Origin of the sequence: Bosea sp. 29B, from assembly GCF_902506165.1 — a bacterium.
Lineage (GTDB): Bacteria > Pseudomonadota > Alphaproteobacteria > Rhizobiales > Beijerinckiaceae > Allobosea.
This window is the reverse complement of the sequence record NZ_LR733817.1, coordinates 5,828,955-5,921,482: the sequence shown is the minus strand read 5'-3', so window position 1 is coordinate 5,921,482 and position 92,528 is coordinate 5,828,955. Positions and strand designations below refer to the sequence as shown.

Annotated in this window: 83 protein-coding genes, 3 tRNA genes, 1 pseudogene and 1 riboswitch (1 of these 88 only partly in view); of the genes and pseudogenes, 57 read left to right on the top strand and 30 right to left on the bottom strand. The window is 65.5% G+C overall.

From position 1 onward, the window contains the following. Window positions 1-251: 251 nt before the first annotated feature. Together GV161_RS28755 and GV161_RS31290 are read left to right on the top strand one after the other, a co-directional pair. Window positions 252-1,661, top strand: coding sequence for a nuclease-related domain-containing protein (locus GV161_RS28755; RefSeq protein ID WP_152012684.1), 1,410 nt, complete (start codon window positions 252-254; stop codon window positions 1,659-1,661). Next, a complete protein-coding gene (locus GV161_RS31290; RefSeq protein ID WP_152012683.1) occupies window positions 1,645-2,439 on the top strand; it encodes an SEC-C metal-binding domain-containing protein in 795 nt (264 codons plus the stop codon). The genes GV161_RS28755 and GV161_RS31290 overlap by 17 nt, the downstream gene beginning before the upstream one ends. Before the next feature lie 151 nt (window positions 2,440-2,590). Here GV161_RS31290 and GV161_RS28745 read toward each other — a convergent pair. From GV161_RS28745 to GV161_RS28735, 3 genes and pseudogenes are all read right to left on the bottom strand, one after another. After that, window positions 2,591-3,344: pseudogene (locus GV161_RS28745) on the bottom strand (AAA family ATPase). A gap of 936 nt (window positions 3,345-4,280) precedes the next feature. After that, window positions 4,281-5,153 (bottom strand): alpha/beta hydrolase, encoded by an 873-nt coding sequence (locus tag GV161_RS28740; protein ID WP_152013611.1) that lies wholly within the window; start codon window positions 5,151-5,153, stop codon window positions 4,281-4,283. After that, complete coding sequence (locus GV161_RS28735; RefSeq protein ID WP_152013612.1) at window positions 5,150-5,572, bottom strand: helix-turn-helix domain-containing protein; 423 nt, start codon at window positions 5,570-5,572, stop codon at window positions 5,150-5,152. Before GV161_RS28735 ends, GV161_RS28740 begins: the two co-directional genes overlap by 4 nt. Window positions 5,573-5,635: 63 nt before the next feature. Between GV161_RS28735 and GV161_RS28730 the strand changes: the two genes are divergently transcribed. After that, window positions 5,636-6,013 (top strand): hypothetical protein, encoded by a 378-nt coding sequence (locus GV161_RS28730; RefSeq protein WP_152013613.1) that lies wholly within the window; start codon window positions 5,636-5,638, stop codon window positions 6,011-6,013. 34 nt (window positions 6,014-6,047) lie between these two features. Here the strand turns inward: GV161_RS28730 and GV161_RS28725 are convergent, their stop codons facing one another. Together GV161_RS28725 and GV161_RS28720 are read right to left on the bottom strand one after the other, a co-directional pair. Beyond that, on the bottom strand, window positions 6,048-6,275 hold the full coding sequence (locus tag GV161_RS28725) for a DUF4167 domain-containing protein (protein WP_159650498.1): 228 nt from the start codon (window positions 6,273-6,275) through the stop codon (window positions 6,048-6,050). Window positions 6,276-6,703: 428 nt separating this feature from the next. Continuing rightward, window positions 6,704-6,961: a hypothetical protein gene (locus tag GV161_RS28720; RefSeq protein ID WP_152013615.1), complete on the bottom strand. Its 258-nt coding sequence runs from the start codon at window positions 6,959-6,961 to the stop codon at window positions 6,704-6,706. 372 nt (window positions 6,962-7,333) lie between these two features. Here GV161_RS28720 and GV161_RS28715 point away from each other — a divergent pair, with 372 nt between their 5' ends. After that, entirely contained in the window at window positions 7,334-10,009 is a 2,676-nt protein-coding gene (locus GV161_RS28715; RefSeq protein WP_152013782.1) for a phosphoenolpyruvate carboxylase, read from the top strand. A 121-nt stretch (window positions 10,010-10,130) separates the two neighbouring features. On the opposite strand, the gene GV161_RS28710 is transcribed toward GV161_RS28715, so the two are convergent. Beyond that, window positions 10,131-10,667: a hypothetical protein gene (locus GV161_RS28710; protein WP_152013616.1), complete on the bottom strand. Its 537-nt coding sequence runs from the start codon at window positions 10,665-10,667 to the stop codon at window positions 10,131-10,133. 218 nt (window positions 10,668-10,885) lie between these two features. Then, window positions 10,886-12,829, bottom strand: a complete 1,944-nt coding sequence (locus tag GV161_RS28705; RefSeq protein ID WP_152013617.1) for a hypothetical protein — start codon at window positions 12,827-12,829, stop codon at window positions 10,886-10,888. A gap of 133 nt (window positions 12,830-12,962) precedes the next feature. Here GV161_RS28705 and GV161_RS28700 point away from each other — a divergent pair, with 133 nt between their 5' ends. Both GV161_RS28700 and GV161_RS28695 read left to right on the top strand, forming a co-directional pair. After that, on the top strand, window positions 12,963-14,543 hold the full coding sequence (locus GV161_RS28700; protein WP_152013618.1) for an AMP-binding protein: 1,581 nt from the start codon (window positions 12,963-12,965) through the stop codon (window positions 14,541-14,543). 29 nt (window positions 14,544-14,572) lie between these two features. Next, complete coding sequence (locus GV161_RS28695; RefSeq protein ID WP_152013619.1) at window positions 14,573-15,223, top strand: DUF1190 domain-containing protein; 651 nt, start codon at window positions 14,573-14,575, stop codon at window positions 15,221-15,223. A 375-nt stretch (window positions 15,224-15,598) separates the two neighbouring features. On the opposite strand, the gene GV161_RS28690 is transcribed toward GV161_RS28695, so the two are convergent. Beyond that, the gene (locus GV161_RS28690; RefSeq protein WP_152013620.1) at window positions 15,599-16,231 is read right to left on the bottom strand and encodes a hypothetical protein; all 633 of its coding nucleotides are present in this window, start codon (window positions 16,229-16,231) and stop codon (window positions 15,599-15,601) included. 415 nt (window positions 16,232-16,646) lie between these two features. Here GV161_RS28690 and GV161_RS28685 point away from each other — a divergent pair, with 415 nt between their 5' ends. Further along, window positions 16,647-17,129: a hypothetical protein gene (locus GV161_RS28685; protein ID WP_152013621.1), complete on the top strand. Its 483-nt coding sequence runs from the start codon at window positions 16,647-16,649 to the stop codon at window positions 17,127-17,129. 559 nt (window positions 17,130-17,688) lie between these two features. Here GV161_RS28685 and GV161_RS28675 read toward each other — a convergent pair. From GV161_RS28675 to GV161_RS28665, 3 genes are all read right to left on the bottom strand, one after another. Further along, window positions 17,689-18,111, bottom strand: coding sequence for an STY0301 family protein (locus GV161_RS28675; RefSeq protein WP_152013623.1), 423 nt, complete (start codon window positions 18,109-18,111; stop codon window positions 17,689-17,691). A gap of 15 nt (window positions 18,112-18,126) precedes the next feature. Then, window positions 18,127-18,528 carry a BPSL0067 family protein gene (locus GV161_RS28670; RefSeq protein ID WP_152013624.1) on the bottom strand — a complete coding sequence of 134 codons (402 nt, stop codon included), beginning with the start codon at window positions 18,526-18,528 and terminating at the stop codon, window positions 18,127-18,129. Window positions 18,529-18,777: 249 nt separating this feature from the next. After that, entirely contained in the window at window positions 18,778-19,776 is a 999-nt protein-coding gene (locus tag GV161_RS28665) for an AraC family transcriptional regulator (RefSeq protein WP_152013625.1), read from the bottom strand. 392 nt (window positions 19,777-20,168) lie between these two features. On the opposite strand from GV161_RS28665, the gene GV161_RS28660 reads away from it, so the two are divergent. The 4 genes from GV161_RS28660 to GV161_RS28645 all read left to right on the top strand — a co-directional run bounded on the left by GV161_RS28660 (window position 20,169) and on the right by GV161_RS28645 (window position 23,990). Then, on the top strand, window positions 20,169-20,999 hold the full coding sequence (locus tag GV161_RS28660) for a transporter (protein WP_152013626.1): 831 nt from the start codon (window positions 20,169-20,171) through the stop codon (window positions 20,997-20,999). A gap of 394 nt (window positions 21,000-21,393) precedes the next feature. After that, window positions 21,394-22,056 carry a hypothetical protein gene (locus GV161_RS28655; RefSeq protein ID WP_152013627.1) on the top strand — a complete coding sequence of 221 codons (663 nt, stop codon included), beginning with the start codon at window positions 21,394-21,396 and terminating at the stop codon, window positions 22,054-22,056. 41 nt (window positions 22,057-22,097) lie between these two features. Further along, window positions 22,098-22,931: a phosphatase PAP2 family protein gene (locus GV161_RS28650; protein ID WP_244623976.1), complete on the top strand. Its 834-nt coding sequence runs from the start codon at window positions 22,098-22,100 to the stop codon at window positions 22,929-22,931. A 48-nt stretch (window positions 22,932-22,979) separates the two neighbouring features. Continuing rightward, entirely contained in the window at window positions 22,980-23,990 is a 1,011-nt protein-coding gene (locus tag GV161_RS28645; protein WP_244623989.1) for a DUF1254 domain-containing protein, read from the top strand. Between the two features lie 237 nt (window positions 23,991-24,227). On the opposite strand, the gene GV161_RS28640 is transcribed toward GV161_RS28645, so the two are convergent. The 8 genes from GV161_RS28640 to GV161_RS28605 all read right to left on the bottom strand — a co-directional run bounded on the left by GV161_RS28640 (window position 24,228) and on the right by GV161_RS28605 (window position 30,795). Further along, on the bottom strand, window positions 24,228-24,554 hold the full coding sequence (locus GV161_RS28640; protein WP_152013629.1) for an NIPSNAP family protein: 327 nt from the start codon (window positions 24,552-24,554) through the stop codon (window positions 24,228-24,230). Between the two features lie 107 nt (window positions 24,555-24,661). Then, window positions 24,662-25,885: an MFS transporter gene (locus GV161_RS28635; RefSeq protein ID WP_152013630.1), complete on the bottom strand. Its 1,224-nt coding sequence runs from the start codon at window positions 25,883-25,885 to the stop codon at window positions 24,662-24,664. A gap of 177 nt (window positions 25,886-26,062) precedes the next feature. Further along, window positions 26,063-27,022 carry an ABC transporter substrate-binding protein gene (locus GV161_RS28630; protein ID WP_152013631.1) on the bottom strand — a complete coding sequence of 320 codons (960 nt, stop codon included), beginning with the start codon at window positions 27,020-27,022 and terminating at the stop codon, window positions 26,063-26,065. A gap of 44 nt (window positions 27,023-27,066) precedes the next feature. Beyond that, window positions 27,067-27,822, bottom strand: a complete 756-nt coding sequence (locus GV161_RS28625; protein WP_152013784.1) for an ABC transporter permease — start codon at window positions 27,820-27,822, stop codon at window positions 27,067-27,069. 86 nt (window positions 27,823-27,908) lie between these two features. Continuing rightward, window positions 27,909-28,005, bottom strand: a riboswitch (TPP riboswitch). A 60-nt stretch (window positions 28,006-28,065) separates the two neighbouring features. Next, window positions 28,066-28,713, bottom strand: coding sequence for a TenA family protein (locus GV161_RS28620; RefSeq protein ID WP_152013632.1), 648 nt, complete (start codon window positions 28,711-28,713; stop codon window positions 28,066-28,068). 90 nt (window positions 28,714-28,803) lie between these two features. Beyond that, window positions 28,804-29,985: a hypothetical protein gene (locus GV161_RS28615; RefSeq protein ID WP_152013633.1), complete on the bottom strand. Its 1,182-nt coding sequence runs from the start codon at window positions 29,983-29,985 to the stop codon at window positions 28,804-28,806. Between the two features lie 248 nt (window positions 29,986-30,233). Next, window positions 30,234-30,605, bottom strand: a complete 372-nt coding sequence (locus GV161_RS28610; RefSeq protein WP_152013634.1) for a VanZ family protein — start codon at window positions 30,603-30,605, stop codon at window positions 30,234-30,236. Between the two features lie 115 nt (window positions 30,606-30,720). After that, a tRNA-Asn gene (locus tag GV161_RS28605) sits at window positions 30,721-30,795 on the bottom strand. 191 nt (window positions 30,796-30,986) lie between these two features. Here GV161_RS28605 and GV161_RS28600 point away from each other — a divergent pair. Next, a tRNA-Cys gene (locus GV161_RS28600) sits at window positions 30,987-31,060 on the top strand. An 85-nt stretch (window positions 31,061-31,145) separates the two neighbouring features. Here the strand turns inward: GV161_RS28600 and GV161_RS28595 are convergent. Further along, the gene (locus tag GV161_RS28595; protein ID WP_152013635.1) at window positions 31,146-31,457 is read right to left on the bottom strand and encodes a hypothetical protein; all 312 of its coding nucleotides are present in this window, start codon (window positions 31,455-31,457) and stop codon (window positions 31,146-31,148) included. Window positions 31,458-31,642: 185 nt separating this feature from the next. Between GV161_RS28595 and GV161_RS28590 the strand changes: the two genes are divergently transcribed. Both GV161_RS28590 and GV161_RS28585 read left to right on the top strand, forming a co-directional pair. Then, window positions 31,643-32,743 carry a hypothetical protein gene (locus GV161_RS28590; RefSeq protein WP_152013636.1) on the top strand — a complete coding sequence of 367 codons (1,101 nt, stop codon included), beginning with the start codon at window positions 31,643-31,645 and terminating at the stop codon, window positions 32,741-32,743. A 185-nt stretch (window positions 32,744-32,928) separates the two neighbouring features. Continuing rightward, complete coding sequence (locus GV161_RS28585) at window positions 32,929-34,053, top strand: helix-turn-helix transcriptional regulator (RefSeq protein WP_152013637.1); 1,125 nt, start codon at window positions 32,929-32,931, stop codon at window positions 34,051-34,053. Between the two features lie 19 nt (window positions 34,054-34,072). On the opposite strand, the gene GV161_RS28580 is transcribed toward GV161_RS28585, so the two are convergent. Further along, window positions 34,073-35,062: an OmpA family protein gene (locus GV161_RS28580; RefSeq protein ID WP_159650496.1), complete on the bottom strand. Its 990-nt coding sequence runs from the start codon at window positions 35,060-35,062 to the stop codon at window positions 34,073-34,075. Between the two features lie 203 nt (window positions 35,063-35,265). Here GV161_RS28580 and GV161_RS28575 point away from each other — a divergent pair, with 203 nt between their 5' ends. From GV161_RS28575 to GV161_RS28565, 3 genes are all read left to right on the top strand, one after another. Then, window positions 35,266-35,907, top strand: coding sequence for a methyltransferase domain-containing protein (locus GV161_RS28575; protein WP_159650494.1), 642 nt, complete (start codon window positions 35,266-35,268; stop codon window positions 35,905-35,907). A gap of 241 nt (window positions 35,908-36,148) precedes the next feature. Next, a complete protein-coding gene (locus GV161_RS28570) occupies window positions 36,149-37,546 on the top strand; it encodes a TolC family outer membrane protein (protein WP_244623977.1) in 1,398 nt (465 codons plus the stop codon). A gap of 265 nt (window positions 37,547-37,811) precedes the next feature. Beyond that, on the top strand, window positions 37,812-38,429 hold the full coding sequence (locus tag GV161_RS28565; protein ID WP_244623978.1) for a DUF2497 domain-containing protein: 618 nt from the start codon (window positions 37,812-37,814) through the stop codon (window positions 38,427-38,429). A gap of 171 nt (window positions 38,430-38,600) precedes the next feature. On the opposite strand, the gene GV161_RS28560 is transcribed toward GV161_RS28565, so the two are convergent. Further along, window positions 38,601-38,816, bottom strand: coding sequence for a hypothetical protein (locus GV161_RS28560; RefSeq protein ID WP_152013640.1), 216 nt, complete (start codon window positions 38,814-38,816; stop codon window positions 38,601-38,603). Window positions 38,817-38,826: 10 nt separating this feature from the next. After that, window positions 38,827-39,252 (bottom strand): pyridoxamine 5'-phosphate oxidase family protein, encoded by a 426-nt coding sequence (locus tag GV161_RS28555; RefSeq protein WP_244623979.1) that lies wholly within the window; start codon window positions 39,250-39,252, stop codon window positions 38,827-38,829. A gap of 175 nt (window positions 39,253-39,427) precedes the next feature. On the opposite strand from GV161_RS28555, the gene dps reads away from it, so the two are divergent. The 6 genes from dps to GV161_RS28525 all read left to right on the top strand — a co-directional run bounded on the left by dps (window position 39,428) and on the right by GV161_RS28525 (window position 47,196). Next, window positions 39,428-39,925, top strand: a complete 498-nt coding sequence (dps, locus tag GV161_RS28550) for a DNA starvation/stationary phase protection protein Dps (RefSeq protein WP_280179034.1) — start codon at window positions 39,428-39,430, stop codon at window positions 39,923-39,925. Between the two features lie 133 nt (window positions 39,926-40,058). Next, window positions 40,059-42,887: a valine--tRNA ligase gene (locus GV161_RS28545; protein ID WP_152013642.1), complete on the top strand. Its 2,829-nt coding sequence runs from the start codon at window positions 40,059-40,061 to the stop codon at window positions 42,885-42,887. Window positions 42,888-43,058: 171 nt separating this feature from the next. Then, a complete protein-coding gene (locus GV161_RS28540) occupies window positions 43,059-44,687 on the top strand; it encodes an alkaline phosphatase D family protein (protein WP_152013643.1) in 1,629 nt (542 codons plus the stop codon). Window positions 44,688-44,857: 170 nt separating this feature from the next. Next, complete coding sequence (locus GV161_RS28535) at window positions 44,858-45,439, top strand: DedA family protein (protein ID WP_152013644.1); 582 nt, start codon at window positions 44,858-44,860, stop codon at window positions 45,437-45,439. Window positions 45,440-45,587: 148 nt separating this feature from the next. Further along, complete coding sequence (locus GV161_RS28530; RefSeq protein WP_152013645.1) at window positions 45,588-46,532, top strand: hypothetical protein; 945 nt, start codon at window positions 45,588-45,590, stop codon at window positions 46,530-46,532. Beyond that, the gene (locus GV161_RS28525) at window positions 46,519-47,196 is read left to right on the top strand and encodes an SH3 domain-containing protein (RefSeq protein ID WP_152013646.1); all 678 of its coding nucleotides are present in this window, start codon (window positions 46,519-46,521) and stop codon (window positions 47,194-47,196) included. The genes GV161_RS28530 and GV161_RS28525 overlap by 14 nt, the downstream gene beginning before the upstream one ends. A 143-nt stretch (window positions 47,197-47,339) precedes the next feature. On the opposite strand, the gene GV161_RS28520 is transcribed toward GV161_RS28525, so the two are convergent. Continuing rightward, window positions 47,340-47,963, bottom strand: coding sequence for a DUF938 domain-containing protein (locus tag GV161_RS28520; RefSeq protein WP_152013647.1), 624 nt, complete (start codon window positions 47,961-47,963; stop codon window positions 47,340-47,342). 108 nt (window positions 47,964-48,071) lie between these two features. Between GV161_RS28520 and GV161_RS28515 the strand changes: the two genes are divergently transcribed. The 6 genes from GV161_RS28515 (at window position 48,072) to GV161_RS28490 (ending at window position 53,698) form a co-directional block, all read left to right on the top strand. Continuing rightward, the gene (locus GV161_RS28515) at window positions 48,072-49,331 is read left to right on the top strand and encodes a hemolysin family protein (RefSeq protein WP_193219523.1); all 1,260 of its coding nucleotides are present in this window, start codon (window positions 48,072-48,074) and stop codon (window positions 49,329-49,331) included. A 50-nt stretch (window positions 49,332-49,381) separates the two neighbouring features. After that, window positions 49,382-49,921: a 2'-5' RNA ligase family protein gene (locus GV161_RS28510; RefSeq protein WP_152013649.1), complete on the top strand. Its 540-nt coding sequence runs from the start codon at window positions 49,382-49,384 to the stop codon at window positions 49,919-49,921. Window positions 49,922-50,031: 110 nt separating this feature from the next. Continuing rightward, a complete protein-coding gene (locus GV161_RS28505; RefSeq protein ID WP_152013650.1) occupies window positions 50,032-50,850 on the top strand; it encodes a sulfurtransferase/chromate resistance protein in 819 nt (272 codons plus the stop codon). 10 nt (window positions 50,851-50,860) lie between these two features. Then, a complete protein-coding gene (gene chrA / locus GV161_RS28500; RefSeq protein WP_152013651.1) occupies window positions 50,861-52,258 on the top strand; it encodes a chromate efflux transporter in 1,398 nt (465 codons plus the stop codon). Between the two features lie 122 nt (window positions 52,259-52,380). After that, entirely contained in the window at window positions 52,381-52,926 is a 546-nt protein-coding gene (locus GV161_RS28495) for a carboxymuconolactone decarboxylase family protein (protein ID WP_152013652.1), read from the top strand. 139 nt (window positions 52,927-53,065) lie between these two features. After that, complete coding sequence (locus GV161_RS28490) at window positions 53,066-53,698, top strand: pyridoxamine 5'-phosphate oxidase family protein (protein WP_152013653.1); 633 nt, start codon at window positions 53,066-53,068, stop codon at window positions 53,696-53,698. Here GV161_RS28490 and GV161_RS28485 read toward each other — a convergent pair. From GV161_RS28485 to GV161_RS28470, 4 genes are all read right to left on the bottom strand, one after another. After that, a complete protein-coding gene (locus GV161_RS28485; protein ID WP_152013654.1) occupies window positions 53,695-54,006 on the bottom strand; it encodes a hypothetical protein in 312 nt (103 codons plus the stop codon). The two genes, GV161_RS28490 and GV161_RS28485, sit on opposite strands and share 4 nt — an antisense overlap. 91 nt (window positions 54,007-54,097) lie before the next feature. Next, entirely contained in the window at window positions 54,098-55,294 is a 1,197-nt protein-coding gene (locus GV161_RS28480) for an FAD-dependent monooxygenase (RefSeq protein WP_152013655.1), read from the bottom strand. A 36-nt stretch (window positions 55,295-55,330) separates the two neighbouring features. Further along, complete coding sequence (locus GV161_RS28475; protein ID WP_152013656.1) at window positions 55,331-55,585, bottom strand: zinc-finger domain-containing protein; 255 nt, start codon at window positions 55,583-55,585, stop codon at window positions 55,331-55,333. 121 nt (window positions 55,586-55,706) lie between these two features. Then, on the bottom strand, window positions 55,707-56,678 hold the full coding sequence (locus tag GV161_RS28470; RefSeq protein WP_152013657.1) for a heparan-alpha-glucosaminide N-acetyltransferase: 972 nt from the start codon (window positions 56,676-56,678) through the stop codon (window positions 55,707-55,709). 258 nt (window positions 56,679-56,936) lie between these two features. Between GV161_RS28470 and GV161_RS28465 the strand changes: the two genes are divergently transcribed. Together GV161_RS28465 and cysE are read left to right on the top strand one after the other, a co-directional pair. After that, on the top strand, window positions 56,937-57,704 hold the full coding sequence (locus GV161_RS28465) for an alpha/beta hydrolase (protein WP_152013659.1): 768 nt from the start codon (window positions 56,937-56,939) through the stop codon (window positions 57,702-57,704). 173 nt (window positions 57,705-57,877) lie between these two features. After that, the gene (gene cysE / locus GV161_RS28460) at window positions 57,878-58,726 is read left to right on the top strand and encodes a serine O-acetyltransferase (RefSeq protein WP_152013660.1); all 849 of its coding nucleotides are present in this window, start codon (window positions 57,878-57,880) and stop codon (window positions 58,724-58,726) included. A 177-nt stretch (window positions 58,727-58,903) separates the two neighbouring features. Here cysE and GV161_RS28455 read toward each other — a convergent pair whose 3' ends face one another. Next, window positions 58,904-59,215: a SelT/SelW/SelH family protein gene (locus GV161_RS28455; protein ID WP_126110461.1), complete on the bottom strand. Its 312-nt coding sequence runs from the start codon at window positions 59,213-59,215 to the stop codon at window positions 58,904-58,906. Window positions 59,216-59,448: 233 nt separating this feature from the next. Between GV161_RS28455 and GV161_RS28450 the strand changes: the two genes are divergently transcribed. The 11 genes from GV161_RS28450 to GV161_RS28400 all read left to right on the top strand — a co-directional run bounded on the left by GV161_RS28450 (window position 59,449) and on the right by GV161_RS28400 (window position 68,819). Then, window positions 59,449-60,267, top strand: coding sequence for a hypothetical protein (locus tag GV161_RS28450; protein ID WP_152013661.1), 819 nt, complete (start codon window positions 59,449-59,451; stop codon window positions 60,265-60,267). A 195-nt stretch (window positions 60,268-60,462) separates the two neighbouring features. Further along, window positions 60,463-61,653, top strand: a complete 1,191-nt coding sequence (gene tuf, locus GV161_RS28445) for an elongation factor Tu (RefSeq protein WP_100962336.1) — start codon at window positions 60,463-60,465, stop codon at window positions 61,651-61,653. 225 nt (window positions 61,654-61,878) lie between these two features. Continuing rightward, the gene (locus tag GV161_RS28440) at window positions 61,879-62,715 is read left to right on the top strand and encodes an isocitrate lyase/PEP mutase family protein (RefSeq protein WP_152013662.1); all 837 of its coding nucleotides are present in this window, start codon (window positions 61,879-61,881) and stop codon (window positions 62,713-62,715) included. After that, entirely contained in the window at window positions 62,708-63,385 is a 678-nt protein-coding gene (locus GV161_RS28435) for a GntR family transcriptional regulator (RefSeq protein ID WP_152013663.1), read from the top strand. The genes GV161_RS28440 and GV161_RS28435 overlap by 8 nt, the downstream gene beginning before the upstream one ends. Window positions 63,386-63,496: 111 nt before the next feature. Next, window positions 63,497-64,624 carry an ABC transporter substrate-binding protein gene (locus GV161_RS28430; RefSeq protein ID WP_152013664.1) on the top strand — a complete coding sequence of 376 codons (1,128 nt, stop codon included), beginning with the start codon at window positions 63,497-63,499 and terminating at the stop codon, window positions 64,622-64,624. 226 nt (window positions 64,625-64,850) lie between these two features. Continuing rightward, window positions 64,851-64,926 (top strand) — tRNA-Trp (locus GV161_RS28425). A 19-nt stretch (window positions 64,927-64,945) separates the two neighbouring features. Next, the gene (locus tag GV161_RS28420) at window positions 64,946-65,677 is read left to right on the top strand and encodes a class I SAM-dependent methyltransferase (protein WP_152013665.1); all 732 of its coding nucleotides are present in this window, start codon (window positions 64,946-64,948) and stop codon (window positions 65,675-65,677) included. A 156-nt stretch (window positions 65,678-65,833) separates the two neighbouring features. After that, entirely contained in the window at window positions 65,834-66,025 is a 192-nt protein-coding gene (gene secE, locus GV161_RS28415) for a preprotein translocase subunit SecE (protein ID WP_152013666.1), read from the top strand. Between the two features lie 14 nt (window positions 66,026-66,039). Further along, on the top strand, window positions 66,040-66,573 hold the full coding sequence (gene nusG, locus GV161_RS28410; RefSeq protein ID WP_091843800.1) for a transcription termination/antitermination protein NusG: 534 nt from the start codon (window positions 66,040-66,042) through the stop codon (window positions 66,571-66,573). Between the two features lie 123 nt (window positions 66,574-66,696). Beyond that, entirely contained in the window at window positions 66,697-68,292 is a 1,596-nt protein-coding gene (locus tag GV161_RS28405; RefSeq protein ID WP_152013667.1) for a methyl-accepting chemotaxis protein, read from the top strand. Next, window positions 68,289-68,819 carry a cytochrome b/b6 domain-containing protein gene (locus tag GV161_RS28400; protein WP_152013668.1) on the top strand — a complete coding sequence of 177 codons (531 nt, stop codon included), beginning with the start codon at window positions 68,289-68,291 and terminating at the stop codon, window positions 68,817-68,819. Before GV161_RS28405 ends, GV161_RS28400 begins: the two co-directional genes overlap by 4 nt. A gap of 10 nt (window positions 68,820-68,829) precedes the next feature. Here GV161_RS28400 and GV161_RS28395 read toward each other — a convergent pair whose 3' ends face one another. Beyond that, window positions 68,830-69,504, bottom strand: coding sequence for a hypothetical protein (locus GV161_RS28395; protein WP_152013669.1), 675 nt, complete (start codon window positions 69,502-69,504; stop codon window positions 68,830-68,832). A gap of 224 nt (window positions 69,505-69,728) precedes the next feature. Between GV161_RS28395 and GV161_RS28390 the strand changes: the two genes are divergently transcribed. The 15 genes from GV161_RS28390 to tuf (GV161_RS28320) form a co-directional block, all read left to right on the top strand. Next, window positions 69,729-70,331 carry a DJ-1/PfpI family protein gene (locus GV161_RS28390; protein ID WP_152013670.1) on the top strand — a complete coding sequence of 201 codons (603 nt, stop codon included), beginning with the start codon at window positions 69,729-69,731 and terminating at the stop codon, window positions 70,329-70,331. Window positions 70,332-70,401: 70 nt separating this feature from the next. Beyond that, a complete protein-coding gene (locus tag GV161_RS28385) occupies window positions 70,402-70,818 on the top strand; it encodes a ribbon-helix-helix domain-containing protein (protein WP_152013671.1) in 417 nt (138 codons plus the stop codon). Window positions 70,819-70,973: 155 nt separating this feature from the next. After that, window positions 70,974-71,405, top strand: coding sequence for a 50S ribosomal protein L11 (gene rplK / locus GV161_RS28380; protein WP_057189972.1), 432 nt, complete (start codon window positions 70,974-70,976; stop codon window positions 71,403-71,405). A gap of 13 nt (window positions 71,406-71,418) precedes the next feature. Beyond that, window positions 71,419-72,117, top strand: a complete 699-nt coding sequence (gene rplA / locus GV161_RS28375; RefSeq protein WP_152013672.1) for a 50S ribosomal protein L1 — start codon at window positions 71,419-71,421, stop codon at window positions 72,115-72,117. A 619-nt stretch (window positions 72,118-72,736) separates the two neighbouring features. Beyond that, entirely contained in the window at window positions 72,737-73,252 is a 516-nt protein-coding gene (rplJ, locus tag GV161_RS28370) for a 50S ribosomal protein L10 (protein WP_091843777.1), read from the top strand. 51 nt (window positions 73,253-73,303) lie between these two features. Then, a complete protein-coding gene (gene rplL / locus GV161_RS28365) occupies window positions 73,304-73,684 on the top strand; it encodes a 50S ribosomal protein L7/L12 (RefSeq protein WP_152013673.1) in 381 nt (126 codons plus the stop codon). A gap of 242 nt (window positions 73,685-73,926) precedes the next feature. Then, on the top strand, window positions 73,927-78,075 hold the full coding sequence (rpoB, locus tag GV161_RS28360; protein WP_152013674.1) for a DNA-directed RNA polymerase subunit beta: 4,149 nt from the start codon (window positions 73,927-73,929) through the stop codon (window positions 78,073-78,075). Between the two features lie 129 nt (window positions 78,076-78,204). Then, a complete protein-coding gene (gene rpoC, locus GV161_RS28355) occupies window positions 78,205-82,389 on the top strand; it encodes a DNA-directed RNA polymerase subunit beta' (RefSeq protein ID WP_152013675.1) in 4,185 nt (1,394 codons plus the stop codon). 258 nt (window positions 82,390-82,647) lie between these two features. Then, window positions 82,648-83,742, top strand: coding sequence for a helix-turn-helix transcriptional regulator (locus tag GV161_RS28350; protein WP_152013676.1), 1,095 nt, complete (start codon window positions 82,648-82,650; stop codon window positions 83,740-83,742). Between the two features lie 379 nt (window positions 83,743-84,121). Beyond that, window positions 84,122-86,209, top strand: coding sequence for an FAD-dependent oxidoreductase (locus tag GV161_RS28345; protein ID WP_152013677.1), 2,088 nt, complete (start codon window positions 84,122-84,124; stop codon window positions 86,207-86,209). Window positions 86,210-86,264: 55 nt separating this feature from the next. Then, window positions 86,265-88,259 (top strand): ABC transporter ATP-binding protein, encoded by a 1,995-nt coding sequence (locus tag GV161_RS28340; RefSeq protein ID WP_244623980.1) that lies wholly within the window; start codon window positions 86,265-86,267, stop codon window positions 88,257-88,259. A gap of 396 nt (window positions 88,260-88,655) precedes the next feature. Further along, complete coding sequence (gene rpsL / locus GV161_RS28335; RefSeq protein ID WP_057189964.1) at window positions 88,656-89,027, top strand: 30S ribosomal protein S12; 372 nt, start codon at window positions 88,656-88,658, stop codon at window positions 89,025-89,027. Between the two features lie 74 nt (window positions 89,028-89,101). Next, window positions 89,102-89,572, top strand: a complete 471-nt coding sequence (gene rpsG / locus GV161_RS28330; protein WP_091843752.1) for a 30S ribosomal protein S7 — start codon at window positions 89,102-89,104, stop codon at window positions 89,570-89,572. A 36-nt stretch (window positions 89,573-89,608) separates the two neighbouring features. Beyond that, window positions 89,609-91,684: an elongation factor G gene (gene fusA, locus GV161_RS28325; RefSeq protein ID WP_152013678.1), complete on the top strand. Its 2,076-nt coding sequence runs from the start codon at window positions 89,609-89,611 to the stop codon at window positions 91,682-91,684. Between the two features lie 50 nt (window positions 91,685-91,734). Continuing rightward, window positions 91,735-92,528, top strand: the 5' portion of a protein-coding gene (gene tuf / locus GV161_RS28320) for an elongation factor Tu (RefSeq protein WP_100962336.1). It continues 397 nt past the right edge of the window; the window shows 794 of its 1,191 coding nt (coding positions 1-794); the start codon lies at window positions 91,735-91,737; the stop codon falls past the right edge of the window.

Here is a 92,528-nt window from a genome sequence, read left to right as displayed (position 1 = left end):
GGAGAGGCGGGGTCACTGGGCGGGTTTAGCATTCCTGCCCCGGGGGTGTCTTCGCCTGCTGGTGGATACGGTGTTGTGCCGAATGGGATGGCTGATGTGTGTGGTTTCCTGCCTTATCGCTTCTGGATTGGCATATTCGAAATCACCCGACGCTACCTAGCCATTCGAGGCGGATGCTTGACCCAAACTGAGAAGGATCAGCTAGACTGCAATCGGTTCTCACATGTGAATGAATCGATGGCAGTCGCTCCATGCGCAAAAAAGACATAAGCCCCAAAGAGGCCCGCAACGAGTCCGAGATATTTGATGAATTACAAAATCTTTGCTGTTCTCCAGGGTACATTCATGCTGTCGCTTATTTTTGTTGGCGCGATAACATTATTCGATTTTCTGGCGAAAAAATCACTGAGAAAGATGTCGAGCATCAATATTCCCATGAAAAGCTGATCAGATCCGAAATCTCGACCCTGGTAGGCCTTTTGGCAAAAGGAGATATAGACACTAGCATTCCTGAGCCTGGCGTCCTTCAAAATTATCTAGATCGGTCAGAAGCTCTGCTTCATGAAATGCATATGAGCCTCCAGAAGCCCTGGATGGCTGCGTTTGCAGAGATGGCTCGAAACCCAAGAAAATCAAATCGCGCTGACCCGTTTAACACCGCTGAGGGTTTAAGGGAGCCTATTTTCTACGGTGGAGAGTCGGCCTACAATTTCCAGTATGAGGAACTGGCGCTCTTAAAGTACGCTGCAGATAGTGATTGGCTCAGGTTCCATTTTGGATTCACAATTGATGATGCTTGCATAGTCACTCGCAAACTTAGCGAGTTGCAGATGCAAAAGATCTCGCAACTTCGCGAGATGATGCTGAATTCTCATCCTGATCAGTGGACTTTTTTTCCCGGATTTGTTTTTAGCGCTCGCGAGCTAGAAGGACCGACAGGGCTCTCTTTTGAAAAGATAGAACGCATTCTCATGGCGTTCACTGTTGATTCGAAAAAAGCGAATGCCTCGTTTTCCAGCCTGAGCGCTTTCAACGAAACAAATGCCGCTCCGATCATCAAAGCCGTCGATGGCTCATATATTCTGTTGCAGCATTACAGTTTGCTCGAAGCGCTATATGAAGCACCGTTCTTCTGGATGGTTGGAGATAAGTCCTACGCTGCAACAGCATCCAAAAACCGTGGCGCCTTTGCTGAAAAATTCTTGTCAGACCGCCTCACGCGTGTGTTTGATTCACGGCATGTATTTCAGAATGTGGACATTTACAAGGGAAAGGATCGCGTTACTGAAGCGGATGTCTTGATTCTGTATGGTGACCGAGCGCTTGTAGTGCAAGCCAAGTCAAAACGCTTGACCATCGAGGCGCGTAAGGGGAACGATCTTCAGTTAAAGGATGATTTTAAGAAGGCGATTCACGATGCTTATGATCAAGCCTTGCTGTGTGCAGAGGCACTCCTAGACGATTCGTATCGGTTCGTATTACCGTCTGGCGATGAAATTAGCATTCCTAATAGGCCTACGAAAATTTTCCCAGTGTGTAGTGTATCGGACCATTTTCCTGCCTTAGCTGCACAGGCTCGGCAGTTCTTAAAAATCAAATCCACAAAGAATGTTCAACCTCCTGTAATTACTGACGTGTTTTTTTTTGGATGTTCTAACTGAAATTCTTGATAAGCCCTTGCATTTATTGAACTATTTGGCGCTACGGGCTAAATTCGACAAGCAGCTCCTAGTAAGTCAAGAACTTACAACCCTTGGTTATCATCTGAAGCACAACCTGTGGCTGGAAGATCGATATGACATGGTGAATTTGGGTGATGATTTCACCAGTTCCCTCGACATCGCGATGTCCGCACGTAGGCTGGGAGTTCCTGGGGAACGAACGCCCAAAGGCATTCTAACTCGCTTCGATGGAACGCCCATTGGCGGATTGATTTCCGAATTCGAGGCCCGCGCAATCCCCGAGCTTGTCGGGCTTGGAATGCTGTTCCTTCAGCTCGAATCCGATACCGCCAAGCATATCAATAGGGGCATCGATCGATTGGTGCGTTCCGCAGCCGACGACGGCCAGCAACACGACATGTCCGTTCCATCGGATGCAGATAAGTCAGGTTTTACCATTCATGTCAGTTCGCTCCCGGAGGAGGTCGCTCGGGAGCGTTTGTCGACCCACTGTCGAATTAGGAAGTACGATACAAAGTCGAATGTTTGGTATGGGCTGCTACTTGCCCCTGGGACTGGGGACATCAGAGGCGCTCTGACTATCGAAGAAAAGTGGAAAGCCGACGCGAACCTGGAGAAGGCACTCGCTGCATGGCCAAAAAAGCCAATGGTTCCAATTAAAATGCTATCGCAAGGGGCACTTCGCAGGAAAGTCGGACGCAATGAACCGTGCCCTTGTGGTAGTGGGAAGAAGTACAAGAGGTGCTGCTTAGATTAGTCCTGACGACCGGTCACATTGTATTGCCGACAATCTCCGCTGAATCCATAGCCGCTTTCCTGTAGTGATAGCGGTGACGCGAACGATCACAATGGGTGAAAGCAGTAGCTCGGGCCGGTTTGTCATCGATTCGCCCAAATGAGATCGTCGCTCACTCTTCCATCATCGTCTCCACGAACGCCGCCGGGTCCATGCAGAACTCGCGGATCAGGCGGAAATGCTGGGTCTGCTCGATCGTCACGGGATCGAGCCCGTATTTGGTCAGGCCGAGCAGGCGGGCGCCGGGATAGGCCATCAGGATCGGCAAGTTCCAGGATCATTCGGGTCGCCATGATCACCTGGCACTGGCCGAGCCGGTCCATGCGACCAAGCAGCTTGAGGAACTCGATCTGGTGGGCCGGCGACAGCGCCGATTCCGGCTCGTCGAAGATGACGGGGCGCTGGCAGCGCTCCTCGAAGAAGCGCAAAAAACCCTCGCCATGCGAATGGGAGAGGAAATCGGGGCCGCGCTGGCCGACATCCAGCGCGGCCTTGTCGAGATAGCGCGCCACCGAGAAGAAGCTTTCGGCCCGGAAGAACCAGCCATCGGTGACTTTGGGCAGCCAGCTCGCCTTGAGCGAGCGGGCGAGGGCGCCGCCCATCGCCTCGACCGCCTGAGCATGATCAACCGGGCGATAGCCCTTGCCGCCGCCGGCCTCGTCATAGCCGGCGAGCACGGCGATGCCTTCGAGCAGCGTCGATTTCCCGGTGCCGTTCTCGCCGACGATGATGGTGATCGGCCTGTCGAAGGAGAGCTCGAACGCCTCGCGCAGGAAGGGCAGGCACCAGGGATAGGCCTCCGGGTCCGGCACCGCCGCGCGGTCGAGCCAGATGCGCCTGAGATAGGGCGTGGGCGGGCGTCTCATGGGCGCTCGTGGGCGGGGGGGCAGGCTATCGCGTGCTGCGTTGCAATCAAAGCGCGAGTCATCCCGGACAAGCGGCGAAGCCGCGCCGATCCGGGATCCATTCCGGAGCCTTTCCGATAGAGGTTCCGGAATGGGTCCCGGGTCTCCCTCCGGTCGCCCGGGACGACTCGCGCTTGAATGAAGAAGGCTGCGAGACGAACGTCCATGCGCGAGCCTCTCGCCAGCTTTCGCCGCGAGGGTGTGAGGGAAACGCCATCCGAGGGAGGCGCGGGGTCGGGCGGCGTCGCAGTCGACGGCTGCGTGCCGAATGTCGATGTCGAATGTCGAAGCAGCGTCACTGGCCACTGCCCGAGCCCCGCGCGCGGTTTTCTTACGAGCTCTCGCCGTGTGTTGCGTCCGGCAGGACTGGGAGGGCCTCTCCCATCGACGAAAACCCCTTCGCGGTGGAATGAGCCGGACCGGATCGCAAAAGTGGGTCGCACTTCTGCGGAGCCAGGGCTCGTTCGGGCTCGCAAGGCCCTTTCGCCACGAAACACCGCTCTCCCGCCCGGCCTCATGATGCCTCGCGAAGCCCCCTCGGTTCGGGCGGGACGGGGAGAAGCATAAGCCAGGTTTCGGGGNGACGACAACCCTCCGCAGCTACTTTGGACCCGCAACGGTCCTTTCGCCACGAAACACCGCTCTCCCGCCCGGCCTCATGATGCCTCGCGAAGCCCCCTCGGTTCGGGCGGGACGGGGAGAAGCATAAGCCAGGTTTCGGGGGCGGGGATTGATTGGGGATTTGTCCCCGTCCGCTCGACCGTCATGCTCGCTCTTGTGGCGAGCATCCACGTCTTCAACACCGCCCTGGCCGCAGGAGGACGTGGATGGTCGGGACAAGCCCGACCATGACGGGAAAGGCAGGGGCCCTGTCAGAGGAGGGCGGCCTGACCGGTGTCAGCCCGCTGCCAGGACGGCGTTCCGTTCCAGGAACGTCATCACCCGGGCCGTCTGGTCCGGAAGGAAATGGTAGCCGTCCGCGAGGAAGCAGATTTCGGCCTGCGGCGCGTTGCGTTGCAGCCTTGCCCGCGTATCCGCCGAGTCGAGCAGGACGTCCCGCCCGCCCAGGACCGCCAGGATCGGTACGCCAAGGCCGGCAAGCTCGGCATCCGTCAGCCGGGGGATGCTGACGATCCGCGGGCGCACGGCCCGGCCGATATCCTCCATAAGCTCGGCGAGCGGCCGCACGGCGTCCGGCAGCACTTTCGGGAAGGGACCCAGCACCAGTTCCCGCGCCTTGCGTCTGCCCCAGCCGCCGAGCAGCAGGAGCGGCAGAGCCTTCAGCAGGAAGTTCTTCTGCCGGCCGATACCGGCCGGGCCGATCAAGGCGAGCGCCCGGGCGAAGCCGGGCCGCCTGCTGGCATAATCGAGCGCCAGCCAGCCGCCCAGCGACATGCCGACAAGCGCAGCCTGCGACAGCCCGAGGCCGGCGAAGACGTCGTCGAGCCAGAGGGCGTGGGCATCTCCGGCGAGCGCCGGCCGGACTCGCGCGCTGAGGCCGGGCTCGCCGATCATGTCGATCGCGTAGAGCCGGAACCTGGTCGACCAGAGCGCGACATCGAGCAGCCAGGCCGCCGAATTGGCCTGCGAGCCGTGGAACAGTACGACGGGCGGCGCGTCTTCCGGCCCGCAGGCGACGACGAAGGTCGGGCCCTGGCGCGTCGGCAGATGCCACTGCGTGCTCGGTACCGGCCACTTCGCGAGCACGCGCCGGTAATGCGCCTCCACCGCGTTGGCAGTCTCGGCGCTCGCGTAGACGGGATCGCTCATGGCCGGTTCCCGATCTGCATCTGCAGCATCTCGAGGAGCCGTCCGACATCGGCCGGATCGCCGATCAGCACGACCTTGAGGCTCCTGGCCTGGGGATCGAACGCCGTGCTGAGGTGCAAGGGCGGAGTGTCGGCATCGCCGGTCAGCGCCACGGCTTGCAGGAAGGTCGCGATGCGCTCCGCCCGCTCGACGGCGATGTCGGGGATATCGAGGATGCAGGTCGCCCGGGCGGCGGTGCCTGGCTCGGGCCGGCCGCTGGCGAGGCCGGCGAAGGCATCCAGCCGGGAGCGGGCGATCCGATAGGATTTTCCGACCCGCGTCGCTGGCAGCCGCCCCTCGCGGATGTAGCGGAGCACGGTCTTGGGGTGGAGGTTCAGCTCCGCGGCCGCCTGCTCGACCGTGACGAGTCCATCCGACATTGAATATTCCCTATTGTTCCCATAAAAACCTAATACAAGGAATTTTAGGGATCAATAAGGATCATGACGACAGAAGGGATCGTCCCGCAAATGGACGCGGGCGCGGAGATGAAGACCCGGCTGCGCGCCGATCTGCGCATCGCGATGAAGAGCGGGCGCGCTGGCGATGCGAAGCTGATCCGGGCACTCATCGCCGCGATCGACAATGCCGAGGCACTGCCCGCGACCGCCGGGCAGGGGGCGATGGCCCAGCATGATTTCCGCAGCGGTTCGGCCGAGGTCGAGCGGCTTCTCCTGGGCCGCTCCGAGGTGCGGGCGGCGCTAATGGCGGAAATCGACGAGCGCGAGCATGCGGCTGGCGAAATGGAGCGTCTTGGACGGGCCGAGCTGGCGCAAACGCTGCGCGCCGAGATCGCCCTGGCCAGATGCTATGTCGCGTGACGGCTTTTGTGCGCCGGACAGGTGAGACGGGGCGTCAGGCCGCCGTGCCCTTGATCAGGCGGTGATAGTGCTCGGCATATTGGTAATAGCGCTCGGCCTCGATCCGGTCGCCGGCGAGGGCCTTGGCCTTGGCCAGGGCGAGGTAACGCTCGTAACTGGCCTGTGCGGATGAGCCCCGCCGCGCCGGCGCGGCGTTGGTGCGTGGGCCCGAAGAGGCGAAGTGGATGTCGTAGTCCGCGGATCCGGGTTGGCGTGTGGTCATGTCCAGCCTCCTCATCCCAGCATCTTCCTGACGATCCGACGCAGTTCCTCGCGGGAGAGGCCGCAGGGCTGCGGCTTCCAGTCGGGCGCGGATTTTGCGGGCGCGGATTTCGGCGGAAGCATATTGGCGATCGCATCGGCGATACGCCCGGTCTCGGGGGACTTCAGTCGTGTTGATTCTTGCATTTAGTCCTTGTGCCGCTCGGCAAAGGCCGCACGGTCTTGTGGTGAAATCGCCGAGCACATGCGTGCGGCGATGCGGCTGCCATGGGCAGCGATCTGTTCTCGATGGGTAGGGTAGGAGGCTCGCTGCCGGTTCCGATCAAGGGAGCCGCTGGTCAGTCTTCGCCTGCTTGCTGCTTCTATCGAAGCAATGTGGCCAAATGAAGTTGTACAGACGGGGCCTGCTATTTCGTGCCTGCCGAGATTCTATGGGAAATAGTTTGTCGGAACAGTTGCCGTACGGTGACGGCATGGTCCGTTGAGATTTTTCTCGATGGCCGTCATGGCAGCATCCACCGACAGGAATGGCCCTTTCCGGATGTCGCTCAGGCGCGCCACCTGCTCCTGCGAGAGAACGATCCAGCAACTGCCATGCGGGTCGCGAATGATCGAGCAGATCGAGCGTTCGAGCAGGTCGGAGACACCCCAGTTGCCGGAGAGATTACGCCGCACGGTCGTATCCATGGCTTCCTCCGGGTCCATCCCGATATGGCTATGGAAACGGTGATTGTAAGGGCGGGATGCGGCGCGCGACGCGGGCGTCACGTCCGCAATCGCGCTGCCGACGCGAGGGCGAGCGCCTACAATCGGCGCGACACACTCTTGCTGCGAAGCCGCATTTCATTTCGCAGTTGCAGCAAAATCGGATTCCTGCTCACCTGCTCCCGCTCATCAAACGATTGAAAAGCGGAGAGCGGCGTGGCGGGTGCGGAGGGATTGTCGCCATCGGCGCTGGCGGGCGACTTGTCGGCGGCGATCGTGCAGGCGCGCTCGGATGCGCGCGAGGACCCGTTCGGCAATCCGGTCCTGCGTGTCACGCTCTGGCTGACCCGGAAGATGGATCGCGGCGAGGTGACGCTTGCCGACACTGCCGCATTGATCCGCCAGCTCGGCCGCGCCGCGCTCGCTGATCGGGCCGCGCGCGTCGCCGCCTATGTCGGGCTGGAGCGCGACGAGAGCGAAGCCTATGCCGCGCTGGCTCGGCGTGTCGCGGACGAGGCGAGCGCTTCGGCGCAGCCCTTCGAGGCCTATGGCGCGGCGCTGGCGCGGGTGCGCTTCGCCGCTGTCTTCACGGCGCATCCGACCTTCGGGATGAGCCGGGTGGTGGCGCATGCGCTGGCGGAGCTCGCCTCGAACGAGGGCGAGGCGGCGGCGCTGATGGCGACCGATCTCTCCTTCCGGCCGGATGCGGCGATCACCCTGCAGGACGAGTTCGAGCAGGCGCGCTTTGCGGTGCGCCATGCCCGCGACGCGATCGACCGGCTGAATGCCGCCTTCCTGGCCGAGGCGCGGGCGCGCTGGCCGCAGCGCTGGCGCGAGCTCAGGCCGCGCGCCCTGCAACTCGCGTCCTGGGTCGGCTGCGACACCGACGGGCGCACCGATATCGGCTGGTGGGACACGCTGCGCTACCGGCTGGAATCGAAGCGCGGCCAGTTCTTCCGGCTGCTGGAGAAGCTGCCAGGGGCGCCGGCGACCGCTGAGGTGAAGGCGCTGGTCGAGGCCGCACATGCCGCCGTCGAGCGGCAGCTCGCGCTCTGTCCGGCGCTCAACAGCCAGCCCGCAATCGAGCCGCTGCAGGCGTTCTCGCTGGCGCTGGTCGGCGAGCGCAAGGCGGCGATGCCGGATGCTTCGAAGCTGCTGGCGGCGCTCGACAAGGCGATCGTGCTGGCCGAGGACGAGGCGACGGCGGAAGCTCTGATCCTGGCACGGGCGGGCGTCATCGCCCACGGCGTCTCGATCGCGCTGCCGCATTTCCGGCTCAACGCCTCGCAGCTCCACAATGCCATGCGCGGTGTGATCTCGCTCGATGAGGAACCGGCCCAGCCGGCGCAGCGGCGCGCCTTCCTCGCGGCAGTGAACCAGGCGCTCGCCAGGGTGAAGCCGACGCCGGTCGATTTCGGGGCGCTTGCAGTCGAGCGCGCCTCGGCGGCGCGAATGATGATGATGGTCGCGCAGATCGTGAAGCATGTCGACGGCTCGCGGCCGGTGCGCTTCCTGATCGCTGAGACCGAGACGGGCTATACGCTCTTGTCGGCGCTCTATCTCGCCAGGCGCTTCGGTATCGCCGATCTCGTCGAGATCTCGCCGCTGTTCGAGACGTCGGATGCGCTGGAGCAGGGGCCGCGCATCATCGACGAGGCGTTGCGCAGCCCGCATTGGCGCGACTATCTCAAGCGCCATGGCCGGCTCTGCGTCCAGTTCGGCTATTCCGATTCCGGCCGCTATATCGGCCAGGTCGCGGCGACCTTCTGGGTCGAGCGCCTGCGCAGCCGCATCCTCGACCTGCTGCAGCGCTACGGGCTCACCGATATCGAGCTGGTGATCTTCGACACGCATGGCGAGTCGGCCGGGCGCGGCGCCCATCCCGACAGCCTCAGCGACCGGCTCGCCTATCTCGATCCGGAATGGCCGCGGCGCGCCTTCGCCAAGGCCGGCGTCAAGGTGACGCGCGAGACCAGCTTCCAGGGCAGCGACGGCTATCTGCTGTTCGGCACCAGGGGGCTAGCGGGCGCGACGGTGGCGCGCATCGCCGAAGCCGTCTTCGCTGACGCGGCTGCCGGCGCAGACGATCCGATCTATGCCGAGCCGGATTTCGCCACTGAGTTCTTCCAGACCGTGCGCGAGGAGATGACGCATCTCGTCGACGATCCCGGCTATGCGGCGCTGATCGGTACCTTCGGCCCCTCGCTGCTCGACAAGACCGGCTCGCGCCCGGCGGCGCGGCAGAGCGATGCCGGCGGGCCGACGGTGATCCGCCATCCCCGTGAGCTGCGCGCCATTCCCAACAACGCGATCCTGCAACAGCTCGGCTGGCTGGCGAACAGCGTGCACGGTATCGGCCAGGCGGCGGCGCGGGCGCCGGATCTGTTCGCCAGCATGCGCGAGAGTTCCGAGCGCTTCGGCCGGGCCTACCGGCTTGCGGCCCATGCCATGGCGAACAGCGATCTCGACGTGCTGCGCGCCTATCTCGACACGCTCGATGCCGGCTCCTGGTTCGACCGGGCCCGGCGCACCGAGAAGGAGGGGCGCCGCGACGAGTTGCTCGCGGTGGCCGAGACGCTGGCGCGACTCGATCTTGCGCCTTCGCTGCGAAGGCTATTCTGGCGCTTCGCCTCCGATCGGCTGAAGCTGAAGGAAGCGGCGGGTGAGCCGCCGGCGATGCCGGTCCGGCTGGTGGCGCTGCATACGCTGCGCCTTTCGTTGCTGCACCGGATCTGGCTGTCGGCGACGCATATCCCGGACTTCCGACCGCATGCCGGGGTGACGCGCGAACTCCTGCTCGAGCGCATCCTGCGGCTCGACATGACCGGCGCGCTCGCGCTGCTCGGCGAGATCTTCCCGCTCAATCCCGATCCGGCGCTCGGGCTCGATTTCGGCGAGCCTGCCGGCCCGCGCGAGGGCGGCGCCTATGCGACCTTCCATCGCGACGTGGTCGAGCCGATGCGGGAGTGCTTTGCGCTGCTGCGTGAGGTCTCAGGCGCGATCCAGCACGAGATCGGGGCGTTCGGGTGAGGGGGTGATCCGGCGATGCGGCCAACCGATTGTGCTGGAAGCTAAGACCGCGTCCTCTCGGACAAGCCGGAAAGCGGCTCGGTATAAGTGCTCGTCGAAGGCGCTGGCCTGGCTCCGAGGCTCAGCGCGTGCGCTCGGAGAGCTCGGCCGATGCGCTGGTGTTGCGATCCGAGATCGACTGGACCGGCTCCCAGACGGTGTGGTTGTCTCGCGGGGTCGAGACCAGGTATTTGAGCTGGCTCTTGGCCTTGGCCGAGAGCAGCCTGCTGGTCTGGAAGCTGGCGAAGTTGGCATAGGCGCGAGCGCCGCCGTCGAAGACCACGACGCGATCCTTCAGGACGACGATATCGCCCTTCTTCAGCGTCTCGTCCCTGAGATACCAGAACGGGTCGTTGGCATATTCCATCGGCTTGACGAGCGGCGTCTTCGGCCCGTCCTTGACGTCCTTGGTGGCGCCATCGAGCTTCGCCGTTGCCTTCTTGCGCTTGGGCCGGACTGTCATGTGCAGGGGATTGTCGGGCACGGGCGCATAGGTTGGCCGTTGCGGGACGCCGAACAACGTCTCCCAGAATCCCGCGGCGCTCGCCGGCGAGGCGAGTGCCATGGCAGCCGCTGTCAGGGCAGCGGCGGCAATGATCTGTTTCGAAATGGTCGACACGGCTGCAATCCCCAGCTCCGCAACCGGAGATAGCGATAAACATACCCGATCTCAATGACGACAGCACGACGTGATGAACGGCTTCTTCGTCAAATTTCAGCGATTGCAGTGCCGGCATTTCGAGATCGTTGAACCGGGGGCGATTCTGCGGCGATTTTCGCTGCGGTGCAGCATGGTTGTCGCGCCCGGCGCATCCCGGTCATGCGCCAGCAAAGGGTTCAAGGCTGTGGAAGGCCTAGCACCTCGCGCAGCACGGGAATGGTCGCATCGGCGATCGCGGCATGGCCGCTGGCGTTGGGATGGAAGGAGCCGCCAAGCGTGGCGGCGAAAAGCGGCTGCTCCGGGCTGAGCGGATCGGTGGTGTCGGAGCCTTCGATGGTGCCGACACGCATGTAATGTCCAGTCAGGAACGAGTCGTTGGGGGTGATGAGCCAGCGCTGACGCGGGCGATAGGCCCGCCAGGCGCTCGGAGCGAACGGCTCCCAGCGGTGCTGGACGAAATTCCAGGTCGGAAAGCGCATGGCGCCGGAAGCCACACGGTCTGGCGCGTCGGCGGGGGCTCCTGCCGAGCACAGGGCATGACCGGCGAAGCGCTCGACATGGGCATCGACGAAACGCCAGCGCCGCGCTTCGGGAAGCGTGGCGATCGCCGCTGCGATGCCGCGATTGAGATGGGGGACGAACGCTGCGGCCTCACCGCCCGTGCTCGGTTTGCTGATCGAAAGGATGCGGTGCACGTCCATGCCGCTGGTGCTGACGCCGCAGGGGCCGCTCTCGCCGCGCGTGATCTGCGGATAGGCGGTCTGGACGATGGCCGAGGCCGGGACGTCGAGATGTTTCTCGAAGGCTGCGGAGAGCTCGCGGATGCGCGCCGGGATGACCTCGTCGACAGCCCGGCGCGCCTCGGCGAAGGTCTTGGTGTCGATCTGGCTGAGCCAGAGCTTGTAGAGCAGGCCGACGCGCAGGCCGAAGCGGCCGCGCCCGACCACCTCCTCGGCGATGACGCTGGAGAAGCCGATATCGTTGCCGCCGATGCTGAGCAGCACGGCATCGGGCTTCATGGCGCGCGGCTGGCTGCAGCGCGGGAGATCGCGGCGCCAGTCGAAGCCGGAGCCTTCGTCGTCGAAGCGGTTGTAGCCGGCGAAGCTGCGGCAGTAGTCGCGCCAGTAGCGCATCAATTGCGGCGAGGCGTCGTAGACGGCATCGCCGACATCGTCGCGGGCTGCGTAATAGCCGAGGAGCCCGGCGCTCACCTCCGCCCCGGTGCAGCTATAGGGCGTCAGCGTCACCGCGACGTCGCGATGCGCGAGGGCCAGGACGAGCGCGGCGCGGACATGCTGCGAATAGAGTGAGCGGTGACATTGCGCGTTGAGCCAGATCGCCGCGGCCGCGCCACCGAGCGAGCTGTCGGTTGCGCCGCGCCGCCGCGGATAGTTGCGGAAGCCGGGGCGATCGGGCAGGGGCGAGGAATTGCGATAGGTGTCGATGCCGTCGTCGACCAGCTCGGCCGGCCGGTCGGGATTGCCTTCGCCCGAGGAGAAGGAATCGCCGAAGCCGGCGATGGCGATGTGGCGCAGCTTCACAGCCTTCGCTTCGGCGAGCGGTGCATTGTCGGCGCTGACCGCGATGTCGAGCGGTGCGCCGAAGGTGCGGCGCGGAAGCCTGGCCTCCTTGGAGCAGGGAGCGACCACGGCAAGCTCGCCAGTCGTCCAGCGGCAGGTCTTGCCGGCGAGCGACGGCGGCAGCTCGGCGAGCCGCACGAGCACGTCGGCGACGCGCGGCTCCATGAACTGATCGCCGGTGTCGAGCAGGCATTGCCAGTGGCCGCGATTGCCGTTCTGGAAGCAGGTCCGGCGCGTGACCGCCGAGGTCCAGCCCCAGCGCGCGATGCTCACGGGATCGCCGAAGGCGGGACCGAGCGTGCGGGCGGCTGCGGCGCGCTGCATCGCATCCTCGAAGGCGATGGCCGGACGCTCGCGCCGGTCGGCCGCGGGGAGGGCGGCATAGATCTCGGCCAGCTTGCGGAACTGCGCCTCCTCGCGGAACAGGCGGAAGCGGTTGGCGATTTCCCATTCGATGCGCGGCTGCGCGACCGCGCCGCCAGCGACGAATCCGGCTTTCACAATGAGAAGCGATGACAGGAGCAGGCGCAGTCGAGGCATGGCGGTAGCCTCCAGTGGCGGTACAACCCTAACGCGTTGGATGACGCTGGGGAAGTTGCTGGCGGCGGATTGTATCCCGGCCGGTTCGCCTTAGGTTGCGGGCAAGAGGAACGACAAGGGGAGCACGAGCCGAATGGCCGCGATCGAACTGCCGGCACAGCCCTTCGACGTCGAAGCCGCCAGGACAACGCTGTTCCAGGCGCTGCTGGCGGCTGCCGGCAAGCACGGCAAGAGCCGCATCGCGCTTGAGGATCCGGAGCGCAAGCCGCTCAGCTATGGCAGTCTGGTGCTGGGCGCGCTGGTGCTCGGCCGCAAGCTTTCGGGGCTGACCAGGCCGGGCGAAAAGGTCGGGCTGATGCTGCCCAACGTCCAGGGCATGGCGGTGACGCTGTTCGGGCTTTCTGCCTATGGCCGCGTGCCGGCGCTGCTCAACTTCACCGCCGGCCTGAAAAACCTCACCGCCGCCTGCGAGATCGGGCCGATCTCGACGATCGTCACCTCGCGGCGCTTCATCGACCAGGCCAAGCTCGACGACATCGTCGAGGCGCTCGCGCCGGGGCGGCGGGTGATCTATCTCGAAGATGTCCGCAAGGGCTTGACCAGCCTCGACAAGGCGCTCGGCGCGCTCGCCTCGCTGGCGCCCGGGCTGGTTCTTCGCAATCATGCGGCCAGGCCCGACGATCCGGCGGTCGTGCTGTTCACCTCCGGCACCGAGGGCAAGCCCAAGGGCGTGGTGCTGAGCCACGCCAATCTGGTCTCCAACGCCAACCAGATCTTCCAGCTCGCCGCCGGCTTCCTCAGCGAGCGCGACATCGTCATGAACCCGCTGCCGGCCTTCCACTCCTTCGGGCTGACGGCGGCGCTGCTGATGCCGCTGACGCACGGCATGAAGGTCGTGCTCTATCCGAGCCCGCTGCACTACAAGCAGGTGCCCAAGCTGATCGGGGAGACCGGCGCGACCTTCCTGTTCGCCACCGATACCTTTCTCCAAGGCTATGCGCGCGCTGCGGATGAGGGCGACCTCAAGAGCGTGCGCTATGTCGTCGCCGGGGCCGAGCGGGTGAAGCCTGAGACACGCCGGATGTGGGAGCCCTATGGTACCACCATCCTCGAAGGCTATGGCTGCACCGAGTGCTCGCCGGTGCTGGCCTGCAACACGCCGGTGGCGATGCGCGAGGGCACGGTCGGCCGGCTCCTGCCCGGAATCACGGCCAGGCTCGAGCCGGTCGAGGGCATCACCGAGGGTGGACGACTTTGCGTGAAGGGGCCGAACGTGATGCTCGGCTATCTCAACGCCGACAATCCCGGCGCGATCGTGCCGCCGGAGGGCGGCTGGCACGACACCGGCGACATCGTCGCGATCGATGACGGCTTCGTCGCGATCAAGGGCCGGGCCAAGCGCTTCGCCAAGCTCGGCGGCGAGATGGTCTCGCTGGCGGCGGTCGAATCGATGGTCGCTGGCTTATGGCCCGGTCACAATCACGTGGTCGTGGCGCTGCCCGATCTGCGCAAGGGCGAGCAGCTCGTCCTCGTCACCGAAAAGCCCGATGCCGAGAAGAAGGCGCTGCAGGACGAGGCCAAGCGCCAGGGTTTCCCGGAATTGTGGCTGCCAAAGGCCATTCTCGTCACCGCCACGATTCCGGTGCTCGGCAACGGCAAGATCGATTATGGTGGCACGCGCGAGCTCGCCATCATGATGAGGCCGCTGCTGTGACGCCACAATCGCATGCTCAGGGAAGCCGCATGATCACGCTTCTTCCCCTTGTCTTCGCCCGCGCGGCGGCCTTCGCCGTGGCCGGGATCGCTCTGACGCCCGCCGATGTCGTCGCCCAGGCCGCCGGCCAGACCTATGTCCGCCGCGACGAATGCATCGAAGCCGGCAAGCTCTCGGCCGAGCAGTGCGAGCATGCCTATCGCAACGCCCGCGCCGAATTCGAGCAGAAGGCGCCGCGCTATGCCTCGCGCGCCTCCTGCGAGCGCGCCCATAAGCGCTGCGGTGCCCAGGTCTCGACCACCGGCGGCTGGGATGCGTTGGCGCGCGGCGGCGGCGGACAGACTTACGTGCCGCGCTTCGTCGGCATCCGCGTCACCGGCGAGGGCTCCGCGGGCAAGGCGCTGCCGATCATCGAGGGGGCGGCCAAGGTCGCCTTCTCGGCGCGCCAGGTCGCGGCGCTCGACGACAAGGTCGCGGCCCGCCGGGCGGTGATGGGGGGCGGCGATGGCGGGCGCGGCCAGCACAGCCAGCAGGCGAGCGGCCCCTATATCCGCCGCGGCGACCGCGACGACACGGTGCGCGTGCCGATGCAGGAGAAGAAGATCGGCGCCGACGTTGCGCCCGGGCTCTATGTCGATCCCGACGGGGTCGAATGGTACAAGCCGGCGCATCGGCGCTGAGCGATCCCGTCGGCTTTCAATCGGAGCTTGTCGGCTGCGAGCAGCGCGGCTAACGAGTGCACGTCACGCGGGCGTGGCGAAACTGGTAGACGCATCGGACTTGAATGATTGAGTGCTCCGGCGGAAACGCCAGATGCAGAACTGCTCAAATTCGGGGAATCCTGTCAGATGGCGATCCCGAGCCAAGCCCTGAGGCGGCAAGCTTCAGGGAAGGTGTAGAGACTAGACGGGCAGCACCTACGGCAGACGCTATGGTGAAGGGATAGTCCAGACTCCAAACGCCTTTCGGGGCGGCGGCGAAAGCCGTGGTGGGTAAGAAAATCCGTAGGGCCTTCGGCCCGTGGGGGTTCGATTCCCCCCGCCCGCACCATAGCTTCACTCTTCGTAGTAAAAGGGGCGTTTCTCGGCGCCCTGCAGATTGTCGGCCAACCCCCAAAATTGGGCTAAGACACGCGTATATCGGCGTATGTCTTTCTCTTTCACTCGGATCGCCTCACTCAGCATCTCGATATCGCCAGTGATCGCGATGCTATGGTCGTCCAGGTGATCCCAGAAGCGCGGAGAACGTGCATAGAGGGCGGTACACGAAGTTCCGTCGCCGTGTCTTACTGCGTTCGCTAGCAAGAAAAGCTCTTCGATGGTGTCGCCAACATCATCGATCTGCAAATCAATCTCAGCTGAGTGGGCGGTCCTGTGCAGCAGGTCGACAAAGGGCCATTTGGCGACAGCTCTTCTGTTCTCATCTGGCAAGATAATGCGGGCCCAGCTCCGCAATTGCCGTTCGAAAAGTCCGCATAGCAGCAGCGCAAAAGACCGGCGCGCCTCTTGAGCGGTGTGATTGTCGATATGGAGAGTCAGCTGATCGAGAAGTTCTTTATGGGTTTCCGTATTGCGGAAAATCACTTCGGCGTGCTGAGGCAAGCGGTCGAGAGTGGCTCTCACAACGCGATGATAAAAGCGGTCGATATTGGCTTGAAAAATTCGGGGGAACTGGGAGTTTATCTGCATTGGCTGAAGCACTTCCTCCACAAATGTTATGGCTCCCCGAGAGCTCTCCCTGCTTTCGCTCGAACTCCGGTGAAGGTCGATAGGCTTGAGCCTTCGTTCATAACGGACGCGCGCAGCTTGGCCCAAGGTGCCGGCCAGAAGTTTTGGAAGTGCCTTACCGGAAACGGCGTGTGGGTTCGTCCCCTCGCTGTCCGCACCAATCTTGCATGGTTTCTTCCAACTAGAGCTGCCTGAAGCTGAGCCATTGACTAAAACGCGAGCGCGGGGTCGAGTTCGCCTTAGGGGAGGCGCTGATGCTAGGCTGGTTAGCGAAGAAGAGCGAGAACGCCCGCGTCTATATGTGCGTGAAGGAGGTGCTTTGGGATTTGGAGAAGGCTGACGGCCTTCGTCGAGCCACCCTCCTAATGCTCGCCCAATGGTTCCGTTTGACGATGACGGACGACGGGGGCTGCCCAATACCTTGCTCGATCGGCCGCTGGATTATACGCGCGCCGACCTAGTGCGCTTCTACGGCATGCTTGAGACGATACGAAATAACGCGGCCCGCCAGAACGAGCACCTGCAGAAGACGATGCCCAAGTTCGGCATAAAGATGCCAGATTTCGCGATTCAGCACGTCAAAGACACAAACCGTGGCATCGAGATTTGGATGTGCACGGTTGGATGCGGAATCGTACCCGATGTCCGCGATGATGTGAGGAAGATATGGCAGCATCTGAGTGGGTCTCGCGAGCATATTCGTGATGCCATACTTCGTCTTAAGAGCATCGAGATTGCCACGCAGGAGGTGACTGGCGAGGACACCAGCATGATGTTCGATACAGTGCCTCTGGGAGAGTGGCTTATAGGAGCTGAATTCGTCCCCAGCGCCTTTAAAGCCGAACTGAGGCTGCTCTGAGATGTCTAGGCCCCGTGCGAGCGCCGCAGCTCATCCCGCCACCTGGCTGATGCCGATAGCACTGCTTTTGCTAGCGCTCGTGCCTTGGCCTTACGCCTACTATCAGATGCTTCGCATCGTCGTCTGCGCGGCAGCCGGATATCTCGCCTATGGGGAGTATCAGCGCATTGGGCTTGGAGTATGGGCGATCATACTTGCCGTGCTGGCCCTGGTCTTTAACCCCGTTGCTCCGCTACATATGAAGCGCGAAATCTGGGCGATTTTGAACATTGGCACGGCGGCAGCGCTGGCGATGCACTTTTGGGTGTCGCGACGCCGATCCGTTCGGTAGCGGTAGCGGCACCTACCCCCTGCGATGCTCGACCTTCGGCAGGAACTAGGCCAACGGCCCGATTGTCGGCAGGAAGGCGCAGAGCCGATAGACCACCTCAATGCCGATCCAGTCGGCGACCTCGCCGAAGGTTGCCGCCGTCCGCACCAATCTCCTATTGCGAGATGGGCAAGCCCGGCTCCGTGGGGCAGTGGGCCTTCGGGAGGAGACTGTCGCCTGCCTAAGGACCTACTTGCACTCCAACTGCTCGATCCGCGGCAAGCCCGACAGGCGGACTTTGGGATTGTAGCTGACGGAACAGCTTTTCGTGCCGGCCGGGAGCTCCTGGGCCAATGAGATCGAGGTGCCGGCATAGCCGCATTCGATCCAGACCCGGCGCTCGGATGTGTTTGCGAACTGCCAGGTCGACACCTCGCGATCCCTAACCTTCCTTGTCGCGTCCGGAGCCAAACTGACCTGCTCGGCCGGCTGGCCGTCATAGAACGTAACCTGGCTGAAGCGATGTGGCGTCTTGCTGCGCAGATCGCGCCAGCCCGGAACGGCCGCCGTGAGCTGCTGCTGCGTGTCCACTTCGGACGGGCATTGCGGCGCCGCGACTGCCTCGCCGGCGAGGACCACGAACAGCCCCGCTGCAACTAGAATCCTGCTCATGCCGCTATCGCCTCGCTACCATTCGATCGCTGAAAACGCGTTGCCGTCGTTGCTCAATCCCGATTTTGTCGGTGTCCAGCGAATTGTACGACGTCTGACTTCCCCTTGCGTGCGCCATTGATCCAGGACCTGAATCCCGACGGCATCCTGCCCCAGATAGATCGCCGCGTGCTTGCCGGTGCTCCCGGTCTGCGGATATTTGCCATCAACGAACGTCGCGATGGCCGTGCCCACCGGAAGCACGGGGCCGTCCTTGGTGACCTTGCGCCCCTCTTTCCAGGCACTGGTCTGCGGCGCTTTGAGAGTCTGCTGAATGAACTCCACGCACTCGGCGTTGCCTTTTGCGTTTGTATATGAGGTTCCACTGTAGCTTGCCTCGAGAGACTTGCCGCTCTCGGGCTTCAAGATATGCTCCATTCCGAAGCTCCATAAACTATTTAAACCAACGGGTGGCTTCAAGGTATTGGGTCAATTCAACGAGCAGGCTGCATAAAATTGGCGGAAGCCTTGCCCCGGATGCCTTTGCGCGCATTTGAACGACTATCGGCAGTAACATCTACCGAGATCCGGTCGGCGACCTCGCCGAGGATCGCCGCCGCTCTGGCCGTCACCTGGAAGAGCCCTGCGCCGGCTCCTGCCGGCGTGCTCTCTTGATCGCGGAGCCGTTTAGCCAAGGCGCGATTGCTCGCGAAACTGGCGCGGCGTGATGCCCGTCATCCGGCGGAAGGCGCGGCTGAAATGCGCCGGATCGGTGTAGCCGGAGGAAAAGGCGACGTCGATGATCCTGCAATCGGTGTCCTGCAGCAGCCGGCTCGCATGCTCGTACCTGACGGTGTCGAGGATGTCCGAATAGGACAGGCCGATGAGGGCGAGCTTGCGCTGAAGCGTCCGCGTGCTGACGCCCGCGATCTCGGCGACGTCGGCGAGAGCCGTGGTTCCCTCGTCGAGATAGGCCGGCAGCATCAGCTTGAGCAGTTCGACGATGTCGTAGGCGGAAGGGCCGTCCTCCTGGTTCCTTGCCGGCGCAAACGAGACGGCCGACCGGTTGGGAAGGCTGAGCAGCGCGATCGGCAGGCTGATCCAGGCGGCATGCTGGCCCGACAGGAATCGCACATTCGGCCAGCAGGATCGCGTTGCCGGGCTTGGCGCATAAGACGATTCGAAGGCGATCGCCGTCGGCATCCAGCCAGGCCCTGCGAATTGCCTGATGATGTAGACCGAGAAGATATTCTGGATCCATTGCGCGTATTTCAGATGCAGGAGCCCCGTCCCCGCAAGCCGGCTGCAGACCCGAACATGATCCGCGTCATGTTCGATCCACATGCTCAGAATGGTGTCTTCCCGTGACGCCTCATGGCAGGCGTGCCGGAGCGCGACGAGCAGTGTCGGTGAATGCGCGATCAGGGCCCGTGTCTTTTCCCGCATATGAGAGAAATGCAGGCGCTGGGCAGCGAGAAAGCCGAAATCCTCGATGCCTTGGGTTCTCTGGGCGGTCTCGACGAAACGCAGCGCCGGCAGAAGCGGCAAATAGAGCTCGCTCTTTTCGGCCAGGGACGATGGCAGCCGGGAGCGCTCCAGGAGCGCCTCCGTCGGCGCGCCGATATCGTCGAGGATACTGACGAAGGGCAGCAGGAACTGGCCGCGCGTCAAGGGGATATCAGCCATCGGACCTCGCCGCGGTCACCGCGTTGACGCTTTTCACAAGGCCGAATCTTCCGAGGATTCGCGGCCGGCGAGCGTGAAGAATAGCCGGTCGCGGGTGGCGCAAAATGGCAAGACCGACAACCCGCCCATGCACCAAACAGAGCCTGTCGGCTGATCCGAAAGTGATCCGCCGCACGGAGCATCCACTGCCGGGAGCCTCTATCTCACGGAAAGTCGGCAGTGGGGGCTTCCTATTCGCAAAGCCGGCGCTCGCATGCCTTCCAGTCATCATTTGGCCGGTGAACGTCACCGCAAGCTGCTCGAAGCCCCGCTTCGCGGGCCATTTTGATTGCCATTGAATTGCTCGGCCATCCGCAGATGGCCCTCTGAGATTGCATATTGAGGAGACCTGAATGCTGTCGAGACTCTCCCAACTGTCTGTGTTCTCGGCCCTCGCATTGGTTGGTCAAGGCATTGGCTTGACTGGTACCGGTGTCGCACTGGCACAGGACGCGACTGCCGAGCTGGCGAAAAAGCTCAGCAATCCCGTGTCATCGCTGATCAGCGTGCCCTTCCAGTTCAACTACGACCGAGGCTTCGGACCGAACAACCGTGGCGACCGAAAAACGCTCGATATCCAACCGGTCATCCCGTTTTCATTGAACGAGGACTGGAATGTCATTTCCCGGACCGTCGTCCCGGTCATCTGGCAGCACGACATCGCAGGCCCCTCCGGCAACCAGTCCGGTCTGGGAGACGTCACGCAAAGCTTCTTCATTTCCCCGAAACAGCCGACCGCTGGCGGGATCATCTGGGGAGCAGGTCCTGTCTTCCTGCTTCCGACGGCGACCGACGATCTGCTCGGAGGCGGCAAGTTCGGGATGGGTCTGACTGCCGTCGTTCTGAAGCAGGAAGGGCCATGGACGGTCGGCGCGCTTGCAAACCACATCTGGTCCGTTGCGGGGAAGGGAGGCAGGTCCGATATCAGCGCGACCTACCTGCAGCCCTTCATCTCCTACAGGACATCGGACGCCTGGACGTTCACGCTCAATACGGAGAGCACCTATGACTGGACGGCCGAACAATGGTCGGTGCCGATCAATTTCCAAGTTTCGAAGCTTGTGAAATTTGGCGAGCAGCCGGTGAGCCTCTCCGCAGGCGTGCGCTATTGGGCGGCTGCGCCGAAGAACGGACCGCGCGGCTGGGGGCCCCGCGTGGGGTTGACGTTCCTGTTTCCGACATAGGTGCAGTCGCGATGCAACACAGGTTCGGCCGCATCCCGGTGAAACCAGCGCCAAAGGGCTGGCACTCGGGGGATTTCCGCCCCGCGGAGATAAAGAATAGCCGGTCGCGATTGGCGCGAAATGGCAAGACGGGCGGGCTGCCCATGCACGAAATGCTCGCAACGATAGTCGCCGGCCGCTCGGGCCGCGATTGCGTGCTGCTGAGCCGGAGCGTTCGCGCACGTGCCGTCAGGGCGGGCAAGGCAGGGGACACGCAGCAATGTCAGGCGCAACGGCGCGCAATCTCGCCATCGGCTCGATGGTGGCTTCCTTGTGCGGGCCGGCCTGGGCATCGGATCTCCGGCAGCCCCCCGCGCCGCCGGCTCCCGTCCTTACGTCGGGACCGAGCTTTTCGGTGACCAGCTATGTCTGGGCGACGGCCATCGACGGCAAGAGCGCGACGCTGCCGCCGCTGCCGGCGGCGGATATCCACCTGCGCTTCCGCGACGTGCTCAAGGAGCTCAACGGCGCGCTGATGGCATCTGCCGAGATGCGCATCGAGCGCTGGAGCGTTCTTGTCGATGGGCAGTTCTCGCAAGTGACGACCGGAGGCAATCTGCCCGGGCCGTTCTTTTCAGGGCTGAAGCTGCGCTCGCAGACCACCACCGTTCAGGGCTCCGTCTTTTACCGGGTCTATGAGGACAGCGTGCTTGCGCTCGATGTCGGCGGCGGCGTCCGGTTCTGGAACCTGAACACCAAGCTCGAGGTCCTGCCCGGCCTTGCCAATCTTCGGATCGACCACCGTCAATCCGAGATGTGGGCCGATCCCGTCATCGGCGCCCGCCTCGGCGTGAAGCTCGGCGGTCCTTGGAGCCTGACGCTCGCAGGAGATGTCGGCGGCTTCGGGGCCGGCTCGCGCCTGACCTGGCAGGGCCTGGGCAGCGTCAACTACGCCTGGAGCGAAAACCTGACGCTGAAAGCGGGCTACCGGGCGCTCCATGTCGATTATCGCAGCGGTGGTTTCTCGTACGACGTGACCCAGCATGGGCCCGCCGTCGCAGCAACGTACCGGTTCTGATCGAGACCTCAATGAGTTCGGCAATGTCGAAAGAAATGGGAATGGCGATGACTGCGAATGCGTTTCGGACCGCAGGCGTTTCCGCGCTGGCGCTGCTGGCGCTCTGCGGGCAGGCCCTGGCGCAAGCGGCCGAAGCGCAGCCCAAGGTCACTGATCCGCATTTCAAGATCGCGCCGGGCTATCTGAAGCGGCCGGACCTGCCGGACAGCCTGATCCTGCTCGGCCCGCCGCCGGAGCCGGGTTCTGCTGCGCTGGCCCGGGACGAGGAAGCGCGCAAGGCGACGATCCCCTTGCGAGACACCGCACGCTCGAAGCTCGCCTATACCGACGCCGACCTCGCCTTTCCGCAGGCCGCCGACAACTTCTCCTGCGCGATGGGTGTCAGGATCGACGGCAAGCAGACGCCGCGCCTCTATGCGATGACGCAGAAGATGCTGTCGGATTTCGGCCTTTCCACCTATGGCGTGAAGAACAAGTACAACCGGGTCCGCCCCTTCATGGTGCACAACGAAGCGACCTGCCGGGCGGATCAGGAGGCCATTCTGCGGAGCGACGGCTCCTACCCGTCAGGCCACACGGCTGCGGGCTGGGGCTGGGCTCTCGTCTTCGCGCAGATCAATCCCGAGCGTGCGGATGCGCTGCTCAAGCGCGGCATCGAGTTCGGGCAGAGCCGCGTGATCTGCAACGCGCATTGGCAGAGCGATGTCGATGCCGGGCGGATCATGGGCGCGGCGACGGTGGCGCGGCTGCAGACCGACCCGACCTTTCTCGCCGATCTCAAGGCCGCGAAAGCGGAAGTGAAGGCCGCGAAGGCGAGGCGGCCGCTCTCGGCCTCCGAATGCGCCGCAGAGGCCGCTGCGCTGTCTGCGCGGTAACGACGAGCAAATCGATCAAAGGCACCAATGAGGTACCGTTCAATGCGAATGAAGTCGGTCTACAGCCTGGGTTTCCTGGTTCTTGCGCCATGCGTGGCGATCGCGCAGTCGGTTCCGGTCAATGTCGGCAATTTCAAGCGAGCCGAGACCGATTTCTACATGCGCAAGACCGTCGACGCAGGCGGTCTCGGCAAGTTCGCCCACACCAGGACGCCAACGCCGATCGACAACCAGCCCGTGGTCCGGATGAACCGGGATACGCTCTATTCCCAGGCGCTCTTCGACCTCGATGCCGGCCCGGTGACCATCACCCTTCCCGATGCCGGCAAGCGCTTCGTCTCGATGCAGGTCATCAGCGAGGACCACTATACCCCGATGGTGGTCTACAAGCCGGGCCGTACGACGCTCACCAAGGACAAGGTCGGCACGCGCTATGTGTTCGTTGCGGTCCGTATCCTTGTCGATCCCAACGACGCTAAGGACCTCGCGCAGGTTCACGCCCTGCAGGATGCGCTGAAGGTGGAGCAGAAATCGGCCGGCAAGTTCGAGGCTCCGAACTGGGACCTGGCTCAACAGAAGAAGCTCCGTGATGCGCTCGAAGCGCTCTCCGCCGCATCATCGGGCAGCTTCACCAACGCTTTCGGCCCGAAGGGAAAGGTCGATCCGGTGATGCACCTGCTCGGCACGGCAGCGGGCTGGGGCGGCAACCCCGACAAGGACGCATCCTACCCCTCGTTCACCCCGGCCAGGAACGACGGCAAGACGGTCTACAAGCTCAGGGTCAAGGACGTTCCCGTCGACGCGTTCTGGTCGATCAGCGTCTATAACGACAAGGGCTTCTTCCAGAAGAACGGTTACGACGCCTATTCGGTCAACAGCATCACCGGCAAGACAAGCGCCGATGGCGCGATCGACATCCAGTTCGGCGGCTGCGACGGCAAGATCGCGAACTGCCTGCCGATCACGCAGGGGTGGAACTACACATTCCGGCTCTACCGCCCCCGCGCCGAGGTCCTGAACGGCACGTGGAAAATCCCGGAGGCGCAGCCGGCATCGTAACCCGCAGCAGCCTCGCCCAGTTGGTACGGCAAGCGGTGGTGACTTTTCACCCGATCTTGCCGTTAGCCGAATGCTGGAACCGGCGCGGCGGGATACTACAAGCCCGACTGGCCTCGGCGACGAACTCCGGACCGTTGCCACAGCTGCATAACCGCAAGGGCTTCAACTCACCTGACAGCAAGGGCGACATCGCCCTTGCTGCTTTTGTCCTGGCACAGGCGATCGTCTGCCCGGCGCTTACTTGACCGCGGAGAAGGCCGTCGGCGCCAGAATCTGGCTGACGATGTTGCCAACGATCTGGCCGTCCGCTTCGCTCTTGATGCGCGCCTCGACCCAGTCCGGGTCGGTCGCGAACGCCGTCCATTTCGTCTCGCGCTCGGCGAGCGATTCCCAGGCCAGGAAATAGGTCAGGTCCTGATTGGACTCCCCGATCAGCGTGGTGAAGAATCCGGCTTGCCGGATGCCGTGCTTGTCCCACAGCTTCAGTGTGGCCTTCTCAAAGCGGTCGAGCAAAGCCGGAAGCCGGCCAGGCAAGCAGCGATACACGCGCATTTCGTAGATCATTGAAAATCACGTCCTATTGTCGTTCTTGCAGCAGGCAATTTGCCGCAAGGATGGCCTGCCCCGATTGAGTGACCCGACCCCGGTCCTGCTGGCGGCGGTAGCGAATCCTACCCCCGCCGGTGCTCGACCTTCGGCAGGAACCAGGCGAGCAGCCCGATCGCCGGCAGGAAGGCGCAGATGCGGTAGACCGCCTCGATGCCGATCCAGTCGGCGACCTCGCCGAGGATCGCCGCCGCGAGCCCGCCGAGGCCAAAGGAGAGGCCGTAGAACAGCCCGCCGATCAGGCCGATCCGGCCCGGCATCAATTCCATCGCGTAGATCAGGATCGCGGCGAAGGAGCTCGCCATGATCAGGTTGATCACCACCGTCAGCACGCCGGTCCAGAACAGGTCGGCGAAGGGCAGCATCAGCGAGAAGGGCAGGGCGCCGAGGATCGAGAACCAGAGGATGCGGTTGCGGCCGACCCGGTCGCCGATGATGCCGCCGGCGAGCGCGCCGACGGCCGCTGCGGCGAGGAAGAGGAACAGCATCAGCTGCGAGCCCTGCACGGAGACGCCGAACTTCCCGATCAGGTAGAAGGTGTAATAGGAGCTGAAGCTCGACGAATAGGCGTTCTTCGAGAACAGCAGGATCACCAGGATGGTGATCGCGAAGACGATCTGGCCCTTCGAATGTGCGGGGGTGGCGGGCGCGGCCGCCGCGACCTTCGCGGGTTTCGCCGCGGCGGCGGCAGCGGCCGCCTTGCTCAGCTCGGCATAGCGGCGCGCCGTCCAGACCATCAGGACCATGGCGAGCAGGGCTGCGGCCGAGAACCAGGCGACGCTGGTCTGGCCGCGCGGCACGATGATGAAGGCGGCAAGCAGCGGGCCGAGCGCGCCGCCGCTCTGGCCGCCGACCTGGAAGATGCCCTGCGCCAGCCCCTGCTGGCCGCCCGAGGCGTTGCGGGCCATCCGGGTCGCCTCGGGATGGAAGATCGAGGAGCCCAGCCCGACGCAGGCCGCCGAGATCAGCAGCAGCGCATAGCTGCCGGCATAGGCGAGGCCGATCAACCCGGTCAGAGTGCAGCCCATGCCGACGACCATCGAATAGGGCATCGGGTTCTTGTCGGTGTAGTGGCCGACGACCGGCTGCAGCAGCGAGGCAGTGATCTGGAAAGTCAGCGTGATCAGGCCGATCTGGCCGAAATCGAGCGCATAGGCCGTCTTGATGATCGGGTAGATCGCCGGGATCAGCGACTGGATCATGTCGTTGAGCAGATGCGTCGCGCTGAGCACGAACAGCACCGGCAGGTCGGCGCGGCGGGTCTGGGCGATCGGCTGGCTGGCGTTCATGCGGCTGATGTCACCGGAGGCAGCCCGGAGGGCGGGCGAGGGCCCGCTGGATAGCTGCAAAGTCGGCTCATAGCATCGCGATCGGCGAAGAACCCAGAGCAAACAGCACAGGGCCGCCCTGATGTGGACGCGGGATGGGGGCGGCGGCTGGTGAAGCTGCTGCCGCCTATCCACCGGCTACTTCACCTCGCCGGCGATCTCGGCGAGCGCCGGCGCCTTCTGGATCAGGCCGCGCTCGACGAGGAAGGCGCCGAAGCGCTCGTAGCGGCCTTGGTCGAGAGCGCGCGGGCGCTTGGCGAAGCGCGGCAGCGTGTCGGTCCAGGCCTGGCGGTTGAGGGCGTCATCGAGATCGGGATGGGCGGCGATGAAGAGCTTCCAGGCCTCCTGCGGGTGGTTGGTGAGGTAAAGCGCCGCCTTCTCGATCGCGTCGAGGAAGCGCGGCAGGCGGCTGTCGTTGAGCCCGTCGCGGCGGGCGATCAGGATCAATTCGTCATAGGCGGGAACGCCGTGCTCCTCGGGATAGAAGGCCGTGCCGGGATGGCCTTCTAGCTTGAGCTGGGTCAGCTCGAAATTGCGGTAGCCGCCAATGGTGGCGTCGACCTTGCCGCCGATCAGCGCGGCCGAGAGCGCGAAGTTGACGTTGACGAGCTTGACGTCGTCGAGCTTGAGGCCGGCCTTGGCCAGCATCTGGCCGAGCAAAGTGGTCTCGGTGCCCGAGACGGCGTAGCCGATCGTCTTGCCCTTGAGATCGGCGAGCGACTTGATCGGCCCATCGGCCTTGACGATGACGCTGTTGAGCGGGGTCTCGACCAGTGTGCCGACGCGGACGATCGGGATGCCGGCGGCGTGGTCGAGATAGAGATTGGGCTGGTAGTGGATGCCGATGTCAGCCTGCCCGGCGGCGACGAGGCGCGGCACGGCCGAGGGGTCGGAGGGCGGCACCATGGTGACCTCGAGCCCTGCTTCCTTGAACAGGCCGAGCTGCTGCGCGACGACCAGCGGCGCGTGATCAGGGTTGACGAACCATTCGAGCATCACGGTCAGCTTGTCGGCGGCGCGGGCCGGGCTGGCGAGGCCGGCAGCCAAAGCGAGGCCCGTGGCGAGCAGAGCGCGTCTGGAGAGGGCGCGGAGGGTCATCAGGCGAAATCCTTCTGCGTGATCGGCTTGAGGAGGGGGCGGCGTCACGGCTCGCTCGTCCAGGGCAGCAGGCGCGGGCCGAGCGCATCGACGAGATGGCGCAGGACGAGGCTGAGCACGGCGAGCACGGTCATCGCGGCGAAGACCGTGTCGGTCTGCATGCGGGCATTGGCCTGGACCATGACGAAGCCGAGCCCGGCGGAGGCACCAACCCATTCGCCGATTACCGCGCCGAGCGGTGCCAGCGGAGCTGCGACCCGCAGGCCGGTGAGCAGGCTCGGCATGGCGAGGGGCAGGCGGACATAACGCAGCGTCTGCCAATGCGTCGCCGATGTCAGCGCGGTGGCGTCGATCAGTTCGGGATCGGTCCGGCGCAGGCCGTCGGTAAAGGCGGAGGCGACCGGGAAGAAGATGATGATCGTCGCCATGATCACCTTCGAGCCCATGCCGAAGCCGAACCAGACGACCAGAAGCGGTGCGATGACGAAGACCGGGAAGGACTGGAGCACGAGCAGGACCGGCCAGAGCAGGCGCCCGAGCCGCGGCAGCGCCACGATGGCGAGCGCCGTCAGCGCTCCGAACAGCGAGCCGAGCACGAAGCCAAGCGCCATCTCCGCGATGGTGGTCAGACTGTGGCCAAAGAGAAAGCCGGGCTGGCGCTGGAAGGCCAGCGCCACGTCGAGCGGCGAGGGCAGGATGTAGCGCGGCGGCTGGAACAGCCAGATCGCCCCCTGCCAGGCCAGCAGGAGGACGAGGATGGTGCGCAAGGCAGGGGCGAGCGCGGTCATCACCGGCTTCATGCCGGCAGCCGGGTTCCGTTCTGTCGCGTCCTGCGTCGTCAAGGTCCGCCTTTCCGGTGGAAGGCGGGCACGGGGAAATGCTGGCGAGGCTGCCCCGAGCGACTCCCTCCGCCAGCATGATCTGGGTCAGGTTCGAAGGGTGCTTCTCAGCTCGCCTCGCGGCGAACGCCCCCGTCTCTCGACCGCCCTTGTGACAGAGCGGCTTGCGGCTGTCACGCCTGCCTCAGGCTAAGGCGGCGTCGGTCAGCCCTCGCCATCATAGGCCGAATCGAAGAACGCCTTCTCCAGCGCGACGGCGCGTAGGAAGAAGCCCCGGCTCGTTTCCGCCTCGCTTGGGCCGATGCGGTCGAGCTCCGCCCGCAGGAAGCCGACGAAATCGCGGAAATCGGGGTTGTCGTGCAGGGTGATCCATTCGGCATGGATGAAGTTCGCCGGCAGCGGCTGCGAGGCCTGCTGGGCCCAGTCGAGATAGAGCCATTCGGCCACAACCAGCACGGAGAGGGCAGCGGCATAGGAGCGCGTCGCGGCGGCCTCGCGCATCAGCGCCTTGAAGCCGGCGGTCGCCTTGCTGTCAGGCGGGGCAGACCGCTCCTGCGCGCTGACGCCGAGGGCCTCGAAGGCGCGCAGGAAATAGGTGTTCTCCTCGCCGCTGACCATGCCGATGAAGCGGCCGAAGCGGATGCGGGCCTCGAAGCTGTCGGCGCCGGCGAGCGCTGCGCCCAGGAGCGTCAGGAAGCTGTCGATGAAGCGATGGTCCTGGACGAGGTAGCGGACCATCACCGCATCGGACACCGTGCCGGCGAGCAGCTCGCGCACGAAGCGGTGGCCGGCGGATTGCGACCAGGCCGGCTGGCTGGCCTGGCGAAGAGTCTCGGTGAAGCGGGTGGTCATAAGGTCAGGCCTTTCGCTGATCGGCCCTCCCTAACAGGGCCGCCGCCGCGCGGGAATGCGCGGCGGCGGCATGTGTCGGCCGCGACAGCGCTACTTCAGCCGCGCGGCCACGATCTTCGCGAGCTCGCCGACGCGCGCCTTGGCCTGATCGTGCAGCGCCTGGTCGCGCTCGCCGCCGGAGACGCGGACATCGACCGTGGTCAGGCCTTTGCGGATATGGATGCGGTTCATGATGTCGAGCGCCGCCTCGTCGCCGAGCCCGTCGACCGGGGTCTTCGCCTCGGAGACCTTGATCGCGCTCAGGAACCAGCGCTTCGACAGCTCCTCGGTAGCGGCGACATTGCGGACGCTGACCTGGATCTGGTTCAGCTCGATCGTGCGCTTGCCGTCCTTCTCGACGGTGCGCTTGGCGTCGAACTGGCAGCCGATCGGGTTCGGCAGCGCTTCCTGCCGGTTCTCGCGGCTCTCATGGGTGATCTTGCCCATCAGCTTGCGCGGCTCGCTGACGCGCATCTCGGGGAAGGCGGCCTTGACCTCGGCCGGCGTCAGCAGGGCGCAGGCGTCCGGCCACTGATCGACCGGGGCGACAGAGGAGGGGCGGGTGTCCGCCGGCACCGTCACTGCGCTGTTGGCGGCAACCTGGGTCGGCGCGTCGACCATTCCGGTGCCGCCCTGCCAGCGCGCCGCCGCCTGTTTGGCCAAAGCGAGCGCATTCGGCGCGGTCTGCTCGGAATAGACATCGAGCGAGACCGAATAGATCAGGTCGTCCTTGCGGGTGCGGACCACCACGCTGGAGCTTGTCGTTTCCTGGAAGGCCTCGTCGCCGACGCCGGAAAGCGATTCGAGCTTGAGCGTGAGCTTGGGATCGCTCGCGACCTTCTCGCGCATCGTCTTGATCGAGGCGAAGGCCTGCGCCGGCGTCTCGCGGCCCTTGGCGACGCCGTCCCAGCGGATCACCGTGACCGAGGCGAAGCGGGCATGGTCGAGCTTCGAGGTCGGGCTCGGCAGCTTCACCGAGTACATGCAGCTCTCGGCATATTGCGGGCCGCGGCTGATCGGGCTCAGTGTCGGGCCCTTGGCGGTGATGGGGCGGCCGGGGAAAAGCGCCTCCAGATCGGCCTGCGGCAGCAGCCGGCAGGCGTCGGGAGCCTTGCCCGGTGTGGCAATCGGCTCGGTGGTGGCCGGCGCGGGCGTCGTCGTTGCGGTCTGGGCGAGGGCGGAGCCGGCGAGCGCCAGCAGCAGCGGGGGCAGGAGCACGGAACGGGCGAGCATCGGATCGGGTCTCCAGGGACGGGCGCGCCACGGTCGATCGCGGCTGCGCCGTTCAGGGAAGCGTCACGCTAGGGGCGATGGTGGCGCGATCATGGCACCGCTCAGGCCGCGATGATGATTGCTGACAAGGACTGTCAGCCGGGCGGACGAGCCGGCCGTAGCCATCCGCACGCCGATCAACCGATCGAATCGCCGGTCCCGGGGGCGCTCCTCTCGCGGGCCTGCCGCCGCGCGAGGAGCGCCGGGGATCAGTTCGGCCGGCGGGCGACGGCGAGGGTGGCGCGCTTCGACCAGAGCCGCTCGCATAGGCTCACGACGGCAAGCCCGCTGACGCCGCCCATGATCTTGACCAGCGCATCCAGCGCGCGGGCATGCCGGCTCGCCTCGAAATGCTGGGCGATCTCGAGGCCGGCGGCGCCGGCGACGATGCACAGGAGAATCGTACCCTTGCGCGCCGGGTAGGCGGTGGCGAGTGCGGCTGCGGCGACCAGATAGGCGATGAAGCGTTCGAGCTGCGGCCCCATATGCGCAAGATGCGGGCGCGCGCCGATCGGCGACAGCGTCGCGAACACGACGAGGGCGACGGCGCCCCAGCCGATCAGCGCAGCCCAGCGGCGCATGGAACGCTCGTCCCTGAAGAACCGCATCGCCGCCTTCTGCATCTGCCGTTGCACCATTCCGTCCCCGGAAAGCAGAAAGGGCCCAAGCGGTCATCGCTCAAGCCCTCGAAAATGCTGGCTCCCGGAGCAGGATTCGAACCTGCGACCAATCGATTAACAGTCGATTGCTCTACCGCTGAGCTATCCGGGATCGGTGGGCGGCGTATACCGACGCTGCCCGGAACACGCAACCCCTTTGCTGGCATCGAGGCGGAGAAAATCGTGGGCAGGCGATCTGCCCTATCGTCAATTCACATTGGCGCGAGAGTTTCGGTTGCGGCGCGCCGCGGCATGTGGTTATAGGCCCAGCCGTGGAGCGCGCCTTGGGCGACTCTACCGGATGGCCTCGTGGCGGAGTGGTTACGCAGAGGACTGCAAATCCTTGCACCCCGGTTCGATTCCGGGCGAGGCCTCCAAATTCTTCTTCCAGTGCCGATATCCCTGGAAACGCCCAGCGGGCTGGTCCGCGGCGGCGCTTCGGGCCGGGCGCGAGTCGGGCGATCAGCCCGAACGGCGTCGCCTGAAGCGTTCCAGCAACCCAAGGCACCAATGGGCGAAGCGCGCCATCGGCCGCTGCAGCGGCGGCACGTCGGCCGCCAGCAGCATCAGGCCGAGCGGCAGCATCCAGGCGCCGAGAACCGGCAGGAACGAGAACACGCCGCCGATCATCAGCGCGAGCCCCGCCGGAATCCGGATCAGGTGCGAATCGCGGTGGCGGAGCCAGCGCATCGCCTTGGCGAGGCGGGGAGGGAGCTCGGCCTCGATCCGCTTGAAGGCGATCCTCAGCTCCTGTCTCGCGGATGGAAGGCTCATGTCACCTCGGTCGTGTCGCTACTCGACGGAAACGCGCGGCCGGCGCGATCGTTCGTCGTTCTCCATAGCTGCGGAGACGATCGAGAAATGGGATACGAAAGCAGCGCTGACAGCCCCAAGGCGCCGGGACGGAGCGCCGGGCGGCCAAATGCCGCGCCGGTACGAGCAGGGGCGGGGGAGGCGAGATGGGCTGGAAAGACCTGGTCCGCAGCGTGCGCGACAAGGTGCTGGGCCGGCGGGCTGCACCGGAGCCGGCCGAGGAACTCACCCAGTACGAGATCCTGCTGCAGGAGTACGGGATCGGCTCGCTCTTCCTGCATGACGAGATCCCGCGTCTCTATGGCGAGCGCGACGCGATGCGCCGGGCCTGGCAGGAGCGCGATTTCGCCGCCTATCGCGCGGCTTTCGAGGCGGCGCGGGCGCAGGGCGACCTCGCCGAGAACGGCAAGCCGCGCTACCAGCTGGTCAAGGACTGGTTCCTCGAAGAGTTCATGGCGATTCCCGACAGCGACGATGCCGGGCCGCGGCACGAGGCGCTGCTCGACGGCTTCGCCAGCTATTTCCGCGAGGATCCCTCGCCCTTCTCGGCGGCGACCTATGCCGATGCGCTCAGGGTGACGGCCTATGCCTGGCGCGGCACGGCCTGCGCCGCCGACGTCAACCTGGACCAGGCCGATCAGTTCCGTAAATTCCTGCGGCAGGCGGATGCGGTGCTCGACAGCCAGCCCGATCCTGCGGATTTCGCCTGGCGCGCCAGCGATTTCCGGCGCGGGGCCGAGACCGGCTCGTTCAGCGAGTACCAGCGCCGATTCGAGGCGGCCTGGGCGCTCGACCGCCACAATATCGATCTCTGTCGCAACTTCGCCCGGATGATCATGCCGCGCTGGCTCGGCCGCGACGAGCACGATCTCGAGGTCTTCGCCCGCCGCGCCGCCGAATTGACCAAGGATCGTTTCGGCTACGGCTTCTACGCCCTGATCCAGGCCGCCAACACCGAAGTCGGCGAGCATGAGATCGAGGACACGCTCTGCGATCCCGTGCTGGTCAAGCAGGGCTTCGAGGATCTCGTCGCCCGTTTCCCCGCGCCGAGCAATTTCAACCTCTATGCCGACATGCTGGAGTGGATGAAGGACACCGAGGCGCTGGCCGACCTGCTCCAAACCCGCTTCCGCACCATCGTGCCCGAGATCTGGTACGGCGACACGCTCGACGACAAGTTCATCTACGCCTTCGAGACTCTGTCCGAGGCCGACGAGGTGCTGAAGGCGCGCCGGCGGCACGCCTGAGACGGATATACGAGACCTCGGCTGCCGGGTGACCCTGGGGAAGATTTAGGCTTTGCTCCGCCGGATCATGAGGTTAGCCTGATTCTCCGGCCAGCATTCCGCGGCCGGTGCCGTAGCGGACGATGCCGGGCCGAGGGGGAAGGTCAGGCCGCGCCGGCAGAGCGCATGGCTGGCCGAGGACTTTGATGGCGCGGGCGAATCTCGATGTGGTCACCGGCGCCGTCGACGGGCTGCTGGATGCGGCGCTCGACTTCCGCCAGATGCCAGGGGCGATCGAGCAGGTTCGCCGTCTCTTCGACGGTTCCAAGATCTGCCTGGGCTATTTCGGACCGGATTCTCATCCCGACGACGCGATCACCAACGCCTCCGACCCCGACCTCAACGCATTCCTCTACCGCGAACTGATGCCCGACGCCTTGCGGTTCAGCGCGCGGGTCGCGGCGGTGCCGATCGGCTCAGCCTACCGGGATCACATTCTGTTCGGCGAGCACTTCCGCGACAGCCGCCTGTGGCGCGAATGGATGGCGCCGCAGGACATGTTTGGCGGGATGGGGAGCCGTGTGCTCGATGTCGATGGCTCGTTCTGGATGTTCGACGTTCAGCGCGGGCACCGGCAGGAGCCGTTCGACGCCGCCGAATTCGCGTTGTTCGAACGGGTTGCGGGAGTGATGCGACGCGTGACGCTGCTGCATCAGCAGCTCGGCGGCGTCAGCATCGAGCGCGAGATGGCGCGGCGGGCGCTCGACGAGCTTTCGCTCGCCGTCATCATCGTCGATCGAGCCATGCAGTTCGCCTACGCGAACGCGGCCGGCGACGAATTGCTGGCCGATCCGGCGGGGCCGCTCGGCTTGCAAGGGGGCAGATTGTGGGCTCGGGCGGCGCCCGAGCAGCATGGGCTGAAGGATCTGGTCGCCAAGGCGAGCGACGTCACCGGTGCACGGGGGCAGATGCTGATGCGGGCGCGCGGCGGGGAGGGGTGCGACGTCTCGCTTTGCGCCACGCCGCTATCGGCGGCCTACGCCTTGCCCGGGCGGATGAACGATGTGATGATCGTGGCGCGCCCGCTCGAACCGGCCGGCGGTGGCCTCGCCGCCGTAAGGCAGATGTTTGACCTCACCGAGGCCGAGGCGAAGCTGGCGCTGGGGCTCGCCTCCGGCCTGTCGCTGACGGAGGTGGCGCAGCAGCAGGGCATCAGGATGACGACGGCGCGCACCCATCTTGCTCGGGTGTTCTGGAAGACCGGAACGCGACAGCAGAGCCAGGTCGCGGCCCTGCTGCGTGCGGCGGAACTACCGGTGCGGACACGATAGCGTTGCTCCGATCCATCGCTCAGCGCCGGACCAGTTCGACGCGGCGATTGCGCGCCCGGCCCCCTTCATCGGCATTCGACGCGACCGGCTGCTCCAGCCCCTTGCCGAGTGCGTTGAGCCGGTTGCGATCGATGCCGTAGCGGGTCGACAGCTCGGCGACGACCGAGAAGGCCCGCATGTCGGAGAGCTTGAGATTATAGGCGGCGCTGCCCTGGTTGTCGGTGTGCCCGACGACGTCGAGCCGCAGGGCCGGACTCTTGCTCAGCAATTCGGCGATCGCCTTGAGCTGGGGCTGCGATTCCGGCTTGATGTCGGCCTTGTCGTAGTCGAACAGGATGCCATAGACGTTGGTGCGGCCGTTCTGGTCGATCTCGCGGCCGAGCTGGCTCGCCTCGACCACCTGGATCTGCCCCGTCTGCATTGTGCCGGCCTCGATGACGCGTGCGATCACGGTCCGGCCACGGCTTTCATCCTCGGAGAAGGCGAGGCTGACATGGACGGTGCCGCCCGGCCGGTCCAGCCTGGCGTAGAGATATCGGCCGGTGCCATTTCCGAAGAAGTTGCGCACGAAATCGCCGAGCTGCAGCTTTGGCAGGTCGGTGGTGCCGTCCAGCGCCAGCCCGAGGAACAGGCCGGGATATTTGCGTCCGTCGCTGAAACAGGTTCCGGCATCGGTCGAGCAAATGAAGGGAACCTCGAAGCCGGCCCCGGTCAGGCTCGCCTGGTAGTTGCGCAGCGCCTCGAGGCCGGTGCGGCCGGGCGGAAGCTTGTAGTAGAGCGTGAAGACCTTGCCCTCGACGCTCTGCCAGCCGGCGCCGCTCTGCTCGCGCGAGCTGCGCTCGTCGATCGGGCCGGTGATGATGCGGGCCTCGTCGAAGGCCGCCTCCTTGAAGCCGACCTGCTGCGCACCCTGGAAACGGCCGAGGAGGGGATGATCCTGGGCCAGGCCCGGCGTGGCGAGGTGGCAGGCCAGCATCAGTGCCGGCCAGAAGAGGGATCTTGCTGTCATGGCGCATGCTCGTGGTGGAGGGCTCGTCGCCAGGATGGCGGCAAGGCCGGCCCATCTGCGTCCTTCATTCGGACGAGCCGTCAGCACGGCCTCGCCTCCCGACATGGAGCGATGCCCGGCCTTGCCTTTTGCCGCCGCCTCGCCCAAAACCCGCGGGCAGGGTCGAGGTGTCCGTTCGGGCGCCTTCCTCCGGAGATTTGAGCATGAGCAGCTTCGCCGAACTGCGGCGCATGATGGTCGATTGCCAGTTGCGCACCTATGACGTGACCGATCGGGCCGTGCTCGCCGCGGCAGATTCGGTGCCGCGCGAGGCATTCCTGCCGGGCGAGCTCTCGCATCTGGCCTATCTCGACCGCCAGGAGCCGCTGCCGGGCACGAGCCGGGCCTTGCCGGCGCCGATGGTGACGGCGCGGATGATCCAGGTGCTCGACCTGCAGCCGGGTGAGGAAGCCCTCGAATACGGCGGCGGCTCGGGCTATGGCGCGGCGCTGATGGCGGCGATGGGCGCCGCGACGACGCTGCTCGAGCCGGACGAGGCTGCTCTGGCGCTGGCGCGCACCGCCTTCGCCCAGCCGGGCGTTCCCACCGCCGAATTGCTCGCGAAGCTGCCGGAGCACAGGCAGTTCGACGCCGTGCTGGTCAGCGGTGCCTGCGAGACGCAGCCCGAGGCGCTCTTTCGCCATGTCCGACAGGGCGGGCGGCTGATCGTCATCGAAGGAGTGGGGCGCGCGGCGCGCGTCATGCTCCACCGCAAGGTGGGCGAATCGATCTCCGGCAGGCCGGTCTTCGATGCGGCGGCGCCGATTCTGCGTGAGTTCCGCAAGGCGGAGGTGTTCGCGCTGTGAGGGAAGAGCCGTCCTTCGGGCCGGTTTTCCCCAGGAGAGGTAGACCGTCGGTACTAATCGCCGGCGAGAGTGTCGCATTTTTGCGGCAGTGCAGAATTGAAAGGCGACCAGTTCGTCTCGCGACATTGGCGAGGCGGGCTGCGAAGCTTATGATTTTAAATCGAGTGCCGAGGCTGGGGCGATGCCTGGGCGTGACTAGAGTCCGCACAAGAGGCGTCCAGTGATTGTAACGCGACCGACGTTGAAGAAGACCGCGAGCCGCCTGCTGCTCGCCGGCATGCTGGGAGCCGTGACGGGCTCGCCGGTGCTGGCGCAGACGATGGAAGCGGCGCTGGGGCGTGCCTATTCGGCCAATCCGACGCTGAACGCACAGCGCGCCGCGGTGCGCGCCACCAACGAGAACGTGCCGCAGGCGCTCTCGGGCTACCGGCCTCGCATCACCGCGTCGGCCGATATCGGCGCCAGCATCACCGAGAGCGACATTCCGTTCAACGCGCAAAAGAGCGGCGCTGCGCACAGCAACTCCGTCTCCCGCCTCAACCCGCGTGGCGGCGGGCTGCAGGTCGACCAGAACATTTTCGACAGCGGCAAGACCCGCAGCTCCGTCAGCCAGGCCGAATCGCAGGTGCTGGCAGCGCGCGCGACGCTGCGCAACACCGAGCAGAACGTCCTGCTCGACGCGGCGACGTCCTACATGAACGTGCTGCGCGACACGGCGATCCTCAACCTCAACCGGAACAACGTCGAGGTTCTCGAGGAGCAGCTGCGGCAGACCAAGGATCGTTTCCAGGTCGGCGAGGTGACGCGGACCGACGTGGCCCAGGCCGAGGCGCGCCTGTCCTCGGCGCAGTCGCAGGCGATCCTGGCCGAATCCAATCTCAAGACCTCGATCGCGCGCTTCCGCCAGAATGTCGGTACCGAGCCCAAGCAGCTCGCTCCCGGTCGTCCGGTCGAGAACCTGCTGCCCAAGTCGCTGCCGGCCGCGCTGAACGGCGCCTTGCAGGGGCACCCGGCGATCATCGCGGCGCTGCACGGCGTCGATGCGGCGGAGCTGCAGGTTAAGGTCACCGAGGCGGATCTTGGTCCCACGGTCGGCGTGCGCGGCCTCGTGCAGCAGCGCTACGACAACCAGTTCTTCGGCGACAACCGCACCTCGGCCAGCGCGGTGGCGACGCTGACCATCCCGATCTACGAGGGCGGGCAGGTCTATTCGCGCACCCGCCAGGCCAAGGAGACGGCCGGGCAGCGCCGGATCGAGGTCGACACCTCGCGCGACACCGTCCGGGCCGCGGTCGTGTCCGCCTGGGGCGCGCATGATGCGGCCAAGGCGCAGATCGTCGCCGCACAGGCACAGGTGCAGGCGGCCGAGACCGCGCTCGCCGGCGTGCGCGAAGAGGCCAAGGTCGGCCAGCGCACCACGCTCGACGTGCTGAACGCCCAGCAGGAACTGGTCAGCGCCCGCTCGACGCTGGTCACGGCTCAGCGCGACCGCGTCGTGGCGTCCTATGCCGTCCTCTCCGCGATCGGCAAGCTCTCGTCCGACACGCTGAAGCTCAAGGCCGAGCGCTACGATGCGCGCAAGCACTATGATCAGGTCAAGGGCCTGCTCTGGGGCACGCAGACGCCGGACGGACGCTAGGTCCGCGTTCTCGGGCATGTTCGCGTGTTTCCGAAACGCGGACATGCCCTCGCGCCTTACCGCGTCGTAGCCTCCGGGCGACCGGGGATCCGTTTCGCGCGAAGATGCTTTGAAGCCGGCGCGCCGCAGCGCCGGTGCAACACTCCGGATTTCTCCTGTGGGCCGGCCCCCAGGCGCCTTGCCTGCCGGTTTTCCGATGAAATACTCATGCAGCGGGGCGCACTGATTCCTTAGGCGTCCTCTGAGTCGAGTGACCGGAATCAGCATGAGCGCGCAGCCCAAGGCCAATGAACCTTCGATGGAGGAGATTCTCGCCTCCATCAGGCGGATCATCGCCGATGACGAGAAGCCTGCCGCGCCGCCGGAGGAAGCCGCTCCGGAGCCGGTCGCATTGGCGCCGCAGCCCGAGCCGGAACCCGAACCAGAGCCGGAGCTGATCGAGGACGACGTGCTGGACCTCGGTGCCGAGGCCGAGCGCGTCGTTGAAGAGCCGCCCGCGCCGATCGCGGGAGCTGCGGACGATATCGATTTCGTCGAGCCGCAGGCCGTGGCGCTGCCCGAGCCCGAACCGGAGTCACCTCAGCCCCAGGCCTTCGTGCCGCCGCCGATCCAGCCACAACCGGCGCCGCCAATCCAGCAGCAGCCGGCCCCGCCGATGGACATGGCGGCGCTGATTTCCGACCAGGCCGGCGCCGCGGTGCACAGCGCTTTCGGAGCGCTCGCCAATACCGTCCTCAGCAACAATGCGCGCACGCTGGAGGATCTGGTCAAGGACATGCTGAAGCCGATGCTCAAGACCTGGCTCGACGACAACCTGCCGACCATGGTCGAGCGGCTGGTGCGGGCGGAGATCGAGCGCGTCGCCCGCGGCGGGCGACGCTGAGGCTTCTCGAGCACGCTGATAATCCTCGGAACCGCACCGTCATCCTGGACAAGCCCCGAAGGCGCGCAGTTCCGGGAGCCATCGTAAGGCTCCGGAGCTCTACGATGGATCCCGGGCCGAGCTTCGCTCGCCCAGAATGACGACGGTGGTTCCGTGTGACGACAGTACGCTTTAGCCGCGCCGCCGTCGGCGCTGTGTCCGGCGCAGCCCGAACGCCCCGCCTTCGTTGAGGCTCTGGATGGCGTAGCCGGCGAGCGCCATCAGCGCGGTTTGAGGGCCGAGCCGCGAGACCAGAAGCTGCATGCCGAGGGACAGGGAGCGGGGATAGCGGCCTGACGCCGCTTCCGACGCTACCCAGGCGCCGACCAGGTGAACGAGAAGTCTCATCGTCGCCCCCTCAGAGCAGGACTTTGCGGTTGCTGCCGAGATCGGGCCGCGAGCCGGTGATCGCGGCGGCCGCCATCTTGACCGAAGTCACGATCTTGCCAGGGCTGTCCCAGAACTCTGCCAAAGCGGGCCGCACCTTGAGGACGCGGATGTTGGGATCGTCCTTGCTCTCCCAGAAGGCGCGCGCCGCCTGCGACCAGAGTTCGGCGACGCGATCGCGGTCATCCAGCAGGTTCGCCGTGCCGGTGACGGAAACATATTTATACGAGCCGTTGTCGCCGAAGCAGAGGCAGACATTCTCGTTGATCTCGATCTCGTCGTCCTTGTGGGCACGCAGGTCGGTGAGGAAATAGATCGCATCCTCGTCGCGGTGGGCATGGGCGCTCATCGGGCGGGCGCGCAGTTGGTCGCCATTGCCGTCATGGCTGACGAACATGCACAGTCAGATCTCCTCGATCAGCTCCCAGGCGCGGTCCTGGTCGGTCTTCCTGGTCATTGGGGCCTCCTTGTGCGGTTCTATGCCCAACTGGCGTCAGGCCGGTCTGTTCCCGCGGAACGCTTGGGCGGGATCCGCGTTCGAGAGGTCATGCGGCGCCAAAGCACGCGCGCGCCTGGTCTGGAGTGTCCCCATGAAGAAGCCCGCCTCGCGGATCGACATGCCGTCGAACGCCAAGAACGAAGTGATCGCCATTCTCAACGAGCGCCTGCAGGACGGCATCGATCTGGCGCTCGCCACCAAGCAGGCGCACTGGAACCTGAAAGGTCCGGGCTTCATCGGCGTGCATCTGATGCTCGACGGCTTTCGCAAGGAACTCGACGAGCATGTCGACACCGTCGCCGAGCGCGTGGCCCAATTGGGCGGCACGGCGCTCGGCACGACCCAGACGGTCGCATCCGGCAGTAGCCTCAAGCCCTATCCGACGGAGATCGTCGCCGTGAAAGACCATCTCGACGCGCTGATCGAGCGCTATGCCGGCGCGGCGAACAGTGTGCGCGATGCGATCGACAAGACCGACGAGGCTGGGGATGCCGGCACGGCCGATCTGCTCACAGCCTACTCGCAGAGCCTCGACAAGGCATTGTGGTTCCTGCAATCGAGCGCCGCCTGAATGCCGACAAGGCCGCCATGCATCGAAATCGTTGACGTGACGCCCGTCCGTGCGCTCTTAAGACCGTAGACCTTTTGGCTTCGTTTTCACGGCCGGGGCAGGCTCCCCGGCCGTTTGGCGTTCGAGCAGAGCGATGATGGACAAGACATTCGAGCCGGCCTCCGTCGAGGCGCGCATCAACAAGGCCTGGGAGGAGGCGGACGCCTTCAAGGCGGGGCGCGGGGCTGCGCCCGGGGCCGAACCCTATTGCATCGTGATCCCGCCGCCGAACGTCACCGGCTCGCTGCATATGGGCCATGCCCTCAACAACACGCTGCAGGACCTGCTCTGCCGCTTCGAGCGCCTGCGTGGCAAGGACGTGCTCTGGCAGCCCGGCACCGACCATGCCGGCATCGCGACGCAGATGGTGGTCGAGCGCAAGCTCGCGGCCGAGAACAAGACCGATCGCCGGACCATGGGCCGCGAGGCCTTCCTGGCCGAGGTCTGGAAGTGGAAGGACGAGTCCGGCGGGACGATCGTCAACCAGCTCAAGCGCCTCGGTGCCTCCTGCGACTGGTCGCGCGAGCGCTTCACCATGGACGAGGGGCTTTCGGCTGCTGTCCTCAAGGTTTTCGTCGGCCTGCACAAGCAGGGGCTGATCTACCGCGCCAAGCGGCTGGTGAACTGGGACCCGAAGTTCCAGACCGCAATCTCGGACATCGAGGTGCTGCAGCTCGAGAAGACCGGCTCGTTCAAATGGCAGCGCGGTGGCGAGGAGGCGTTCGACGCCGCCAAGCTGGAGAAGGCCTTGGCCAAGGACCCGAACGGCCATCTCTATTATTTCGACTATCCGATCGAAGGCGTCGCCTACGATGCGGAGAACCCTGACACCTACATCACCGTCGCGACGACCCGGCCGGAGACGATGCTGGGCGACACCGGCGTTGCGGTCCATCCCGAGAACGACAAGCTCAAGGGGCTGATCGGCAAGAGCGCGGTTCTGCCGCTGGTCAACCGCGTCATTCCGATCTTCGGCGACGACTATGCCGACCCGGAGAAGGGCACCGGCGCTGTCAAGATCACCCCGGCGCACGACTTCAACGACTTCGACGTCGGCAAGCGCAATTCGCTGAGGGTCGTCAATATCCTGGACGGTGAAGCTCGCATCCTGATTCAGGACAATGCCGACTTCCTGGAAGGCGCGGCGCCCGAGCGCGAGACGCTGGCGCTGCATGGCCTCGATCGCTTCGCGGCCCGCAAGGTCGTGGTCGGGCTGATGGCGGCCCGCGGGCTGCTGCGCAAGGTCGAGCCGAACACCCACACTGTGCCGCATGGCGACCGTTCGGACGTGGTGATCGAGCCCTGGCTGACCGATCAGTGGTATGTCGACGTCCAGCCGCTGGCGCAGCGCGCGCTCGCGGCGGTCAGGGACGGCAAGACCAGGATCACGCCGGAAAGCTGGACCAAGACCTATAATGACTGGCTCGAGAACATCGAGCCCTGGTGCGTCTCGCGCCAGCTCTGGTGGGGCCACCAGATCCCGGCCTGGTACGGGCCGGACGGCGAATGCTTCGTCGCCGAGTCGGAAGCCGGCGCGCAGGCGCTGGCGCTTGGTCATTATGGCGGAGCAGTCGAGCTCAAGCGCGACGAGGACGTGCTCGACACCTGGTTCTCGTCCGCGCTGTGGCCGTTCTCGACCCTGGGCTGGCCGGAAGAGACGGCCGAGCTCAAGCGCTACTATCCGACCGCGACGCTGGTCACCGGCTTCGACATCATCTTCTTCTGGGTCGCCCGGATGATGATGATGGGCCTCAACTTCATGGACGAGGTGCCGTTCCGCGACGTCTATCTCCACGCGATGGTTCGCGACGAGAAGGGCGCGAAGATGTCGAAGTCGAAGGGCAACGTCATCGATCCGCTCGTGCTGATCGACACCTATGGCGCGGATGCGCTGCGCTTCACCTTCGCGGCGATGGCGGCGCAAGGGCGCGACATCAAGCTCGCGACCTCGCGCGTCGAGGGCTACCGCAACTTCGCGACCAAGATCTGGAACGCAGCCCGCTTCGCCGAGATCAATGGCTGCCTGCGGGCGGAAGGCTTCGACCCTGCCGGGGCCAAGCTGCCGCTGAACCGCTGGATCCTGTCCGAGGCGGCCCGCACCGCCAATGCGGTCGCGGCCGGCATCGCCGAGTTCAAGTTCAACGAGGCGGCGGATGCAGCCTATCGCTTCGTCTGGGGCCAGTTCTGCGACTGGTATCTCGAACTGTCGAAGCCGGTGCTGCAGGCCGAGGAACTGGACGCGGCCGGCACCGCGGCGCGGGCGGAGACGCAGGCAACGGTCGCCCATGTCATCGACCTGATCTGCCAGCTGCTGCACCCGTTCATGCCGTTCCTGACCGAGGAGCTCTGGGCGCAGAAGGCCAATGCCGGCGCACCGCGCACGGTGCCGGCCGGGGAGGCGGGCCTGGTCTGCCTGACGCGCTGGCCGGAGCTGTCGGCGCTGGTCGATGAGACGGCCGAGGCCGAGATCGGCTTCGTCGTCGATCTCATCTCCGACATCCGCTCGATCCGCTCGGAGACCAATGTGCCGGGCGGGACGCAGGTGCCGCTGGTGCTGGTCAAGGCGAGCGCCGCGACGAAGGCGGCGGTCGAGGCCTGGGCGCCGATGATCGAACGGCTGGCGCGGCTTTCCGCGATCGAGTTCGCCGATGAGGCGCCCGGCCAGTCGGCGCAGATCATCGTGCGCGGTGAGGTCGCGGCGCTGCCGCTGGCGGGGATCATCGATCTCGACGCCGAGCGCGGCCGCCTCAACAAGGAACTTGCCAAGCTCGACCAGGACATCGTCGCGGTCGAGCGCAAGCTCGGCAATCCCGACTTCATGGCACGCGCGCCCGAGGAGATCGTCGAGGAGAACCGCGAGCGCAAGGCTGCGGCAGAAGCCCGCAAGCTCAAGATCGCGGAGGCATTGGAGCGGCTGCAATAGATCGCCGCGCGTCCGACAGGACGCGATAACGGCGATCTATCGATTTGTTATAGCATCGGATTTGTCCGAAAAGTGGATTCCACTTTTCGGTCCGATGCTGTCGCCGCTTCTGTCACGTGTGCGTCAGGCGAAACTTGGTATGGTTCCAGGCAACGAGCCTGGAGCCCCGTCATGTTCCGCCGCAACGCCTTCGGTCAGTTCAGCGTCGATGACTTCCTGACCGAGGCCGGCACGCCGTCGCGGCGGCGGTTCCTGACCGGGCTCGCAGCCTCGGGCCTGCTGCTGACCGGTGGCGGCGTCATCGACCAGCGCGTCTGGGCCAATCCGGTCTTCGCCGCCTATCCGTTCGGGCTCGGCATCGCCTCGGGCGACCCGTCCGCCGACGGCTTCGTGATCTGGACCAAGCTGGCGCCGCTGCCGCTCGCCCGCAATGGCGGCATGCCGATGAAGGCGGTCGAGGTCGCCTATGAGATCGCGACCGAGGCCAATATGCGCGGGGCGGTGCAGCGTGGCACGGCGCTGGCCCGGCCGGAACTCGGCCACGCGGTCCATGTCGAGATCGCCGGGCTGGAGCCGAACCGCGATTATTTCTACCGCTTCAGCTGCGGCGGCGAGCGCACCATGATCGGCCGCGCCCGGACGCTGCCGGCGGCGGGGGCAAGCGTCGAGCGGGTGAACTTCGGCGTGCTCGGCTGCCAACGCTACGAGGATGGCTTCTTCAGTGCCTTCCGCCATGTCGCCGAGGAGCGCTTCGACTTCGTCTTCCACTATGGCGACTACATCTACGAGTACCGGATGGTCAGGCCGAACGAGCGGCCGCTGCCGGTGGCGCGAGTGATGCCGGGCGAGCCCGACGAGATCTACGCGCTCGCCGATTATCGCCAGCGCTATGCCATCTACAAGATGGATCCCGATCTCCAGCTCGCCCACGCCTCGGCGCCTTGGATCGTCTCCTTCGACGACCACGAGGTCGACAACAATTTCGCCGGCATGGTCTCGGAGGAGAACATTCCGCCGGAGATTTTCGCGCTGCGCCGCGCCGCCGGCTTCCAGGCCTGGTACGAGCACATGCCGCTGCGCCGGACCTCGCTGCCGAACGGGCCGTGGATCCAGGCCTATCGCCGCTTCCACTATGGCGATCTCGCCCAGATCGACGTGCTCGACACCCGCCAGTTCCGCAGCGACCAGCCTTGCGGCGACGGCTCGCACGCGGCCTGCGCCGATGCGCTGAAGCCGGAGAACACCATGCTCGGCGAGAAGCAGGAGGCCTGGCTCGGCGAAGGCCTGCGGGCCTCGAAGGCGCGCTGGAACGTGCTGGCGCAGCAGGTCATGCTGATGCGCCACGACCGCGATCCGGACCCGGAGAAGGTGGGCTACAGCATGGACAAGTGGGACGGGGCCGTCGCGGCACGCAAGCGGCTGTTCGACACGCTGGAGAGCGCCCGCATCGGCAATGCCGTGGTGCTGACCGGCGACATCCACCAGAACTGGGCGGGCGAGCTCAAGGCCGATTTCGACGATCCGAAATCGAAGACGCTCGGCGTCGAGTTCGTTTCGACCTCGATCACCTCGGGCGGCGATGGCGCCGACATGACCAAGGCGGGGCAAGCGGGGCTGAAGAAGAACCCGCATATCGGCTTCTTCAACAACCAGCGCGGCTATATGCGCCACAGCCTGTCGAAGGAGCGCTGGCAGGCGGATTACCGCGTTCTCGACAAGGTCACCGTGGCCGGCGGTGCGGTCTCGACTCGGGCGAGCTTCGTCGTCGAGGCCGGGCAGCCGGGCATGACGCTGGTGTGAAGCCCTGCTAGCGGCGTGCGAGATCGAGCTGCCTCTTGGCTGCCACGAACCCGTCGCGATGTTGACTCTAGCCCAAGAGATTAGTGGCCTGACCGCGACAATTGAATTAATGCATGGGACGCAGGGCAGCCCTGCAACCGGCGCGAGAACCCAGGAACGGTTTCCCCTTCATGCTCAAGCGTGCTTACGACTGGTGCGTTTCCTACGCGTCTCACCCTGCCGCGCCCTGGCTGCTCTTCGCCATCACCTTCGTCGAAAGTTCGGTGAGCCCGCTGCCGCCGCTCCCGCTGCTGATCCCAATGTGCATCGCGCGGCCCGACCGCGCCTGGGTCTACGCCGGCGTCTGCTCGCTCGGCGCCGTCACCGGCGGTTATCTCGGCTACGCGATCGGCGCACTGCTCTATGAATCGGTCGGCGCCTGGCTGATCGGCATCTACGGCCTGCAGGAGAAGGCGGCCCACCTGATCCACACCTCGCAGGACTACTGGTTCTGGGTGCTGCTGACCAAGGGCCTGACCCCGATCCCGTTCAAGATTGTCACGATCATGTCCGGCTTCCTGCATTTCGACATCTGGAAGTTCACGCTCGGCATGGTGATCTCGCGCGTCACCTTCTTCGCGATGATCGCGGTGGCGCTGCGCTTCTACGGCGACGACATCCGCATTTTCATCGAGAAGCACCTGCCGATGACGGCGCTGGCGCTGGCGGTGGTCGTCATCGGTGGCTTCTTCGTGCTGCCGATGGTGCTCTGAGAGAGCGAAAAGCTCCCAGACCTCCACAAGCTGCTGATCGACCGGCTGCTCGCCGCCTGACCTTCGGGCGGCGATGCCTTATGGTCGCCCTGAACGATGCAGCGCTGGAGGGTTCGATGCGCCCACTCCAACGATCGGATGGCGAGGCATGAGCGCCCGTCGCCCGGATCTCGCCGAACTCGATTTCGCCAATTTTGCCCGGCAGTTCGACCGCTGCCTCAGGCAAGACAAGGTCATCGCCTTCTCGCGCTGGCGCGACATCGTCGAAGCAGTGCCGCCCGGCCTGCAGGATTTCTTCTGGCGAGTCGTCGAGGCCCATCTCAGCCCGGCTGCGGAGACGCGGCTGCGGGGCCTGCGGGACTGGCGCGACTTCCATGGCGAGGTCCTCGACACCCGCTTCCGGCGCCCCTCCGCCGAGCGCCCGCAATTCCGCACGCCGAAGCAGGCCTTCGATTCCTATTCGGCGATCTTCTGGCGCTTCGGCTCGACCGATGCGCGCTTCGACCAGAGATTCGGCCGCCTCGTCCTGCTGGCATTGCGCAAGGAAAGCAGCACGATCGCCAATCGCGGCAAGGGCTCCTATGACGACCTTGTCGTGGTGATGCGTCGGACCGGGCGCTTCCGCGAGCTCACGAGCTTTCCGATCTGCACCGAGCCGGGCGCCCAGTACTCGCAGCGCGCCAGCGGCGGCGACGCGCGCTACAAGGGCGTCAAATTCAGCAAGGCCGATGGCGTCGACATCAACAAGGACGGCATCAAGGATGCCGGCCGCCTGACCGAGGGCACCTACCAGTATTTCGAGAAGAAGGGCGGCTTCCTGGGAGATCGTGCCTTCCAGGTGAAGGCGACGCAGGTCGCCGAGCGCGACACCGACGGCGACGGACGCTTCACCCAGGACGACAAGAGCCGGATCGACCCGTCAGGGGCGGGGACCAGCATGTATATTCACCGCGGCGGGGCGGACAATGTGCTGGAACCGAACACCTGGTCGGCCGGCTGCCAGACCATCCCGAAGAACCGCTACCCGACCTTCCTCAAGGCGGTCGGGACCCCGGGCGCCTTCTACTATGTGCTGGTCAATGCTGCGTCCTGAAGCCCTTGCCGCCAGTCTGGCTGTCGTCCTGCTCGCTACTCCGGCCGTGCGGGCGCAGTCGGAGGGCGTCACGCCTGCGCCTGGCGGGCAGGTCGCCTGCTCCTTCGGCGCCTTCGTCAGCGAGACCGACCCTGCGGGGCTGAACGTCCGCGCCGGCCCGAGCACCAGTCACAAGGTGGTCGGCACGCTGCCGCCGGTGAAGCTCAGCGGCGACGATCCGCCGGTGCGCGCCATGGTCGAGGTCGAGGTTTCGGCCGGCGCCAATGGCTGGTTCAGGATCGCCAAGGCGCGCGACAACGAGATGCTGACCGATGCCGCGCCACGGCCGATGTTCAAGGGCTCGGGCTGGGTCAGCGGGCGCAAGCTGACGGTGAAGTCGCAGGCTGCCGCCGGCCGGCTGCGCCCGGACGCCAAGGCGCCGGCTGTCCTCTCAGGTCAGGACGGGGCAAGCTTCGACGGCGACGCCTTCGTCCAGAATGGCCGCCTTCTCGGCTGCAGCGGCAAATGGGTGCAGGTCGAATACGGCCCGTTCCCTGCCGACAGCGAGGCCGTGTCGGGGCTCACCATCGCTCCAGCAGCGAAGGCGGGAGTCGAGGCCGGCCGCTTCCGCGCCTGGGTCGACCGAATCTGCGCGACGCAGGAGACGAGCTGCGACGGGGGGTAGGGCACTTCTCCTGGTCATCCCGGACAAGCGGCGATAGCCGCGCCGATCCGGGATCCATGCCTGAGCCTTCCAGAAAGAGGTTCAGGCATCGGTCCCGGGTCTTCGCTACGCTCCGCCCGGGACGACACGGTGATTGGGTTAATTTAGAGCCGCCGGAACACCACGCTGAGATTGTTCGCCGGCATCGCCGTCACAGCTGGCTCACCGAAGCCGGCGGCTCTTGCAAGCTCGGCGACAGCTTCGAGCTCGCGCAGACCCCATTTCGGATTGCGCCGGCGCAGGCTGTCGTCGAAGACGGCGTTGCTTGCCGCCAGCGGCACGTCGTGCTGGCGATAGGGGCCGTAGAGATAGAGCGGCCCGCCGGCCGGCAGAAGCTGTGCCGCCTGCCGGATCAGCCCCTCGGTCGCCGCCCAGGGCGAGATGTGGATCATGTTGATGCACAGGATCGCATCCGCATTGGCGACCGGCCAGCGCGGTGCCATCGCATCGAGCCGGATGGCCGGGCGCAGGTTCGGCAGAGTGCTCTCGCGTGCCCAGGCGTCGATGCTGGCCAGCGCAGCCGGATCGGGGTCGCTCGGCTGGAAGCTCAGGTCCGGAAAGGCGGCTGCGAAGTGGATGGCATGCTCGCCGGAGCCGCTGGCGATCTCCAGCACGAGCCCTTGATGCGGGAGCACTTCGCGGAGCACGGCAAGGATCGGCTCGCGGTTGCGCTGTGTCGCCGGGGCAAGCTGGCGGGGATCATGGTGATGGAGATCGTCCTGGGGCATCGTCTTCTCCCATCGCGTTCGGCCGTCAATGCGTTATAAGCGGCTCAGAAGCAGGCCGATAGCGAGCGCGGTCCTGCAGCCCCCGAGCTGGTTTTGTTAACGGAGATTCTGGTCGTCGTCGTCCTCACCGTCATTAACGGTGTGCTTGCCATGTCGGAGCTTGCGGTCGTCTCATCCCGCCCGGCACGGCTGAAAGTCCTCAGCGATCAAGGCAGCAAAGGGGCCGCGAAGGCGATCCGGCTCGCCGAAAATCCGGGCCGCTTCCTCTCGACCGTGCAGATCGGCATCACGCTGGTCGGCGTGCTGTCCGGCGCTTTTTCGGGCGCAACGCTCGGTGCACGCCTGTCGGAATGGCTCGGCACGCAGGGATTCTCAAATACGGCTGCCGATGCACTCGGCGTCGGCACTGTCGTCGTCCTCATCACGTACCTCTCGCTGATCATCGGCGAACTGGTGCCCAAGCAGATCGCCTTGCGCGATGCCGAGCGCGTTGCCGCGCGCGTCGCGCCGGCGATGGTGGTGCTGGCCAAGGTCGCCTCGCCGCTGGTCTGGTTGCTCGACACGTCGGGCAAGCTGGTGCTGGCGCTGCTCGGCCAGAAAGGCGAATCGGAGGAGACGGTCACCGAGGAAGAGGTCCGCACCATCATCGCCGAGGCGGAGAACGCCGGCGTGCTGGAGCGTGACGAGCGCGAGATGATCTCGGGCGTGATGCGCCTTGCCGACCGCTCGGCCCGGGCGCTGATGACGCCGCGCCGCGAGGTCGAGGTGATCGATCTCTCCGACACGCTCGACGAGATCCGCGCTCAGGTTCGCGCGACCAGGCGCAACCGCCTGCCGGTGCAGGATGGCGAGGCCGATTCGATCATCGGCATCATCGAGATGAAGGACCTGTTCGAGGCGCTCGCCGACGACAAGGTCGAATTGCGCAGCCTGGTCCGCGAGGCTCCGGTCGTGCTCGACACCACCGGTGCGCTCGAGGTGCTGCGCGCGCTCCGCGCCACCCATGTCCACATGGCGCTGGTCTTCGACGAGTACGGGCATTTCGAGGGGATCATCACCTCGAGCGACGTGCTCGAGGCGATCACGGGCGTCTTCCAGGACGAGGATGAGGAAGAGCCTGCGATCGTCACGCGCGCCGACGGCTCCTTCCTGGTCGCGGGCTGGATGCAGGTCGACGAGTTCTCGCATGAGCTCGGCATCCATGTGCCGCGCGACGCCGACTACCAGACCGTCGCCGGCTTCGTGCTGGCCGAGATGAACCGGTTGCCCAATGTCGGTGAGAGCTTCGAAAAGGGCCATTGGCGCTTCGAGGTGGTCGATCTCGACGGCAGGCGGATCGACAAGCTCTTGGTCAGTAGGGTGGATTGAGGCGAGGCTGGTTGTTCACGCGACTGGAAGGCTGATGCGAGGGAAGCGCCATGCTGGGCATCACCCTGAGCGCAAGCTCTCTCGCGCAGCCGTTCTGGGATCAGGTCGATGAGGCCTCGGCCTTAGAGGACGCTCCATCGATCCGAGCGCTCGGCTATCGGCCTCACCTGACGCTGACGCGCTACTCGACGGTCGATCTCACCGTGCTCCGAAAGGGCATGGAGACATTCGACCGCCAAGCCGCGATCTCGCTGTATTTCGACCGGGTCGATTTCTTCGACAGCGATCCGCTCATGCTCTGGTTGGCGCCACGACAGGACCAGCGCCTGCTCGACCTGCATCATCGGCTTCATGCGACGCTTGGACCGAAGGTGCCGGCGTGTGACCCCCACTATGCCCCTGCACAGTGGAAGCCGCATTTGACCGTCGCGATGGCGATTCCAGCTTCGAAGCGGCCAGATGTACTGAAGCTGGTTTCGCGATCCCTTGATGCATTCGAGCTGACATTCGACAGCGTCGATTGCGTCTCCTGGCCGCCAGTACAGGTCCTGCACAGGCTGGCTCTGGCCGGAGGAGCAGACGGCCGTTGACGCTAACAATTACTGGTGATCTAAACTTCCCGCAGGGGCCAATCGCGACCGCCCCGTGAGGCGTCAGCCCAAGGATCGCGTCCACACTCCTTGCTCAAGGATGGACGCTCATGTCTTCCAATATCCAGATCACGCCTGCGCAATTGTCCCGGCTCGTCGGCCTGCCCGATGCGCCCACCCTGATCGACGTCCGCATCGACGAGGACGTCGCCGCCGATCCGCGCCTGTTGCCGGCGAGCGAACGTCGCAGCCATCGCGACGTCGCCGCCTGGGCCTCGGCCTATGCCGGCCGCACGGTCGTCGTCATCTGCCAGCGGGGGCAGAAGCTCAGCGAGGGCGTCGCCGCCTGGCTGCGCCACGAAGGCGTCGCGGCGGAGAATCTCACTGGGGGGTTCGAGGCCTGGCGCGAGGCAGGCGGACTGCTCGTCGAGACCGGGAAGCTGCCGCAGCGCGATGCCGCAGGGCGCACGCTCTGGGTGACGCGGGCACGGCCGAAGGTCGACCGCATCGCCTGTCCCTGGCTGATCCGCCGCTTCATCGATCGAAACGCCGTCTTCCTGTTCGTCTCGGCTTCGGAGGTCGCGGATGTCGCCGACCGCTTCGGGGCGACGCCGTTCGACATCGACGGCGTGTTCTGGAGCCATCGCGGCGAGCGCTGCAGCTTCGACACGATGATCGAGGAGTTCGGGCTGTCGTCGCCGGCGCTCGACCAGCTTGCCATGATCGTGCGGGCGGCCGATACCGCGCGGCTTGATCTCGTGCCGCAAGCGGCCGGCTTCCTTGCGGCGTCGCTCGGCCTGTCACGGATGTATCGCGACGACCTGGCACAGCTCGATGCCGGCATGCTGCTCTACGACGCCTTCTATCGCTGGTGCCGGGATGCCGGCGAGGAAACCCATAACTGGCCGTCCGCGCCGGGAAAGATCTGAGGACCGGGCGATGACGACTGCAATCAACGAAGGGGCGGCGATGGCCGCCCCCGCCACGCCGACCCTCGCCGAGGCGACACGGGTGTGGCTCAAGATCGGCCTGCTTTCCTTCGGCGGGCCGGCCGGGCAGATCGCCCTGATGCACAAGGAGCTGGTCGACGAGCGCCGCTGGATCGGCGAGCGCCGTTTCCTGCATGCGCTCAACTACTGCATGCTGCTGCCCGGCCCCGAGGCGCAGCAGCTCGCCACCTATATCGGCTGGCTGATGCACCGGACGATCGGCGGGCTGATCGCCGGTTTGCTCTTCATCCTGCCGGGCGCGCTGGTGATGTGGGGCCTCTCTTTGCTCTACGTGCTCTATCGCCAGGTTCCGCTGGTCGATGCGATCTTCTTCGGCGTCAAGGCGGCGGTGCTCGCCATCGTCGTCGAGGCGGGCCTCAGGATCAGCCGGCGGGCGCTGAAGAACCAGGCGATGATCGCGATCGCGATCGCCGCCTTCCTCGCTCTCTTCCTGCTCAAGGCGCCGTTCCCGCTGGTGATCTTCTGCGCCGGGCTGGTCGGCTGGCTCGGCAATCGCTGGGCGCCGGCGCTGTTCGGCGGCGGCGGTCATGCCGGCAAGGATGGCGCGCCGGAGTTCAAGGGCGTGGTCGACCTGATGTTCGAGCGCGGCGAGCTTTCCCATGCCGAGCCCTCGACGGGGAGGGCACTCAAGGTGCTGGCGCTCTGGCTGCCGCTCTGGCTCGGGCCTGTGGTGTTGCTGTGGGCGCTGCTCGGAAGCGGCAACGTCTTCACCCAGATCGGCGCCTTCTTCAGCGCCATGGCGGTCGTCACCTTCGGCGGCGCCTATGCCGTGCTGGCCTATGTCGCGCAGGCGGCGGTCGAGACCTATGGCTGGCTCGTCGCCGGCGAGATGGTCGACGGGCTCGGCCTTGCCGAGACGACGCCGGGACCGTTGATCCTGGTGCTGCAGTTCACCGGCTTCCTCGCCGCCTGGCGCGGGCATGGCGGGCTCGATCCGCTCGTCGCCGGCAGCCTCGGTGGTTTGCTGACGGTCTGGGTCACCTTCGCGCCCTGCTTCCTCTGGATCTTCCTCGGCGCGCCCTACATCGAAGCCCTGCGCGGCAACAGGGCGCTCTCGGCGGCGCTGACCGCGATCACCGCCGCGGTCGTCGGCGTCATCGCCAATCTCGCGCTCTGGTTTGGCCTGCATGTGCTGTTCAAGGTCGTGCGGCCCGTCGTTATAGGGCCGCTGGCGCCGGACCTGCCGGTTCTGGCCTCGCTCGACTGGCGGGCCGCGCTGCTGGCGGCGGTGGCGATGATTGCGCTGCTGCGCTTCAAGCTTGGCATGGTGCCGGTGCTGGCTGCTTGCGCGGCGGCGGGAGTCGTGTTGCTGAAGCTGATGGGCTGATCCAGATTGTTTCAGGAAATGGAATTCTGAACTGCTTGGTCCGCTGATTATTTTTCCAGGCGTGCAGGGACATATCCTGATGGCTGCCAATGATCGGCCGCTGCCAGTCTCAGGAGACCACCATGTCCCGTATCGCCATTCCCTCGCGCGCCGAGGCGCCCGAAGCAGCGCGGCCGTTACTCGATGCCGTCGAGAAGCAACTCGGCTCGGTGCCTAATCTGTTCCGCTTGCTGGCTCAGAGCCCGGCGGCTCTCGAAGGTTTTCTCGGCTTGAACGGCGCGCTCGGCCGCACGCTCAATGGCCGTTTGCGTGAAAGCGTCGCGCTTGCCGTCGCGCAGAGCAATGGCTGCGACTATTGCCTGTCGGCGCACAGCTATCTCGGCGCCAATCTGGCTAAGCTCGACGTCGCCGAGATCGCCCGCAATCGCGCCGGCGGCTCCAGCGATCCGCGATCGGACGCGGCGCTGCGCTTTGCGCTGCGCATCGTCGAGACGCGAGGGCGGGTCAGCGATGCCGAGCTGGCCGAGATTCGCAGTGCCGGCTTCAGCGAGGCGCAGCTGATCGAGATCGTCGGGCTCGTCGCCGTCAACGTCTTCACCAACTACCTCAACAACCTCGCCGAAACCGATATCGACTTTCCGGTCGTGCTCGCTGCCGAAGCGGCCTGACGCTTGGCATGGGCCCTTCGGCCGGCGACGGCCGAAGGGCAAGAACGCACTCGGCCGATACCTCGGCATGGCGACGGGCGCTGATATCGGCGTCGCTACTCCGGGCGATGCCCGGCAGCCATCCTTGCGGAGCGATGTGATGACCCACCGTTTTCTCGAGATCGCGACGACACCAGCCGTGAAGGCGGCGCAGGAGGCGCAAGGCAGCCGGCGCGCCTATGCCAGGCAGGAAGAGGGCGAGCCGCATAATGACCGGCTCGGCGAGGCCGAGGCTGGCTTCATCGCGGCGCGCGATTCCTTCTATCTTGCGAGCGTGTCGGAGACGGGCTGGCCCTATCTGCAGCATCGCGGCGGGCCGGCTGGCTTCCTGCGCGTGCTCGACGAGACGACGCTCGGCTTCGCCGACCTGCGCGGCAATCGGCAATATCTCAGCCTCGGCAACCTCAGCGCCGACGATCGGCTCTGCCTGTTCCTGATGGACTACGGCCACCGGGCGCGATTGAAAATTTTCGGGCGGGCGCGCTTCCATGATCTCGCGGCCGAGCCTGAGCTGGTGCAGCGCCTGATCGTGCCGGGTTATCGCGCCGTGCCGGAGCGCGGCGTCACCATCAAGGTCGAGGCCTTCGACTGGAATTGCCCGCAGCACATCACGCCGCGCTTCAGTGAGGCCGAGCTGGCGCCGGCGCTCGCGCCGGTCCGGCAGCGGCTCGAAGAGCTGGAAGCGGAGAATGTCCGGCTGCGGGCCGAACTGGCCGCGCGGGCTCCGGTCTAGCGCCGCTCGCCGGGCTCGATCACCCGGTATTCGGCGTCGACGATCTCGCCGCGCGCGGTCTCGGGCTGCCTGCGCTCGGAGGGGTTCTGCGGATCGATGCCGGCCGCGCGCATGCGGCGGCGCATCTGCCAGGCGGCGAAGGCGCCGCCGGCGATGACCAGCGGCACGAGGATCAGTGCCAGGCTAGCCGCGACCAGGAAAATCAGCACGCCGACGACAAAGGCTCCGGCCATGACCAGCCAGCTCGCCCAGCGGGGCAAGCGGACCAGGCGGGCACTGGCGGCATTGTTGAGGTCGATACGGATCATTGGCTCGTTTCGTTTCGTGTCACCCGCGGACAATCTAGGAAGCGAATGCGGCGTTGACGAGATCAGCCGAGCCGAAGCGATGACGATTTCGTCAGCCCGGCGCGCGCCAGTCGTAGATCCAGGCATGGCGCTGGCGCATGCCGTCGGGGCCCATGCGGCGCATTGCGAAGTCGCGCGCGAAGCTCCACGGGCGGCCGAGATGGTAGGCCTCGCCATTCTTGCGGCTGGCCTGCTGGACCCGCGCCGCGCGCTCGCCGCGCGCCTTGGCATAGGCGGCCAGCGCCGCTGGCACCGACGATGCACCTTCGCTCGCCAGTCTTGTCGCGAGCTCGTGCGCGAGAACGGCGGCGTCCTCGATCGCCAGGGCGGCGCCCTGGGCGAGGAAGGGCAGGATCGGATGGGCGGCGTCACCGAGCAAAGCGATGCGGCCCTTCGCCATCCGGGCGGGCGCACGGTCGTAGAGCGACCAGATCCGCCAGTTCGGGGCGCGCTCGATCAGTTCGCGCAGGCCGGGGCCGGCATTGCCGGCGATCTCGGTCAGTTGCGAGGCCTCGCCCTCGCGCGACCAGCCTGCCTGCGCCTCGCGTGCGGCGCGGATCAGGACGAGGTTGATCTCCTTGCCGCCGGAGACGGGGTAATGCACCGCATGGCGGGCTGAGCCGAGATGCAGCGCCACCGCCGGGCGGCGTAGCGCATCCGGCAAGCCTTCCGCGGGAATCAAGGAACGCCAGGCCTCCCAGCCGGTGAAGCCGGGCTCGGTTGTATCGCCGACGAGGGCGCGGGCGCGCGACCAGAGGCCGTCGGCGCCGATCAGGGCCATGGCTTCGACCGTCTCGGTTCCACCGCTCTCGCTGCCGAGCGTGACCGCGACGCCTGCTTCCGTTTCATGCGCATCGACGAGGCCGCGGCCGATGATCCAGCGGATGTTCGGCAAGGTCCGGGCCGAATCGAGCAGGAGCTGGTGCAGGTCGGCCCGCTTCAGCGAGCGCGACGGCGTCGCGTCCTCGACCGGCGGCGCGAAGGGCATGGCGAGCAGCGGCTTGCCGCCGCCCCAATGGCCGATCGCCAGTGCCTCGGGCCGAATCGCGGCGCGGCGCAGGGCCAGGCCGAGATCGAGCGATTCCAGCACGCGCCCGGCATTGGGCGAGACCTGGATGCCGGCGCCGGCCTCGTCGAAACGGGTGCGCTTCTCGGCGATGGCGACGGGAATGCCGCGGCGGGCGAGGGCGATCGCGGCGGTCAAGCCGCCGATGCCGGCGCCCGCGATGAGGATCGGGAGAGTGGCCATGATGTCATGTCCTGCCGCGCCCCCGGCAGGATGTCCTCACGCCGCCTTGGCGGCGGTGTCGTGGTACTCGCACTCGGCCGGCTTGCAATGGCCATGGCCGATCGACGGCTCGTATTTGAACAGCGTCGAGCAATAGGGGCAGACGATCTCATCGTCCGAACCCATGTCGAGGAAGACGTGCGGATGGTCGAACGGCGGCTTGGCGCCGATGCACATGAACTCGCGCGCGCCGACATGGATCACGGCGACGCCGGGATCATTGTGGAAATGCGGGGTGCCGTGATCGGCCATAGCTCTCGTCCTTGCGATTTGGGCGGCACCATAATCGCTCGTGGCGGGCCGCGCCAGCGTGTGCGCGACAGATCGGCTTCGATGCTGCCGTGACCTGTCGCCGCTGCGCGCGGCGAGGCGATCAGGGTTGGCGGGCGCAGCTCTGGCCGATCCCGCGAGCCTGCTCGGTTTCCGCCGGACTGAGCGCGTCGGCCATTGCCTTGACCCAGAGATTCGCCTGCTTGAGCCCGTCCATCGAGCAGCCGCAGACGCGCTCGCAGATCTCCTTCGGCGTGCCGGTACCGGTGCAGGAACGCTGGCAGGCGGTCAGGAACGGCACGGCTTCGGCGTCCGGCAGCTTCGCGGCCATATGCCCGGTCGCCTGCATGAACAGGAACAGCGCGCCGATGAAGAGCGGCTGGTGGACGAGATAGACGAACAGGCTGTTGCGGCCGCCGAGGACGATGATCTTGGCCGGAGTGGAGGTCGCCCGCCAGTTCGCCCAGCCACTGCCCAGCGCCTTCGGCAGAGCTGTCCGCGCCAGCACCATGCCCGCGAGCACACAGCCGAACCAGGGGAAGACCGGAACGAAATCGGCAGTAAGCGGCCAGGGGCCGAAGCCGAGGAAGGACAGCCAGTCCTGCGTGAAGACGCCACTACCGAGGATGAAGGGCAGGGCGAAGACGATGACCGCCGTGATGGCGATGACCAGTGTCGGCAGGAACAGGAAGGGCAGGGCCAGCACGCTCGCCAGCGCGATGTGGTGGAGGATGCCGAAGAAGATGAAGACGTCCGGCAGTGCGAACCAGGTGGCGGAGGTGACGAGGATCGCAGCGCAGGCGATCAGGGCGACACGGCGCAGATAATTGCCGCGGTCGAAGCCCTTTTGGGTCGCCAGGACCAGGCTGAAGCCGACGATCGCCAGGAAGGAGCCGGCGATCAGCCGGGCAAAGGCGCGCCAGGCGGGGTCGCTGACGACATCGACCCGAATCAGCCGGAAGTAGGAGAGATCATAGGCGAAGTGGTAGACGAACATCGCGAGCAGCGCGATGCCGCGGGCCAGGTCGACCAGTTCGATACGGCCGCCGGCCGAGGATTGGGCTTGCTCGCTCATGGTCTCGTCATAAGCGGCGCGCGGCGTCGCGGAAAGGGGCGGGCACCTTTCATCAACTTGCGCGAGTCATCCCGGACGGAGCGCAGCGAAGATCCGGGATCCATGCCGGAGCTTTTCCGAATGAGGTTCAGGCATGGGTCCCGGGTCTCCGCTTCGCTCCGCCCGGGACGACCAGTGCCCATATGCGAGGACGCTACCCAAATTCCCTGCGTCGTGGCAGACCAATCCTCAGATCAGAGCAGCTTGGCGGCAGGGCCGATGCAGACATTCGATTCCGACGGCGTGTCCATCGCCTATCTCGACTTCGCCCCGACCGGTGAAGGTAGTGGCGATCCGATCGTGCTGATCCATGGCTTCGGCTCGAGCCATGCGGTCAACTGGGTCAACACGCAGTGGACGAAGACGCTGACCCATGCCGGCCGGCGTGTCGTGCTCTACGACAATCGCGGCCATGGCCGCAGCCAGAAGCTCTATGATCCCGAGGCCTATCACTCGAACATCATGGCCGAGGATGCGCGCCGGCTGATGGACCATCTCTCGATCGAGCGCGCCGACATTATGGGCTATTCGATGGGTGCGCGGATTTCCTCGCATCTGACGCTCGCCCACCCCGAGCGCGTGCGCTCGCTCCTGCTCGGTGGGCTCGGCATTCATCTCGTCGAGGGCGTCGGGCTGCCGCTCGGCATCGCCGATGCGATGGAGGCGCCTTCGCTCGCCGATCTGACCGACCCGATGCAGCGCATGTTCCGCGCCTTCGCCGAGAACACCGGCAGCGACCTGCGGGCCCTCGCGGCGTGCATTCGCGGTACGCGCCAGACGCTGAGCAAGGAAGAGGTCGGCCAGATCGCCGTGCCGACCCTGGTCAGCGTCGGCACGAAGGACGACGTCTCCGGCTCCGGTCCGGAGCTGGCGGCGCTGATCCCGGGCGCGCAAAGCTTTGCCATCGAAGGGCGCGACCATAATCTCGCGGTCGGCGATCGCACCCACAAGCAGGCAGTCGTCGAGTTTCTGGCTCGTCGTCCGTAGAATAAAATTCTCCTCAAGTAGAATATTATTCTACGACAATGGCTTGTGACTATTGCCTCGCAAATCGATTCTTGTTCTTCGCGGCTTGATTCAGCTAGAAGGCGGCACCACGTGCTCTGGCGCGAGCTGATCGCACCAGATTGATCTACGAGCGAACCGTAGCGGAGAACGCCATGCCATCCGGGCGCCCGAATATCGAGATCCGCGATCCCGCCACCGGCCTCGACCGCGTCGATCCCGTCTGGTCGCGGCTGCGCAACGAGGCCGAGCAGGCGATCGTGAGCGAGCCGGCGATGGCGAGCTTCATCCTGGCGACGATCTCGAACCAGCCGAGCTTCGAGGCGGCGGTGGGGCATCGCATCGCGGCGCGTCTCGGCCATGGCGCCGTGCCGGCCGAACTGATTGCGCAGGCCTTCGACGAGGCGATCGACGCCGATCCTGAGATCGGGCAGGGCATTCGCGCCGACGTTCTCGCCGTGCTCGACCGCGACCCCGCCTGCTATCGGCTGATCGAGCCGGTGCTCTATTTCAAGGGTTTCCACGCGCTGCAGACGCACCGCCTGGCGAACTGGCTGTGGCGGCAGGATCGGCGCGACTTCGCGCTCTATCTGCAGAGCCGCTCGTCGGAAGTGTTCCAGACCGACATCAACCCGGCCGCGAAGATCGGCAAGGGCATCTTCCTCGACCATGCCACCGGCCTCGTCGTCGGCGAGACCACGGTGATCGAGGACAATGTCTCGATGCTGCAGGACGTGACCTTGGGCGGCACCGGCAAGCAGGGCGGCGACCGCCACCCCAAGATCCGCAAGGGCGTGCTAATCGGCGCCGGCGCCAAGATTCTTGGGAATATCGAAGTGGGACAGTGCGCTCGGGTTGCCGCCGGCTCGGTCGTGCTCGCGGCGGTGCCGCGCAACACCACCGTCGCCGGCGTGCCGGCGAAGGTGGTGGGCGAGGCCGGCTGCGCCGAGCCTTCGCGCTCGATGGACCAGATCCTGGCCGGCGATTGCGGCGGCGGCATCTGAGGCCGCCCCGAAACTCTACTCCAGCGGCCGTCTGACGGCGTTTTCTGCGCTTCCGGTGCTCACGGACCAATGTCCGCTGCGCTCCGGTTCTCGAAAACACCGCCAGCCGACTCGCCGGAGCGAGTTTCGAGAAGGCCTCCGGGTGGCCTTCAGGCCCATGCCAGGTGTGGGCTCTGATCAGCCCTGCACGAGCTTCTTCTTGTGGTCGTCGAGATGGCCAAGATCGCGCTCGGGATCGAGCCGGTCGCGCACGCGCTGCTTGAGCTGCTTCACATCCGGGAAGCCGCCATCGACGGTGCGATCCCAGATCAGATCGCCGTCATAGTGGATCTGGAAGATGCCGCCGGTGCGCGGGATCAGCACGACCTCGCCGAGATCCTGGCCGAAGGTCTGCAACAGCTCCTGCGCCATCCAGGCGGAGCGGAGCAGCCAGTTGCACATGCTGCAATAGGTGATGGCGATGCGCGGGCCGGGCTTGGGTTCGGTCATGGGATGATCCTGAACGAGTAGGAGAGTTCTCTTAAGCCGCGGCCGGTGTCGCACGCCAGCCTCTTCCAGGGCGAGTGCCGTTGCGTCATTGCTCTCGCTCAGGTTGTGTGCGAGCATTGACTCGTGACGTATGGGGTGGGGGCCTCATGGGCAGCGCGTTGCGTGCGTTCCTGCTGGCATTGCTGTGCCTGGCGGGCTTGATTGCGCCTGTGGGGGCGCTGGATCGGGCACGGTTGAACGAGGCCCGTCTGATCAGCGAGGCCGAATTGGCGGAGCTGCTGCAGGCGGCCAGTCGCGGGCGGACCGGCATCAGCAGCGCGCGTGTCGATGGCGGCGACTTCGTCGTCATGGCCGGCGGCACCGAGATGCGCTTCGGGCTGGCGAGACTGTCGGCCCAGCTCAACGCCGAGCCCGATGCAGCCGGAAGGCAGCGGGGCTTCGACAGCCTCTTGCAGAAGCTCGACCGGGTCGCGGCCAATGGCGACCCGAACAAGCCCAGCCCGGCGGAGATCGCCCGCTTCCGCGATGCGCTGCTGCCTGTCCTCAAGAACCGCTCTTATGTCGAGGAGTTCGCGGCGCTCGCCCGCAAGCAGGGCGTGCCCGAGGGCAAGCTGCTGCATCTGCCGCTCGCCGGCGACGTCATCGTCGTGCCGGCGCAGGATCTGCCGCGCATCACCCGTTTCGTTTCGGTGGGCGAGGGGCGGCGCTATGGCCTGAGCGATGCGGACGTGTTCGAGGCGGCGCTCGCCAATCTCGAACGCCGCGCCAGGACGTTTGATATCCTCGTTCGCGGTGCGATCCGCGCCTTCGACTTCAAGCCGTCGGACTACACCGTCTCGCTGCTCCTGCTGCCGAATCCCTGGAAGTACATTCCCCGTCTGCCGAAGACGGTCGTGATCGCCATGCCGGGGCGCAGCGTGCTCGCCTTCGGCGATGGCGACGATCCGAAAGCCGTCGCGGCCTTGCGAGAGATCGCTGCGATGAAGGACGATTATCCGGTCAGTCGTATGCTGTTCCGCCTCGCACCCGGCGGATTGCAGCCGTTTCGCTAAAGAGCAGCGGGACGCCTCATCGCGTGGAGCGCCGGTAGAAGAGAGGGCAGCATAGTACCGGAAACGGTCGATGCCATGCCGCTTGCGGCGGTTGCGTGTCGCCCTGATGCCCTCCAGCTTGCATCGCGCCCCAAAACGCCCTAATGCGACCGCGTTTTCCGGCCCTGCGCGGGCGTCGTCAGGAACTAAGGTGTCATGGCCAAAGAGAAGTTTGCTCGGACGAAGCCGCACTGCAACATCGGCACGATTGGTCACGTTGACCATGGCAAGACGTCGTTGACGGCGGCGATCACGAAGGTTCTGGCTGAGTCCGGCGGCGCGTCGTTCACGGCGTATGACCAGATCGACAAGGCGCCGGAAGAGAAGGCGCGCGGCATCACGATCTCGACGGCTCACGTCGAGTACGAGACGCCTGCCCGCCACTATGCCCACGTCGACTGCCCCGGGCACGCCGACTATGTGAAGAACATGATCACCGGCGCGGCGCAGATGGACGGCGCGATCCTGGTGGTGTCGGCTGCCGACGGCCCGATGCCGCAGACCCGCGAGCACATCCTGCTGGCGCGCCAGGTCGGCGTTCCCGCGCTGGTGGTGTTCATGAACAAGGTCGATCTGGTCGACGACGCCGAGCTGCTCGAGCTGGTCGAGATGGAGATCCGCGAACTTCTGTCGAAGTACGACTTCCCGGGCGACGACATCCCGATCACCAAGGGCTCGGCCAAGGCCGCGCTGGACGGCGTCACCCCGGAGATCGGGCATGATGCGGTGATCGCGCTGATGAAGACGGTCGACGACTACATCCCGCAGCCTGAGCGCCCGATCGACCAGCCCTTCCTGATGCCGGTCGAGGACGTGTTCTCGATCTCGGGCCGCGGCACGGTGGTGACCGGCCGCGTCGAGCGCGGCATCGTCAAGGTCGGCGAGGAAATCGAGATCGTCGGCCTGAAGGACACGGTGAAGACGACCGTGACCGGCGTCGAGATGTTCCGCAAGCTGCTGGACCAGGGCCAGGCGGGCGACAACATCGGCGCGCTGCTGCGCGGCACCAAGCGCGAGGACGTCGAGCGCGGCCAGATCCTGTGCAAGCCGGGTTCGGTCAAGCCGCACACCAAGTTCAAGGCCGAGGCCTACATCCTGACCAAGGAGGAGGGCGGCCGCCACACCCCGTTCTTCACCAACTACCGCCCGCAGTTCTACTTCCGCACGACGGACGTGACCGGCGTGGTGCACCTGCCCGAGGGCACCGAGATGGTGATGCCTGGTGACAACATCACCATGGAAGTCCACCTGATCGTGCCGATCGCGATGGAAGAGAAGCTGCGCTTCGCCATCCGCGAAGGCGGACGCACGGTTGGAGCAGGAGTTGTTGCTTCGATCATCGCTTGATCGAAGCAACAACGACGTTCGCGGAAACCGCAAACTTTGCGGCGCCGGCGTCGTCGCTTCGATCATCGCCTGATCGACGCGCATAGCGATTTGGGAAAGGGCGGCGGCAACGCCGCCCTTTTTGATTCCAGCATTCCTCGGTCCGTGGGCGCAGAGGGGTAGGGCTGGCGTCACGGAGCGTCCCGTGTCAGCTTCCTGTATCTTGCATACGGACTGGAGATCGCGATGAGTCCCCGCCATTCGCTTGCCGACAGGCTGCGCCAGCCCGGCCTCGTCGTCGCGCCGGGCTGCCATGACGCCATCGGCGCCAGGGCGATCGAGCAGGCCGGGTTCGAGGCGGTCTACATGACCGGCAACGGCCTCTCCGCCAGCCTGATCGGCGCGCCCGATATCGGCCTCCTGACCATGACCGAGATGGTGGCGCGTGGCCGAGCGCTCGCTGCAGCGATCAGGGTCCCGCTGATCGCCGATGCCGATACCGGCTATGGCAACCTCAACAACGTTGCCCGCACCGTCGCCGAATACGAGGCCGCAGGCGTCGCCGCGATCCATCTCGAGGACCAGGTCACGCCCAAGCGCTGCGGCGCGATGAAGGGGCTGGCGCTGGTGACGCCCGAGGAGCACGCCGAGAAGATCCGCATCGCTGTCGCGACCCGGCGCGATCCGGATTTCCTGATCATCGGCCGTTCGGATGCCAGGCTGCCGCTCGGCCTCGACGAGGCGATCGCGCGCGGCAAGGCCTATGCGAAGGCCGGCGCCGATCTCGTGCTGCTGGAGATGCTGCAGTCGGAGGAGGAGATGAAGCGGGCGCTGGGCGAGATCGAGGCGCCGCTGATGTTCAACTATGTCGAGGGCAGGGTGCCGCCATTGACGACGGCGGATTTCGAGCGGCTGGGCTTCAAAGTGCTGAGCTATCCGGTGGCCTCGACCCTGGCCTACGCCCATATGATGGCGGCCTTTGCGCGCGAGCTGAAGCGCACGGGCACGACGCGCGGGCTGGAGCCCGCCATGCTCGACCTGCCGAGCTACGAGGCTTTCCTGGGTCGTGACAACTATGCCTGATCTCAAGGTCGAGCAGCCGAAATCACTGGTCGCCATCGTCGAGGAGCGTCTGCGCGATGCGATCGTCGACGCCGAGATGCGCCTTGGCGAGACTTTGTCCGAGGAGGCGCTGAGCGAGGCCCTGGGCGTCAGCCGCACGCCGGTGCGCGAGGCGCTGGCGCGGTTGCAATTGCAGGGGCTGGTGACGATCGTGCCGAAGAAGGGCACCTTCGTCTTCGCGCCGACCGAGGAGGACGTCTCCGAGCTCTGCGTCTTCCGCTACATGCTGGAGACGCAGGCCCTGCGCGAATGCATGAGCAAGGCGCGGGCGGCGGCGCTGGCCGCGATGAAGGATGGGCTCGCGGCCATGGAGGCGGCGCAGGCGAACGGCAGCCGCCGCGACTATGCCCGGGCCGACACTGTCTTCCACGAGGTCTTCTTCCAGCATTGCGGCAACCGCTATCTCGGCAACGCCTATCGCGGGGTCTCCGGCCGCGTTGCGGCGCTGCGCACGCATCTCTCGGTCCCGCTGGAAGGCGAGCAGGAGCGCTCCATGGCCGAGCATCACCTGATGGTCGAGGCCTTTGCGGCCGGGCGCCTGGCCGACCTCGATTCGATCCTGCATCGGCACATCATGCGGGCCTGGGACGCCTATGCCGACGTGCTGCGCAGCGGCGAGGCGCCGGGCTGAACGGTCAGCAGCACTTGGCGCGGCTTACCAAATCATCTTGCATACAGTGTCCTAGAGCCTATGCTTTCGGCTGAGAGCCTGTAACGGCCGTCGAAGCTCGGGAGGAGCCCCATGAACATCGCCCTGAAAGCTGTTGCCCTGGCGCTCGCACTGGCGGCGACGCCAGCCCTGGCGCAGGACAAGGTGAAGCTGATCACCATCGCCGAATTGTCCGGGCCGGGCGCGACCGCCGGCACCAACTGGAAGAGCGGCATCGAGCTCGCTGTCGAGGAGATCAATGCCAAGGGCGGCATTCTCGGGCGCAAGATCGATCTCGTCGCCTATGACACGCAGACCAACCCGGCCAATGCGCGGGCCGCCGTGCAGCGCGCGATCGACGAGGGCACGCATGCGGTGCTCGGGCCGGTCTATACCGGCTCGATCATGGCCTCGATGCAGATCGCACAGCGCGCCGAGATCGCGCAGTTGGCGGCCGGCGACGGCACGGCCTACACCGCCCAGGGCAATCCCTTCATCTTCCGGACCTCGCTCAGCCAGTCGGCGGCGATGCCGAAGATCGCCGCCTATCTGAAGGATCAGGTCAAGGCCAAGTCGGTCGCGGTGGTCTGGGTCAACAACGACTTCGGCAAGGGCGGGCACGAGGCCATCCTGAAGGAGCTGAAGAGCCGCGCCATCGAGGTGCCGGTCGATCTCTCGACCGAGCAGGGCCAGGCCGATTTCGCCGGCGAGGCGATCAAGGTCAAGAACGCGCAGGTCGACGCCGTCTTCGTCTATCTCAACGAGGAGGAGAGCGCCCGGCTGCTGGTGGCGATGCGCGACCAGAATGTCGGCAAGCCGGTGATCGGCGAGACCACGATCCTGAGCCAGAAGGTGATCGAGCTCGCGGGCAAGGCAGCCGATGGCGTGCGCGGCCATGTCGGCCAGACCGTCGATGCGCCGATCCCCGCTCTGCAGGATTTCGGCAAGCGCTTCGAGGCGCGCTTCAAGTTCGTGCCCGACCATAACGGCATCAAGGGCTACATGGCCGTCCATGCGGTGAAATGGGCGACGGAGAAGCTAGGCAAGTTCGAGCCGACCAAGGTCGCAGCGACCTTGCACGGCGCGACGATCAGGCCGGAGGAGGAGCCCGGCATCCTGATGGAGACGACCTTCGACGCGAAGGGCGACGTCCAGCGCGAGAGCTTCCTGGCCGAGGTGGTCGACGGCAAGCAGAAGATCATCGGCCGCCTGCCTAAGTAAGCGACCAACCGGGGTCATTGTTCGGAAAGGCGGCGGGTAGCGCCGCCTTTTATCGCTGTGCGGCCACTTCCAGAAACAACTCCTCCGTGATCGGCCTTCGGCGAAATATGCTGAATCCGCGGGGCTTTGCCGTGGTCGGCTGAGGATATGAGTCAACTTCGAACGAGCCGATTGCGATTTCGACTTGAAAATGCCGTGAGGTTCGGGCAAAGCACAGCCGGACTACAGGGGTGTAGCTCAGTTGGTAGAGTACCGGTCTCCAAAACCGGTTGTCGTAGGTTCGAGCCCTACCGCCCCTGCCAGCCGCTCGTCAGATTCGAGATGACCCAGAACATCTACGACGACGCCGGCTTCTTCCAGAACTACAGCCAGTTGCCGCGCTCGCAGCGCGGGCTCGACGGCGCGCCGGAATGGCCCGCGCTGCGCGCTTTGCTGCCGCCGCTCGCTGGACGCAATGTGCTCGATCTCGGCTGCGGATTCGGCTGGTTCTGCCGCTTCGCGGCGAGCGAGGGCGCGGCGGAGATCGTCGGCGTCGACGTCTCCGAGCGCATGCTGGCGCGGGCGAGGGCGGAGACTTCAGCGGCAAGTGTCCGCTATGAGCAGGCCGATCTCGAGGCTTACGAGCCGCCGGCCGAGCGTTTCGACCTGATCTATTCCTCGCTCGCGTTCCATTATCTCGTTGATCTGCCGGCGGTGTTCGGCCGCGTCGCGCGGGCACTGAAGCCGGGAGGGCGCTTCGTCTTCTCGGTCGAGCATCCGATCATGACGGCGCCGCGTCACCAGCTCTGGAGCGAGGACGCTTCGGGCCTGCCGGTCTGGCCGGTCGGGGTCTATCTCGACGAGGGCAAGCGCGTCACCGACTGGCTTGCCGATGGCGTCGTCAAGCAGCACCGCATGCTCGGTACCTATCTCAACCTGCTGGTCGGGCTCGGCCTTCGCTTGGGGCATGTCGAGGAGTGGGGGCCGACGCGAGAGCAGATCGCCGCCGAGCCCGACTGGGCCAGGGAGCGCGAGCGGCCGGCCTTCCTGCTGATCGCTGCCGAGCGGGCTTGACCAGAGCGGTTTTAAAACCGCTTGGCGAGCGAGCTTTCGCGTTGTAAGAAGCCCCTAACGACGGCGCGCGGCTCCCTGAGCCCCGCGCCGCGAATCTTTCAGGACCGCCGAATCACCGCCCGAAAGTGGCGATCCGGAACCGAGGTGACGAGCCCGATGGCGAAGACGAATCCTTTCCAGTTCCTGCAGGAGGTGCGCAACGAGGCCTCCAAGGTGACCTGGCCCTCGCGCCGCGAGACGCTGATCACCACCGGCCTGGTGTTGCTGATGGTGCTCATGTCGAGCCTGTTCTTCCTCTTCACCGACACGGTCATCCGTTGGGGTCTCGGCCTCATCCTCGCGCGCTGAACGGAAGCAAGAACGTGAGCACACGCTGGTACATCGTCCACGCCTACTCCAACTTCGAGAACAAGGTCGCGCAGTCGATCAAGGATCAGGCCGCGCAGCGCAACCTCTCCGACAAGTTCGATGAAGTGCTGGTCCCGACCGAGAAGGTCGTCGAGGTCCGCCGCGGCCGCAAGGTCGACACCGAGCGCAAGTTCTTCCCCGGCTATGTCCTGGTGAAGTGCGAGATGACCGACGAGGTCTACCACCTCATCAAGAACACGCCCAAGGTCACCGGCTTCCTCGGCGCCGACAAGGCCAAGCCGATGCCGATCCCCGAGCATGAGGCGATGCGGATCAAGGGCCAGGTCGCCGAGGGCATCGAGCGGCCGAAGCCGACCGTGGTGTTCGAGGTCGGCGAGCAGGTGAAGGTCGCCGATGGCCCGTTCGCCTCGTTCAACGGCGTCGTCGAGGACGTCGACCATGCTCGCGCCCGCCTCAAGGTCGCGGTCTCGATCTTCGGCCGCGCCACGCCGGTCGAGCTGGAATACAGCCAGGTCGAGAAGCTCTGAGGCTCGTCGCTGGTCGAGATTACCGAGGGCGCCGGAGACGGCGCCCTTTTTGCGTGCTTTTGTAGTTAACGCCTCCTTCAGGCGTGTATGAGATTGTCCGCGCCGGCTTTCGGGCGGGCAGGCATGTTTCCCAGGACATTCAAGGCGACGGTCGGACAGCGCCTGGCGCTGTGGGGTGTGCTGCTCGGCGCGCTGTCATGCCTCTATGTCGCGACCGAGCTGATCGGTTCGCGCAAGCTCGAAGCCTTCACCCGCAGCCTGGAAGCCCAGAGCGACCTTGCCAGCCGCCTCGAAGCGACGACCATGCTGTTCGAGCGGATCAGCATCGCAACCTTCTCAGGCGCCCGGGCAGAGCCCTCCGATCTCGACGTGCTCGCGATCGCGGCCGAGGACATCGCCACCCGGCTCGACGGCAAGCTGCAGGCCGATACGCAGGTGATCGTGGCGCGCGCCATGGCGATGCGCGAGGCTGCCGATATTCCGACGGCGCGGGCCGAGCTCAGGGTGATCGCCGACAAGCGCTCGGCCTTGCGGCGCGGGCTCGGCGAGGAGATCGGCCGGCTGAGTGCCGACCTGTCGCAGCATGTCGAGAGCGCCCACCAGAACAAGGTGCTGCTCTCGTTGCTCGGGCTGTTCAGCCTCGTCTTCATCGTCAGGCTGGAGCACCGCTGGCTGGTCCGTCCGATCACCGAGATGGCGCGGGCCCTGGCGGAGAACCGCAAGGAGCGCGGGCTCGAGATGCTCGCGATGCGCAGCGACGAGATCGGCATGCTCGGCAGCGCCTTGCTGGCACATCAGCGCGGGCTGCAGGCCGAGCAGGAGGCTGTCGAGGCGCGAATGAGCGCATTGTCGGGCGAGGTGGCGCGCCAGGAAGCGGCCCAGGCACGCAACGGCGCCTTCCAGGAGCGGATCGCGGCGATCGCGCAGGCGCTGGAGCAGCATGCGGCCCGGCTGTCGCAAGCCGCCGGCGAATTCGCGCAGCTTTCGGGCATCGTCGATGAGCGGGCCGGGGCGGCGACGCGATCGACGCAGCGCGTCTCCGGTCATGTCGATCACGTCGCTGGAGCGATCACCGAGGTGTCGTCGCTGCTCGCCACGGCGGCGAGCGAGGCACAGCGCACCTCCGAAGTCGCGGACGCGGCGAAAGCGCTGGTCGAGGAGGCGACCGCCGACACGGTCATCCTGAGCGCGGCCGTCGGCAAGATCGTCGACGTCATCGACATCATCGGCACTGTCGCCAGCCAGACCAATCTGCTCGCGCTCAACGCCACGATCGAGGCGGCGCGTGCCGGCGAGGCGGGCAGAGGCTTTGCCGTCGTCGCCGGCGAGGTCAAGCAGCTCGCGCACCGGACCGCCGAGGCGACCGACGATGTCCGCAAGGGGCTGGACCAGATCACCATCGCGGCCCAGCGCATCACCCTGCGCGTCGGCGCGCTGGTGACTTCGGTCGAGAAGGTCGACAAGGCGGCGCTGTCGATCGCCGAATTGACCGCGCGCCAGGATGTCGGCTCGCGCTCGATCAGCGAGACGACGACGCGGACGGCGGGCGATGTCAGGCTCGTGGCCGAGCAGGTCGAACAGCTCGCCGGCACGCTGGCGAGCTGGCGCCAGACCGCCGGCTCGGTCACCGCAGCCTCGGCCGACCTCGACCGGCAGGCCGCGGAGCTTCGGCAGGCTGTCGACGGCTTCATCAGGCGCAGGGAGCTGGCGAGCGCATGAGCATTGCGTTTCCGAAGTCCGGGGCGGAGACGGCCGCCGAGCTGCCGCTGCCGCTCGCTGCAAAGGTGCTGCACTGGCTGACGGCGGTGCTGGTGCTGGGCCTGTTCGCCACCGGTGTGACGATGAAGCAGCTCGGCCAGGGGCCGGCCGCCGATCTCATGCATCTTGGCCACAAGACCACCGGCGTCCTGCTGCTTTGCCTCGTTCTGGTGCGCATCGGCTACCGCCTGTTCGCGCAGGTGACGGCGCGCTGGCAGAAGGGCGCGGCGAGCCGGCCTGTGCATGCGCTGCTTTATCTCGGCTTGCTGGTGGTGCCGCTGCTGGGCTGGGCCGGTGCCTCCGGCTTCGGATCGCGGCAGCTGCTCTTTGGTTTCTCGCTGCCGGAGATCTGGTCGCCGGAGGCGGGCCATGCCGACCTGCTGCTGCTCAGCCATGCCTGGCTCGCCTTCGGTCTGATCGCGCTCGTCGTCGTCCATATCGGCCTGGCGCTCGGCGACTATCTGGTGCGCGATTCCAGGGCCGATTGAGCTGCGCCGCTCACTTCGCGAGCATGTAATCCGCAAGGCTGTAGCAGTGGCTCGCCTGATAGGCGTTCCGACCGCGGTTCATGTGCGTCAGATTGAACGTCCTGATGGCGCCAAGGGCGCGGGGAGCTGCGAGGAAACGGCGGATCGATGCGGAGCTCCGCACATTGATGCCGAACATGTCTGCGCCACGAGGGAGGAAATAGCTGACATCTTCCGGCGTCGTGACGCAGCGCTCGAGAAAAGCTTCGTCCACATGGCCCTGCTCGAGCGAACGATCCGTCGTGACATCCGAAAGATGCACCAGGAACCTCGCCCGGATGTCGTCGCCGTCCGCATAGAGCGTGAAAAGCTCCATCCAGCTGGCATTGACGCGTATGAGGGGCTTGTCGGAGGTCGACGGCAAGCAGGACACGGACCAGTAGTGGCGCTCGCTCCTGCGCGGGATGGGAACGCAATTTGAACCGTAGAGCCCGAGGATCTCCAGGACCTCTTGCGCCTGTGGGCGACGAAGCAGCTTCTGGAACCGCGGGACGTATTTGAAACGCAACTCGAGGGACTCAGACCGCTTGTCGGCGTCGTGCAACTCCGCCTTGCCTTCGATCCAATCGCGTTGCTGCTCGGGATCCAGAAACTGGCGCAAGCCGGTAGTGGGGCGGCGAGCCGTCGTGCTCATGTCAGGGGCCATGACAATCCATCTGCGCTAGGCATTGTGGTGAGCAGATCATGGGCCGGTCTCCAGTCAGTGCATGACCGGAACCCGTTCGTCACTGAACGGCGACCCAAGGCGGCAGCTTGCCGCGGATGCGAGGATGCCTGGGCCGATTGAAGCTGCGTTAACCGGATAACACCCGCGCCATCTGCGCCGCGCTTATCCTGCAGGTCCATAATCGGATGCCAGGGAGGACAATGATGAGCGGCAAGCGCATTTTGATGATCGTCGGCGATTTCGGCGAGGACTACGAAATCATGGTGCCGTTTCAGGCCCTGCTCGCCGTCGGCCACAAGGTCGATGCCGTCTGCCCGGGCAAGGCGAAGGGCGAGAGCGTTGCCACCTCGATCCATGATTTCGAGGGGCAGCAGACCTATTCGGAGAAGCGCGGCCACAATTTCACGCTCAATGCTAGCTTCGCCGATGTCGATGCGACGAGCTATGACGCGCTGGTGCTGCCAGGCGGCCGGGCGCCGGAATATCTGCGCCTGAACAAGCAGGTGATCGCGATCACCAGGCACTTCTTCGAGGCTAACAAGCCGGTCGCCGCGATCTGCCATGGGGCGCAGATCCTGGCGGCCGCCGATGTGCTCAAAGGGCGCAGCTGCTCGGCCTATCCGGCCTGCAGTCCCGAGGTCGAGCTCGCCGGTGGCCGCTATGCCGACATCGCGATCGATGCGGCGGCGACCGACGGCAATCTGGTGACGGCGCCGGCTTGGCCAGCGCACCCGGCCTGGATCGCGCAATTCCTTGTGGTGCTCGGCACGCAGATCAGCCATGGCGGGCTGCGCCAGGCTGCTTGAGGCGATATGGTCGCTTTGACTGGCCGCTGCGCTATGATGCGCGGCGGCGGCTGCGTGCGGGGAGGGCGCCATGTGCAAGCTCTTCATCAATGCCGATGCTGATCTCTGGCGCACGCGCCTGAAATCGGTGCGGCTCAACGGGTTCTCGACCAGCGTTCGGCTTGAGAACCTGTATTGGCGGGTGCTCGAGGAGATCGGCGGGCGCGATGGCATGAGCCTCGGTCAGCTCCTCGCCAGGCTGCATGGCGAGCTGATCGAGACCCATGGCGATGGCGAGAACTTCGCCTCCTTCCTGCGTGTCTGCTGCGGGCGCTACCTGATGCTGCAACTCGTCGGCGAGGTGCCACGCGAACTCGACCGGCCGATCCGCGAGCTCGACGCGGACGGCATCCTGGCTCGCGAGGCGCAGAGGCTCGCGCCTGCGACACGGCGCCCGCTTCGCGCAGGTCCATCAGGGGCTTCCCTTTCGGAGCGGCCTGTGCCATAGGGCGGCCCTCACATGCGTGGGAGGCGCGCCGGTCAGCCAGCCGGAGCTTCGCGCCGCACCACGCCCTGCAACACCCCGATCCGGAGCGATAGCAGCTCGCGGGCGGGGCGTCGTCGTTTCGGTCGGCACCGGGGCGGACGACAGGAGCAGCCATCATGGCAAAGAAGATCACGGGCTACGTGAAGCTTCAGGTTCCGGCGGGCGCGGCCAATCCGTCGCCGCCGATCGGTCCCGCGCTCGGTCAGCGCGGCCTCAACATTATGGAATTCTGCAAGGCCTTCAATGCGAAGACCGCGCAGATGGAAAAGGGCATGCCGATCCCGGTGATCATCACCGCGTATCAGGATCGCTCCTTCACCTTCGAGATGAAGCAGCCGCCGGTCTCGTACTGGCTGAAGAAGGCTGCTGGCCTGACCTCGGGTTCGAAGACCCCGGGCAAGGGCGGCAATGTCGGCAAGGTCACGTCGGCTCAGCTCAAGGAGATCGCCGAGAAGAAGATGGCGGATCTCAACTGCGACAACGTCGATTCGGCGGTGGCGATGATCCGTGGCTCGGCCCGTTCCATGGGCCTGGAAGTCGTGGGCTGAGGGGGAACTGACAATGGCACATGTCGGAAAGCGCGTCGTCAAAGGCCGTGAAGGCGTTGACCGCATCAAGCTCTACCCGCTCGCCGAGGCCGTCGCGATGGTCAAGGCCCGCGCGAACGCCAAGTTCGACGAGACCGTCGAGATCGCGATGAATCTCGGTGTCGATCCGCGTCACGCCGACCAGATGGTCCGCGGCGTCTGCAACCTGCCGAACGGCTCGGGCCGTACGCTGCGCGTCGCCGTCTTCGCTCGCGGCGCCAAGGCCGAAGAGGCCAAGAAGGCCGGAGCCGACATCGTCGGCGCCGAGGAGCTGGTCGAGATCGTGTCGAAGGGCACGATCGAGTTCGACCGCTGCATCGCGACCCCGGACATGATGGGCCTCGTCGGCCGCCTCGGTAAGGTGCTGGGCCCGCGCGGCCTGATGCCGAACCCGCGCGTCGGCACGGTCACCATGGACCTGACCGCCGCCGTCGCCGCCTCGAAGGGCGGCTCGGTCGAGTTCCGCGTCGAGAAGGCGGGCATCGTCCACGCCGCCGTCGGCAAGGCCTCGTTCGATGCCGCCAAGCTCGGCGAGAACATCAAGGCCTTCGTCGATTCGGTCTCGAAGGCGAAGCCGGCCGGTGCCAAGGGCACCTATATCCAGCGCGTCGCGATCTCCTCGACCATGGGTCCGGGCGTCAAGATCGAGCCGAATACGGTCCTCGGCGGCTGATAGAGCAGGATGCGAAAAAGTGGGAACCGGTTTTTCGCATCAATCCTGCTCTAAACTCTTGGAATCGATCACGTTTATGATTTTGGACCGGCTCGGTCCAAAATCATCGTGATCTTGAGCGCAGCAGCCGCTTCACCGCGGCTGCAGCCCCACCTTGCGCTTCGCCGCAGGGATTACCACTTGGCAGAAGCCGGGGGAGGGTCTATAGCCTCCTGCGTGTTTCCATAAGTGACGGGGCTTCCGCGTGCTTGGCACGAGGAGGTCCATTTCGCGTTTTTCGGTGGTTCGCCACCGAAAGAATGGGTGTTTGGTCTGAGGGGAGTGATCTCCGAGGGCCGGGCATCCAGTCCTGTCTGAGACTGCAGGTGCGCCTTTGGCTCCGGCCAGGGGGCATAATTTCGCCAAGAGGCCTGCATAGACGGTGCAAGAGCTTTTCCGGCGCCGAAAGGTGCCGAACGAGGTTCGAACCATCTCGCCCGATCACGGCTTCGGCCATGGCTGGGGACAGGGCACTGAGCGTCGCTCCGGTGAGGGGTCGGTGTCAACCGGTCACTTTTCCAGAGCGGCACGTGCAACTGGCGGCGGGTCTCAAAGCCTGTCGCCTACCGGAGAGAGCCCAGTGGATAAAGCGGCAAAATCTGATGCCGTCGCGACGCTGAACGATGTCTTCTCGAAGACGTCGGTCGTTGTCGTGGCCCACTATGCGGGCTTGACGGTGGCCCAGTTCCAGAAGCTTCGTCGCGAGATGAAGGCCAATGGCGCCACCGTGAAGGTCGCAAAGAACCGGCTGGCCAAGATCGCTCTTGAAGGCACCGACGTCGCGTCCATCAGCCCCTTGCTGACGGGTCCCACCCTGATCGCCTATTCCAGCGATCCGGTCGCGGCGCCGAAGGTCGCCGTCGCATTCGCCAAGGAGAACGACAAGCTCGTCATCCTCGGCGGCGCGATGGGCACGACCGCCCTGAACCCCGATGGTGTCAAGGCTCTGGCCACGATGCCCTCGCTCGACGAACTGCGCGCCAAGTTGCTCGGCCTCCTGCAGGCCCCTGCGACCAAGATCGCCCAGCTCTCGACCGCGCCTGCCGCAAAGCTCGCGCGCGTGTTCCAGGCATATGCCGACAAGGACGCTGCCTGAGCAGCCGACAACCCTTAATCGTTCGAACCTCTTACATCAGGAACTTAAACCATGGCCGATCTCGCCAAGCTCGTCGACGATCTCTCGTCGCTCACCGTTCTCGAGGCTGCTGACCTCGCCAAGATGCTCGAAGAGAAGTGGGGCGTCTCCGCCGCCGCCGCCGTCGCCGTTGCGGCTGGCCCGGCTGCTGGTGGTGGCGCTGCCGCCGCTGTCGAAGAGCAGACCGAGTTCACCGTCGTTCTTGCCGCCGCTGGCGACAAGAAGATCGAGGTGATCAAGGAAGTCCGCGCCATCACCGGCCTCGGCCTCAAGGAAGCCAAGGACCTGGTCGAGGCCGCTCCGAAGCCGGTCAAGGAAGCCGTTGGCAAGGACGAGGCCGAGAAGCTCAAGAAGCAGCTCGAGGCCGTCGGCGCCAAGGTCGAGCTCAAGTGAGCTCGGGCCGGCTGATGCCGGTCCGTATCTAGTCGACAAGGACAGTCCCGGGGCGGCTCGCCGCCTCCGGGGCTGTTGCGTCGTTTCCGGTAACCGGAACGTCGCTTTGCAGGACCTGCCACGATGCAGGTCGATCCAGTTCGAATGTCGGCGCGCATGAAGCGCCGAGCGGCTCACCCGGCGGCCCGTTCCGCCCGCGGCCCGGACCACCGGGTGAGCCGTCCGAGATTGCGAGGAACATGATGGTAACTTCCCTCCAGGGTCGCAGGCGCGTCCGCAAGTTCTTCGGCAAGCTCAAGGAAGTGGCGGAGATGCCGAACCTCATCGAGGTTCAGAAGGCATCCTACGACCAGTTCCTGATGGTCGAGGAACCCAAGGGCGGCCGCAGCGACGAGGGCCTGCAGTCGGTCTTCAAGTCGGTGTTCCCGATCGGCGACTTCTCGGGCGCCTCGCTCCTGGAGTTCGTCAAGTACACCTTCGAGCCGCCGAAATACGACGTCGACGAGTGCCGCCAGCGCGGCATGACCTTCTCGGCGCCGCTCAAGGTGACGCTGCGCCTGATCGTGTTCGATATCGACCCGGACACCCAGGCGAAGTCGGTCAAGGACATCAAGGAGCAGGACGTCTACATGGGCGAGATGCCGCTCATGACGGACAACGGCACCTTCATCGTCAACGGCACCGAGCGCGTCATCGTCTCGCAGATGCACCGCTCGCCGGGCGTGTTCTTCGACCACGACAAGGGCAAGACCCATTCGTCGGGCAAGCTGCTCTTCGCCGCCCGCATCATCCCCTATCGCGGCTCCTGGCTCGACATCGAGTTCGACGCCAAGGACATCGTCTACGCCCGTATCGACCGCAAGCGTAAGATCCCGGTCACCTCGCTGCTGTTCGCGCTCGGCATGGACGGCGAGGAGATTCTCAAGCGCTTCTACAACCGCGTCGAGTATGTCCGTGACAAGGACGGCTGGCGCGTCCCGTACGACGCCGAGCGCATGAAGGGCTTCAAGGCGAGCGTCGACATGATCGACGCCGACACCGGCGAAGTCGTGATCGAGGCCGGCAAGAAGCTGGTCGCGCGCACCGCCCGCCAGCTCGCCGACAAGGGCCTGAAGTTCCTGCGCGCCACGAACGAGGATCTTGTCGGCCAGTACATTGCCGAGGACCTCGTCGACCCCAGCACCGGCGAAGTTCACGCCGAGGCCGGCGAAGAACTGAATATGGCCGCTGACCCGAAGACCGGCGAGATCAAGGGCAACCTGATCGACCTGATCAACAAGGGCTACACCGAGATTCCGGTGCTGGACATCGACCACATCACGGTCGGCCCCTACATCCGCAACACGCTCCAGGTCGACAAGAACTCGCGTCGCGAAGAGGCGCTGTTCGACATCTACCGCGTGATGCGCCCGGGCGAGCCGCCGACGCTCGAGACCGCCGAGAACATGTTCCAGTCGCTGTTCTTCGACTCGGAGCGCTACGACCTCTCGGCCGTCGGCCGCGTCAAGATGAACATGCGGCTCGACCTCGACGCCGCCGACACCGTGCGAATCCTGCGCAAGGAGGACATCTTCGCGGTCGTCAAGGCGCTGGTCGACCTGCGCGACGGCAAGGGCGAGATCGACGACATCGACCATCTCGGCAACCGGCGCGTGCGCTCGGTCGGCGAGCTGATGGAGAACCAGTATCGTCTGGGCCTCCTGCGCATGGAGCGCGCCATCAAGGAGCGCATGTCCTCGGTCGACATCGACACCGTGATGCCGCAGGACCTGATCAACGCGAAGCCCGCGGCTGCGGCCGTGCGCGAGTTCTTCGGCTCGTCGCAGCTCTCGCAGTTCATGGACCAGACCAACCCGCTCTCGGAAGTCACCCACAAGCGCCGTCTCTCGGCGCTTGGCCCGGGCGGCCTGACCCGCGAGCGCGCCGGCTTCGAGGTGCGCGACGTCCACACCACGCATTACGGCCGCATCTGCCCGATCGAGACGCCGGAAGGCCCGAACATCGGCCTGATCAACTCGCTCGCCACCTTCGCGCGCGTCAACAAGTACGGCTTCATCGAGAGCCCGTACCGGCGCATCCGCGACGGCAAGCAGACCGACGAGATCATCTATCTCTCGGCCATGGAAGAGGCGAAGTACAACGTCGCCCAGGCGAATGCAGTCGTCGACGAGGAAGGCCGTCTGACCGATGACCTGATCGTCTGCCGCCGCGCCGGCGAGGTCATCGTCGTGCCGGTCGACAAGGTCGACTTCATGGACGTCTCGCCCAAGCAGGTCGTCTCGGTCGCCGCGGCGCTGATCCCGTTCCTCGAGAACGACGACGCCAACCGCGCGCTGATGGGCTCGAACATGCAGCGCCAGGCGGTGCCGCTGGTTCGCGCCGACGCCCCGTTCGTCGGCACCGGCATGGAGGCCGCGGTCGCCCGTGACTCCGGCGCTGCCATCGCGGCTCGTCGCGCCGGCATCGTCGACCAGGTCGATGCGACCCGTATCGTCATCCGCGCTTCGGACGAGATGGACCCGACCAAGCCGGGCGTCGACATCTACCGTCTGCAGAAGTTCCAGCGTTCGAACCAGTCGACCTGCATCACGCAGCGTCCGCTGGTCCGCGTCGGCGACGTCATCAAGAAGGGTGACATCGTCGCTGACGGCCCGTCGACCGAGTTCGGCGAGCTCGCGCTTGGCCGCAACGTGCTCGTCGCGTTCATGCCGTGGAACGGCTACAACTTCGAGGACTCGATCCTGCTCTCGGAGAAGATCGTCTCGGACGACATCTTCACCTCGATCCATATCGAGGAATTCGAGGTCATGGCCCGCGACACCAAGCTGGGTCCTGAGGAAATCACGCGCGACATCCCGAACGTTTCGGAAGAGGCGCTGAAGAACCTCGACGAAGCCGGCATCGTCTACATCGGCGCGGAAGTGGCGGCGGGCGACATCCTCGTCGGCAAGATCACGCCGAAGGGCGAGAGCCCGATGACCCCGGAAGAGAAGCTGCTGCGCGCCATCTTCGGCGAGAAGGCTTCGGATGTGCGCGACACCTCGCTGCGCGTGCCGCCGGGCGTCCAGGGCACGATCGTCGAGGTCCGCGTGTTCAACCGCCACGGCGTCGACAAGGACGAGCGCGCCCAGGCGATCGAGCGCGAGGAGATCGAGCGTCTCGCCAAGGACCGCGACGACGAGCAGGCGATCCTGGACCGCAACACCTTCGCGCGTCTGGCCGAGATCCTGACCGGCAAGACCGGTCTCGCCGGTCCGAAGGGCTTCAAGAAGGACACGGTCATTACCCGTGAGGTGATGAGCGAGTTCCCGCGCTCGCAGTGGTGGCTGTTCGCCACGGCGGACGACGCCCTGATGACCGAAATCGAGGCGATGCGGAAGCAGTACGACGAGTCGAAGAAGCGCCTCGAGCAGCGCTTCCTCGACAAGGTCGAGAAGCTGCAACGCGGCGATGAGCTGCCTCCGGGCGTGATGAAGATGGTCAAGGTCTTCGTCGCGGTGAAGCGCAAGATTCAGCCCGGCGACAAGATGGCGGGCCGCCACGGCAACAAGGGCGTGGTCTCGCGCATCGTGCCGGCGGAGGACATGCCGTTCCTCGAGGACGGCACCCATGCCGACATCGTGCTGAACCCACTCGGCGTGCCCTCGCGCATGAACGTCGGCCAGATTCTGGAGACGCATCTGGGCTGGGCTGCCGCCGGTCTCGGCAAGCAGATCGGCAAGGCGATCGACGCCTATCGCAAGGCGCACGACTCCAAGGCCCTGCGCGCCTCCTTCGACGCCGTCTACGAGGACAACGAGATCATCGCCTCGATGGACGACGCCGAGCTGATCGAGATGGGTCAGAACCTGCGCCGTGGCGTGCCGATCGCGACCCCGGTCTTCAACGGCGCGAAGGAGTCCGACATCGAGCGGCTGCTGGAGCAGGCGGGTCTTCACTCGTCCGGCCAGTCGACGCTCTATGACGGACGCACCGGCGAGCCCTTCGACCGCAAGGTCACGATGGGCTACATCTACATGCTGAAGCTGCACCATCTGGTGGACGACAAGATCCACGCCCGCTCGATCGGCCCGTATTCGCTGGTCACCCAGCAGCCGCTCGGCGGCAAGGCCCAGTTCGGCGGCCAGCGCTTCGGCGAGATGGAGGTCTGGGCGCTTGAAGCGTACGGCGCCGCCTACACGCTGCAGGAGATGCTGACGGTGAAGTCGGACGACGTCGCCGGCCGCACCAAGGTCTACGAGTCGATTGTGCGCGGCGAGGACAACTTCGAAGCGGGCATCCCCGAGAGCTTCAACGTACTCGTCAAGGAAATGCGCTCGCTCGGCCTCAACGTCGAGCTGATCAACACCAAGCCGAAGCAGGGCGACGTGCCCGCCGAGGCAGCCGAGTAAGGCGTCACGCCCGCAAGGGCGCGACGGCGTTCGTTACTCATGCCGGCGGCAGTGGCGCCGCCGGCCGATGGATCAAAGGCCGGGCAGGGCGGTTTTCCCCAAAACCCCACCGGTCACAGGAGACAGGCTATGAAGCAAGAGGTCATGAACCTTTTCGGCCAGCAGCCGGTGCAGCAGGCGTTCGACGCGATCAAGATCTCGATCGCGAGCCCTGAGAAGATCGCATCCTGGTCGTTCGGCGAGATCAAGAAGCCCGAGACGATCAACTACCGCACGTTCAAGCCCGAGCGCGACGGCCTGTTCTGCGCCCGCATCTTCGGGCCGATCAAGGACTACGAGTGCCTGTGCGGCAAGTACAAGCGCATGAAGTTCAAGGGCGTGATCTGCGAGAAGTGCGGCGTCGAGGTGACGCTGGCACGGGTCCGGCGCGAGCGCATGGGCCATATCGAGCTCGCCGCCCCGGTCGCGCATATCTGGTTCCTGAAGTCGCTGCCCTCGCGTATCGGCCTCCTGATGGACATGCCGCTCAAGGACCTCGAGCGCATCCTCTACTTCGAATCGTATGTCGTGCTTGAGCCGGGCCTCACCCCGCTCAAGGATCGCCAGCTGCTGACCGAAGAAGAGTATGTCCGCGCCCAGGAAGAGTACGGCGCCGACACCTTCACGGCGATGATCGGCGCGGAAGCGATCCGCGAGATGCTGCGCGCGCTCGATCTCGACCAGATCAACGCCGACCTGAAGCATGAGATCGCGACGACGACGTCGGAGCTCAAGCCGAAGAAGCTGATGAAGCGCCTCAAGATCATCGAGGCCTTCCAGGAGTCGGGCAACAAGCCGGAATGGATGGTGATGACCATCATCCCGGTGATCCCGCCTGACCTGCGTCCGCTGGTGCCGCTCGATGGCGGCCGCTTCGCGACCTCCGACCTGAACGACCTCTATCGCCGCGTCATCAACCGCAACAACCGCCTGAAGCGGTTGATCGAGCTGCGCGCGCCGGACATCATCATCCGCAACGAGAAGCGGATGCTGCAGGAGTCGGTCGACGCCCTGTTCGACAACGGCCGTCGCGGCCGCGTCATCACCGGCGCCAACAAGCGTCCGCTGAAGTCGCTCGCCGACATGCTGAAGGGCAAGCAGGGCCGGTTCCGGCAGAACCTGCTCGGCAAGCGCGTCGACTATTCCGGCCGCTCGGTCATCGTCGTCGGCCCGGAGATGAAGCTGCACCAGTGCGGCCTGCCGAAGAAGATGGCGCTCGAGCTGTTCAAGCCGTTCATCTATGCGCGCCTCGACGCCAAGGGCTACTCGACCACGGTCAAGCAGGCCAAGAAGCTGGTCGAGAAGGAGAAGCCCGAGGTCTGGGATATCCTGGACGAGGTCATCCGCGAGCATCCGGTGCTGCTGAACCGCGCGCCGACGCTGCACCGCCTCGGCATCCAGGCCTTCGAGCCGGTTCTGATCGAGGGCAAGGCGATCCAGCTGCACCCGCTGGTCTGCGCCGCGTTCAACGCCGACTTCGACGGCGACCAGATGGCCGTGCACGTCCCGCTGTCGCTGGAAGCGCAGCTGGAAGCGCGCGTCCTGATGATGTCGACCAACAACATCCTGCACCCGGCGAACGGCATGCCGATCATCGTGCCGTCGCAGGACATCGTGCTCGGCCTGTACTACCTCTCGATCATCTCGGATGGCGAGCCGGGCCAGGGCAAGATCTTCGGCGATTTCGGCGAGCTCGAATACGCGCTGCACGAGAAGGTCGTCACGCTGCATTCGAAGATCAAGTATCGCTGGACCGGCACCGGCCGTGACGGCCAGCCCTACACCAAGATCTACGACACCACGCCGGGCCGCGTGATCCTCTCGACCGCGCTGCCGGACCATCCGGCCATGTCTTTCGACGTCGTCAACAAGCTGATGACCAAGAAGGAGATTTCCAACATGATCGACGCCGTCTATCGCGGCTGCGGTCAGAAGGAATCGGTGATCTTCTGCGATCGCGTCATGGGGCTTGGCTTCAAGCATGCCTTCAAGGCCGGCATTTCGTTCGGCAAGGACGACATGGTGATCCCCGAGAACAAGTGGGAGATCGTCGACGCGACCCGCGTGCTCGCCAAGGATTACGAGCAGCAGTACCAAGACGGCCTGATCACCCAGGGCGAGAAGTACAACAAGGTCGTCGACGCCTGGGCGAAGTGCTCCGACAAGCTCGCCCAGGAGATGATGGCCCGCATCTCGACCGTGAAGAAGGACGATGCCGGTCGCGACAAGCCGATCAACTCGATCTACATGATGAGCCATTCGGGCGCCCGTGGTTCGCCGGCGCAGATGCGCCAGCTCGCCGCCATGCGCGGCCTGATGGCCAAGCCGTCCGGCGAGATCATCGAGTCGCCGATCATCTCGAACTTCAAGGAAGGCCTCGACGTTCTCGAGTACTTCAACTCGACGCACGGCGCCCGTAAGGGTCTGGCCGACACGGCGCTCAAGACGGCGAATTCGGGTTACCTGACCCGTCGTCTCGTCGACGTGGCGCAGGACGCGATCATCTCCGAGGTGGATTGCGGCTCCGACAACGGCATCAAGATGCGCGCCATCGTCGATGCCGGCCAGGTCGTGGCTTCGCTCGGCATGCGCATCCTGGGCCGTTCGGCGGCCGAGGACGTGACCGACCTCGATGGCAACGTCCTTGTCGCCAAGGGCGCGGTGATCGAGGAAAGCCACATCGCCAAGATCAACGCCGCGGGCGTCCAGGAGGTGAAGATCCGTTCGGTCTTGACCTGCGAGACCAAGAACGGCGTCTGCGCGACCTGCTATGGGCGCGATCTGGCCCGCGGCACGCCCGTCAACATGGGCGAGGCCGTCGGCGTCATCGCGGCGCAGTCGATCGGCGAGCCGGGCACGCAGCTCACCATGCGTACCTTCCACATCGGCGGCGCGGCCACGATCGCCGACCAGTCCTTCGTCGAGTCGAACTTCGAGGGCACGGTCAAGATCCGCAACCGCAATGCGGCGCGGAACTCGGACGGCGACCTGATCGCGATGGCTCGCAACCTCGCCATCGTCATCACCGGTCCGGACGGGGCCGAGCGCGCGGTGCACCGCGTCCAGTTCGGCTCGAAGCTGCGCGTCGACGACGGCGACAAGGTCAAGCGCGGCCAGCGCCTGATCGAGTGGGATCCCTATTCCCGCCCGATCCTGGCGGAAGTCGACGGCAAGGTCGGCTACGAGGACCTGGTCGACGGCATGTCGATGACGGAGACGACCGACGAGGCGACCGGCATCAGCAAGCGCCTCGTCATCGACTGGCGCGGTTCGGCCCGTACCTCGGACCTGCGTCCGGCGATGACCCTGCATGGCCCGGATGGCAAGATCGCGAAGCTCGCCCGTGGCGGCGAGGCTCGCTACATCCTGCCCGTCGACGGCATCATCTCGGTGGAGCCGGGCGCATCGATGAAGGCCGGCGACGTGCTGGCGCGTGTCTCGACCGACTCGGCCAAGACCCGCGACATCACCGGTGGTCTGCCGCGCGTCGCCGAGCTCTTCGAGGCGCGGCGTCCGAAGGATGCCGCGATCATCGCCGAGAAGGCCGGCGTCATCGGCTTCGGGCGCGACTACAAGAACAAGCGTCGCGTCACGCTGACTCCGCATGACGGCACTGATGGCGTCGAGTACCTGATCCCGAAGGGCAAGCACATCCACCTGCAGGATGGCGACGTCGTCGAGATCGGGGACTACATCCTCGACGGCAACCCGGCGCCGCACGACATCCTGGCGATCAAGGGCGTCGAGGAGCTTGCCGCTTACCTGGTCAACGAGATCCAGGAGGTCTACCGCCTCCAGGGTGTGACCATCAACGACAAGCACATCGAGGTCATCGTCCGGCAGATGCTGCAGAAGGTCGAGATCACCGAATCCGGCGATAGCGACATTCTCACCGGCGACCAGATCGACCGGATCGAGCTGGAAGAGGTCAACGCCAAGCTGCGCGAGGAAGGCAAGAAGCCGGCTTCCGGCGTTCCGGTCCTGCTCGGCATCACCAAGGCGTCGCTGCAGACCCGCTCGTTCATCTCGGCCGCCTCCTTCCAGGAGACGACCCGCGTCCTCACCGAGGCGGCGGTCAACGGCAAGATGGACATGCTGGAAGGCCTCAAGGAGAACGTCATCGTCGGCTCGCTGATCCCGGCCGGCACCGGCGCGCAGGTCGCCCGCATCAAGCAGGTGGCGACGCGTCGCGACGATCTCATCGTCGGCCAGAAGGCGGATGCTGCGGCCAAGGCCGCGGCCGCTGCCGCAGCGGTGCTGCCGGCGGCGGAGTAATACCGGCGAACTTGCTGACTTTGTGGAACGGCCGCCCTCGGGCGGCCGTTCTCGTTTCATCACTCTTGACCTTTTCTAGTGCAATCGGGCTAAGCTTACGTTGCGAAACCTGTCGGGGGGCAGCGATGCGCCAGGATGCCTTTCTTTGTGCGGCCGGAAGCGGCCGAGCGAAGAAGAGCATGCTGACACACCATGCGGAGGCATGGTCGGCGGATGGATGCCCCGTTCTGCGGACCATGCCTGGGTGCGACCGGGGCTATGGACGAACAGTTTCTAGACAGTCTTTACGAAGCGGCGGTGGTGCCGGAGCTGTGGCCGCAGGTTCTGCGGCGTTTCCAGGATATCGCCCGCGGCGCCGGCGCAGTGCTGGTCGCGGTGACGCCGAGCTCCAGTCGCTGGATTTCGTCCTCGCCCGAGTTCGACCAGGTCGTCGCGGCGCATTTCAACCGCTTCCCCGGCAATGAGCGGACGCGGCGCCTGCTCGAGCGCCGCCATGCCGGCTTCCTGCGCGACATCGACATCCTCTCCGACGACGAGATGGTGAGCGAGCCGGTCTACCGCGATTTCCTGACCCCCCAGGGTCTCGGGATCGGGGTCGCCACCTCGATCGCGTCTCCGACCGGCGAGGCCTTCATCCTGCATGCCGAGCGCGAGCGGGAGGAGGGCCATGTCGAGGACAAGCTGATCGCGCGCTTCGACCTGATGCGGCCGCACCTGGCGCGGGCCATGCTGCTCTCGTCCCGGCTCGAATTCGAACGGGCACAGGGGGCGGCCCGGGCACTGGAGGCGATCGGATTGCCGGCTGCCATCCTCGATCAAGAAGGGCGGGCGCTGGCGCTCAATCCCCGCTTCGAGGCGCTGATCCCGTCCGTCGCCGTCGACCGCCCGTCGCGCCTGGGGCTCGTCGATGCCGCAGCGGATGGCCTGCTCGTGACAGCCCTGCAGGCGAGGGGACAGATCGCCAGCGCGACGGTGCGCTCGATCCCGGTCGCGCGTCGCGAGAGCCAGCCGCCTTTGATCCTGCATCTGACGCCGATCCGCGGCGCTGCCCACGACATCTTCTCGCGTGCCGCGAGCATCCTCGTCGTGACACCGGTGGTGGTGAAGGACGTGCCGACCGCCGATGTCGTGCAGGGGCTGTTCGACCTGACGCCGGCCGAGGCCAGGCTCGCGGCGCTGATCGCCGCCGGGCATCGCCCGCGAGAGGCGGCAGCGGCGCTCGGCGTGATGGAGGAGACCGCGCGTTCGACCTTGAAGCGCGTCATGGCCAAAACCGGCTTGCACCGCCAGGCCGATCTGATCGGCCTGCTGCGTGGTGCCGGCGTGACCGGCGGCGTTTCGGGGCGCGACTAGAGCCCATTCCGATCCACTTGCACCGCAAGTTGATCGGTAAAACGGTCTCTAACTCAAAGTGAGAGACGGATCCGGCTCTAGGCCAGAGAGGCCGACTGAGCAGGCGTCTCTCGATGCGATTGTCGCACTGGCGGTCGCAAGGGTTTTGTCGGTGCGTCCGGGCCGTCCATGTCGATTCCGCGCTCGTTCCAGAAGCGATGCCGCTTCCGCAATGGGGGCTTGGTGGAGGGCGGGGGCTCTCCATGCCGGAAAGACGTGGCAAGACGGGTCACACCGAAACAGAGGCATGGCCGCGGCAGTAAAATTATGGCAACTCCGTGGCGCTATAAATCCTCATGACAGAGCATGAAGCGCGAGACGCTGGGGCAGGGCGGGTAGAATGCTGGAAGTTGCGATAGTCGGGGGCGGTCCCGGCGGGCTGATGACGGCCTGGCAGGTCCGCAAGAAGATGCAGGGCCTGTGCCGGGTGACGCTGTTCGAGGCCTCCGAGCGGCTCGGCGGCAAGATCGTCTCGCGCCGCTTCGACAGCGCGCCGGCCCTCTACGAGGCAGGGGTCGCCGAGATCTATGGCTATTCCCAGCTTGGCCACGACCCGTTGCGCGAGATGATCGAGGGCTTCGGCTTCCAGACCATCCCGATGGATTCGCAGGCTCTCGACCTCGACGGCAAGCTGGTCGACGGCGTCGAGGGCATGCGCCGGCGTTATGGCGATGCGACCGCCGACGCCATCCTGGCGTTCCGGGCGCGCTGCGCCGAATTGATGTCGCAACAGGCCTATTACGAGGGCGCCGGCAAGCACGACAACAACCATCCCTGGATGTTCATGAGCGCCGACGAGGTGCTGGAGCAGGAGGTGGCCGATCCGGTCGCCCGGCGCTTCTTCCGGGCGATGGCGCGCTCCGACGTGGCGTCCGAAGGCCACCTCAGCAACGGCCTCAACGCGCTGAAGAACTATCTGATGGATGTCGACGGCTATATCGACGTCTATTCGATCCAGAACGGCAATGAGCAGCTGGTCGAGGGCCTGAGCGCCAGTCTCGACGCCGAGGTCTTCCTGAATCATCGCGTCCTTCGCGTCGGCAAGGCGGAAGGTGGCCGCTACCGGCTCGACATGATGAACGGCAAGGGGCCGGAGACGCGCGAATTCGACTTCGTGCTGATGTGCCTGCCGCACAACTGGCTCGGCACCATCGATTTCGGCGAAGGCCGGCTGCGCCAGGGCATGAGCCGCCATCTCGCCCATTTCGACCGGCCGGCGCATTACCTGCGCGTCGCCGCTCTGTTCGACAAGCCGTTCTGGGAGGGCCAGATCGAGGGCGCCTGGTTCATGTCGGAGAGCTTCGGCGGCTGCTGCGTCTATATCGAGGGCGCCCGCCACGATGTCGGCCGCCACGGCGTGCTCAACTGGCTGATCGCCGGCATCGACGCGCTGTCCTATGCCAATCTCGACGACGAGGCGCTGACCAAGGCGGCGCTGAAATCGCTGCCGGCGTCGCTGGGCGATCCCTTCCCGCATCTGATCGAGGCGAAGGTGCATCGCTGGATGGCCTCGGTGAACGCGATCCCGGGCGGCGTTCCGGTGCGCGACGTGGTGACGAACCACATGCCGGAGCCGAAGGAGCATGACGGGCTGATCGTCGTCGGGGACTATCTGTTCGACTCGACGCTGAACGGCGTGCTCGATTCCGCCGACATCGCCAGCGACCTGATGCTGGGCAAGGTGATGCGCCAGCGCTATGCGACCGGGCTAGCCAAGAGCGCCGGTGAGGCGGGCGGCATCGTCGTGCCCGAGCCGTCGCTGCGCATCGACCGCGGCTATTTCGACGCCTATCGTGGCGCCGGCCCCTACGGCGAGGTCTGGCGTCGCTTCAGCGATCCCGCCTATATCCGCGACCTGATCGACATGGTCTGGCAGCCAAAGCCCGGCTTCAAGCTGCTGGTCGCGGGTTCCGCTTCAGGCGAGCTCGTCGGCGCGCTGCGCGAGCTCGGCATCGATGCCTGGGGTATCGAGAACAACCGCTACATTCATGGCCACACGCCAGCGCATCTTGCGCAGTACAATCTGTTCGGCACGGTCGCGGACCTGCCCTTCGAGGACGGCTCGTTCGACATCGTCTATGAGAGCTGCCTTGCTCATCTCGGCACGCGCGGCGTCAAGGATGCGCTCGGCGAGCTGCACCGGGTGGCCAAGCGCGGCGTCTATTTCGGCTCGGTGACGGCCGACCTCACCTCAGAGGTCTGCGACATGTACGACCTGCTGCGCGGCGTGAAGAAGCTCGCGACCTGGTGGGAGTGGTCGGAGCTGTTCTTCGACGAGGATTTCGACATGGCGATCCAGAGCCAGGAGATGCTCGACGCGCTCTGGGAGCGCACGCTCGTCGCCGACAAGGGCCCCGGCCGCTGGTACGAGGATGCGGAAAGCCTGCGCTACTGCTTCTTCAACCGCATCGCGCCCGATAGCGCCTGAGCCAATCCGATCCGAGAGGGAGCGGCGGGCGCTGGTCCAGCCCCGCCGATGATCAGTGAGCGACGACGAGGTCAAGCCGGGCACGGGCGAGAATAGTGCCGTGCCCGATCCGGCGACGAAGGCCACCGGCGCGGCGAAGCGGCCGGCCTCGCGTCCGCCCGAGGAGCCGAAGCGGCGCGCGCTGTCCGGCGCGGCAGCGGCGGATGACGATGAGGACGAAGACGACGAGGATGATGAAGAGGAGGACGACGAGGACGATGACGGTCCGGTCGTCTACACCGCTGGCGAAGCCGCCGGCGCGCTGAAGGGCGTCCTCTCCTTCACCTGGCCGCATCTCGGCCCGCATCGGCTCGGCATCGCGCTGGTCGGGCTCGGCCTCCTGGTCGAGATGGCCTTCAACGTGCTGATGCCGCTCTCGCTCAAATACCTCCTGGACGAGGTATTCGAGGACAAGGATCGCAGCGAGCTGGTCTTCATCCTCAGCGTCCTCGGCATCGCCGGCATCATCACCTCGGTGGTGGCGATCTGGTACGAATGGATCGACGCGAAGGTGACGGCGGCGATCACCACCGATGTGCGCCGCTCGCTGTTCGAGCATATCCAGAAGCTGCCGCTGAGCTTCTACGAGCGGCATCGCCGCGGCGAGATCCTGTCGCGCTTCTCCAACGACATGACCACCTATGAAGAGTCGGTCATCCATTTCGCCAATTGGGGGGCGCTGCCGCTGCTGGAACTGCTGGCCGGCATCGCCCTGCTGATTTACCTCAACACCGAGCTCGGCCTGCTCGCACTGCTGATCATCCCGATCGCGCTGATCGGGCCGCGGCTGCTCACGCCGAAGGCGGTCGCTGCCAGCTACGAGGTCAAGCGGGCGCAGGCGGGCGAGCTCGGCGTCGTCCAGGAGAATATCGGCGCCCAGCCGGTGGTGAAGGCCTTCGGCCTAGTGCGCATCTCGCAGCGCTGGTTCGGCCAGCGCAACAGCGTACTGCGGGCGGCTCAGAGCCGCTCGACCTTCCTCAACACCATGGTCGAGCGCTCGATCACGATCGTCGTGCTCTGGCTGCACCTGATCGTGCTGGCGATCGGCGCCTATCTCACCTTCAACGACGTGATCACGGTGGGCACCTTCGTCGCCTTCGAGGCGGTGTTCTGGGAGATCACCTACAATCTCAACCACCTGACCCAGTACATCCCGGTGGTGATCGACGCGTCCGGCGCTGTCAGGCACATGCGCGACATCCTCGACGAGCCGATCCGGGTCTCGGACCGGCCGAACGCTGTCGAGTGCCCGCGCATCGCGCATGAAATCGGCTTTGAGGGCGTGCGTTTCTCCTATGGCGGGGAGGGCGCCCAGATCGACGGGCTCGACCTTTCGATTCCCGCCGGCTCGCGCGTCGCCATCGTCGGGCCGAGCGGGGCGGGCAAGAGCACGCTGCTCAGCCTGCTGCTGCGCTTCCATGATCCGCAGCGCGGCAAGGTGACGATCGACGGCATCGATATCGCCAGCGTCACCCGCGACTCGCTGCGGGCCCAGATGGCGGTGGTGTTCCAGGACAATGTCCTGTTCAACACCTCGCTGCGCGAGAACATCCGGCTCGGCTCATTGGAGGCGTCTGACGCCGAGGTCGAGGCCGCCGCGAAGAAGGCCGAGATCCATAAGTTCATCACCAGCCTGCCTGATGGCTACGACACCATGGTCGGCGAGCGCGGCGAGACCCTGTCGGGCGGGCAGCGCCAGCGCATCGCCATTGCCCGCGCCTTGCTGCGCGACCCGGCGATCCTGCTCCTCGACGAGGCGACCTCGGCGCTCGACCAGACCACCGAGGCCGCGATCAACCGCACGCTGAAGAAGATCGGGCGCGGCCGCAGCCTGCTGTTCGTGACGCACCGGCTGACCTCTATCGCCGACATGGACGAGATCATCGTCATGGATGCCGGCCGAGTCGTGCAGCGCGGCGACCATACGAGCCTGATGCGCAAGCGCTCCGGCCTCTACCGCAGGCTCTGGAACGACCAGATGCGGGCGAGTGCGGAAGATGACGACGATTGAAGCTGAATCCGTCTCTTACTTTTAGCCTAGAGACTGCTTCGCCGGTCAGCCTGCAGAACAAGCTGACCGCAACGGGCCCAAAGGGGCAAATCCGGGGTTGACGCGAATCCTTACCTGAGTCATAAGCGCGCCACTGTCGATGGCTGTCGGACACGTTTGTCGCTTGCCTTTGTTGCAAGCGAGGTTCGCGACCGAAACTCCATCGGAATTCCAGCGTCTAACGACGACATGGCAGGACGCATGAATGCGGGCTCGTTCCGTGTTCCTCTGCATGGCGAACGCGCCTGAGGCCCCGTAAATGGGCGCCGATGGCGCGGCTTCGTTTGGTCATGGCCTCTTGCGGCGCCGGAATGGACACGAAATTCATCTAGCGCTCAAGGGAGCGAGAGGCCTTAAATGCCGACAATCAGCCAGCTGATCCGCAAGCCGCGTTCGCCGGTCAAGGCGCGTAACACTGCTCCGGCGCTCGAGAATTGCCCGCAGAAGCGCGGCGTCTGCACGCGTGTCTATACGACGACCCCGAAGAAGCCGAACTCGGCGCTCCGCAAGGTCGCCAAGGTGCGTCTGACCAACGGCTTCGAGGTCATCGGCTACATCCCGGGTGAAGGCCACAACCTTCAGGAGCACTCGGTCGTCATGATCCGCGGCGGCCGCGTCAAGGACCTTCCCGGCGTGCGCTACCACATCCTGCGCGGCGTGCTCGACACGCAGGGCGTCAAGAACCGCAAGCAGCGCCGTTCGAAGTACGGCGCCAAGCGTCCGAAGTAATTTTCCTGCCCGATCGGCGGGGCAAGATGCCCCAGCCGGTTCGCAGCTTTTGAGATTTGACCGGAGACTAGACGATGTCCCGCCGCCACAGTGCCGAAAAGCGCGAGATCATCCCGGACGCCAAGTTCGGCGACGTGATCGTGACCAAGTTCATGAACTCGGTCATGTACGAGGGCAAGAAGTCGACTGCCGAAGGCATCGTCTACGGCGCCTTCGAGATCATCGAAGGCAAGCTGAAGAGCGATCCGCTCGCCGTCTTCAAGACCGCGCTCGAGAACGTCGCCCCGGCGATCGAGGTCCGTTCCCGCCGCGTCGGCGGTGCGACCTATCAGGTCCCGGTCGAGGTTCGCACCGAGCGCCGCCAGGCTCTCGCCATCCGCTGGCTGATTGCCGCCGCCCGCGGCCGCAACGACCGCACCATGGTCGAGCGCCTCTCGGCCGAGCTGATGGACGCTGCCAACAACCGTGGCAACGCCGTCAAGAAGCGCGAAGACACGCACCGGATGGCGGAAGCCAACCGCGCCTTCTCGCACTACCGCTGGTAATTCGTCCGTTCGGACCCGGAAAGACAGAGCATCTCCATGCCCCGTTCTCATCCCATCGATCGCTATCGTAACTTCGGCATCATGGCTCACATTGATGCCGGCAAGACGACGACGACCGAGCGCATCCTGTTCTACACCGGCAAGAGCCATAAGATCGGCGAAGTCCATGACGGCGCCGCCACCATGGACTGGATGACGCAGGAGCAGGAGCGTGGCATCACGATCACCTCCGCCGCGACGACTTGCCTGTGGCAAGATCACCGCCTGAACATCATCGACACCCCCGGCCACGTCGACTTCACCATTGAAGTCGAGCGTTCGCTGCGCGTGCTCGACGGCGCCGTGTGCGTGCTCGACGGCAACCAGGGCGTCGAGCCCCAGACCGAGACCGTCTGGCGCCAGGCCGACAAGTACGACGTCCCGCGCGTCGTCTTCGTTAACAAGATGGACAAGATCGGCGCCGATTTCTATCGCTGCGTCCAGGACATCATCGACCGCGTCGCCGGCAAGCCCGTCTGCCTGCAGCTTCCGATCGGTTCGGAGTCGAATTTCGCCGGCGTCATCGACCTCATCAAGATGAAGGCGATCGTCTGGAACGGCGAGGCGCTCGGCGCTTCGTTCGAAGAGCAGGAGATCCCGGCCGATCTCGCCGACAAGGCTGTCGAGTACCGCTCGAAGCTGGTCGAAGCCGCCGTCGAGATGGACGATGCGGCGATGGAAGCCTATCTCGACGGGACCGAGCCCGACGCTGCCACGCTGCGCCGCTTGGTGCGGACTGCCGTGCAGCGCCGCGCCTTCCACCCGGTTCTTTGCGGCTCGGCCTTCAAGAACAAGGGCGTGCAGCCGCTGCTCGACGCCGTCGTCGACTTCCTGCCGTCGCCGGTCGATCGCGGCGACATCAAGGGCATCGACTTCAAGACCGAAGAAGAGACCGTTCGTCACCCGACGGACGAGGATCCCTTCGCCATGCTCGCCTTCAAGATCATGGACGACCCCTTCGTCGGCACCATCACCTTCTGCCGCGTCTATTCCGGCAAGGTCGAGGCCGGCCAGGGCGTCATCAACTCGACGCGCGACAAGAAAGAGCGCGTCGGCCGCATGCTGCTGATGCACGCGAACAACCGCGAGGACATCAAGGAGGCTTTCGCCGGCGACATCGTCGCCCTGGCTGGCCTCAAGGACGTCCGCACCGGCGACACGCTGTGCGATCCGACCCACGCCGTGATCCTCGAGCGCATGGAGTTCCCCGAGCCGGTCATCACGATCGCGATCGAGCCGAAGTCCAAGGCCGACCAGGAGAAGCTGGGCCTCGCCCTGTCGAAGCTCGCGAACGAGGATCCGTCCTTCCGCGTCTCGACCGATCAGGAGAGCGGCCAGACCATTCTCAAGGGCATGGGCGAGCTGCATCTCGACATCAAGGTCGACATCCTGCGCCGGACCTACAAGGTCGACGCCAATATCGGCGCGCCGCAGGTTGCGTATCGCGAGACGCTGACCAAGAAGGCCGAGATCGACTACACCCACAAGAAGCAGACCGGCGGTACGGGCCAGTTCGCCCGCGTCAAGCTCGTCATCGAGCCGAACGAGACCGGCAAGGGCTTCGAGTTCGAGTCGAAGGTCGTCGGCGGCTCGGTGCCGAAGGAGTACATCCCCGGCGTCGAGAAGGGCCTCAACTCGGTCATCGGCTCCGGCGTGCTCGCCGGCTTCCCGGTCGTCGACGTCAAGGTCACGCTGATCGACGGCGCCTTCCACGAAGTCGACTCCTCGGCTCTGGCCTTCGAAATCGCCTCTCGCGCTGCTCTGCGTGAAGGCCTGCAGAAGGGCGGCTCGGTCTTGCTCGAGCCGATCATGAAGGTCGAGGTGGTGACGCCTGAAGACTATACCGGCTCGGTCATCGGTGACCTGAACTCCCGGCGCGGCCAGATCCAGGGCCAGGACATGCGCGGCAACGCGGTCGTCGTGAATGCGATGGTCCCGCTCGCCAACATGTTCGGCTATGTGAACCAGCTGCGCTCGTTCAGCCAGGGCCGCGCCAATTACACGATGCAGTTCGACCATTACGAGCAGGTGCCGTCCGCGGTGGCTGCTGAGGTTCAGGCCAAATACGCCTGATCGAACAACGCATTACACGGAACACTTGAGAAGATCTGACGGAGGCTGACATGGCCAAAGAGAAGTTTGCTCGGACGAAGCCGCACTGCAACATCGGCACGATTGGTCACGTTGACCATGGCAAGACGTCGTTGACGGCGGCGATCACGAAGGTTCTGGCTGAGTCCGGCGGCGCGTCGTTCACGGCGTATGACCAGATCGACAAGGCGCCGGAAGAGAAGGCGCGCGGCATCACGATCTCGACGGCTCACGTCGAGTACGAGACGCCTGCCCGCCACTATGCCCACGTCGACTGCCCCGGGCACGCCGACTATGTGAAGAACATGATCACCGGCGCGGCGCAGATGGACGGCGCGATCCTGGTGGTGTCGGCTGCCGACGGCCCGATGCCGCAGACCCGCGAGCACATCCTGCTGGCGCGCCAGGTCGGCGTTCCCGCGCTGGTGGTGTTCATGAACAAGGTCGATCTGGTCGACGACGCCGAGCTGCTCGAGCTGGTCGAGATGGAGATCCGCGAACTTCTGTCGAAGTACGACTTCCCGGGCGACGACATCCCGATCACCAAGGGCTCGGCCAAGGCCGCGCTGGACGGCGTCACCCCGGAGATCGGGCATGATGCGGTGATCGCGCTGATGAAGACGGTCGACGACTACATCCCGCAGCCTGAGCGCCCGATCGACCAGCCCTTCCTGATGCCGGTCGAGGACGTGTTCTCGATCTCGGGCCGCGGCACGGTGGTGACCGGCCGCGTCGAGCGCGGCATCGTCAAGGTCGGCGAGGAAATCGAGATCGTCGGCCTGAAGGACACGGTGAAGACGACCGTGACCGGCGTCGAGATGTTCCG

Excerpts from the sequence above, each read along its gene's own strand:
- GV161_RS28690 (WP_152013620.1), bottom strand. The coding sequence starts at position 16,231 with ATGCAGATAAACTCCCAGTTCCCCCGAATTTTTCAAGCCAATATCGAC.
- GV161_RS28700 (WP_152013618.1), top strand. The coding sequence starts at position 12,963 with ATGGCCGCGATCGAACTGCCGGCACAGCCCTTCGACGTCGAAGCCGCC.
- GV161_RS28705 (WP_152013617.1), bottom strand. The coding sequence starts at position 12,829 with ATGCCTCGACTGCGCCTGCTCCTGTCATCGCTTCTCATTGTGAAAGCC.
- GV161_RS28470 (WP_152013657.1), bottom strand. The coding sequence starts at position 56,678 with ATGAGCGAGCAAGCCCAATCCTCGGCCGGCGGCCGTATCGAACTGGTC.
- GV161_RS28505 (WP_152013650.1), top strand. The coding sequence starts at position 50,032 with ATGTCTTCCAATATCCAGATCACGCCTGCGCAATTGTCCCGGCTCGTC.
- GV161_RS28435 (WP_152013663.1), top strand. The coding sequence starts at position 62,708 with ATGCCTGATCTCAAGGTCGAGCAGCCGAAATCACTGGTCGCCATCGTC.
- GV161_RS28640 (WP_152013629.1), bottom strand. The coding sequence starts at position 24,554 with ATGATCTACGAAATGCGCGTGTATCGCTGCTTGCCTGGCCGGCTTCCG.
- rpsL (WP_057189964.1), top strand. The coding sequence starts at position 88,656 with ATGCCGACAATCAGCCAGCTGATCCGCAAGCCGCGTTCGCCGGTCAAG.
- GV161_RS28400 (WP_152013668.1), top strand. The coding sequence starts at position 68,289 with ATGAGCATTGCGTTTCCGAAGTCCGGGGCGGAGACGGCCGCCGAGCTG.
- GV161_RS28420 (WP_152013665.1), top strand. The coding sequence starts at position 64,946 with ATGACCCAGAACATCTACGACGACGCCGGCTTCTTCCAGAACTACAGC.
- GV161_RS28660 (WP_152013626.1), top strand. The coding sequence starts at position 20,169 with ATGCTGTCGAGACTCTCCCAACTGTCTGTGTTCTCGGCCCTCGCATTG.
- GV161_RS28575 (WP_159650494.1), top strand. The coding sequence starts at position 35,266 with ATGAGCAGCTTCGCCGAACTGCGGCGCATGATGGTCGATTGCCAGTTG.
- GV161_RS28385 (WP_152013671.1), top strand. The coding sequence starts at position 70,402 with ATGTGCAAGCTCTTCATCAATGCCGATGCTGATCTCTGGCGCACGCGC.
- fusA (WP_152013678.1), top strand. The coding sequence starts at position 89,609 with ATGCCCCGTTCTCATCCCATCGATCGCTATCGTAACTTCGGCATCATG.
- GV161_RS28520 (WP_152013647.1), bottom strand. The coding sequence starts at position 47,963 with ATGCCCCAGGACGATCTCCATCACCATGATCCCCGCCAGCTTGCCCCG.
- GV161_RS28345 (WP_152013677.1), top strand. The coding sequence starts at position 84,122 with ATGCTGGAAGTTGCGATAGTCGGGGGCGGTCCCGGCGGGCTGATGACG.
- cysE (WP_152013660.1), top strand. The coding sequence starts at position 57,878 with ATGCCATCCGGGCGCCCGAATATCGAGATCCGCGATCCCGCCACCGGC.
- GV161_RS28630 (WP_152013631.1), bottom strand. The coding sequence starts at position 27,022 with ATGACCCTCCGCGCCCTCTCCAGACGCGCTCTGCTCGCCACGGGCCTC.
- GV161_RS28530 (WP_152013645.1), top strand. The coding sequence starts at position 45,588 with ATGAGCGCCCGTCGCCCGGATCTCGCCGAACTCGATTTCGCCAATTTT.
- GV161_RS28565 (WP_244623978.1), top strand. The coding sequence starts at position 37,812 with ATGAGCGCGCAGCCCAAGGCCAATGAACCTTCGATGGAGGAGATTCTC.
- GV161_RS28720 (WP_152013615.1), bottom strand. The coding sequence starts at position 6,961 with ATGGATACGACCGTGCGGCGTAATCTCTCCGGCAACTGGGGTGTCTCC.
- GV161_RS28625 (WP_152013784.1), bottom strand. The coding sequence starts at position 27,822 with ATGAAGCCGGTGATGACCGCGCTCGCCCCTGCCTTGCGCACCATCCTC.
- GV161_RS28430 (WP_152013664.1), top strand. The coding sequence starts at position 63,497 with ATGAACATCGCCCTGAAAGCTGTTGCCCTGGCGCTCGCACTGGCGGCG.
- GV161_RS28480 (WP_152013655.1), bottom strand. The coding sequence starts at position 55,294 with ATGGCCACTCTCCCGATCCTCATCGCGGGCGCCGGCATCGGCGGCTTG.
- chrA (WP_152013651.1), top strand. The coding sequence starts at position 50,861 with ATGACGACTGCAATCAACGAAGGGGCGGCGATGGCCGCCCCCGCCACG.
- GV161_RS28620 (WP_152013632.1), bottom strand. The coding sequence starts at position 28,713 with ATGACCACCCGCTTCACCGAGACTCTTCGCCAGGCCAGCCAGCCGGCC.
- rpsG (WP_091843752.1), top strand. The coding sequence starts at position 89,102 with ATGTCCCGCCGCCACAGTGCCGAAAAGCGCGAGATCATCCCGGACGCC.
- GV161_RS28395 (WP_152013669.1), bottom strand. The coding sequence starts at position 69,504 with ATGGCCCCTGACATGAGCACGACGGCTCGCCGCCCCACTACCGGCTTG.
- GV161_RS28525 (WP_152013646.1), top strand. The coding sequence starts at position 46,519 with ATGCTGCGTCCTGAAGCCCTTGCCGCCAGTCTGGCTGTCGTCCTGCTC.
- GV161_RS28755 (WP_152012684.1), top strand. The coding sequence starts at position 252 with ATGCGCAAAAAAGACATAAGCCCCAAAGAGGCCCGCAACGAGTCCGAG.
- GV161_RS28595 (WP_152013635.1), bottom strand. The coding sequence starts at position 31,457 with ATGAGCCTTCCATCCGCGAGACAGGAGCTGAGGATCGCCTTCAAGCGG.
- GV161_RS28740 (WP_152013611.1), bottom strand. The coding sequence starts at position 5,153 with ATGAGCGATCCCGTCTACGCGAGCGCCGAGACTGCCAACGCGGTGGAG.
- GV161_RS28510 (WP_152013649.1), top strand. The coding sequence starts at position 49,382 with ATGCTGGGCATCACCCTGAGCGCAAGCTCTCTCGCGCAGCCGTTCTGG.
- GV161_RS28540 (WP_152013643.1), top strand. The coding sequence starts at position 43,059 with ATGTTCCGCCGCAACGCCTTCGGTCAGTTCAGCGTCGATGACTTCCTG.
- GV161_RS28715 (WP_152013782.1), top strand. The coding sequence starts at position 7,334 with ATGGATCGCGGCGAGGTGACGCTTGCCGACACTGCCGCATTGATCCGC.
- GV161_RS28350 (WP_152013676.1), top strand. The coding sequence starts at position 82,648 with ATGGACGAACAGTTTCTAGACAGTCTTTACGAAGCGGCGGTGGTGCCG.
- GV161_RS28735 (WP_152013612.1), bottom strand. The coding sequence starts at position 5,572 with ATGTCGGATGGACTCGTCACGGTCGAGCAGGCGGCCGCGGAGCTGAAC.
- rpoC (WP_152013675.1), top strand. The coding sequence starts at position 78,205 with ATGAAGCAAGAGGTCATGAACCTTTTCGGCCAGCAGCCGGTGCAGCAG.
- GV161_RS28495 (WP_152013652.1), top strand. The coding sequence starts at position 52,381 with ATGTCCCGTATCGCCATTCCCTCGCGCGCCGAGGCGCCCGAAGCAGCG.
- GV161_RS28695 (WP_152013619.1), top strand. The coding sequence starts at position 14,573 with ATGATCACGCTTCTTCCCCTTGTCTTCGCCCGCGCGGCGGCCTTCGCC.
- GV161_RS28585 (WP_152013637.1), top strand. The coding sequence starts at position 32,929 with ATGGCGCGGGCGAATCTCGATGTGGTCACCGGCGCCGTCGACGGGCTG.
- GV161_RS28490 (WP_152013653.1), top strand. The coding sequence starts at position 53,066 with ATGACCCACCGTTTTCTCGAGATCGCGACGACACCAGCCGTGAAGGCG.
- GV161_RS28685 (WP_152013621.1), top strand. The coding sequence starts at position 16,647 with ATGGTTCCGTTTGACGATGACGGACGACGGGGGCTGCCCAATACCTTG.
- GV161_RS28475 (WP_152013656.1), bottom strand. The coding sequence starts at position 55,585 with ATGGCCGATCACGGCACCCCGCATTTCCACAATGATCCCGGCGTCGCC.
- GV161_RS28650 (WP_244623976.1), top strand. The coding sequence starts at position 22,098 with ATGGCGATGACTGCGAATGCGTTTCGGACCGCAGGCGTTTCCGCGCTG.
- GV161_RS28725 (WP_159650498.1), bottom strand. The coding sequence starts at position 6,275 with ATGACCACACGCCAACCCGGATCCGCGGACTACGACATCCACTTCGCC.
- GV161_RS28485 (WP_152013654.1), bottom strand. The coding sequence starts at position 54,006 with ATGATCCGTATCGACCTCAACAATGCCGCCAGTGCCCGCCTGGTCCGC.
- GV161_RS28535 (WP_152013644.1), top strand. The coding sequence starts at position 44,858 with ATGCTCAAGCGTGCTTACGACTGGTGCGTTTCCTACGCGTCTCACCCT.
- GV161_RS28465 (WP_152013659.1), top strand. The coding sequence starts at position 56,937 with ATGCAGACATTCGATTCCGACGGCGTGTCCATCGCCTATCTCGACTTC.
- GV161_RS28580 (WP_159650496.1), bottom strand. The coding sequence starts at position 35,062 with ATGACAGCAAGATCCCTCTTCTGGCCGGCACTGATGCTGGCCTGCCAC.
- rplK (WP_057189972.1), top strand. The coding sequence starts at position 70,974 with ATGGCAAAGAAGATCACGGGCTACGTGAAGCTTCAGGTTCCGGCGGGC.
- GV161_RS28560 (WP_152013640.1), bottom strand. The coding sequence starts at position 38,816 with ATGAGACTTCTCGTTCACCTGGTCGGCGCCTGGGTAGCGTCGGAAGCG.
- GV161_RS28665 (WP_152013625.1), bottom strand. The coding sequence starts at position 19,776 with ATGGCTGATATCCCCTTGACGCGCGGCCAGTTCCTGCTGCCCTTCGTC.
- GV161_RS28555 (WP_244623979.1), bottom strand. The coding sequence starts at position 39,252 with ATGTTCGTCAGCCATGACGGCAATGGCGACCAACTGCGCGCCCGCCCG.
- GV161_RS28440 (WP_152013662.1), top strand. The coding sequence starts at position 61,879 with ATGAGTCCCCGCCATTCGCTTGCCGACAGGCTGCGCCAGCCCGGCCTC.
- GV161_RS28670 (WP_152013624.1), bottom strand. The coding sequence starts at position 18,528 with ATGGAGCATATCTTGAAGCCCGAGAGCGGCAAGTCTCTCGAGGCAAGC.
- GV161_RS28730 (WP_152013613.1), top strand. The coding sequence starts at position 5,636 with ATGACGACAGAAGGGATCGTCCCGCAAATGGACGCGGGCGCGGAGATG.
- rpoB (WP_152013674.1), top strand. The coding sequence starts at position 73,927 with ATGGTAACTTCCCTCCAGGGTCGCAGGCGCGTCCGCAAGTTCTTCGGC.
- GV161_RS28545 (WP_152013642.1), top strand. The coding sequence starts at position 40,059 with ATGATGGACAAGACATTCGAGCCGGCCTCCGTCGAGGCGCGCATCAAC.
- rplA (WP_152013672.1), top strand. The coding sequence starts at position 71,419 with ATGGCACATGTCGGAAAGCGCGTCGTCAAAGGCCGTGAAGGCGTTGAC.
- GV161_RS28675 (WP_152013623.1), bottom strand. The coding sequence starts at position 18,111 with ATGAGCAGGATTCTAGTTGCAGCGGGGCTGTTCGTGGTCCTCGCCGGC.
- tuf (WP_100962336.1), top strand. The coding sequence starts at position 60,463 with ATGGCCAAAGAGAAGTTTGCTCGGACGAAGCCGCACTGCAACATCGGC.
- GV161_RS28590 (WP_152013636.1), top strand. The coding sequence starts at position 31,643 with ATGGGCTGGAAAGACCTGGTCCGCAGCGTGCGCGACAAGGTGCTGGGC.
- GV161_RS28615 (WP_152013633.1), bottom strand. The coding sequence starts at position 29,985 with ATGCTCGCCCGTTCCGTGCTCCTGCCCCCGCTGCTGCTGGCGCTCGCC.
- GV161_RS28390 (WP_152013670.1), top strand. The coding sequence starts at position 69,729 with ATGAGCGGCAAGCGCATTTTGATGATCGTCGGCGATTTCGGCGAGGAC.
- GV161_RS28645 (WP_244623989.1), top strand. The coding sequence starts at position 22,980 with ATGAAGTCGGTCTACAGCCTGGGTTTCCTGGTTCTTGCGCCATGCGTG.
- GV161_RS28455 (WP_126110461.1), bottom strand. The coding sequence starts at position 59,215 with ATGACCGAACCCAAGCCCGGCCCGCGCATCGCCATCACCTATTGCAGC.
- secE (WP_152013666.1), top strand. The coding sequence starts at position 65,834 with ATGGCGAAGACGAATCCTTTCCAGTTCCTGCAGGAGGTGCGCAACGAG.
- rplL (WP_152013673.1), top strand. The coding sequence starts at position 73,304 with ATGGCCGATCTCGCCAAGCTCGTCGACGATCTCTCGTCGCTCACCGTT.
- GV161_RS28405 (WP_152013667.1), top strand. The coding sequence starts at position 66,697 with ATGTTTCCCAGGACATTCAAGGCGACGGTCGGACAGCGCCTGGCGCTG.
- GV161_RS28610 (WP_152013634.1), bottom strand. The coding sequence starts at position 30,605 with ATGCGCCGCTGGGCTGCGCTGATCGGCTGGGGCGCCGTCGCCCTCGTC.
- GV161_RS28635 (WP_152013630.1), bottom strand. The coding sequence starts at position 25,885 with ATGAACGCCAGCCAGCCGATCGCCCAGACCCGCCGCGCCGACCTGCCG.